105 protein-coding genes, 1 tRNA gene, 1 other RNA gene, 3 pseudogenes and 1 riboswitch (2 of these 111 cut by a window edge) are annotated in these 111,132 nt (G+C 71.7%); of the genes and pseudogenes, 59 read left to right on the forward strand and 51 right to left on the reverse strand.

Translation table 11 applies throughout. The features are described from left to right. Nucleotides 1–1,094, forward strand: partial view of an amidase domain-containing protein gene (locus ACIQU3_RS27425; protein WP_403928184.1) — the 3' portion only. It extends 64 nt beyond the left edge of the window; 1,094 of the gene's 1,158 nt are visible here — the last part of the coding sequence; the start codon falls outside the window, past its left edge; the stop codon is at nucleotides 1,092–1,094. Between the two features lie 18 nt (nucleotides 1,095–1,112). On the opposite strand, the gene ACIQU3_RS27430 is transcribed toward ACIQU3_RS27425, so the two are convergent. After that, on the reverse strand, nucleotides 1,113–2,519 hold the full coding sequence (locus ACIQU3_RS27430; RefSeq protein ID WP_403731708.1) for a hypothetical protein: 1,407 nt from the start codon (nucleotides 2,517–2,519) through the stop codon (nucleotides 1,113–1,115). A gap of 253 nt (nucleotides 2,520–2,772) precedes the next feature. Here ACIQU3_RS27430 and ACIQU3_RS27435 point away from each other — a divergent pair. Then, nucleotides 2,773–2,847 (forward strand) — tRNA-Val (locus ACIQU3_RS27435). A 75-nt stretch (nucleotides 2,848–2,922) separates the two neighbouring features. On the opposite strand, the gene ACIQU3_RS27440 is transcribed toward ACIQU3_RS27435, so the two are convergent. Continuing rightward, a complete protein-coding gene (locus ACIQU3_RS27440) occupies nucleotides 2,923–3,462 on the reverse strand; it encodes a hypothetical protein (RefSeq protein WP_403928187.1) in 540 nt (179 codons plus the stop codon). A gap of 177 nt (nucleotides 3,463–3,639) precedes the next feature. Between ACIQU3_RS27440 and ACIQU3_RS27445 the strand changes: the two genes are divergently transcribed. Together ACIQU3_RS27445 and ACIQU3_RS27450 are read left to right on the forward strand one after the other, a co-directional pair. After that, nucleotides 3,640–4,029: a DUF6153 family protein gene (locus ACIQU3_RS27445; RefSeq protein ID WP_403731718.1), complete on the forward strand. Its 390-nt coding sequence runs from the start codon at nucleotides 3,640–3,642 to the stop codon at nucleotides 4,027–4,029. A 97-nt stretch (nucleotides 4,030–4,126) separates the two neighbouring features. Continuing rightward, nucleotides 4,127–4,804, forward strand: coding sequence for a DUF305 domain-containing protein (locus ACIQU3_RS27450; RefSeq protein WP_403928189.1), 678 nt, complete (start codon nucleotides 4,127–4,129; stop codon nucleotides 4,802–4,804). Between the two features lie 18 nt (nucleotides 4,805–4,822). Here the strand turns inward: ACIQU3_RS27450 and ACIQU3_RS27455 are convergent, their stop codons facing one another. After that, nucleotides 4,823–5,176: a hypothetical protein gene (locus ACIQU3_RS27455; RefSeq protein ID WP_366715699.1), complete on the reverse strand. Its 354-nt coding sequence runs from the start codon at nucleotides 5,174–5,176 to the stop codon at nucleotides 4,823–4,825. Between the two features lie 50 nt (nucleotides 5,177–5,226). Next, the gene (locus ACIQU3_RS27460) at nucleotides 5,227–6,123 is read right to left on the reverse strand and encodes a ketopantoate reductase family protein (protein ID WP_403928191.1); all 897 of its coding nucleotides are present in this window, start codon (nucleotides 6,121–6,123) and stop codon (nucleotides 5,227–5,229) included. Nucleotides 6,124–6,226: 103 nt separating this feature from the next. Between ACIQU3_RS27460 and ACIQU3_RS27465 the strand changes: the two genes are divergently transcribed. Further along, the gene (locus ACIQU3_RS27465) at nucleotides 6,227–6,454 is read left to right on the forward strand and encodes a DUF2277 domain-containing protein (protein WP_403731731.1); all 228 of its coding nucleotides are present in this window, start codon (nucleotides 6,227–6,229) and stop codon (nucleotides 6,452–6,454) included. 93 nt (nucleotides 6,455–6,547) lie between these two features. Here the strand turns inward: ACIQU3_RS27465 and ACIQU3_RS27470 are convergent, their stop codons facing one another. The 5 genes from ACIQU3_RS27470 to ACIQU3_RS27490 all read right to left on the reverse strand — a co-directional run bounded on the left by ACIQU3_RS27470 (nucleotide 6,548) and on the right by ACIQU3_RS27490 (nucleotide 12,006). Further along, nucleotides 6,548–7,834 carry a phosphatase PAP2 family protein gene (locus ACIQU3_RS27470; RefSeq protein ID WP_403731734.1) on the reverse strand — a complete coding sequence of 429 codons (1,287 nt, stop codon included), beginning with the start codon at nucleotides 7,832–7,834 and terminating at the stop codon, nucleotides 6,548–6,550. A gap of 127 nt (nucleotides 7,835–7,961) precedes the next feature. After that, nucleotides 7,962–8,558, reverse strand: a complete 597-nt coding sequence (locus ACIQU3_RS27475) for a DedA family protein (RefSeq protein WP_403731737.1) — start codon at nucleotides 8,556–8,558, stop codon at nucleotides 7,962–7,964. 282 nt (nucleotides 8,559–8,840) lie between these two features. Further along, nucleotides 8,841–9,290, reverse strand: coding sequence for a DoxX family protein (locus ACIQU3_RS27480; protein WP_403731740.1), 450 nt, complete (start codon nucleotides 9,288–9,290; stop codon nucleotides 8,841–8,843). 359 nt (nucleotides 9,291–9,649) lie between these two features. After that, a complete protein-coding gene (locus tag ACIQU3_RS27485) occupies nucleotides 9,650–11,284 on the reverse strand; it encodes an alkaline phosphatase D family protein (RefSeq protein WP_403731744.1) in 1,635 nt (544 codons plus the stop codon). Nucleotides 11,285–11,361: 77 nt separating this feature from the next. Then, the gene (locus ACIQU3_RS27490) at nucleotides 11,362–12,006 is read right to left on the reverse strand and encodes an HNH endonuclease family protein (protein WP_403731747.1); all 645 of its coding nucleotides are present in this window, start codon (nucleotides 12,004–12,006) and stop codon (nucleotides 11,362–11,364) included. A gap of 390 nt (nucleotides 12,007–12,396) precedes the next feature. On the opposite strand from ACIQU3_RS27490, the gene ACIQU3_RS27495 reads away from it, so the two are divergent. Further along, nucleotides 12,397–12,978 carry a TMEM165/GDT1 family protein gene (locus ACIQU3_RS27495; protein ID WP_366713151.1) on the forward strand — a complete coding sequence of 194 codons (582 nt, stop codon included), beginning with the start codon at nucleotides 12,397–12,399 and terminating at the stop codon, nucleotides 12,976–12,978. Between the two features lie 208 nt (nucleotides 12,979–13,186). Next, nucleotides 13,187–13,846: an HAD-IA family hydrolase gene (locus ACIQU3_RS27500; RefSeq protein ID WP_403928194.1), complete on the forward strand. Its 660-nt coding sequence runs from the start codon at nucleotides 13,187–13,189 to the stop codon at nucleotides 13,844–13,846. A gap of 395 nt (nucleotides 13,847–14,241) precedes the next feature. Here the strand turns inward: ACIQU3_RS27500 and ACIQU3_RS27505 are convergent, their stop codons facing one another. Then, entirely contained in the window at nucleotides 14,242–15,411 is a 1,170-nt protein-coding gene (locus ACIQU3_RS27505) for a peptidoglycan-binding protein (protein WP_403928197.1), read from the reverse strand. 159 nt (nucleotides 15,412–15,570) lie between these two features. On the opposite strand from ACIQU3_RS27505, the gene ACIQU3_RS27510 reads away from it, so the two are divergent. Beyond that, entirely contained in the window at nucleotides 15,571–17,622 is a 2,052-nt protein-coding gene (locus tag ACIQU3_RS27510) for a DHA2 family efflux MFS transporter permease subunit (protein WP_403928200.1), read from the forward strand. 2 nt (nucleotides 17,623–17,624) lie between these two features. On the opposite strand, the gene ACIQU3_RS27515 is transcribed toward ACIQU3_RS27510, so the two are convergent. Continuing rightward, entirely contained in the window at nucleotides 17,625–18,116 is a 492-nt protein-coding gene (locus ACIQU3_RS27515) for a GNAT family N-acetyltransferase (protein ID WP_403928202.1), read from the reverse strand. Nucleotides 18,117–18,285: 169 nt separating this feature from the next. Between ACIQU3_RS27515 and ACIQU3_RS27520 the strand changes: the two genes are divergently transcribed. Together ACIQU3_RS27520 and ACIQU3_RS27525 are read left to right on the forward strand one after the other, a co-directional pair. After that, the gene (locus tag ACIQU3_RS27520) at nucleotides 18,286–18,981 is read left to right on the forward strand and encodes a hypothetical protein (protein ID WP_403731764.1); all 696 of its coding nucleotides are present in this window, start codon (nucleotides 18,286–18,288) and stop codon (nucleotides 18,979–18,981) included. A 4-nt stretch (nucleotides 18,982–18,985) separates the two neighbouring features. Beyond that, complete coding sequence (locus ACIQU3_RS27525; RefSeq protein WP_403928204.1) at nucleotides 18,986–19,741, forward strand: hypothetical protein; 756 nt, start codon at nucleotides 18,986–18,988, stop codon at nucleotides 19,739–19,741. Between the two features lie 19 nt (nucleotides 19,742–19,760). On the opposite strand, the gene ACIQU3_RS27530 is transcribed toward ACIQU3_RS27525, so the two are convergent. Further along, on the reverse strand, nucleotides 19,761–20,168 hold the full coding sequence (locus tag ACIQU3_RS27530; protein WP_403731770.1) for a DUF1992 domain-containing protein: 408 nt from the start codon (nucleotides 20,166–20,168) through the stop codon (nucleotides 19,761–19,763). 106 nt (nucleotides 20,169–20,274) lie between these two features. Between ACIQU3_RS27530 and ACIQU3_RS27535 the strand changes: the two genes are divergently transcribed. Further along, on the forward strand, nucleotides 20,275–20,667 hold the full coding sequence (locus tag ACIQU3_RS27535) for a hypothetical protein (RefSeq protein WP_403731773.1): 393 nt from the start codon (nucleotides 20,275–20,277) through the stop codon (nucleotides 20,665–20,667). Between the two features lie 83 nt (nucleotides 20,668–20,750). Here the strand turns inward: ACIQU3_RS27535 and ACIQU3_RS27540 are convergent, their stop codons facing one another. Together ACIQU3_RS27540 and proP are read right to left on the reverse strand one after the other, a co-directional pair. Further along, nucleotides 20,751–21,422 (reverse strand): O-methyltransferase, encoded by a 672-nt coding sequence (locus tag ACIQU3_RS27540; protein ID WP_403731776.1) that lies wholly within the window; start codon nucleotides 21,420–21,422, stop codon nucleotides 20,751–20,753. An 89-nt stretch (nucleotides 21,423–21,511) separates the two neighbouring features. Next, nucleotides 21,512–22,897, reverse strand: coding sequence for a glycine betaine/L-proline transporter ProP (gene proP, locus ACIQU3_RS27545; RefSeq protein ID WP_403731779.1), 1,386 nt, complete (start codon nucleotides 22,895–22,897; stop codon nucleotides 21,512–21,514). A gap of 371 nt (nucleotides 22,898–23,268) precedes the next feature. On the opposite strand from proP, the gene ACIQU3_RS27550 reads away from it, so the two are divergent. Beyond that, nucleotides 23,269–25,323, forward strand: a complete 2,055-nt coding sequence (locus ACIQU3_RS27550) for a bifunctional glycosyltransferase 87/phosphatase PAP2 family protein (RefSeq protein ID WP_403731782.1) — start codon at nucleotides 23,269–23,271, stop codon at nucleotides 25,321–25,323. 33 nt (nucleotides 25,324–25,356) lie between these two features. After that, on the forward strand, nucleotides 25,357–25,782 hold the full coding sequence (locus ACIQU3_RS27555; RefSeq protein WP_403928206.1) for a peptidoglycan-binding protein: 426 nt from the start codon (nucleotides 25,357–25,359) through the stop codon (nucleotides 25,780–25,782). Between the two features lie 113 nt (nucleotides 25,783–25,895). Here ACIQU3_RS27555 and ACIQU3_RS27560 read toward each other — a convergent pair. Further along, nucleotides 25,896–26,183, reverse strand: a pseudogene (locus tag ACIQU3_RS27560) (ATP-binding protein); the annotation flags it as partial. Nucleotides 26,184–26,306: 123 nt separating this feature from the next. Here ACIQU3_RS27560 and ACIQU3_RS27565 point away from each other — a divergent pair. Beyond that, a complete protein-coding gene (locus ACIQU3_RS27565; RefSeq protein ID WP_403731802.1) occupies nucleotides 26,307–27,155 on the forward strand; it encodes a helix-turn-helix domain-containing protein in 849 nt (282 codons plus the stop codon). Beyond that, nucleotides 27,115–27,390, forward strand: a complete 276-nt coding sequence (locus ACIQU3_RS27570) for a DUF397 domain-containing protein (protein ID WP_403731805.1) — start codon at nucleotides 27,115–27,117, stop codon at nucleotides 27,388–27,390. The genes ACIQU3_RS27565 and ACIQU3_RS27570 overlap by 41 nt, the downstream gene beginning before the upstream one ends. Here the strand turns inward: ACIQU3_RS27570 and ACIQU3_RS27575 are convergent. Then, entirely contained in the window at nucleotides 27,374–28,543 is a 1,170-nt protein-coding gene (locus tag ACIQU3_RS27575; RefSeq protein ID WP_234845298.1) for a steroid 3-ketoacyl-CoA thiolase, read from the reverse strand. The two genes, ACIQU3_RS27570 and ACIQU3_RS27575, sit on opposite strands and share 17 nt — an antisense overlap. Nucleotides 28,544–28,761: 218 nt before the next feature. Here ACIQU3_RS27575 and ACIQU3_RS27580 point away from each other — a divergent pair, with 218 nt between their 5' ends. Beyond that, nucleotides 28,762–29,997 carry a cytochrome P450 gene (locus tag ACIQU3_RS27580; protein WP_403731809.1) on the forward strand — a complete coding sequence of 412 codons (1,236 nt, stop codon included), beginning with the start codon at nucleotides 28,762–28,764 and terminating at the stop codon, nucleotides 29,995–29,997. A gap of 205 nt (nucleotides 29,998–30,202) precedes the next feature. Here ACIQU3_RS27580 and ACIQU3_RS27585 read toward each other — a convergent pair whose 3' ends face one another. From ACIQU3_RS27585 to ACIQU3_RS27605, 5 genes are all read right to left on the reverse strand, one after another. Continuing rightward, nucleotides 30,203–31,039 (reverse strand): ECF transporter S component, encoded by an 837-nt coding sequence (locus ACIQU3_RS27585; RefSeq protein WP_403928207.1) that lies wholly within the window; start codon nucleotides 31,037–31,039, stop codon nucleotides 30,203–30,205. Next, on the reverse strand, nucleotides 31,039–32,694 hold the full coding sequence (locus ACIQU3_RS27590; RefSeq protein ID WP_403731815.1) for an ABC transporter ATP-binding protein: 1,656 nt from the start codon (nucleotides 32,692–32,694) through the stop codon (nucleotides 31,039–31,041). Before ACIQU3_RS27590 ends, ACIQU3_RS27585 begins: the two co-directional genes overlap by 1 nt. Then, nucleotides 32,691–33,746, reverse strand: coding sequence for an energy-coupling factor transporter transmembrane component T (locus tag ACIQU3_RS27595; RefSeq protein WP_403928332.1), 1,056 nt, complete (start codon nucleotides 33,744–33,746; stop codon nucleotides 32,691–32,693). The genes ACIQU3_RS27590 and ACIQU3_RS27595 overlap by 4 nt, the downstream gene beginning before the upstream one ends. Nucleotides 33,747–33,984: 238 nt before the next feature. Then, nucleotides 33,985–34,626 carry an SCO2322 family protein gene (locus tag ACIQU3_RS27600; RefSeq protein WP_403928209.1) on the reverse strand — a complete coding sequence of 214 codons (642 nt, stop codon included), beginning with the start codon at nucleotides 34,624–34,626 and terminating at the stop codon, nucleotides 33,985–33,987. Continuing rightward, nucleotides 34,623–35,843: a prenyltransferase/squalene oxidase repeat-containing protein gene (locus ACIQU3_RS27605; RefSeq protein WP_403928211.1), complete on the reverse strand. Its 1,221-nt coding sequence runs from the start codon at nucleotides 35,841–35,843 to the stop codon at nucleotides 34,623–34,625. Before ACIQU3_RS27605 ends, ACIQU3_RS27600 begins: the two co-directional genes overlap by 4 nt. Before the next feature lie 131 nt (nucleotides 35,844–35,974). Next, nucleotides 35,975–36,045: riboswitch (cobalamin riboswitch) on the reverse strand. 305 nt (nucleotides 36,046–36,350) lie between these two features. On the opposite strand from ACIQU3_RS27605, the gene ACIQU3_RS27610 reads away from it, so the two are divergent. Then, nucleotides 36,351–37,166 carry an SAM-dependent methyltransferase gene (locus ACIQU3_RS27610; protein WP_403731825.1) on the forward strand — a complete coding sequence of 272 codons (816 nt, stop codon included), beginning with the start codon at nucleotides 36,351–36,353 and terminating at the stop codon, nucleotides 37,164–37,166. A gap of 153 nt (nucleotides 37,167–37,319) precedes the next feature. Here ACIQU3_RS27610 and ACIQU3_RS27615 read toward each other — a convergent pair whose 3' ends face one another. The 3 genes from ACIQU3_RS27615 to ACIQU3_RS27625 form a co-directional block, all read right to left on the reverse strand. Beyond that, entirely contained in the window at nucleotides 37,320–38,225 is a 906-nt protein-coding gene (locus ACIQU3_RS27615; protein ID WP_403928213.1) for a helix-turn-helix domain-containing protein, read from the reverse strand. A gap of 174 nt (nucleotides 38,226–38,399) precedes the next feature. Beyond that, complete coding sequence (locus ACIQU3_RS27620; RefSeq protein ID WP_403731831.1) at nucleotides 38,400–39,164, reverse strand: hypothetical protein; 765 nt, start codon at nucleotides 39,162–39,164, stop codon at nucleotides 38,400–38,402. A 175-nt stretch (nucleotides 39,165–39,339) separates the two neighbouring features. Beyond that, nucleotides 39,340–40,365 (reverse strand): MBL fold metallo-hydrolase, encoded by a 1,026-nt coding sequence (locus ACIQU3_RS27625; protein WP_403928215.1) that lies wholly within the window; start codon nucleotides 40,363–40,365, stop codon nucleotides 39,340–39,342. A 158-nt stretch (nucleotides 40,366–40,523) separates the two neighbouring features. Here ACIQU3_RS27625 and ACIQU3_RS27630 point away from each other — a divergent pair, with 158 nt between their 5' ends. Together ACIQU3_RS27630 and ACIQU3_RS27635 are read left to right on the forward strand one after the other, a co-directional pair. Continuing rightward, nucleotides 40,524–41,975, forward strand: coding sequence for an aldehyde dehydrogenase (locus tag ACIQU3_RS27630; protein ID WP_403928218.1), 1,452 nt, complete (start codon nucleotides 40,524–40,526; stop codon nucleotides 41,973–41,975). 2 nt (nucleotides 41,976–41,977) lie between these two features. Beyond that, nucleotides 41,978–42,211, forward strand: a complete 234-nt coding sequence (locus ACIQU3_RS27635) for a ferredoxin (protein WP_403731841.1) — start codon at nucleotides 41,978–41,980, stop codon at nucleotides 42,209–42,211. A gap of 326 nt (nucleotides 42,212–42,537) precedes the next feature. Here ACIQU3_RS27635 and ACIQU3_RS27640 read toward each other — a convergent pair whose 3' ends face one another. The 3 genes from ACIQU3_RS27640 to ACIQU3_RS27650 all read right to left on the reverse strand — a co-directional run bounded on the left by ACIQU3_RS27640 (nucleotide 42,538) and on the right by ACIQU3_RS27650 (nucleotide 46,757). Continuing rightward, entirely contained in the window at nucleotides 42,538–44,451 is a 1,914-nt protein-coding gene (locus ACIQU3_RS27640; protein ID WP_403731844.1) for an ATP-binding protein, read from the reverse strand. 236 nt (nucleotides 44,452–44,687) lie between these two features. Further along, the gene (locus ACIQU3_RS27645) at nucleotides 44,688–45,857 is read right to left on the reverse strand and encodes a pentapeptide repeat-containing protein (protein WP_403731849.1); all 1,170 of its coding nucleotides are present in this window, start codon (nucleotides 45,855–45,857) and stop codon (nucleotides 44,688–44,690) included. 237 nt (nucleotides 45,858–46,094) lie between these two features. After that, nucleotides 46,095–46,757, reverse strand: coding sequence for a TetR family transcriptional regulator (locus ACIQU3_RS27650; RefSeq protein ID WP_403731852.1), 663 nt, complete (start codon nucleotides 46,755–46,757; stop codon nucleotides 46,095–46,097). A gap of 211 nt (nucleotides 46,758–46,968) precedes the next feature. Here ACIQU3_RS27650 and ACIQU3_RS27655 point away from each other — a divergent pair, with 211 nt between their 5' ends. From ACIQU3_RS27655 to ACIQU3_RS27665, 3 genes are read left to right on the forward strand one after another with little or no spacing between them, the layout of a single operon-like run. Then, complete coding sequence (locus tag ACIQU3_RS27655) at nucleotides 46,969–48,468, forward strand: glycosyltransferase family 4 protein (RefSeq protein WP_403928220.1); 1,500 nt, start codon at nucleotides 46,969–46,971, stop codon at nucleotides 48,466–48,468. Continuing rightward, a complete protein-coding gene (locus ACIQU3_RS27660) occupies nucleotides 48,462–49,211 on the forward strand; it encodes a class I SAM-dependent methyltransferase (RefSeq protein ID WP_403731858.1) in 750 nt (249 codons plus the stop codon). Before ACIQU3_RS27655 ends, ACIQU3_RS27660 begins: the two co-directional genes overlap by 7 nt. Beyond that, nucleotides 49,208–50,278: a prenyltransferase gene (locus ACIQU3_RS27665; protein ID WP_403731862.1), complete on the forward strand. Its 1,071-nt coding sequence runs from the start codon at nucleotides 49,208–49,210 to the stop codon at nucleotides 50,276–50,278. The genes ACIQU3_RS27660 and ACIQU3_RS27665 overlap by 4 nt, the downstream gene beginning before the upstream one ends. Before the next feature lie 96 nt (nucleotides 50,279–50,374). Here the strand turns inward: ACIQU3_RS27665 and ACIQU3_RS27670 are convergent, their stop codons facing one another. Beyond that, entirely contained in the window at nucleotides 50,375–50,668 is a 294-nt protein-coding gene (locus ACIQU3_RS27670; RefSeq protein WP_403731865.1) for a hypothetical protein, read from the reverse strand. Nucleotides 50,669–50,859: 191 nt separating this feature from the next. Here ACIQU3_RS27670 and ACIQU3_RS27675 point away from each other — a divergent pair, with 191 nt between their 5' ends. Genes ACIQU3_RS27675 through ACIQU3_RS27685 form a run of 3 tightly spaced genes read left to right on the forward strand, consistent with a single transcriptional unit; the run spans nucleotide 50,860 to nucleotide 54,399 of the window. Beyond that, on the forward strand, nucleotides 50,860–52,101 hold the full coding sequence (locus ACIQU3_RS27675; protein ID WP_403928221.1) for a hypothetical protein: 1,242 nt from the start codon (nucleotides 50,860–50,862) through the stop codon (nucleotides 52,099–52,101). Then, nucleotides 52,098–53,663, forward strand: a complete 1,566-nt coding sequence (locus tag ACIQU3_RS27680; RefSeq protein ID WP_403928223.1) for a substrate-binding domain-containing protein — start codon at nucleotides 52,098–52,100, stop codon at nucleotides 53,661–53,663. The genes ACIQU3_RS27675 and ACIQU3_RS27680 overlap by 4 nt, the downstream gene beginning before the upstream one ends. Next, on the forward strand, nucleotides 53,650–54,399 hold the full coding sequence (locus ACIQU3_RS27685; RefSeq protein ID WP_403731876.1) for a hypothetical protein: 750 nt from the start codon (nucleotides 53,650–53,652) through the stop codon (nucleotides 54,397–54,399). Before ACIQU3_RS27680 ends, ACIQU3_RS27685 begins: the two co-directional genes overlap by 14 nt. A gap of 11 nt (nucleotides 54,400–54,410) precedes the next feature. On the opposite strand, the gene ACIQU3_RS27690 is transcribed toward ACIQU3_RS27685, so the two are convergent. The 6 genes from ACIQU3_RS27690 to ACIQU3_RS27715 form a co-directional block, all read right to left on the reverse strand. Next, nucleotides 54,411–55,424, reverse strand: a complete 1,014-nt coding sequence (locus tag ACIQU3_RS27690) for an LLM class F420-dependent oxidoreductase (RefSeq protein WP_403928226.1) — start codon at nucleotides 55,422–55,424, stop codon at nucleotides 54,411–54,413. A gap of 100 nt (nucleotides 55,425–55,524) precedes the next feature. Then, nucleotides 55,525–56,349, reverse strand: coding sequence for a DUF5336 domain-containing protein (locus ACIQU3_RS27695; RefSeq protein WP_403731882.1), 825 nt, complete (start codon nucleotides 56,347–56,349; stop codon nucleotides 55,525–55,527). A 158-nt stretch (nucleotides 56,350–56,507) separates the two neighbouring features. Beyond that, entirely contained in the window at nucleotides 56,508–57,458 is a 951-nt protein-coding gene (locus ACIQU3_RS27700) for an N-acetylmuramoyl-L-alanine amidase (RefSeq protein WP_403731886.1), read from the reverse strand. A 62-nt stretch (nucleotides 57,459–57,520) separates the two neighbouring features. After that, nucleotides 57,521–57,808, reverse strand: a complete 288-nt coding sequence (locus ACIQU3_RS27705) for a hypothetical protein (protein ID WP_366713217.1) — start codon at nucleotides 57,806–57,808, stop codon at nucleotides 57,521–57,523. Nucleotides 57,809–58,004: 196 nt separating this feature from the next. After that, nucleotides 58,005–58,655: a class I SAM-dependent methyltransferase gene (locus tag ACIQU3_RS27710; protein WP_403731891.1), complete on the reverse strand. Its 651-nt coding sequence runs from the start codon at nucleotides 58,653–58,655 to the stop codon at nucleotides 58,005–58,007. A gap of 101 nt (nucleotides 58,656–58,756) precedes the next feature. Further along, nucleotides 58,757–60,496, reverse strand: a complete 1,740-nt coding sequence (locus ACIQU3_RS27715; RefSeq protein WP_403731895.1) for an MFS transporter — start codon at nucleotides 60,494–60,496, stop codon at nucleotides 58,757–58,759. Between the two features lie 227 nt (nucleotides 60,497–60,723). On the opposite strand from ACIQU3_RS27715, the gene ACIQU3_RS27720 reads away from it, so the two are divergent. The 4 genes from ACIQU3_RS27720 to ACIQU3_RS27735 all read left to right on the forward strand — a co-directional run bounded on the left by ACIQU3_RS27720 (nucleotide 60,724) and on the right by ACIQU3_RS27735 (nucleotide 65,282). Beyond that, nucleotides 60,724–62,178 carry an MFS transporter gene (locus ACIQU3_RS27720; RefSeq protein WP_403731898.1) on the forward strand — a complete coding sequence of 485 codons (1,455 nt, stop codon included), beginning with the start codon at nucleotides 60,724–60,726 and terminating at the stop codon, nucleotides 62,176–62,178. Between the two features lie 185 nt (nucleotides 62,179–62,363). Continuing rightward, nucleotides 62,364–63,221, forward strand: coding sequence for a MaoC/PaaZ C-terminal domain-containing protein (locus ACIQU3_RS27725; protein WP_403731901.1), 858 nt, complete (start codon nucleotides 62,364–62,366; stop codon nucleotides 63,219–63,221). Nucleotides 63,222–63,252: 31 nt separating this feature from the next. Next, on the forward strand, nucleotides 63,253–64,329 hold the full coding sequence (locus ACIQU3_RS27730; protein WP_403731904.1) for a Zn-dependent alcohol dehydrogenase: 1,077 nt from the start codon (nucleotides 63,253–63,255) through the stop codon (nucleotides 64,327–64,329). An 11-nt stretch (nucleotides 64,330–64,340) separates the two neighbouring features. Then, the gene (locus ACIQU3_RS27735) at nucleotides 64,341–65,282 is read left to right on the forward strand and encodes a 3-oxoacyl-ACP reductase (RefSeq protein ID WP_403731907.1); all 942 of its coding nucleotides are present in this window, start codon (nucleotides 64,341–64,343) and stop codon (nucleotides 65,280–65,282) included. An 85-nt stretch (nucleotides 65,283–65,367) separates the two neighbouring features. On the opposite strand, the gene ACIQU3_RS27740 is transcribed toward ACIQU3_RS27735, so the two are convergent. Both ACIQU3_RS27740 and ACIQU3_RS27745 read right to left on the reverse strand, forming a co-directional pair. Beyond that, on the reverse strand, nucleotides 65,368–65,535 hold the full coding sequence (locus ACIQU3_RS27740; RefSeq protein WP_184845741.1) for a hypothetical protein: 168 nt from the start codon (nucleotides 65,533–65,535) through the stop codon (nucleotides 65,368–65,370). Between the two features lie 97 nt (nucleotides 65,536–65,632). Then, nucleotides 65,633–66,976, reverse strand: coding sequence for a hypothetical protein (locus ACIQU3_RS27745; protein ID WP_403928228.1), 1,344 nt, complete (start codon nucleotides 66,974–66,976; stop codon nucleotides 65,633–65,635). 199 nt (nucleotides 66,977–67,175) lie between these two features. On the opposite strand from ACIQU3_RS27745, the gene ACIQU3_RS27750 reads away from it, so the two are divergent. The 3 genes from ACIQU3_RS27750 to ACIQU3_RS27760 are packed head-to-tail and all read left to right on the forward strand — an operon-like array spanning nucleotide 67,176 to nucleotide 70,257. Next, the gene (locus ACIQU3_RS27750) at nucleotides 67,176–68,039 is read left to right on the forward strand and encodes a Nif3-like dinuclear metal center hexameric protein (protein WP_403731914.1); all 864 of its coding nucleotides are present in this window, start codon (nucleotides 67,176–67,178) and stop codon (nucleotides 68,037–68,039) included. Beyond that, complete coding sequence (locus ACIQU3_RS27755) at nucleotides 68,036–68,779, forward strand: zinc ribbon domain-containing protein (RefSeq protein WP_403928335.1); 744 nt, start codon at nucleotides 68,036–68,038, stop codon at nucleotides 68,777–68,779. The genes ACIQU3_RS27750 and ACIQU3_RS27755 overlap by 4 nt, the downstream gene beginning before the upstream one ends. A 20-nt stretch (nucleotides 68,780–68,799) precedes the next feature. Further along, nucleotides 68,800–70,257: a bifunctional RNase H/acid phosphatase gene (locus tag ACIQU3_RS27760; protein ID WP_403928230.1), complete on the forward strand. Its 1,458-nt coding sequence runs from the start codon at nucleotides 68,800–68,802 to the stop codon at nucleotides 70,255–70,257. Here the strand turns inward: ACIQU3_RS27760 and eda are convergent. From eda to ACIQU3_RS27775, 3 genes are all read right to left on the reverse strand, one after another. Beyond that, the gene (gene eda / locus ACIQU3_RS27765) at nucleotides 70,232–70,882 is read right to left on the reverse strand and encodes a bifunctional 4-hydroxy-2-oxoglutarate aldolase/2-dehydro-3-deoxy-phosphogluconate aldolase (protein ID WP_403928232.1); all 651 of its coding nucleotides are present in this window, start codon (nucleotides 70,880–70,882) and stop codon (nucleotides 70,232–70,234) included. The two genes, ACIQU3_RS27760 and eda, sit on opposite strands and share 26 nt — an antisense overlap. 75 nt (nucleotides 70,883–70,957) lie before the next feature. Next, nucleotides 70,958–71,740 carry a peroxide stress protein YaaA gene (gene yaaA, locus ACIQU3_RS27770; RefSeq protein ID WP_403928235.1) on the reverse strand — a complete coding sequence of 261 codons (783 nt, stop codon included), beginning with the start codon at nucleotides 71,738–71,740 and terminating at the stop codon, nucleotides 70,958–70,960. Between the two features lie 44 nt (nucleotides 71,741–71,784). Then, nucleotides 71,785–71,934 (reverse strand): hypothetical protein, encoded by a 150-nt coding sequence (locus ACIQU3_RS27775; protein WP_403928238.1) that lies wholly within the window; start codon nucleotides 71,932–71,934, stop codon nucleotides 71,785–71,787. Here ACIQU3_RS27775 and ACIQU3_RS27780 point away from each other — a divergent pair. The 8 genes and pseudogenes from ACIQU3_RS27780 to ACIQU3_RS27815 form a co-directional block, all read left to right on the forward strand. Further along, a pseudogene (locus ACIQU3_RS27780) lies at nucleotides 71,876–72,169 on the forward strand (Uma2 family endonuclease); the annotation flags it as partial. The gene ACIQU3_RS27775 and the pseudogene ACIQU3_RS27780 overlap by 59 nt on opposite strands. 23 nt (nucleotides 72,170–72,192) lie before the next feature. Beyond that, a complete protein-coding gene (locus tag ACIQU3_RS27785) occupies nucleotides 72,193–73,020 on the forward strand; it encodes an AraC family ligand binding domain-containing protein (protein ID WP_403928240.1) in 828 nt (275 codons plus the stop codon). 82 nt (nucleotides 73,021–73,102) lie between these two features. After that, nucleotides 73,103–73,819 (forward strand): annotated as a pseudogene (locus tag ACIQU3_RS27790) (DMT family transporter); the annotation flags it as partial. A gap of 118 nt (nucleotides 73,820–73,937) precedes the next feature. After that, nucleotides 73,938–74,342, forward strand: an RNA gene (gene rnpB / locus ACIQU3_RS27795) — RNase P RNA component class A. 173 nt (nucleotides 74,343–74,515) lie between these two features. Further along, entirely contained in the window at nucleotides 74,516–75,715 is a 1,200-nt protein-coding gene (locus tag ACIQU3_RS27800; protein ID WP_403928243.1) for an amidase domain-containing protein, read from the forward strand. Nucleotides 75,716–75,904: 189 nt separating this feature from the next. Further along, entirely contained in the window at nucleotides 75,905–76,258 is a 354-nt protein-coding gene (locus tag ACIQU3_RS27805) for a hypothetical protein (RefSeq protein ID WP_403928245.1), read from the forward strand. A gap of 370 nt (nucleotides 76,259–76,628) precedes the next feature. Further along, the gene (locus ACIQU3_RS27810) at nucleotides 76,629–78,539 is read left to right on the forward strand and encodes a DNA/RNA helicase domain-containing protein (RefSeq protein WP_403928246.1); all 1,911 of its coding nucleotides are present in this window, start codon (nucleotides 76,629–76,631) and stop codon (nucleotides 78,537–78,539) included. Nucleotides 78,540–78,717: 178 nt separating this feature from the next. Further along, nucleotides 78,718–80,832 carry a DUF2075 domain-containing protein gene (locus ACIQU3_RS27815; protein WP_403928249.1) on the forward strand — a complete coding sequence of 705 codons (2,115 nt, stop codon included), beginning with the start codon at nucleotides 78,718–78,720 and terminating at the stop codon, nucleotides 80,830–80,832. Nucleotides 80,833–80,879: 47 nt separating this feature from the next. On the opposite strand, the gene ACIQU3_RS27820 is transcribed toward ACIQU3_RS27815, so the two are convergent. Continuing rightward, on the reverse strand, nucleotides 80,880–81,008 hold the full coding sequence (locus tag ACIQU3_RS27820; RefSeq protein WP_403928252.1) for a DUF6408 family protein: 129 nt from the start codon (nucleotides 81,006–81,008) through the stop codon (nucleotides 80,880–80,882). 923 nt (nucleotides 81,009–81,931) lie between these two features. Here ACIQU3_RS27820 and ACIQU3_RS27825 point away from each other — a divergent pair. The 13 genes from ACIQU3_RS27825 (at nucleotide 81,932) to ACIQU3_RS27885 (ending at nucleotide 95,331) form a co-directional block, all read left to right on the forward strand. Continuing rightward, nucleotides 81,932–82,948: a lytic murein transglycosylase gene (locus tag ACIQU3_RS27825; protein ID WP_403928337.1), complete on the forward strand. Its 1,017-nt coding sequence runs from the start codon at nucleotides 81,932–81,934 to the stop codon at nucleotides 82,946–82,948. A gap of 54 nt (nucleotides 82,949–83,002) precedes the next feature. Beyond that, nucleotides 83,003–84,106 carry a sigma-70 family RNA polymerase sigma factor gene (locus tag ACIQU3_RS27830; protein WP_403732011.1) on the forward strand — a complete coding sequence of 368 codons (1,104 nt, stop codon included), beginning with the start codon at nucleotides 83,003–83,005 and terminating at the stop codon, nucleotides 84,104–84,106. Nucleotides 84,107–84,302: 196 nt separating this feature from the next. Beyond that, the gene (locus ACIQU3_RS27835; protein ID WP_403732014.1) at nucleotides 84,303–85,232 is read left to right on the forward strand and encodes an ABC transporter ATP-binding protein; all 930 of its coding nucleotides are present in this window, start codon (nucleotides 84,303–84,305) and stop codon (nucleotides 85,230–85,232) included. Between the two features lie 73 nt (nucleotides 85,233–85,305). After that, nucleotides 85,306–86,076, forward strand: a complete 771-nt coding sequence (locus ACIQU3_RS27840) for an ABC transporter permease (RefSeq protein WP_104783856.1) — start codon at nucleotides 85,306–85,308, stop codon at nucleotides 86,074–86,076. Between the two features lie 3 nt (nucleotides 86,077–86,079). Further along, nucleotides 86,080–86,883 (forward strand): ABC transporter permease, encoded by an 804-nt coding sequence (locus tag ACIQU3_RS27845; protein WP_104783858.1) that lies wholly within the window; start codon nucleotides 86,080–86,082, stop codon nucleotides 86,881–86,883. An 8-nt stretch (nucleotides 86,884–86,891) separates the two neighbouring features. Further along, entirely contained in the window at nucleotides 86,892–88,130 is a 1,239-nt protein-coding gene (locus ACIQU3_RS27850) for an MCE family protein (protein ID WP_403732019.1), read from the forward strand. After that, nucleotides 88,127–89,164: an MCE family protein gene (locus ACIQU3_RS27855; protein ID WP_403732024.1), complete on the forward strand. Its 1,038-nt coding sequence runs from the start codon at nucleotides 88,127–88,129 to the stop codon at nucleotides 89,162–89,164. The genes ACIQU3_RS27850 and ACIQU3_RS27855 overlap by 4 nt, the downstream gene beginning before the upstream one ends. Further along, on the forward strand, nucleotides 89,161–90,321 hold the full coding sequence (locus ACIQU3_RS27860; RefSeq protein ID WP_403928255.1) for an MCE family protein: 1,161 nt from the start codon (nucleotides 89,161–89,163) through the stop codon (nucleotides 90,319–90,321). Before ACIQU3_RS27855 ends, ACIQU3_RS27860 begins: the two co-directional genes overlap by 4 nt. Next, entirely contained in the window at nucleotides 90,318–91,442 is a 1,125-nt protein-coding gene (locus ACIQU3_RS27865; RefSeq protein ID WP_403928257.1) for an MCE family protein, read from the forward strand. The genes ACIQU3_RS27860 and ACIQU3_RS27865 overlap by 4 nt, the downstream gene beginning before the upstream one ends. Then, nucleotides 91,439–92,743, forward strand: coding sequence for an MCE family protein (locus ACIQU3_RS27870; protein ID WP_403732035.1), 1,305 nt, complete (start codon nucleotides 91,439–91,441; stop codon nucleotides 92,741–92,743). Before ACIQU3_RS27865 ends, ACIQU3_RS27870 begins: the two co-directional genes overlap by 4 nt. Beyond that, nucleotides 92,740–94,017 (forward strand): MCE family protein, encoded by a 1,278-nt coding sequence (locus ACIQU3_RS27875; protein ID WP_403732038.1) that lies wholly within the window; start codon nucleotides 92,740–92,742, stop codon nucleotides 94,015–94,017. The genes ACIQU3_RS27870 and ACIQU3_RS27875 overlap by 4 nt, the downstream gene beginning before the upstream one ends. A 20-nt stretch (nucleotides 94,018–94,037) precedes the next feature. Next, the gene (locus ACIQU3_RS27880) at nucleotides 94,038–94,502 is read left to right on the forward strand and encodes a hypothetical protein (protein WP_403732041.1); all 465 of its coding nucleotides are present in this window, start codon (nucleotides 94,038–94,040) and stop codon (nucleotides 94,500–94,502) included. A gap of 46 nt (nucleotides 94,503–94,548) precedes the next feature. Further along, nucleotides 94,549–95,331 carry a hypothetical protein gene (locus ACIQU3_RS27885; protein WP_403928259.1) on the forward strand — a complete coding sequence of 261 codons (783 nt, stop codon included), beginning with the start codon at nucleotides 94,549–94,551 and terminating at the stop codon, nucleotides 95,329–95,331. Between the two features lie 111 nt (nucleotides 95,332–95,442). Here ACIQU3_RS27885 and ACIQU3_RS27890 read toward each other — a convergent pair whose 3' ends face one another. Beyond that, entirely contained in the window at nucleotides 95,443–95,811 is a 369-nt protein-coding gene (locus ACIQU3_RS27890; RefSeq protein ID WP_403732047.1) for a MazG-like family protein, read from the reverse strand. 82 nt (nucleotides 95,812–95,893) lie between these two features. Next, a complete protein-coding gene (locus ACIQU3_RS27895) occupies nucleotides 95,894–96,451 on the reverse strand; it encodes a DoxX family protein (RefSeq protein WP_403928261.1) in 558 nt (185 codons plus the stop codon). Nucleotides 96,452–96,610: 159 nt separating this feature from the next. Between ACIQU3_RS27895 and ACIQU3_RS27900 the strand changes: the two genes are divergently transcribed. Further along, nucleotides 96,611–96,937: a nuclear transport factor 2 family protein gene (locus ACIQU3_RS27900; protein WP_403732053.1), complete on the forward strand. Its 327-nt coding sequence runs from the start codon at nucleotides 96,611–96,613 to the stop codon at nucleotides 96,935–96,937. A gap of 261 nt (nucleotides 96,938–97,198) precedes the next feature. Here ACIQU3_RS27900 and ACIQU3_RS27905 read toward each other — a convergent pair whose 3' ends face one another. Both ACIQU3_RS27905 and ACIQU3_RS27910 read right to left on the reverse strand, forming a co-directional pair. After that, nucleotides 97,199–97,957 (reverse strand): SDR family oxidoreductase, encoded by a 759-nt coding sequence (locus ACIQU3_RS27905; RefSeq protein WP_403732056.1) that lies wholly within the window; start codon nucleotides 97,955–97,957, stop codon nucleotides 97,199–97,201. Nucleotides 97,958–98,075: 118 nt separating this feature from the next. After that, complete coding sequence (locus ACIQU3_RS27910) at nucleotides 98,076–99,098, reverse strand: Gfo/Idh/MocA family protein (RefSeq protein WP_403732059.1); 1,023 nt, start codon at nucleotides 99,096–99,098, stop codon at nucleotides 98,076–98,078. 85 nt (nucleotides 99,099–99,183) lie between these two features. Between ACIQU3_RS27910 and ACIQU3_RS27915 the strand changes: the two genes are divergently transcribed. The 3 genes from ACIQU3_RS27915 to ACIQU3_RS27925 all read left to right on the forward strand — a co-directional run bounded on the left by ACIQU3_RS27915 (nucleotide 99,184) and on the right by ACIQU3_RS27925 (nucleotide 102,727). After that, nucleotides 99,184–100,491 carry a multidrug effflux MFS transporter gene (locus tag ACIQU3_RS27915; protein ID WP_403732062.1) on the forward strand — a complete coding sequence of 436 codons (1,308 nt, stop codon included), beginning with the start codon at nucleotides 99,184–99,186 and terminating at the stop codon, nucleotides 100,489–100,491. Continuing rightward, nucleotides 100,434–101,612 (forward strand): serine hydrolase domain-containing protein, encoded by a 1,179-nt coding sequence (locus ACIQU3_RS27920; RefSeq protein WP_403928263.1) that lies wholly within the window; start codon nucleotides 100,434–100,436, stop codon nucleotides 101,610–101,612. The genes ACIQU3_RS27915 and ACIQU3_RS27920 overlap by 58 nt, the downstream gene beginning before the upstream one ends. 131 nt (nucleotides 101,613–101,743) lie before the next feature. Next, complete coding sequence (locus ACIQU3_RS27925) at nucleotides 101,744–102,727, forward strand: small ribosomal subunit Rsm22 family protein (protein ID WP_403928266.1); 984 nt, start codon at nucleotides 101,744–101,746, stop codon at nucleotides 102,725–102,727. A 33-nt stretch (nucleotides 102,728–102,760) separates the two neighbouring features. Here ACIQU3_RS27925 and ACIQU3_RS27930 read toward each other — a convergent pair whose 3' ends face one another. After that, nucleotides 102,761–104,104 (reverse strand): S28 family serine protease, encoded by a 1,344-nt coding sequence (locus ACIQU3_RS27930; RefSeq protein ID WP_403732074.1) that lies wholly within the window; start codon nucleotides 104,102–104,104, stop codon nucleotides 102,761–102,763. A gap of 131 nt (nucleotides 104,105–104,235) precedes the next feature. Further along, a complete protein-coding gene (locus tag ACIQU3_RS27935) occupies nucleotides 104,236–104,445 on the reverse strand; it encodes a DUF6243 family protein (protein WP_403732078.1) in 210 nt (69 codons plus the stop codon). Nucleotides 104,446–104,550: 105 nt separating this feature from the next. Between ACIQU3_RS27935 and ACIQU3_RS27940 the strand changes: the two genes are divergently transcribed. Further along, nucleotides 104,551–105,201: a TetR/AcrR family transcriptional regulator gene (locus ACIQU3_RS27940; protein ID WP_403732081.1), complete on the forward strand. Its 651-nt coding sequence runs from the start codon at nucleotides 104,551–104,553 to the stop codon at nucleotides 105,199–105,201. Here the strand turns inward: ACIQU3_RS27940 and ACIQU3_RS27945 are convergent. Continuing rightward, nucleotides 105,180–106,037 (reverse strand): glycerophosphodiester phosphodiesterase, encoded by an 858-nt coding sequence (locus ACIQU3_RS27945; RefSeq protein WP_403732084.1) that lies wholly within the window; start codon nucleotides 106,035–106,037, stop codon nucleotides 105,180–105,182. The genes ACIQU3_RS27940 and ACIQU3_RS27945 overlap by 22 nt on opposite strands. A 207-nt stretch (nucleotides 106,038–106,244) precedes the next feature. Here ACIQU3_RS27945 and ACIQU3_RS27950 point away from each other — a divergent pair, with 207 nt between their 5' ends. Continuing rightward, nucleotides 106,245–106,982 (forward strand): bifunctional DNA primase/polymerase, encoded by a 738-nt coding sequence (locus ACIQU3_RS27950; RefSeq protein ID WP_403732088.1) that lies wholly within the window; start codon nucleotides 106,245–106,247, stop codon nucleotides 106,980–106,982. A 39-nt stretch (nucleotides 106,983–107,021) separates the two neighbouring features. Here ACIQU3_RS27950 and ACIQU3_RS27955 read toward each other — a convergent pair whose 3' ends face one another. From ACIQU3_RS27955 to efeO, 4 genes are all read right to left on the reverse strand, one after another. Continuing rightward, nucleotides 107,022–108,014, reverse strand: coding sequence for a hypothetical protein (locus ACIQU3_RS27955; RefSeq protein WP_403732091.1), 993 nt, complete (start codon nucleotides 108,012–108,014; stop codon nucleotides 107,022–107,024). A gap of 131 nt (nucleotides 108,015–108,145) precedes the next feature. After that, nucleotides 108,146–108,979 (reverse strand): iron uptake transporter permease EfeU, encoded by an 834-nt coding sequence (gene efeU / locus ACIQU3_RS27960; protein WP_403732096.1) that lies wholly within the window; start codon nucleotides 108,977–108,979, stop codon nucleotides 108,146–108,148. A 5-nt stretch (nucleotides 108,980–108,984) separates the two neighbouring features. Beyond that, complete coding sequence (gene efeB, locus ACIQU3_RS27965) at nucleotides 108,985–110,223, reverse strand: iron uptake transporter deferrochelatase/peroxidase subunit (protein WP_403732099.1); 1,239 nt, start codon at nucleotides 110,221–110,223, stop codon at nucleotides 108,985–108,987. A 2-nt stretch (nucleotides 110,224–110,225) separates the two neighbouring features. Beyond that, on the reverse strand, nucleotides 110,226–111,132 hold the 3' portion of the coding sequence (gene efeO, locus ACIQU3_RS27970; RefSeq protein ID WP_403732102.1) for an iron uptake system protein EfeO. Its footprint extends 248 nt past the window's final position; only the last 907 of its 1,155 coding nucleotides appear in the window; its start codon lies beyond the right edge, outside the window — the gene reads right to left on this strand; it ends in the stop codon at nucleotides 110,226–110,228.

Here is a 111,132-nt window from a genome sequence, read left to right on the forward strand (position 1 = left end):
TCGCCCTGCTGCCCAACTGGAGCGCGGGCGCGACGGTCGTCGACGACCCGACGGTGGACGCGCGGACCAAGGCCACCTTCCAGCGACTGGCGGACGCCGTCTTCACCGACCGCACCAACGCCCTGGTCGCCGGCGGACGGGCCGACACCGGCAAGCCGCTGACCGACGGCTTCTCCGGCGATGTCGCCCTGTCCACCGGCACGGCCCGCACCGAGGACGCCACCCTGTCCGAGCTCGGGCAGCGACGGCAGAAGCTGGCGAAGGCCGGCGAGACGTACGGCAAGGCCAGCACCACGGTCACGCTGGACGCGACGCGGGTGACGGGCCGCACGGCCAAGGCGGAGGTCACCGAGACCACGACCCTGACCTACGCCGGAGCCCGTGGGAACGCCCCCAGGACCACCGGATTCCAGGCCCGGCACGAGCTGACCTTCAAGGCCGACCGGCAGGGCGACTGGCGGCTGACCCGCATCCGCGACACCGACCAGGGCGGTCTCGCGGTGAACACGCTGTCCAAGCCGGCCCCCGTCAAGCCGGCCACCGCCGCGGACAACACCACGCCGAACGCACCGCGCGCGGCGATCACCCGCAACCCGGCCCCCGCCCCCAAGACCGCCACGACGTACGACTACAAGGCCATGGCGGCCTACGCCGAGAAGTACTGGAACGTCTACAACAAGGACTACCCGGACTTCAGCGGCCACGGCGCCGGCGGCGACTGCACCAACTTCGTCAGCCAGTCCCTGAAGGCGGGCGGCTGGAAGCACGCCCCCGGCTACGTGTACGACTACACCAAGTGGTTCGGCAACGCAGACATCCAGTCCGACTCCTTCGTCGGCGTCAATGAATGGTCCTGGTTCGCCCAGAACTCCAAGCGGACCACGCCGCTCGCCAACGTCTTCCAGCTCGAGGTCGGGGACGTCCTCCAGATGGACTTCGACCGCGACGGGTCCAAGGACCACACGATGATCGTCACGTACAAGAGCGGCGGTGTGCCGTACGTGACCTACCACTCCAACAACACCCTGCGCAGGTCGGTGGCGAGCCTCGTCGCGTCGTACCCGAACGCGTACTACTACGCCTACCGCACCTGAGAACGGGCGGGGCCGGGCTCAGTGTCCGGCCCCTCGCTCCTCGCGGATCGTGGAGACCACGTGGGCCACGGCCCGGCGGACCGCTTCCGTCTCCGTGAGGAAGTGCCAGTAGTCGGGGTGGCGGCCCTCCAGGCCGGCGACGGCACGGTCCAGGCGGGCCACGGCGTCGTCCAGGGGGCGGGCGTGCCGCGGGTCGGGGGTGTTGCGCCCGGCCATGGCGAGGCGCTGGGCGTCACGGATGGCGAAGCGCGTGCGGTCGATCTCCTGCTGGGGGTCCTTCTGCACGGTGTTCAGGCGGTGCAGCCGGTCGCCGGCGGCCGAGACCGCCTCGTCGGTGCTGTTCAGGAGAGCTCGCACCGTCGACAGCAGGGCCGTCGCGTCGGCCCAGCGCTGTTCACCGCGGGCGGTGTGGGCCTCGGCCAGCTTGGCCTCGGCCCGGCGGACGTTCTCGGCGGCGGCGTCGGGGACGTGCTGCAGGTCCTGCCAGCAGGCCGCGGTGAAGCGGCGGCGCAGCTCGCTCAGGGTCGGTTCGACCTGCTCGGAGCGGGTGGTGAGGGCCTGGGCGCGGGTGCGCAGGGAGACCAGGCGGTGGTCGATCTCCGCGGCGCGGTCCGGCAGCCGCTCGGCCTCCACACGGACCGCCTCCGCCTCACGGCTGACCCGCTCGGCCCGCTCCAGGGTCTGCGGGACGCCGTGCTGTCCGGCGCCCTGGTTCAGCCTGGTCAGCTCCGGGGAGAGAGCGGCGAGCCGGGCGGCGAGGTCGTCCGCCTTCAGGCCGGACGCCCGGACGGAGTCGAGGGCGTTGGAGGCGGCGAGCAGGGCCTGGCGGGCGCGCTCGACCGCGGGGGCGAGGCGGGCCAGCTGCGTCTCGGCCTTGCCGAGCAGGGGACCGAGGCCGTCGGTGAAGCGGTCCAGCTCCTGCTTGACCCGGCCGAGTTCCTCCTTGGCGGCGGTCAGCTCGGCGCGGGCGCGGGAGGCGGCGGACGCCTCCAGGTCGTCGCGGTCGAGGTCGTGGGCGTCGACGGCGTTGATGTAGCGGTGGCTGACCTCGTCGATGCGGTGGCCGAGGGCGTCGAAGTCGGCGACGGCACGACGCGCGGCGGGCGAGTCGTCGACGGCGGTGATCGTCTCGATCGAGATGCGCAGGTCGCGCTGGGCGGTGTCGAGCTCGTAGAACGCGGCCGCGGCGGCGTCTTTCGCCGCCTGGGCCTCGGCCCGCTGGTTCTCGGCCCGGCCGCCGAACCAGCGCCGGGTGCCCCCGCCCGCGAAGGCGGCCGGCAGCGCCAGCGCGGCCACCAGCGGCAACGCCATCAGGGTGAGCGCGTCCCGGAGCGGACGGCCCGGGGTGCGGGAGGCGGCGGGGCGGCGCGGGCGGTGTGCACGCGGCACCGACGGCGAGTCCGGCTGTCCTGGTGTCGCCGTCACATCCCTCTCCCGTGCTGTGGTCCGCCCTGCCCGGTGTCATTCTCCCACCGGTTGAAGACGAACACACGGGCCGTTCAGTTCGCCGTGCGGACCGTCACTTTGCCGCCGCCGGTCCGGACGGACACCACATGAGCGCTGCTCCCACTGCGGTGCACGGACATGACAACGGCTCGCGGCCCCGCGATACGGGTTTGCGGGACTGTGCCCTGGGCCATGTAGGCTGTCGACTCGTCCTGGGCGTGGCCCGGGATCCGGGTGCGTAGCTCAGGGGTAGAGCGCCTGCCTTACAAGCAGGATGTCGGCGGTTCGAAACCGTCCGCGCCCACCACACCGAGTTCCACGGCCAAGGCCCCCCAGGAATGTTCCCGGGGGGCCTTGGCCGACTCCGTGCCCGCGCCCGGGGTCAGTAGTTCGCGTTGGCGAGGAGTTCGCCGTCCTTGTCGTACACCGTGACGAGGCCGTTCTTCGACTCGTAGCAGGAGGTGAACGCGGAGGCGATGAGTTTGCCCTCGCCCTGGTGGGGGCCCATCAGTCCGCCGCTGAAGTCGGTGAAGACCTCCGCCGCGTCGAGGATGTCGTTGCGCTTGTCCGCGCCGGTCACCTTCGTGACGTGTTCGACCGCGGCCTTCTCCGTGTCCGTGCCGTCCTCGGCGACGCAGCTGCGGAACTGCTCGGCCTGGGACTTGTCTTCGGCCGTCCCGGCCTTCTTGGGGCTGTCGTCGCCCGGCTCGCCGTCGGCGGCGACGGCCCTGTCCTTGTTCGAGGTGTCGCCGCTGTCGCCCCCTCCGCCCGCGACGACCGCGGCGATGATGAAGAGGGCGAGGACGCCCGCGCAGCCCAGGCCCGCGATCCTGCCGATGCCGTGTTTCTTCGGCGGCTGGGGCGCGGGGGCGCCGTAGTGGGGCTGCTGCGGGTGGGGCGGCTGCGGGTACTGCTGGCTCATGGGTCCCCCTCGGGATCATTCGTGTCGTGGGTAGGACCCACCGGCGGAGCCGCGCGGTTGTAGAAGGCTCAACGGGTTCACCTGATGGGGGTACTGCCTCCCACACGGACGCAGGAGAGCCGTACGCACGTCCACCCCGGTTCGGTGCCGGGCCGGGGCCGTCCCTACGATGAGCCTGTGAACAGCCCCCGTCAGCGTGCTCCGCGACTCGTTCTGAGGCCGTGGCATGTGCTGGGCGTGCTGGGGCTGTTGGCGGGGTTGCTGGGCATGCACGGGCTGGCGCCCGGCGGGGGGCTGCCCGGGGCCGCGCATGGGCAGCACATGGACGCCCTCATGGTGCGGACGCAGGCCGTGCCCTACGCGCACTGCGGTGGCGGGCACGTCCAGCACGCCGACGCGACCTGTGCGTCGGGTGCCGTCAGCGGCGGACCGGTGCTGCCTCCGCTCCTCCCGGACCCGGTTCCCGGCGCCGTGCGGGAGAGCGCCGTTCGGGCGTATGCCGTCGTGGATACGGAGGGTGCCCGGGCCCCGCCTTCGCTCTCCGAGCTTCAGCTTCTGCGGATCTAGAGACGGCGCGTCACGCCGGCCGGTGCCGACCGGTGGCGGCGTGATGCCTCCGTCGTGTCCGCAACCCTCAGTTCCTTGCAGAAGCAGGAGTTCACGCATGAGCATCAGCATTCGTACCCTGGCGCGCCGCGCCGCCCTCGTGGTGGCGACGGGAACCGCGGCCGTCGTGCTCGCGGCCTGTGGCGGCGACGGTGCCGACAGCGCCGCCGGTGGTGCCGGTCACGGTGACGCCGGAAGCCACAGCCCCGCCACGACCCCCTCGCCCGCCGGCACCCACAACGCCCAGGACGTCGCCTTCGCGCAGGGCATGATCCCGCATCACCGGCAGGCGCTGGAGATGGCGCGGCTGGCCGGTGACCGGGCCTCCTCGGACACGGTCAAGGACCTCGCCGGGCGGATCGAGAAGGCGCAGGATCCGGAGATCCGGACCATGACCGGCTGGCTGAAGAGCTGGGGCGAGGACGTCCCCGCCTCCTCCGGCGGCGGCATGGACCACTCCGCGTCGGGCCACTCCGGCATGCCCGGCATGATGGGCGCCGAGGACATGGACGCCCTGGCGAAGCTGACGGGCAAGGCGTTCGACGTGCAGTTCCTGACGCTGATGGTCGAGCACCACGAAGGGGCCGTGGAGATGGCCCGGACCGAGCAGGGCCAGGGCCGCTACGGCCAGGCCAAGCGCATGGCCGAGGACATCGTCACCGCCCAGAACGCCGAGATCGCCGAGATGAACAAGCTCCTCGGCAAGAGCGGGAGCAGGAGCGGGACCCAGGGCTGATCCGGCAGCCGGGGCTTGTCACGAGGCTCCGCCGGTCTCCTCCGGCGGTGCCTCGTGCGCGTGCTTCAGATCCGAGCGGGCCGCCACCCGCTCGGGACCGGCGAGTTCGGACCAGTAGCGGTGGGTGCTGACGAACACCGCGAGCTCGTGCTCCCGCTGCCGGAGCTTCTCCACCTCGGCCTGTTCGTCGGCGCTCCAGCCGGGGGAGGCGGGCCGTTCCACCTTGCGCCAGCCGTTGTCGTCACTGAAGCCGTCCAGTGGCTCCACCGACCACGGGAGCCGCTTCAGCAGGGCCGACAGCTCGGCCCGGACCTGATGGAGTTCCTCCTGACCGGCCAGGAGGTCACTCGGAAAGTCGTAGGTCGCAGCCACGCCTCAATGATACGCATGTTCGAATTTGGCGGCGAGTTCCTTCCTGGGGTTCATGCGAACGGGCGCACCTCGCTCACCACCCGTGCCGTCACCGGAGCCGGAATCCCGTGCCGCTCGGCCGCGCGGAGCAACGCACCGCCGATGGCGTCCAGTTCGAGGGGATGGCCCGCCTCGGCGTCGCGCTGCATCGAGGACTTCGTCGCGGGCGGGAAGGCGTCGTAGCGGGCGAGGGCCCGGGCCGGGTCCGCCGGGCCGCCGCACGCGCGGCTGATCGCGGCCGTCTCCTCCACCAGGGCGGTCAGCTCCGCACGGTGGCGGCTACGGACCTCGCCGAGGGGGAGGCCGTAACGCGTGGTGAGCAGGGCGAAGGGCGCCAGGAACGACATCTTGGCCCACAGGGCCGCCGTCTCGTCCTCCAGGACGCGGGTGGCCGGACCGGCCTCGGCGAAGGCCCCGGCGAGGGCCTCGAGACGGGCCCGGGGCACGTCCGCACCGGTCAGGTCGATCTCGGCGAAGGGGCTGCCGTGCTCGATCACGCCCGGCGCGACGCGGGTCGACTCGACGCGGATCACGGCCGGGGCCACGCGGTCGGGCCGGTACCGGGCGCGCAGGGCCGCCGGATGTTCGACACCGTTCAGGAACGGTACGAGGAGGCCGTCGGACAGCACCGGCGCGGGGATCCGCGCCAGTGCGGCGTCGAGGGCCGTGTGCTTGACGGTGACCAGGCACGCGTCGACCTGCTCCCGCAGTTCGGTGTCCGCCTGCACACGGGCCGTGAAGTCGCCGAACGCGGCGCTGCGGACCCGGATGCCGTCGGTGCGCAGGATCTCGGCGGTCTTCTCGCCGGACAGGCAGATCACGCGGTGGCCGGTGCGGGAGAGCAGGGCGGCGAGCAGGCCGCCCACGCCGCCGGGGCCCAGGACGGCCACGGTGAGTTCGTTCGCCACGAGGAGTTCCTCTCGTCGGTCGGCCCCGGGACGGTGGCCGCCTCGCAGCGATCATGACAGGGATCGCTGTCGTACGAGGGGCGAAGGGGTGAGACTGGAGGACATGTGCCGGAGTATCAAGACGCTGCGCCCGCCCGCGATGCCCGAGGAGGCGACCGAGGAGGATGTGCGCGCTGCCGCCCTGCAGTACGTGCGGAAGGTGTCGGGGTTCCGCGCCCCGGCCGCTCACAACCAGGAGGTGTTCGACCGCGCCGTGGAGGCCGTCGCACGGGCCACGGCCGAGTTGCTGGACGGCCTCGAGGTCCGGGGCGCCGCCCGGAAGGCGAGCTAGCGCCGACGCCCGGGGCGGAAGGCGCCCCGCCGGACCCGAGGCGTGGAAGGTGACGCGGCTGGACCCGGTGCGGGCCGGCCCCGGCTCCGGGCCTCAGACCGCCGGTTCCGGCTGGGGCTCAGCGCGGGGCGCGGGGATGGCCTGTGCCTCCCACAGCCGCGTCGTCCGCTGGTAGCCGTGGACCACCGAGGCCATCGCCAGCAGGAGCAGGGGCGCGAAGAGCCACGGGTACGCGGCCATCTCCATCGGCAGGAAGCGGTAGGACGCCAGCAGCACAGCGAAGACGACCGTCCCGTGGCCGACCAGCCGCAGACCGGCCCGGTCCCAGCCGCGGTCGTACGTGCGCAACGCCGCCTCGACCGTGTACGCGAACACCACGCCGGCGATGAGGTCCACCCCGTAGTGCCAGCCGAACCCCAGCGTCGCGGCCAGGGTGGCGATCAGCCAGAACGTGCCGGCGAGACGCAGGGCGCGCGGACCCCGGCGGGAGTGGATGAAGATCGTCGTGGCCCACGCCGTGTGCAGGCTGGGCATGCAGTTGCGCGGCGTGATCCCGTCGAACGGCACCGCGTACGGGGTGGTGACCGGCGGCAGCGTGTCGGGCCACAGGTCGGCCACCGCCCAGTGCCCGCCCTCGGGGCCGTAGGCGAACATCGGCCCGACCACCGGGTAGATCATGTAGACGGCCGGTCCGAGTACGCCGATCAGCAGGAAGGTCCGCACCAGGTGGTGGCGCGGAAAGCGCTGCTCGGCCGCCACGTTGCGCAGCTGGTACAGCGCCACGCAGACCGCGGCCACCGCGAGCTGGGCGTAGACGTAGTCGAGGGCGTGCTCGCCGACCGGGCCGCTCGCCCTGAGGAGCCGGCCCGCCAGCCACGACGGGTTGCCCAGCGCGTGATCGGCCATGGCGACGTACGGGTCGAGTACGACCGGGCGGGTCTTCGACGTGATCAGCAGCCAGGTGTCCCCGGTCTTGCGGCCGGTCACCAGCAGCAGGCCGAGCCCCACGCCCTTCAGCATCAGGAGGCGTTCCGGGCCGGTGCGGCGGGTGAGGGCGATGATCCCGCAGCCCAGGATCACCCACAGCGCGCCGTTGCCGAACGGGTGACCTTCGTCGGGGTAGGTGCCGGTCGCCCAGCGCCCCAGCAGGAACACGAGGTCGATGCCGACCGCGGTGCCGAGGGCGATGAGCCGTTGCCGCCAGGTGAGCACCACCATCGTCAGGGCGAGGCTGGCGTACAGCAGGAAACCGGACTTGGGGGCGTGGATCACCTCGCGGGCCTGCGTGGTGATCGGCCCGGGTATGCCGAGCCGGTACGCGGCGATCTGGAGCGCGACGAGGAAGCCGAGGGTGAGCGCGCCGGCCGCGGCCCACAGCACGGCCCGTGGATGCCGCCTCGCGGCGGAGGCGATCCGTCCTGTGCGAGAGGCTTCCCGCGACGCCGTCGTCGTCAATGTCTCAGCCGCTTCCCGGTCGTGGTGGTCGTGGTGGTGAGCCGGAGCCGGTCTACGAGGTCCGCGGCTCTCGCCGCATCAGGTACGCCGCCCCCGCCCCGGCGCCGAACAGCGCCGCCACCGACACCGCCGTCGCCAGCCAGGTCGCCCCCAGCCAGTGGGCGCCGAAGTAGCCGAGGGCGACGCTGTACACGGCCCAGGTGAACCCGGCCAGGGCCGACCAGGGCAGGAAGTCGCGGGCACGGTGGTGGGCGGCGCCCGCGCCGAGGGAGACCACCGAGCGGCCGGCGGGAGCGAATCGGGCCACGACCACGAGGGCGCCGCCGCCCCGGGCGAGCGCCGCGCCGAGACGCTGCTGTGCGGTGGTCAGCCGCCGGGAGCGGGAGATCGCCCGGTCCAGCCGGGCGCCGCCGCGCCAGGCGAGGCGGTAGGCGGCCAGGTCCCCGAGGACGGAGGCGGTGGCCGCGCAGAGGGTCAGGGCGAGGATGTCGGGTACGTCGGTCGCGGTGCCCGCTGCCGCCGCCGTGGCCGCCGTGATCACCAGGACGCCGCTGGGCAGCACCGGCAGGAACACGTCGAGCAGGACGGACAAGGCCACCACCGCGTAGATCCACGGACTGCCGATCGGCAACCCCACTTGCTCCAGCACCGCGACTCCCCGTGACTCCCCCGTGGGCCAGACCGTGCCGCGATGGCGCGGGGGACGGCAGGAGTGGCCATGACAGCCATACAGCGTACGCCGGGGGTGTGACGGGCGGTTCACGGGGGGCTCATACGTTCGGTGCGGACTGTTCACCTCGCGGCGACTTGTCCCGAATTCCCGAGATGTGCCGCGAGAGTGGCGTTCCTCGCGCACCGGTCACGGCCGCGGACAGAACGGCGCCCTCCCCTGGAGGAAGGCGCCGCTGCGGTGTCCGACGGGCCGGGCGGTTCAGGCGGCCACCGGGGTCTGGTCGGCGGAGCGCTCCTGCGCCGAGGTGCGCTTGGACAGCAGCCGGTCCAGGCCGAACGCGCCGGAACCGGTGAAGATCAGCAGGAACATGGCCCAGCAGTACATGGCCGCGCCCTCGCCGCTGTTCTCGATCGGCCACAGCCCCTGGGGCTGGTGCACCTTGAAGTAGGCGTACGCCATCGCGCCGGAGGAGATGAACGCCGCGATGCGGGTGCCGAGACCCAGCAGCACCAGGACGCCGCCGACGAGTTCGATCACGGCCGCGTACCAATTGGGCCAGGCGCCGGTCGGGGCGGTGCCGCCCTTGCCGTCCGCGCCGCCGAGGACGCCGAAGAGTGCGACGGCGCCGTGGCAGGCGAACAGCAGGCCGACCACGATCCGGAACAGTCCGAGCGCGTACGGCTGAGCGCCGTTGAGGCGAGCGGTCATGTGGGGGGTCTCTCCTTCGGTTGGCCGGCCCTGGGGAGGCCGGTCGGGGACGGATACCGCGGAGTGGCCCACGTTAGGTGCGCCTAATTGATGCTTGCAAGTTCAACATTTGGCCACGGCTTTGCCTCCCGATGCGGCGCAATCCCTGGCGCAGCCGCACGTGGGGCGGATTTCGGCGCCGCGTTCCCGCCCGAAAGAGTGACCGAATCCACTCCCGGCCTGCCTCCCGCGGCGGCCGTCCTGCGCGTGCCTTCTGTCGGCATGTCGATCGTTAACTGCCTTGTGTGTGCAACTAATTGATGAGCCATCAGGTGGTGTGGGCACCGTTTGCGGCACAACCGGCAGGCGGAGCCGCCGGGTTACGGCGCCAGTTCCGAGTCCAGCAGCGTCGTCAGGAGGGGGCCCGCCCCCTCGCGGGGCTTGGCCTGCTCCAGTCGCAGGCGGGCGGAGCGGCCGCGCATGGTCAGGGTCATGAGCTGGTTGCCGAACCACGGGCCGCCCGTCTTGCGCCAGCCGACCGGTGGCTGCGGGAGACGGCCGTGCCGGGCGAGGCCGCGGCCGACACCCCGCGCCGGCGCGCTCCAGCCGATGCGGAAGGCCAGCCGCATCGACAGGGGGACCGAGTTGTGGACGGGGGAGCAGACGAGTTGCACCACCCGGGCGTCCGGGCCCCGGCCGGGCCACGAGGGTTCGGCGATGTAGGCGTGGTGCACGTCCCCGGACAGCACGCACACCGTCGCCGGGGCGTCCCGGCCCGAGCCCGCCTCGGCGATCAGCTCCGCGAGCCCCGCGAAGGACTCTGGGAACGCCGACCAGTGCTCCAGGTCGGCGGCGCGCCGGACCTTCTCCCCGAACCGCGCCCAGCGCTCGCCGCGTTCGCCGCCGCACAGTGCCGCGTTCCACCCCTCGGCGTCGTGCACCAGGTGCGGCAGCAGCCAGGGCAGCGAGGTGCCGATCAGGAGGTGGTCGTAGGCGGACCTGTCCCGCACCTGCTCGCGCAGCCAGGCCTCCTCGCCCGGGTCGAGCATCGCGCGCTCGTCCTCGGCGAGGACCCGGGCGGCCCTGCTGTCCACCATCACGAGACGGACCCGCCCGAAGTCGCGCCGGTAGCTCCAGCGGGCCGTGGCCGCGTCGGCGTCGGCCCGGGCGGCGAAGTCGCGCAGTGCCTCGGTGCCGTCGGGAGCCTTGCACACCGCCTCGTACACCGGGTCGGCCGCCAGCTCCTCCAAGGAGAGGTTGCCCAGGTGCTGGTGGACCCAGTAGGACATCAGGCCGCTCAGCAGCCGCTCCTGCCACCAGCCGGTGGCGCGCATGTCCTCGAGCCAGGAGGCGGAGGTGTTCCAGTCGTCGATCACGTCGTGGTCGTCGAAGATCATGAAACTGGGCACGGTGGACAGCAGCCACCGGATGCGCGGGTCGAGCCACGACTCGTAGTAGAGGTGGGTGTACTCCTCGTAGTCCGCGACCCCGGTGCCCGGCCCTTCCTTCAGGTCGCGGCGGCCCGCCAGCCAGCGCTGGGTGGAGTCGGAGGTCTCGTCGGCGTACACCTGGTCGCCGAGCAGCAGCAGCGCGTGCGGCCGCTCGCCCTCGGGGTCGGCGGCGAGGCGGGTGGCGAGGGCGTCCAGGGCGTCCGGGCCGACGGGGTCGTGGCCGCCGCCCGGCGGTGAGGCCCAGCGGCAGGAGCCGAAGGCGACGTTGAAATCGCCCTCCGGGCCCGGTGCGTGGATCGCCGAGGGCGGGAAGGGGGAGCCGGGCAGCGGCCACACCCGGGTGCCGTCGAGGAGCACCTCGTAGGTCGTGGTCGTACCGGCCGTCAGGCCCGTCACCGGGACCAGGGCGTAGTGGTGGCCCGCGATCTGGAAGCTGTGGGCCGTGCCGCCGGCGCCGTCGGCGCAGCGCACCTCGGCGGTGCACGGACGGCTCGTCTCGACCCACACGGTGGCGGACGAGCCGTCGGTGTACCTCAGCAGCGGTCCGAGGCGCAGTGCGCTCATGTCGTTCCCCTCTCCGTCGCCCCGTACGGTACGCAGCGACGGAGGTCAGCGGGGAGGTCCCGGCACGAATCAGCGTGTCAGCAGCTCGCGAGGTAGTTCGTCAGCGCGGACTTCTCGGCCGAGTCGACGGAGAGGCCGTAGTAGTACTTCACCTGCACCCACGCGCGGACGTAGGTGCAGCGGTACGCCGTCCGGGACGGCATCCACGTGGCCGGGTCCTGGTCGCCCTTGGCCTGGTTGACGTTGTCGGTGACCGCGATGAGCTGCGGGCGGGTGAGGTCGTTGGCGAACGACTGGCGGCGGGACGTCGTCCAGGAGTCGGCGCCGGAGTCCCAGGCCTCGGCCAGCGGGACCAGGTGGTCGATGTCCAGGTCGGAGGCGGCGGTCCAGGTCGCACCGTCGTAGACGGAGTACCAGCTGCCGCTGGTGGCGGCGCAGGAGGAGTCCTGCTGGACGTTCGTGCCGTCGCGCTTGAGGACGACCTCGCGCGTGTTGCAGGCGCCGGACTGGGTGATCCAGTGCGGGAAGAGGTCGCGGTCGTAGCCGGTACGGTCCTCGGTCGCGACGGTGAGCGAGGCGAGGTAGGTGCGGGCGGTGGCGGCGCTCACGGGGGTGGGGAGGGCGGCGGAGGCCGTGGGGGCGTTGAAGAGGGCCACGGAGGATATGAGTGCGGTGGCCGCCGCGGCGACGCTCAGTCGTCGACGCGCGTAGAACCTGGGCATGCGAACTCCCTGGGGAGAGGGGGGTGTTGGCCGGCGAGCGAGGGAATGCTCGCGCTGCCGTGTGACGCACAGATGTGCGCCCGGTGAGAAGTTAGTGACGCGGCCATGACATGACAAGATTTCAGGCGGAACTTTTCAGTCCAGGCGCGTCCCGTACCATGGACGGCGCAGAAGGGGAGTAGCTCTTCGCCGGACCGTCGACATACTGCTCAGCCCGCCTGAGCCGGCGCCCGGAGGCAGGTCCTTTCCCGGACCTGCCAGCGAGACCTTCGGCAGAGCAGTGCACACCCGTGCCTCCCGGCACGGGATTCCGAGTGTGCTGCCGTGCCGAGGTGTCGCGTGCGAAGTCCAGCACTCTCGGTGGGGCAGCCCCGACCGATTGAGGAACCCTTGATCAGCCTGACCGTGACGGCCGTCGTCTTCGGCGTCGTCTTCCTCGCGGAACTGCCGGACAAGACCGCTCTCGCCGGCCTCGTCCTGGGCACCCGCTACCGCGCCTCCTACGTCTTCGCCGGTGTCGCCGCCGCCTTCGCGCTGCACGTCGCGCTCGCCGTGGCGGCCGGCAGTGTGCTGACGCTGCTGCCGCAGCAGATCGTGCAGGCCCTCACGGGTGTGCTCTTCCTGGGCGGGGCCGCGGTGCTGCTGCTCAAGAAGGGCGAGGACGAGGAGGAGATCCGCAAGCCGGAGAACCAGTCCTTCTGGAAGGTCTCGGGCGCCGGCTTCATGCTCATCCTGGTCGCCGAGTTCGGTGACCTGACCCAGATCATGACCGCGAACCTGGCCGCCCGCTACGACGACCCGCTCTCCGTCGGCCTGGGTGCGGTGCTCGCCCTGTGGACGGTGGCCGGACTCGGCATCGTCGGCGGGAAGGCGCTGATGAAGAAGGTGCCCCTGCGGCTGATCACGCAGATCGCGGCGCTGGTGATGCTGGCGCTCGGGCTGTGGAGCCTGTGGGAGGCCGTGGCCGGATGACCCCGGCGCCGAACCGCGGGTGAACGTCCGGTGGGGCCCCCTGGCGCAGAACCGGGATTGTTTTGTACCGTGGAGGAACAAAGTGGCCTCCGCCCGTTTTCCCTGACCGGCGGGCGGGGCCGCCTTGTCCCCCCCCGGGGCGTGCCGGTCGCGATCCGCCGTCAGCCCCTCGCCGCGCTGGAACGCGCCCCGAGCCTTGGAGCTGCCGATGACGGCCACCGCCGTGCTCACCGCCCGCGCCCTCCTGCTGGACATGGACGGCACCCTCGTCAACTCCGACGCCTCGGTCGAGCGCGTCTGGCGGCGCTGGGCCGAGCGCCACGGGCTGGACGGGGACGAGGTCATGACGGTCGTCCACGGACGGCAGGGCTACGCCTCCATGGCGCTGCTGCTGCCCGACCGGCCGATGGAGCAGAACCACGCCGACAACGCCCGGATGCTCGCCGAGGAGACGGCCGACACCGAGGGTGTCGTCGCGATCCCCGGGGCGCCGGAGTTCCTGGCCGCGCTGCGCGGGGTGCCGCACGCGCTGGTGACCTCCGCGGACGTGCCGCTCTCCACGGCGCGGATGGCGGCGGCCGGTCTGGAACTGCCCGGGGTGCGGGTGACGGCGGAGTCCGTCGGGGCGAGCAAGCCCGACCCCGAGGGGTTCCTGAAGGGCGCCGCGGAGCTGGGGATCGCCCCCGCGGACTGCGTGGTGTTCGAGGACTCCGGAGCGGGGATAGCGGCCGGTCGCGCCGCCGGGATGACAGTGGTCGGGATCGGGTCCCGGGCCGCGGCCCACGGGCCGGACGTGGTGGTCGAGGACCTCACGAAGGTGCGGGTGGAAACCGTGGGCGACGGGACGGTCCGCCTCCACATCGGCTGAGGCGGGAGGCCCGGCTCGTCCGGACGGCCCGACTCGTTCGGGCACCCGGCTCGTCGAGACCGCCGGCTCGTCCAGACTGCCCGGCTCGTCCAGGCAGCCCGGCTCGTCCAGGCAGCCCGGCTCGTCCAGACTGCCCGGCTCGTCGAGACCGCCGGCTCGTCGAGACCGCCGGCTCGTCCAGACTGCCCGGCTCGTCGAGACCGCCCGGCTCGTCCAGACTGCCCGGCTCGTCCAGGCAGCCCGGCTCATCCGGGCACCCGGCTCGTCCTGGCTGCGGGTGGGCGTCACGCGTGCGGACCGCTGTTGTCGGCCGGGCGGCGCGTGCGCGTCACGTGGGCGCGAACCGAACCGCTGTCGTCGGCGGTCACTGCTTCGGAGCACGACGGCCCCGGCCGTCACGGCTGCTTGGTTTCCGACTCCAGCTTGGTCCGGGTCTCCGCGTCGTAGGCGCCGAGGTCGTCGGTCTGGATGCCGCGTGACCACTGGTACGTGCGGACCGCATCCTGGAGGCGGTCGTCGAAGTCGCCGTCGGCGTCGTCGATGTACAGGTTCAACTGGCGCAGGCGCAGCTGGAGTTCGGTGACCTCCGGGCCACGGTCGCCGATGCGCAGGACGGTGGGGCCGCCCTTCTGCCGGGAGTTCTCCGGGGGAGCCTGGCCGGCGCCGGTCGCCGGCGGCGATGTCTGCGGCGCCGACGGAGAGGGCGACTGCGACGGGCTCGCCGAGGCGCTCGGCACGGACGGCGAGGGCGAGGCGGACGGGCCGGCGCTGCGGGAGGGCGACGGGCGCGGTGCCGCCGGGGCCGGCTCGACCGCCGTGGCGCTGCCCTCCGCAGCCGAGGGCGCCGCGCTGCTCGACGGGGCGTCCGGCACACTCGCCCGGATGTCGTCCGGCAGGGCGGTGTCGCGGGACGGGCTCTCGTAGGAGAACAGCCCGGTCGCGTACCCGGCCGCCGCGACGACGGCGACACAGGCTCCTGCGGCGACGACCAGAAGGGTGCTGCGCCGACGAGGCCGACGCTGTGAGCTCTCGCCGGGCTCCGGTGCGCCGCGGTCCGTCCCCCTGCTGCCGTCGAACACCCGCAGGTCCGTGACGCTCGGCTCGGTGGTGGCGGAGGTCAGGGGAGCCGGGACCGCCGAGGTGGCGGGGGCGGCGGAGATGCCGGAAGCGGCGGGCAGTGCGGCGGTCGCGCCCGGGTCGACGACCGGCAGCGGCGCGGTGACGTCGGCGGGGGACACGGGCGGGGCGGCGCCCCCGGGGTGCGCGGCCTCGGCGTACGGGACGGAGGCCTGCTCGCGGGAGGCCTGCTCGCCGGCAGCCTGCTCGCCGGGGGTCCGTCCGTCGGAGGGCTGCTCGCCGGCCCGCCCCCCGGAGGCATCCCCGGTGTCGATCTCCACGTACGGGCGTATCCGCAGCGGGTCGAAGTCCTCCGCTGCCGCCGCCTGGGTCGTGCGGGCGTCGAGCAGGGCCTCGGCGGCGCGGTGCGTGCAGGCGCAACTGGGGGTGTTGTCCCGCTGTCTGGGCGCGCCGCACTCCGGGCACGGGTGACCGTTCGGCGGTTCCACGCGTTCCTCCCTCCCCTCGCGAACTCCAGAGATTATCCAGATCTTCTCCACAGCGTGATGAACGAGCCCCCGGAACCACTGCTTCCAAAAGGGCCCGGCAGGCCATAACAGGTCACAGCGGTCACGATGGAAAATGTCACAGCAGACGCGGGAGGTCGGATGGCCGAGGACGGGAAAGCCGCCACGCTGACGCCCCAGGGCGCGGCCCCCCGGGAGCAGGTGCCCGGAAACGTCCTGGTCTCCATCGGCGCCCTGCTCCTCGGCATGCTGCTCGCGGCCCTCGACCAGACCATCGTGTCCACCGCGCTGCCCACGATCGTCAGCGATCTCGGCGGGCTGGACCACCTTTCCTGGGTCGTCACCGCCTACCTGCTGGCCGCGACCGCCGCCACCCCCCTGTGGGGCAAACTCGGCGACCAGTACGGGCGCAAGCGGCTCTTCCAGACGGCGATCGTGATCTTCCTGGTCGGATCCGCGCTGTGCGGGGCCGCGCAGGACATGGCCCAGCTGATCGCGTTCCGGGCCCTGCAGGGGCTCGGCGGCGGCGGGCTGATCGTGCTGTCGATGGCGATCGTCGGCGACCTGGTGCCCCCTCGTGAACGCGGCCGCTACCAGGGGCTGTTCGGCGCCGTCTTCGGCGCGACCAGTGTGCTCGGACCGCTGCTCGGCGGCCTGTTCACACAGCATCTGAGCTGGCGCTGGGTGTTCTACGTCAACCTGCCCGTCGGCGTCGTCGCGCTCGCCGTGATCGCGACGGTCCTGCACCTCCCGCGCACGTCGCAGCGGCACGTCATCGACTACCTCGGCACCCTTCTCATCGCCGCCGTCGCCACCTGCCTGGTGCTGGTCGCCTCGCTGGGCGGCACGACCTGGGCGTGGGGGTCCTGGCAGATCGTCGGACTCGCGGTCTTGGGCGCCGTCCTCGCCGTCGCCTTCGTCGCCGTCGAGCGGCGGGCCGCCGAACCCGTTCTGCCGCTCAGGCTGTTCCGCGTGCGGACCTTCACCCTCGCCGCCGTGATCAGTTTCGTCGTCGGGTTCGCCATGTTCGGCGCCATGACCTACCTGCCGACCTTCCTCCAGGTCGTGCAGGGCATCAGCCCGACCATGTCGGGTGTGCACATGCTGCCGATGGTGCTGGGCCTGCTGCTGGCGTCGACGGCTTCCGGCCAGATCGTCAGCCGGACCGGCCGCTGGAAGGTGTTCCCGATCGCCGGAACCGGCATCACCACGCTCGGGCTGCTCCTGCTCCACCAACTCGACGAGCACAGCTCCACCGCCGAGTTGAGCGGCTTCTTCTTCGTCTTCGGCCTCGGACTCGGCCTCGTCATGCAGGTCCTCGTGCTCATCGTGCAGAACGCCGTCCCCTACGCGGACCTGGGCGTGGCCACCTCCGGCGCGACCTTCTTCCGCTCCATCGGCGCCGCGTTCGGCGTCTCCGTCTTCGGCACGGTCTTCGCGGGCCGGCTCGGCGACCAGCTCACCGACGCCTTCCGGGGCAGCACGCTGCCGCCCGGCACCTCCGTGGACACACTGGAAGCCGACCCGCGTGGCATCGCCGCCCTGCCGCCCGGTCTGCGCCCGCCGGCCCTGCACGCCTACGCCGTGTCCATCACGGACGTCTTCCTGTACGCCGCCCCCGTCGCGCTCCTCGGCTTCGTGCTGGCCTGGTTCCTGAGGGAGGACCGGCTGCGCGGCTCGGTCACCGCCCCCGACGCCACCGAGACCCTCGCCAGCAACCCGGTGCAGCGGTCCTCGTACGACGAGGTGTGCCGCGCGCTGTCGGTGCTCGGCACCCGCGCGGGGCGGCGCGAGGTCTACCGGCGGATCACCGCCCGGGCGGGCTACGACCTGCTGCCCGCGACGAGCTGGCTGCTGCTGCGGATGCGGCGCCACGGCTCGGTGGAGCCGGGCGTGCTCGCCGACACCATGCCCGTGCCGCTGGCCGTGATCATGGAGGCCGTCCGGCAGGCCGAGGGGCGACGCCTGGCCGTACGCCGGGGCGTGGACATGGTCCTGACCGGCGAAGGGCGCGAGGTCGCCGACCGGCTGGCCGCGGCCCGCGAGGAGTCCCTCGCCGCCCTGCTCGGCGACTGGTGGGGACCGGACCGGCCGGCCGACCTGGAACATCTCGTACGGGAGCTGACCGGCGAACTGTGCGGGTCACGCCGCGAACGCCCCTACCGGGCGCGCCCCGCGCAGGAGCGGCCCTGAGGTCAGGTCAGTTCCTTGCAGAACCAGTGCTCCGCGTAACGGTCGTCGTTGTGCGGTTCGGTCTCCGTGTAGCCGAGACGGGCGTAGAGGGCGCGGGCCTCGACGAGGTCGCCGCGGGTGTCGAGGATCAACCGGGTGGCGCCGAGTGCGCGAGCGGCGCCTTCGGCGGCGCGCACCAGGAGCGGGGCGCCGCCCCGGCCGCGCATCGGCTCGTACAGGAACACCCGCGTCAGCTCGGCGGTCGTGCCGTCCAGCATGCGTACGCCCGCGCTGCCGGCCGGCTCACCGTCGTACCGGGCGACGAGCAGCAGCCCGCGCGGCGGGGCGAGATCGGCACCGGTCGGGGCGGCGATCTCCCGCTCCAGCTCGGCCGGGTCGGTCCGGCGCCCCTCGTGCAGCAGGTACCAGCGGTCGCTGACCTCGGTGTAGTACGCCCGCCACAGAGCGGTGGCGACGGGGGAGTCGAATGGTTCCGGCGTCACGGTCCACATCACGAAACGCATTCTCCGCAGGCACCCCATCGGACATGCAACCGAATAGTTCCGGCCACCGTGTGCGCCGCGGATACGGCCGAACACCGTTTGGAGACGGGCTTCGGGGCTACCCGATGAGTGAACCGGTCCGCGAGGAGGGCCGGTTGGGCCGAGAACCCGGAAGGCATTCATGTCCACTGGCCTGATCATTGCTCTGATCGTGATCGCGGCGGTCGTTGTCATCGCGGCCGTCATGACCCTGCGTGCCCGCGGCCCTCGGCGGGGCCCGAGCCTGAAGCGGCGCTTCGGACCCGAGTACGAGCGGGCCGTCGCCCGGCACGACGGTGACGCCAAAGCGGCCGAGCGCGAGCTGACCGAGCGCGTGCAGCGCCACGGCGACCTGCGCGAGCGGCCGCTGGATCCGGCGCAGCGCGAGCAGTTCGAGACGCGCTGGACGGCCGCACAGGAGCGGTTCGTCGACTCGCCGCGCGAGGCCGTCGCCGAGGCGGACCGGCTGCTCGCCGAGGTCGCCGGTGCCCGCGGCTTCCCGGACGGCGGGCAGTACGAGGAACAGCTGTCCGCGCTGTCCGTGCACCACGCCCACCACGTCGACGGCTACCGGCGCGTGCACCGCGCGGCGCATCTGCGCGCGGAGGACGCCCGTGACGGCGGCCAGGGCACGGAAGACATGCGTGAGGCCTTCGTGGCGGCCCGCGCCCTGTTCGAGGAGCTGGTGAAGCCCGCCCGCCACGACGGCGGCGGCCACACCGGCGGACGGCACGACGGTGGCCGCGAGCGCGCCGCCCTGAACGGCGGCCGCAAGGCCCCGGCCCGCGGCGGTCACCTGCCGTGGGCGATGAACCGACGTCAGGCGAAGGAGAGTTGAGGCAATGACCGACATGTCCCGACCGCCCGGCGACCAGACGACGGATGCCCCGGACGCCCGTGGCGAGAGCGCGCTGGGCACCGGCCGCCGCACGAGCGCACCGGAGACGGGCCGTCATGAGACCGCCCGGAGTCCGGAACCGCCCCGCGAAGCCGGTCACGGCCTCGCAACCGGAACGGACCGCGGCGCCGCACCCGGCACCGACACCGGCCGCCACGTCCCACTCGGCACCGACGCGGACCGCGCCGCGGCGCACGGCACCGAAGTGCCCGGCACCGACCGGCGCGCGGACCGGCAGGACACGGGCCGATACGACACGGGCCGATACGACACGGACGGATACGACACGGACCGGCATGACACCGGCCGGCACGGCCCGGACCGGCATGACACGGACCGGCTGGAATCCGGGGGGCCCCGCGGCGACCACGGCACCGGCTCCGACAAAGCGGGCTCCGCCGAGCACCGGGCCCACCTCCTCGCCCACGAGGAGTGCGACAAGCTCGGCGGGCAGTTGCAGCACGCCGTCGCCGGGTTCGTCGACGGGCCCCGGGCCGCCGTCGAGGAGGCCGACCACGTCCTGGAGGAGATCGCGGCCCGCTTCGCCGAGGCCGTGACGCAGCGCCGCCGCACCCTGCGCCACTCCTGGCAGTCCGTCGAGGGCGGCGAGAGCAGGTCCGTGTCGTCGGCCGACACCGAGCAGCTCCGGCTGGCCCTGAAGGACTACCGCGAGCTGGCCGAACGGCTGCTGCACGTGTGACCCGGGGTGATCCCCCCGGTCAGCGATCCGCCCGGCGCTCCCGCCACCGCCGTACGACGTCCTCGACGTCGTACGGCTTCTTTCCCAGCGGGGGGCCGGGCGGCGGCTTGAACATCATGTCGCGGATCTTGACGTTGACCTCGTCGATGATCTTCCGGACGATGCGCTCCGAGGGGGCCGCGAGCGCGGCGTCCAGCGCGTCCTCCGCCTCCTTGCGCAGGGCCAGGGCCGGCGGGAGGACGGAGAAGCCCTCGCGGGCCATCTTCCGCTTGACCCACCACAGTTCGTCGTAGGTGCTCTCGATGTCAGGGGGGAGCGGTTCGCCCGCGCCCGGCAGCCGGTCGAACTCCCCGCGCGTCTCCGCGTCACGGATCTGCTTGTCGACCCAGGACTCGAAGTCGACGCCCGGTGGCTTTCGCTCGGTCATGAGGCCATTGTGCCGGACACCGCGCAGCCGGGCGTTTTATCATGCGGCGGGCCAGGAACCTGTCTGGCCCCCGGGGACGGCCCGGGACCTCATCGAAGGAGCGCACGTGCTCGAACTCACCATGGCCACCGTCGCGGAGGCGGAGGCGGGCGCCACGGCCGGCATGCTCATGGCCGAAGCGCCAAGCGAGCCGGGCGCGGTGCTGCGGGTGGGCCGCGACAAGTCCGTGTGCCGGCTGAGCACGCCGGACGACTGGCTGTTCGTCTCCCGCGTCCACCTGGAGTTCCTGTGCGGGCCGGACGGCACCTGGCAGCTCACCTGGCTGCGCGGCTCCCAGCCCGACCCGTCCTCCGAGGTGCGGCTGACCATGGGGGAGTACGTCCAGCCGCTCGCCTACGGCGGCACCGTCCCGCTGCCCAGGGGCGGCAGCGGCGAGATCATCATCCAGGACCGCACCGCCCCGCGCAGCGTCAACGTGGGCTTCTACCACGAGGTCTGACCGCAGGGCCGCGCGCCGGCCTGCCCGCCGGCGCGCATCCGTCGTAGCCCTTCGTCCCCACCGTCCCGGCTCGCGGCAGGGCCTCACGCCAGCACGCGCGCCAGTGCGAACCCGTCGTAGCCCTTCATCCCCACCGTCTGGATCGCGGTGCCGCTCAGCCTCGGATGGCCGGCGATCAGCTCGATCGCCGTGCGGGTGCCCGTCACGTCCGGGGCGGTGCTGTCCGCGTCGACGACCCGCCCACCCCGTACGACGTTGTCGAGGACGATCAGGCTGCCCGTGCTGGTGAGCTTGACCGCCCACTCCACGTAGTGCGGGTTGTTGGCCTTGTCGGCGTCGATGAAGACCAGGTCGAACGGGGGCGGGTTCTCGTCGGCCAGCTTGGGCAGCGACTCGAGGGCCGGGCCCACCCGCACCTCGACGAGCTTGTCCAGACCGGCGCGGGCGATGTTGCGGACGGCGACCTCGGCGTGCCGGGGGTCGTACTCCAGGGAGACCAGCCGTCCGTCGGCGGGCAGGGCCCGGCCCAGCCAGATGGTGCTGTAGCCGCCGAGCGTGCCGATCTCCAGGATGTGCCGGGCGCCCTGGATCTGGGCCAGGAGCTGGAGGAGCTTGCCCTGGTTCCCGGCGACGTTGATGTGCGGAAGCCCGGCGGCGTCGCTGTCCCGCAGGGCGGCCGCCAGTGCTTCGTCGTCCGGGGCGAGGTGGGCGGTGAAGTAGGCGTCGACCTCGTCCCAGACGTGCGACTCGCTCATGCACCTCTACCTTTCGTCAGCATAGTTAGCATCCCTAACTACTGGCGCTGACGAAGATAGTTGGTGCGCGCGGCGCTGTCAGCGGGTTTTCACTCGGCGTGTCGACCCGCCACCGAGGGCGCCGAACCGGGCAGCGGACGCCCCGCCGACTCCGCCATGCGCCACACCGCGAACCCGCCGACGACGGCCGCCGCCATCATGTAGTAGGCGGGCATCATCATGTTCCCGGTCGCGCCGATCAGGGCCGTGACCACCAGCGGGGTCGTGCCGCCGAAGAGGGACACCGAGACGTTGAAGCCGATCGACAGCGAGCCGTAGCGGACCTTCGTCGGGAACAGCGCCGGCAGCGCGGACGGCATCGACGCGGTGAAGCAGACCAGCAGCATGCCGAGGGCGCCCATGCCGAGCGCGACGGCGAGCAGGCTGCCCTCGCGGATCAGCAGCAGGGCCGGGACGGACAGCAGCAGGAAGCCCGCGCAGCCGGTGGCGATCACCGGGCGGCGGCCGACGCGGTCGGTCAGCGCGCCGACGAACGGCTGGGCGATCATCATCGCGGCCATCACGCCGAGGACGACCAGCAGGCCGTGCGTCTCGTCGTAGTGGAGCTGGCCGGTCAGGTAGCTGGGCATGTACGACAGCAGCATGTAGTCGGTGACGTTGAAGACCAGCACCAGGCCGACGCAGAGCAGCAGCGCCCGCCACTGGCCCGCGACCATCTCGCGCAGCGGCGTCTTCGGGCGGTTGTTCTCCGCCTTCTCCGCCTCGGCCGCGAACGCCGGGGTCTCCTCCAGGCGCATCCGCAGGTAGAGGCCGATGATGCCCATCGGGCCCGCGATCAGGAACGGGATGCGCCAGCCCCAGGAGGTCAGGTCGTCGGTGGAGAGCAGGGCGGTCATGATCGTGACCAGGCCCGCGCCGCCGATGTAGCCGGCCAGCGTGCCGAACTCCAGCCAGCTGCCGAGGAAGCCGCGCCGCTTGTCGGGGGCGTACTCGGCGATGAAGGTGGAGGCGCCCGCGTACTCGCCGCCGGTGGAGAAGCCCTGCACGAGCCGGGCGGCCAGGAGCAGGATCGGCGCGCCGACACCGATCGTCGCGTACGACGGGATCAGACCGATCGCGAAGGTGCCCGCGGCCATCATGATCATGGTGAGGGCGAGGACCTTCTGGCGGCCCACGCGGTCGCCGAGCGGGCCGAAGACCATGCCGCCGAGGGGGCGGACCAGGAAGGCCGCGGCGAAGGCGCCGAACGTGGACAGCAGCTGGGCGGTGGGGTTGCCCGAGGGGAAGAAGACCTTGCCCAGGGTGACGGCGATGTAGCTGTAGACGCCGAAGTCGAACCATTCCATCGCGTTGCCCAGCGCGGCCGCCTTCACGGCGCGCTTGACGAGCGCGGGGTCGGTGACGGTGGGGTCGGGGGTCTTCGCCGGGCGGGACTTCACGAGGGAAGCGGGGGCGACGACTGAGGCAGTCGACAAGGCTGACTCGCCTACCTTTCGACGGGGACAGGGACGCGGTCCCGCGCGGCGGCGCTGTCGTACGGGCCGAAAAAGCGACGATAGGCGGATTTGCTCCGCTTACGGGCGGTACGGAAGTCGTTGCACGCTGCATGTAAACCGTCGCTGTGCTGGCGCTTCTGCCCCCTCGTCGACGGTTGTCACGTGATCTTCATGTGATCCTTGTCGCTTCCGCCGTGAGGTGGCCGCCAGTCGTTCCGCGGCTGTCGCGCCTTCCGCTCCGTGGTTGCCGCGCCTTCTTCCCCGGGGCCGCCCGCTCCCCATAGGGTTCATTGGGTAAATCACCACATTCTGGACATGTGGGATGAACTGCTGCGGAAGGTCGATGAGGCGTGGCGAACGCGGACCACGGCGGACGACCGGCGGAGGGCTTCGGAACGACGGCCGCCGACGGGGCCCGCACACGCCTGCGCGCCGCCCGGCTCGGACTGTGGCTGATCGCCGCCCTCCTCGCCGCCCGGCAGGTGGCCGTCGTCCTCGCCACCCCGCGCGGTGAGCGGCTGACGGACCTGGAGACCTGGGTCGGCCCGAACGGCGTGCTGCATGTGAACGGCTCGCTCTACGACTCCACGCGCTTCACGGGCACGCCCTTCGGAGGCCTCGTCCTCAAACCCCTCACCCGTTCGGCCGAACAGGCGCTCGGCTGGGGATGGACCTTCGGCACGCTGCTGCTCGTCGTCGCCCTCGGCCTGATCGCCGCTCGCGCCCTGCCCCCGCCGGTCAGCCGCCGCACGGCCCTGCTGGCCGCGCCGGCCGCCGTCAGTCTGCTGATGCTGTCCCTGCCCGTCCGCAGCACGCTGTCGCTCGGCCAGACCAGCATCATCCCGGTCCTGCTGGTCCTGCTCGGCTGTTTCACCGCCCGCGGCCAGCGGACCAGCGGCCTGCTCATCGGCGTCGCGGCGGCGCTCCAGCCCACCCTGCTTCTGTTCGCGCCGCTGCTGTGGTGCACCGGCCGCAGACGCGCCGCGCTCGCCACGGGCGTCACCTTCGCCGCCGGCACCGGGCTCGCCTGGGCCGCGATGCCGCACGACTCCTCCCAGTACTGGGTCCACCATCTCGCGGGCGCCGGCCTGGGCGGGCGGGCCGACGACCTCGCCAACCAGTCCCTGCACGGCGCGCTGCTCCGGCTCGGCCTGGACGGTCCCGTGGAGATCGCGCTCTTCCTGGCGCTCGGCGCGGCCGTCGTCGTCACGGCCCTGCGCCGGGCCGTGCGGTACTTCGGTGACGGCCAGCTGCTGCTCGCCGTCGCGATCACCGGCTGTGCGGCGATCGTCGTCTCGCCCACCGCCTGGGAGCACCAGCTGCTGTGGGTGCTGCTCGCGATCGTCGGCCGGGCCGGCACCCGCGCCTCGGACCGCTACGTCTGGCCGGTCGCCGTCGTCCTGATCATGACCCTGCCGGCCCGGATGCTGCTGCCGGACATGGCGTTCCTCCGGCCGCTGCGCGACAACGTCGTCCTGCTGGCCGCGCTCGCCGCCGCCACCGCGGTGCCGTTCCTGTCCCGCTCCTCGCCCGCCTACCGGTCACCGGCACCGCCCGCCCCCGCGCCCACCGCGCCGACCCGCTTCCGGCACGTGCCGCTGGTGCCGTTCCTGCGACGGATCCTCAGCCGGCCCAACCTCCTGCTCGAACTGCTCCTCCTGCGTGTCACCTACGCCGCCTACTCCCAGGTCCGGCTCGCGGCCACCGGAGGCAGCAACTCGGCCGGGCGCGCCGAGGCCGAGGAGCACGGCATGCAGGTCTACGACGTCGAACGGGCCCTCCGTATCGACGTCGAGCACTGGCTCAACCACACCGTCGTCACGATCGACCGGCTGCGGGACTTCCTCGACTTCTACTACACGTCATTCCACTTCGTGGTCCCACTGGCCGTCCTCGCGGTGCTCTACTGGCGCCGCCCCGGCGACTACCGCTGGGCCCGCTCCGCCCTCGGCTTCGCCACCCTGCTCGCCCTGGTCGGCTTCTGGCTCTACCCCCTCGCCCCGCCCCGTCTGATGCCGACGCTCGGCTTCATCGACACCGTGCACGGCACCCAGGACTTCTCCCGGCCCGACTACGGCACGCTCACCGCCCTCACCAACCAGTACGCGGCCATGCCGTCCCTGCACTTCGGCTGGTCGCTGTGGTGCGGGCTCGTCATCGCGGTCCTGGCGCGCCGGTGGTGGGTCAAGGCGCTGGGTGTGCTGCATCCGCTGCTCACCGGCCTCTCGATCGTGGCGACCGGCAATCACTGGGTGCTGGACGCGGCCGGGGGAGCGGTGGTGGTGGCGGCCGGCTTCGGCCTGACCTATCTGCTTCAGGGCCCGCGTCCCCGTCCTTCCACCGTCCGGCCGCCCGGCCATGGCTCCTCCCCGAGATGCAACCAGGTTGAGGGCCGCGCACGATGAGAGGAAGGGCATCCCTCCCTGGAGGTGATCGGCATGCGACGTGTGCTCACCGTCCTGGCGGCGCTGGCTCTTCCGATTTCCCTGGCGGGAACACCGGCTGTGGCAGCGTCACATTCAACCCATGCGACCGCCGCCGTGAAACACGCCACGGCAGTCGACCAGTTGAAGCATCCAGCAGCTCTCGTGGCTCAAGGGCCCGACGACGTATGCGACTTCACCGACAATCGGCCGACCCTGCACCTGGGGTCCTCCGGGGCGGTGGTCCAGCAGGCGCAGTGCTATCTGAACCAGGCGATCGGCGCCGGCCTGGACGAGGACGGCGACTTCGGCCGCATCACGCAATCCGCGACCAGGGATTTCCAGCAGTGCGCCGGCATCGTCGTCGACGGCCGCATCGGAGCCCAGACCTGGTCGTTCCTCTCTTTCTGGGCCAACGCACCTGACGCGCCATTCTGCTGACGGGCTGTCGCCGGGGGCGGCTCCTGTTCCCCGTGGGGCCGGCCCGCGCACTCGAACCACACGGTCTTCCCGCCCCCCGACCACAGCGACACGCCCCACTTGTCGGCCATCGCGTCCAGCAGGAGCAGGCCCCGGCCGTTCTCGGCCTCCGTGTCCGGCACCTGCGGGATGCGCGGCAGTTCATCGCTGCCGTCCGTGACCTCCACCCGTACGCCGGTGCGCTGCCGCAGCAACAGCAGCGCGCAGCGGCGGTCCGGGACGTGCCGTACGACGTTGGCGAGCAGCTCCGTCACGCCCAGCTCCACGGCGTCCGACAGCTCGGGCATGCGCCACTCCTCGAGGAAGGAGCGGACGATACGGCGGACGTGCCGGGGGGCGTGCGCGCCGACAGTGAGACGCATCGCGTACTGGGCCGGAATGTATTCGTTCACGAGACGAGGCTGACGTGCGATGACTACCCTCGGCTACGGAACGGATACAACCGGTTCCGTTGTGGACCGCGTTGCGCGAGAGGGGCTTTCGTCGTGACTCACATCAACTCCCTCGACCCGGGTGCGTCGCCGCTCGACTACTACGGTTTCGAGCTGCGGCGGCGCAGGGAGGCCGCCGGGCTGACCCAGCGGCAGTTGGGGGACATCCTCAACTACACCGGCTCCCTGGTGGGCCAGATCGAGACGGCCCGAAAGCTTCCGACGCCCGAGTTCAGTGAACGGGCGGATGCGGCGCTGGGGACGGACGGCATGTTCTCCCGCCTCGTCGAGTTGGTGTTGCGGAGTCGGCTTCCGGCGTGGTTCCAGCAGGTGGCTGAGTTGGAGGGGCGGGCGACGGAGGTCAGTACCTTCCAGGCCAACGCCATTCACGGCCTTCTGCAGACCCCCCAGTACGCACGTGGCGTGCTCGGGGTGCTGGACGACACCGACCTGGAAGACCGCACTGCCGTCCGGTTGGCACGACAGCGCATCCTCGAGAAGGGGCAGGCCGCGGTCCTCTGGATGGTCATCAGTGAATCCGTCCTGTACCAGGAGGTGGGCGGTCGGGAGACCATGCGGGGGCAACTGGCCCATCTGTTGGCCTTCGAGCGCACCCCCGCGGTCAACATTCAGATCTTGCCGTTCTCTGCTGGGGCGCATGCAGGAATGCAAGGCTCGTTCACCGTCTTCCGGTTCGCGAGCGACGCGGCCATCGTCTACACAGAGGGCTACGGCAGCGGGCATCCGACCGCGAATCCGGACACCGTCAGGGACTGTTCGCTCCGTTACGATCATCTGCAGGCCGCCGCGCTCTCCCTCAGGGATTCGGCGGAGTTGATCCGGCGATTGATGGAGGAACGCTATGGCGAGCAACGCGCTTCCGGCGGGGACGCAGTGGCGTAAGTCCAGCTACAGCGGCGATCAAGGCGGGGAATGCGTCGAATGCGCGCCGATCGGCAACCTGGCCTGGCGTAAGTCCAGCTACAGCGGTGACCAGGGCGGCGATTGCGTCGAGGTCGCCGAAGCCCCCGCCACCGTCGCCATACGCGACAGCAAGGCCCCGGCGGGACCGGTCCTCACTCTCGATCCCGCCGCGTTCACCACCTTCGTCGACTGGGCGTCTACAACCGCTGAATGATCGTGCCGGTGGCCAAACCGCCGCCCGCGCACATGGTGATCAGAGCGAACTCCTTGTCCGCGCGCTCCAGTTCGTGAAGCGCCGTCGTGATGAGCCGGGCCCCGGTCGCTCCCACCGGGTGCCCGAGCGCGATCGCGCCGCCGTTGACGTTGACCTTCGACAGGTCCTGGTCGAAGACCCGCGCCCAGCTCAGCACCACGGACGCGAACGCCTCGTTGATCTCCACGAGGTCGATGTCCTTCAACGACATCCCGGCCTTGCCCAGCACCGCGTTCGTCGCGTCGATCGGGCCGTCGAGGTGGAAGTGCGGGTCGGATCCCACCAGCGCCTGGGCCACGATCCGGGCCCGGGGCCGCAGCTTCAGCGCCCGGGTCATCCGCTTCGACGCCCACATGATCGCCGCCGCCCCGTCGGAGATCTGCGACGAGTTCCCGGCGGTGTGCACCGCCGTCGGCATGATCGGCTTCAACGCGGCCAGCGCCTCCGCCGTCGTGTCGCGCAGCCCCTCGTCCTTGTCGACCAGCCGCCACATGCCCTGCCCGGCGTGCTGCTCCTCCTCGGTCGTGGGGACCTGCACCGCGAACGTCTCCCGTTTGAAGCGCTCCTCCGCCCAGGCGTGCGCGGCCCGTTCCTGCGAGGCGAGGCCCAGCGCGTCGACGTCGTCGCGGGTCAGTCCACGGTGCCGGGCGATCCGCTCGGCCGCCTCGAACTGGTTCGGCAGATCCACGTTCCACTCGTCGGGGAACGGCTTGCCGGGCCCGTGCTTGGAGCCCGACCCCAGCGGCACCCGGGACATCGACTCCACCCCGCAGGAGATGCCGACGTCGATCACGCCCGCCGCGACCATGTTGGCCACCATGTGCGAGGCCTGCTGGGAGGACCCGCACTGCGCGTCCACGGTCGTCGCGGCCGTCTCGTACGGGAGCCCCATGGCCAGCCAGGCCGTGCGCGCGGGGTTCATGGACTGCTCGCCCGCGTGGGTGACAGTGCCGCCGACGATCTGCTCGACGCAGTCCGCGGGGATGCCGGTGCGGCCCAGGAGTTCGCGGTAGGTCTCGCCCAGGAGGTAGCCGGGGTGGAGGTTGGCGAGCGCGCCGCCGCGCTTGCCGATCGGGGTGCGTACGGCTTCGACGATCACGGGTTCGGCAGCCATGGGTGCGGGTCCTCTCCGGGAGGCTCAGCGGAACTAGTACGCGTTCTAGTTCTGCAAGCAGTGTGCTGAGGGCTGCTCGGTGACCGCAATAGTCGTGCGGGCAATTGGCGGGCCCGTGCCTCTTGCTACTTGTAGAACCCGTTACTACCGTCACCGCAACTCCGCACAGCTGATGGGCCGTCAGGCCGATGAGTCGGTACGAGTGGTGGGAGCCGCCCATGCCCTGTCCCGCGCTGCCCGACGGGTTCGACTTCACCGACCCCGACCTGCTGCACCAGCGGGTGCCCCTGCCGGAGTTCGCCGAGCTGCGCCGCGCCGAACCCGTCTGCTGGGTGCCGCAGCCGGCCGGTCTCGCAGGCTTCCAGGACGAGGGCTACTGGGCGGTCACCCGGCACGCCGACGTCAAGTACGTCTCCACGCATCCGGAGTTGTTCTCGTCGTCCCTCAACACCGCGATCATCCGCTTCAACGAGCACATCGAGCGCGACGCCATCGACGCGCAGCGGCTGATCCTGCTGAACATGGACCCGCCGGAACACACCCGCGTGCGGCAGATCGTGCAGCGCGGCTTCACGCCCCGGGCGATCCGGGCGCTGGAGGGCAGGCTGCGGGCGCGGGCCCACTCCATCGTCGAAGCCGCCCGCGCCCACACCGGGCCGTTCGACTTCGTCACCCAGGTCGCCTGCGAACTGCCCCTCCAGGCGATCGCCGAGCTGATGGGCGTCCCCCAGGAGGACCGGGACAAGATCTTCGACTGGTCCAACAAGATGATCGCCTATGACGATCCCGAGTACGCCATCACCGAGGAGGTCGGTGCCGAGTCGGCCACGGAGATCATCGCCTACGCGATGAACATGGCCGCCGACCGCAAGCAGTGCCCGGCCCACGACATCGTCACCCAGCTCGTCGCGGCGGAGGACGAGGGCAATCTCAGCTCCGACGAGTTCGGCTTCTTCGTGCTGATGCTGGCCGTCGCGGGCAACGAGACCACCCGCAACGCCATCACCCACGGCATGCACGCCTTCCTCACCCACCCGGAACAGTGGGAGCTGTACAAGAGCGACCGCCCGGACACGGCGGCGGAGGAGATCGTGCGCTGGGCGACCCCCGTCGCCGCCTTCCAGCGCACCGCCACGCAGGACACCGGGCTCGGTGGCAAGCGCATCCGCAAGGGCGACCGGCTCGGGTTGTTCTACGCCTCGGCCAACCACGACCCCGAGGTCTTCGACGACCCGGACACCTTCGACGTCACCCGCGATCCCAACCCGCACCTCGGCTTCGGTGGCGGTGGTCCGCACTACTGCCTGGGCAAGTCCCTCGCCGTCCTGGAGATCAACCTCATCTTCAACGCGATCGCCGACGCCATGCCCGGGCTGAGGCTCGTCGGGGATCCGCGGCGGCTGCGGTCGGCGTGGATCAACGGGGTGAAGGAGCTGCCGGTGAGCACGGGCTGACGTATCCGCTCCGGACATGGCGCAGGCGACGGCCCCGGGGATCAGGGGGCCGCCGCCTGGTCGTCCAGGGAAGCAGGGCCCCGGCCGTGCCCGCAAAGCCCGCCATTACTAGGCCGGGCCGCATGTCCGCACCGCCCCATGGGGGTGACCGGGGACTTGTTGCTACGGCCCTGCTTCGTACGTGACGCGGGTCATGTGGGGGGCCTCACTGCCGGGACGCCTCGAACGTGACCGGCGTCTCGAAGGCCGCCCGGCGCGTGGCCCTGCGCAACGCCCTGAGGACCGCGGGCCCCACGGTGAGGCTCAGCACGACCGTGACGACGGCCCGGCCCAGGTCCCAGCCGAGCGAGGTGGCGACGCAGTACGCGACGAAACGGGCCAGGTTCACGGCGACCTGCGCGTGCGGGTCGAAGGCCACGTTCGAGGCGAGAGCACCCATGAAAGGCCAGCCCGCCATGTTCATCACCGTGCCGTAGGCGAACGCGGCGAGGAAGCCGTAGCCGGCGAGCATCACGAGTTCGGCCCGGCCACGCAGCCGGTCCGCGCCCGGCAGCAGGCCGGCCCCCATCGCGAACCAGCCCATCGCCAGCATCTGGAACGGCAGCCACGGCCCGACCCCGCCCGTGAGCAACGCCGACGCGAACATCGTCACCGAGCCGAGGACGAACCCGAAGCCCGGGCCGAGCACCCGGCCGCTCAGCAGCATCAGGAAGAACATCGGCTCGATACCGGCGGTACCGGCACCGATCGGCCGCAGGGCCGCTCCCGTGGCGGCCAGCACACCGAGCATCGCGACCGCCTTCGGGCCGAGACCGGCCTCCGCCACGGCCGCACCCGCCACCGCCACGAGCAGCACCAGCAGGCCCGCGAAGAGCCAGGGCGCGTCCTGCGCGTGCGCGCTGAGCCGCGAGGTCGGCGGGGTGAGGAAGGGCCAGGTGAAACCGGCCACGCCCACCGCGCTGACCAGGGCCAGGGCGATGACGGAGCGCGGGCCGAGGCGGACGGCCCGGGCCTGCCGCACACGGGCCGTGGGGGCGCCCATCAGCCGGCCTCGGGGTGCAGGGCCGCGCGGACCTCGGTGACCGTGAGCCAGTGCTGCGGCGCCAGGATCTTCGTGACCTGCGGGGCGAACGACGGCGAGGACACCACGACGTCGGCCGTCGGGCCGTCGGCGATCACCTCGCCCTCGGCCAGCAGCACCACCCGGTGCGCGAGCTCGGCCGCGAGCTCCACGTCGTGCGTGGCCAGGACGATGGCGTGCCCGTCGTCGGCCAGTGCGCGCAGCACCGCCACCAGCCGCGCCTTAGCCGCGTAGTCCAGGCCCCGGGTCGGCTCGTCCAGCAGGAGCAGCGGGGGCCGGGCGGTCAGCACCACGGCCAGGGCGAGCGCGAGCCGCTGCCCCTCCGAGAGGTCGCGCGGGTGCGTGCCGTCGATGACGTCGGGCAACAGCTCCGAGACGAGGGCCCGGCAGGTGCCGGGGGTCGCGCCGGCGTCCCGGTCGGCCGCCGCGCACTCGGCGGCGACGGTGTCGGCGTAGAGCAGGTCGCGGGGCTCCTGCGGGACCAGGCCGACCTTGCGGACGAGGTCCTTCGGGGCGGTGCGGTGGGGTGTCGCTCCGCCGAGTCGGACCGCTCCGGACGTGGGTTTGACCAGGCCGACCAGGGCATTGAGCAGGGTGGACTTTCCGGCGCCGTTGCGGCCCATGAGGGCGATGGTCTCACCGGGGGTGATGCTGAGGTCGATGTGGCTGAGGGCCTGAATGCGGCCGCGGGTTACCGAGAGGCTCCGTACTTCGCCTATGGGGGTGGGTTGCGCGGATCGCTCGCGGATGCGGGTCGTCCGTGGCTTGTCGCGCGGTTCCCCGCGCCCCTCAAGAGGGGCGCTCTTCAGCTGCTGCTTCAGATGTCCTGCCCTGCGGCGGGCGTCGCGGACCGTCAGGGGGAGGGGGGTCCAGCCCGCCAGGCGGCCCAGGGCCACCACCGGCGGGTACACCGGGGACACGGCCATCACCTCGGCCGGGGGGCCCAGGACCGGGCGGGCGCCGGGGGACGGGAGCAGGACGACCCGGTCGGCGTACTGGATGACGCGTTCCAGCCGGTGCTCGGCCATGAGGACGGTCGTGCCGAGGTCGTGGACGAGCCGCTGGAGGACGGCCAGCACCTCCTCGGCGGCCGCCGGGTCGAGCGCGGAGGTCGGCTCGTCCAGGACGAGGACGTCCGGGTGCGGAGTGAGGACCGAGCCGATCGCGACGCGCTGCTGCTGGCCACCGGAGAGGGTGGCGATCGGGCGGTCCCGCAGGCCGGCGAGGCCGAGCAGGTCGAGCGTCTCCTCGACGCGGCGGCGCATCACGTCCGGGGCGAGGCCCAGCGACTCCATGCCGTAGGCGAGTTCGTCCTCGACGGTGTCGGTGACGAAGTGCGACAGCGGGTCCTGACCCACCGTGCCCACCACGTCGGCCAGTTCGCGCGGCTTGTGGAGCCGGGTGTCGCGGCCCGCGACCGTGACCCGGCCGCGCAGGGTACCGCCGGTGAAGTGCGGGACGAGCCCGCCGACCGCGCCCAGGACGGTGGACTTGCCCACGCCGGACGGGCCCGCCAGCAGCACGAGTTCGCCTTCCGGCACCTCGAAGTCGATCCCCTGGACGGTGGGTGCGTCGGCCCCGTCGTAGGTCACGGAGACATCCTCGAAGCGGATCACGACGGCTCCTTGGGGTCGGGGGCGACGAACGCGGGCAGCAGGCCGAGGAGTACGGCCGCGGCCGGCCAGAGGGGGAGGGCGGGCGCGACCAGGGGGACCACGCCCGGGTGCAGGGCCGCGGGGTCGTGTGCCGCGGAGAGGGCGAGCAGGGCCGCGACCGCGACGCCGGAGACGGCGACCAGCCAGGCGCGCACGTCCCAGCGGTCCGGGCGGTAACGGGTGCGCAGGGACCGGCGGCCGCCGAGCTTGAGACCCGCGAGGGCGGCGGTGAGACCCGCGAGGAGCACGGGCAGGCCGTACGCGCCACCCTCGGCCGTGAGCAGGCCGTACGTTCCCGCGCAGACGCCCAGCAGGCCGCCGAGGGTGAGGGCGGCGGTGGTACGGCGTACGGCGGCCGGGACCCGGGCGGTACGGCCGTAGCCGCGGGCGTCCATCGCGGCGGCGAGGGAGACGGAGCGCTCCAGCGCGCCCTCCAGGACCGGCAGTCCCACCTGCAGCAGGCCCCTGACGCCCCGGTCCGGACGGCCGCGCAGCCGGCGGGCGGCGCGCAGACGCCGGACGTCGGCGATGAGGTTCGGGGCGAAGGTGAGGGCGACGACGACCGCGACGCCCAGCTCGTACAGGGCGCCCGGGAGGGACTTCAGGAGGCGGGAGGGGTTGGCGAGGGCGTTGGCGGCGCCGACGCAGATGAGCAGGGCGGCCAGCCTCAGACCGTCGTACAGGGCGAAGGCGAGGGCCTCCGCGGTCACCTCGCCGCCGAGGCGGATGCCCTGGGCCCAGGCGGGGAGGGGGAGCTCGGGGAGGGTGAGGAGGGTGTGGGTGCCGGGGATGGGCGAGCCTAGGACGGTCGCGAAGAGGAGGCGGATGAGGATCACGGCGAGGGCGAGTTTGACGAAGGCGCCGTAGGAGCGGGACCAGGGGGTGTCGGGGCGGCGGGTGGCCACGACGTAGGCGGAGACCACGATGAGGAGTCCGAGGAGGAGGGGGTTGGTGGTGCGGGTGGCCGCGGTCCCGAGACCGAGCGCCCACAGCCACCAGGCGCCGGGGTGCAGTTGGCCCGGGCGCCGGGAGCGGGGCCGGGGTGGATCGGCGGCCCGCCTGCCCGCCGTCCGGGGAACACGGCTGCCCGCGCCGTCGTGATCCTCGGCGGCACGATCCGCAGGCGCGGCGGGGCGGTCACCCGCGCTGTCGTACTCCTCGGCGGCCCGTTTGTCCGCAGGCCGGGCGGGACGGTCACCCGCGCCGTCGTACTCCTCGGCGGCCCGATTGTCCGCAGGCCGAGTGGGACGGTCACCCACGCCGTCGTACCTGCCAGATCGCCGCGCCGCCCAGGACCGCCACCACGGCGATGCCCGCGACCAGGCCCAGGGACGGGCCGTCGTCCGACGAGGTCTTCTCCTCCGCCGTGGGCTTCCCCTGCTCCGGGGTCTGCTTCCGCGTCACCTGTTCGCCGCAGCCCTGCTCCGGATAGCCGGAGATCGCGCACAGCAGGGCGTTCGTGTCGTAGCGCAGGGGCTTGGCCACCGCTGCCAGGGCGTCGGCCGTCGTCGCGTCGGGGGAGACCCGGGCGCAGGCCGTCCGCGCGGTCGGCGGGGTCTCGCCGCCGGGGGCGTCCGAGGATGTGCCGAAGTCGAGGACCAGGGCCACCCGCTTGCTGCCGTCCCGCGCGGGCGTCTTCGCGCAGATCGCCGCGAAGCCGGCCTTGCCACGCGGCTGTGCCGCGTCCGCGGAGTCCTCGCTCACGGCGAAGCGGAACCCCTGGACGTCGCCGTCCGAGGGGCGGGCCAGGGACGGGCCCTGCGTGGCGTAGACCCACCGCCCGGCGTCGCGCTCCCAGAACGACCAGTACCGGTAACCGGTGGCCTGGGCCTGGCCCGCACCCGCGCACACCAGGAGCGGGACCAGGAGCAGGAGAAGGGCGCGGCGGATCACAGGTGCTGCTGCTTCTTGCGGCCGGTGAACAGGAAGCCGATGCCGATCCCGGCGACGAGGCAGACACCGACGTACCACCAGACCCCGAAGAAGTCCGAGCCGGAGTCCTCCTTCGCGGCCGAGGCCTTGGTCTTCCCGGCGGCCTGCGGAGCCGGGCCCGTCTCGTTCAGCTGCTTGACGAGGTCCGCGCCGCCGAAGTCACGCGGGTTCGTGCCCGTCGCGTGGGCGGCGAGGATCAGCTGGGCGTAGGCGGCAGGACCGCTCTGCGCGGCCCAGGACGCGGAGTTCTTCGCCAGCCACCGCACGGACTTCTCCGCCGGTGCCATCTCACCCCGCGCGGCGAGCGCGACGACGGCGTCGGCGGTGTTGCCGTAGTCGGGCTGGGGCTCGGCACCGGCCAGGGCGGACATCAGGTGCCCGTCGTCCTTGGCCAGTGCGGCGGTGAGGTAGACGGCTCCGTTGGCCGCGGCCTGCTCCGGGGTCCCGGCCTTCGCGCAGGCGGCACCGGACGGCCCGGTGGGCTTCTCGCCGGGCTCGACGACCATGCCCTTGCCCAGGGCGCCCAGCACGCCGGCGGCCGTGGCGTCCGCGTTGGCGGCCAGTTCGCCCTTCTTGTCCGGCTGGAAGGCGAAGGCGCCGTCGCCGTCCCCGCCGCAGGGCAGGGCGAGCTTCAGCAGGGCGTCGTAGGGGGACTTGCCGTCCTTCTCGACCCGGCCCGGCTTCTCGCCCGTGGCGGCGAGAGCGCCCGTCACGACCGACGTCGAGTTGGTGTCGCTGGCCCCGCCGGGGGAGTAACCCCAGCCGCCGTCCTCGTTCTGCACGGACTTCAGCCAGCCGACGGCCTTGCCGGTGACGTCGTCGTGCCCGCCGAGTGCGGCCAGGGCCTGTACGGCGGCGGAGGTGGCGTTGGTGTCCCGCAGGGTCTTCGCGTCGCACGCGGCCGTGGGGTCGGGGCGGTACGAGGCGAAGGAACCGTCCGCGCACTGCTGACGCTCCAGCCAGCGGACGGCCTTCGCCGCGGGCTTCACACCCACCGTGTCCTGCGCGAGCAGCGCGAGCGACTGCCGCCACACCCCGTCGTACTTCGGGTCGGTCGAGCCGTACAGGGCGGAGGGGAACGCCCGGGACGACGACGGGGACGGGTCGGCGACGGCCGGGGTGGCGGCGCCGATCACGGCGACGGCGGCCAGGACCGCGGCGCTGCGGCGAACGTTCATGATCGGCGGGTGCCTCTCCCTGTGGGGGAGCCGGACAGCACGGGACACCCCGGCGGCTCGGCTCCGTGTACCTCGACGGTGCCGTGCACCGGCACTCCGCCGGGCACGCGAGCCGGTCACGACCCGTACGAGGCGATCCGGCTCACCGCCCTGGTGGGCGGTTCACGGTTGCGGGCCAGCGCCGGAATTGCACCGGCTTCCCCCCGTACGATGTGATGACGACCCGCTTACTGTACCCGCACGTAGCAATCGGGCCGAGGGGGTCCCGGGTGGGCGGACGGAGCCGCCCCGTGCCGCCCACTCCACCGCGAAAACCCACGGCCGGGGCGCCGTGCCGACGTCCATGAGATCGGCGAGGCGGGGGTGCCGCGCCGTGAGTGCGGCGCCGAGGCCGGCGCTGTGGTGCGCAATGACGGGGAACTCGCGGGCTCCGCAATGGAGTTGATCCTCTCCAGGGCCCCGAGCGGATAACGTGGGGCTTCCTCGACCACACACGCAGGAGCGTCCATGACCGACCACGTGGAGAACTCCGAGCAGGAGCCGTTCCCCAAGATCGACACCTCGGTGCCGCACTCGGCCCGGATCTGGAACTACTGGCTGGGCGGCAAGGACAACTACGAAGTCGACCGACTGGCCGGTGACGCCTTCCGCGAGGTCTTCCCCGGCATCGAGACCGGAGCCCGCGCCGCCCGCTACTTCCTCGCCCGCGCCGTCCGCCACCTGGCCGCCGAAGAGGGCATCCGCCAGTTCCTGGACATCGGCACCGGCCTGCCCAACGTGGACAACACCCACCAGATCGCCCAGCGGGTGGCGCCCGAGAGCCGGATCGTCTACGTCGACAACGACCCGCTGGTGCTGGCCCACGCCCGCGCCCTGCTCACCAGCACGGCGGAGGGCGTCACCAACTACGTGGACGCCGACCTGCGCGATCCGGACACCATCGTCCGGGAGGCCGGGAAGACACTCGACTTCGACCAGCCCGTCGCCCTCATGCTGATGGGCATCCTGGGCCACATCGAGGACCACGACGAGGCCCGCTCGATCGTGCGCCGGCTGGTGGCAGCGCTTCCACCGGGCAGCTACCTCGTGCAGTACGACTCCACCGACACCAGCGAGGACTACGTCCGGGCCATCCAGACGTACAACGACGGCGGTTCGATTCCCTACATCCTGCGCAGCCCCGAGCAGATCGCGCGCTACTTCGACGGTCTCGAACTGCTCGAACCGGGTGTGGCGTCCTGCTCGCGCTGGCGTCCCGACGCGGCGGCCCTGGGCCTCCCGGCCGAGGTGCACCAGTACGGCGGCGTCGCCCGCAAGGCCTGAGCCCGCGGGACCTGCGTCCGCAAGGCCTGAGCCCGTGGGACGCGCGCTCGCGAGGCCTGAGCCCGTGGGACGCGCGCTCGCGAGGCCTGAGCCCGCGGGACCTGCGTCCGCGAGGCCTGAAGCCCGCAGGTCTGAGCTCTCACGTCTGAGCCCTCACGTCTCCTGAAGGATGCGGTGCAGGATGGTCGGAGTCTCGTCGGGGGACTCGGCTTCGACCACCAGCCGGTTCATGGCGTCCCAGTAGCGCTCGATCTCGGCCGGCCGGTCGGGATAGAGGGCGCCGGTGAGCTGCTCCAGGTAGACCACGTCGGGCAGCTGCCCGCCGGGCAGCCGCAGAATGGTCACCGGCCCGCTCTCCCCGGCGTGGGCGCCGGCGGCGAACGGCAGGATCTGCACCGTGACGTGCGGCAGCGCGCAACTCTCGATGAGATGCCTGAGCTGGTCCCGCATCACGCGACTGCCGCCCACAGGGCGCCGCAGCGCCGTCTCGTCGATCACGGCCCACAGCCGGGTCGCCGGCCGCCGGTGCAGAATCCGCGGGCGGGCCATCCGCAGCGCCACCCGGCGGTCGGTCTCCGCCGCCCCGGCTTCGGGGTGCGCGAGCCGTACGGCGGCCCGCGCGTAGTCGGCGGTCTGCAGCAGGCCGGGCACGCGCTGGACCCGATACGAGCGGATCAGGCTCGCCGCCTGTTCGGCCCCGAGGTAGGTCTGCATCCAGGCGGGCACGACATCGCTGTAGGACCGCCACCACGCGGGGGTGTTGGCCTGCTCGGCCAGCGCCAGCAAGGTGGCCCGCTCCGCCTCGTCGGTAACGCCGTAGAGCGTCAGCAGATCGGCCACGTCGCGCAGTTTGAAGCCGTGGCGGCCCGCCTCCATGCGGCTGATCTTGGAGGGGGAGGCGCGGATGACGTACCCCGCCTCCTCCCGGCCGATGCCCCGCTCCTGGCGCAGCCCGCGCAGGCGGGCCCCCAGGGCCAGCCGCGGCACCATGGGCCCGGCCGGTCTCTCGTCCAGGACTCCGTCGAAGGGCGAGGTGCCGGCGGCCTCTTCGGTGCCCATGGGCATGTCTCCTTGCGGTGGAACGCAACTCCGCACGCGCTGAAGCGTCGCGGCACGACCATCCTAGGGGCGATGCCCAGGCACCATCCGACGTATGCCGAAGGCGCTTTCACGCCCGGGTGGGGGCGCGCGAGGACGGGTGGCGCGCCGACGGAGGGCCGCGGTGGCCGGTAGTCAGCCGCCGGCGGCCAGCTTGTGGCTGTAGTAACTCTCCGCCGCGTCAGCGAATTTCGAGACGAAGAAAGCGTTGATCCCCGCTCCGGCGAGGGCGCCCAGGACCGGAACGAAGCCGGTCACAGCTTTCGATCCCAGGACCGCGGAGAATTTCACCGCAGCCTTCTGTGCGATCTTGTTGATGAACGGCTTGCTGAGTTTCGCGGCGGCCTTGGCACCCTTCTTCCCGACGATCTTCCCTCCGACCACGGACACGCCGCTGCCCGCGCCCAGGGCGAGCGCCTTGGCCATCACGGCGGTTCCGTACGTCGGATAGGCCACGTTGAACGCGATGAAGCCCGCCGATGCCGCGGCCCCCGCCGAGGTCACGCTCAACGCGTCCGGCTCCAGGGCGTCGGCCCAGAGCGCGAGGATGACCGCGAGATCGTCCTCGCCGTCCACCGTCGCGCCCATCTTGAAGCCGATTCCCCAGGCGCAGACGGACATCTTGTGCAGCAGGAACGCCACATCGCCGACCATGGCCACGGCGTGCGCCCCCGGCACCGCCATCGCGGCCGCACCCGCCGCGGCCACCTGCCCGGTCTGCGAATTCCGCCAGCTCCGCACCGATGAGTATCCTGCGGCTCCCCGCTGCGCCATCGACGTGTCCCAGCCGAGCCGATTGAACGCGGAGACGAATATCTCCGCGGACATGCTTTCCCCCACGGCAGGTCCCCCATTTCGCTTTCCGGTGATTGCGTGATGAGGAACGCCGGCAGTCCCCATGCCGTCCCTTCGGCGCCCTCACCACCCCGCCGGGCACGCTATCCGGACGGTTGGCCGGTGGTCAGGGGCGTGCGATGGGCGCGTTTTGGTGCTTCAGGGGCGTGCGGCGCCGTGCGCACACCTGCCCTGTCACGACGTGCGCGTCGCCCCGCCCTACGTACGTCGGACCCGTACGTCAGACCGCCACGTACGTCACCGGCTCGCTCCCCGGGACCGCCTCCGCGCGCCCCAGCTTCACCAGGCGCCGCAGATGCGCCTCGGCCTCGGAGACGGCGATGGTGCGGGAGCCGTACGGGATCCGGTCCCAGGGACGGTTCCACTCCATGCGCTCGGCGAGCTGCCAGGGGGTGAGGGGGACGGCGAGCAGGGCCAGCAGGTCGTTCAGGCGGGACTCGTGGTGGGTGAGCAGCACGCCGACGCGGGCGGCGGTGTCGAAGAACGGGTGCTGGTGGGCCGGGAGCACCTCGGCCGGGGCCAGACGGCCGACGCGTTCGAGGGAGTCCAGGTAGTCGCCGAGGGGGTCGGTCACCGTGGCGTCGTCCGGGTCCTCGTAGAGGCCGATGTGCGGGGTGATCCCGGGCAGCAGGTGGTCGCCGCTGAACAGGCGGCCGTGCCCGGGTAGTTGCGCCGGGTGCGTCTCCTCCAGGTGCAGGCAGACGTGGCCCGGTGTGTGTCCCGGGGTCCAGATCGCGCGCAGCCGGCGGCCGGGCAGTTTGAGGAGGTCGCCGGGGACGATGTCGCGGTCGGGCAGGGCCGGGGAGAAGCCGGGCAGGGCGCGGTCCCGGGGCCGGCGCAGCGGCGCGATGTGCTCCTCGGGCGCACCGGCCGCGGCGAGCTTGTCGGCCATGTACGCGTACCAGTGCTCGGGACGGGCCTCGCGGGTCCTCCGTACGACCGCGGTGTCCGCCGCGTGCATCGCGATCCAGGCGCCCGACGCCTCCCGGACCCGGCCGGACAGACCGTGGTGGTCGGGGTGGTGGTGGGTGATGACCACACCGTGGATCTCGGCGACCGGGGTGCCGCAGGCCGTGAGGCCCTGCGTGAGGGTGTCCCAGGACTCCGGGTCGTCCCAGCCGGTGTCGATCAGCACCGGGCCCCGGTCGGTGTCGACGACGTACACCAGGGTGTAACCGAGCGGGTTGTCCGGGATCGGGACCCGGAGCGACCGGACGCCTCCGCCGTGGTCGGTCACCTGTGTCATGGGCTCCCCTGTCGCCGGCTCCTCGTCACTATAACTAGAACGGGTTCCAGCGAGGAGTCTCCCGTGGTGCGCGGTCCGTGGACTCCTCGGGACGGGGCTGGTATCAGTGGGCGTATCTGATGAACCGTCAGAGAAGGCTCCCGGGGAGGCAGTCGGCCATGACCGAGCTCGTGGAACACGGACAGCTGTTCATCGGCGGGGAGTTGACCGACCCCCTGGGCCAGGACGTCATCGAGGTGGTCTCACCGCACACCGAGGAAGTCATCGGGCGGGTTCCGCACGCCTCGCCGGCGGATGTGGACCGGGCGGTGGCGGCGGCGCGGCGGGCGTTCGACGAGGGGCCCTGGCCGCGCTTGAGCCTCGACGAGCGCATCGAGGTCGTCGGCCGGATCAAGGACGCCGTCACCGCCCGGCACGACGAGATCGCCCGCGTGATCTCCGCCCAGAACGGCTCGCCGTACTCCTGGAGCGTCCTCGCCCAGGCCCTCGGCGCGGTCATGGTCTGGGACTCGGCGATCACCGTCGCCCGGAACTTCACCCACGAGGAGCCGCGCGACGGCGTCCTGGGCAGGATCCTCGTACGGCGCGAGCCCGTCGGGGTGGTGGCCGCCGTGGTCCCCTGGAACGTCCCGCAGTTCGTCGCCGCCGCCAAACTCGCCCCGGCCCTGCTCGCCGGCTGCACGGTCGTCCTCAAACCCTCGCCCGAGTCGCCGCTCGACGCGTACCTGCTCGGCGAGATCGCCCGCGAGGCCGGGCTGCCGGAGGGCGTGCTGTCGATCCTGCCCGCCGACCGGGAGGTCAGCGAGTACCTGGTCGGGCACCCCGGGATCGACAAGGTCTCCTTCACCGGGTCGGTCGCGGCCGGCAAGCGTGTGATGGAGGTGGCCGCCCGCAACCTCACCCGCGTGACGCTCGAACTCGGCGGCAAGTCCGCGGCCGTCGTGCTGCCCGACGCGGACCTCGAGACGGCCGTGGCGGGCATCGCCCCCGCGGCCTGGATGAACAACGGACAGGCCTGCGTCGCCCAGACCCGCATCCTCCTGCCGCGCTCGCGCTACGACGAGTTCGCCGACGCTCTCGCCGCCGCGGCGGGCGCACTGACCGTCGGCGACCCGCTCGACCCGGCCACCCAGGTGGGCCCGCTGGTGGCCCGGCGCCAGCAGCAGCGCAACCTCGACTACATCCGCATCGGGCAGGAGGAGGGCGCCAAGATCCTCACCGGCGGCGGACGCCCGGCCGGCCTGGACCGGGGCTGGTACGTCGAGCCGACCCTCTTCGGTGACGTCGACAACTCCATGCGCATCGCCCGCGAGGAGATCTTCGGCCCGGTGATCTGCCTGCTGCCCTACGACGACGAGTCCGACGCCGTGAAGATCGCGAACGACTCCGACTACGGCCTGAGCGGCAGCGTCTGGACGGCGGACGTCGAGCACGGCGTCGACATCGCCCGCCGGGTCCGCACGGGCACCTACTCCGTCAACACCTTCAGCCTGGACATGCTGGGGCCCTTCGGCGGCTACAAGAACTCGGGGCTGGGGCGGGAGTTCGGGCCCGAGGGCTACGGCGAGTACCTGGAGCACAAGATGATCCACCTCCCGGCGCAGGCGTAGCGATGGGCGACCGCTGGCACGTCGAGGTCGACCGCTCCCTGTGCATCGGCTCCGCGCAGTGCCTCCATCACGCGCCGGACGGCTTCCGCCTGGACGCCGCCCGTCAGTCCCGTCCGGCGGCCCCGGACATGGACGCCAGCGAGCGAGTGCTGGAGGCGGCGGAGTGCTGCCCGGCGGAGGCGATCGTGATCACGCTGAGGGACAGTGGGGAGGCGGTGTTCCCGCCGGAGGAGTAGGGCCCGTACGGAGCCGGGGAGTGCCGGGAGCTGACCGGAAAATCATGGTTGAGGGGGTTTTATTCCACTCTGGGCGTTCTATTCTGGAAGTCGGCCTACGAGGCGAGTGAGGGAGTCCGACCGGAGTAGCCGACGTCGGCGGGAAGTGAAGTCAGGCTTCCGCTGGTGCCGACTGCGACGGTAGGGCTGAGAGGCCGGAAGGGCGCAGGGCCGCAAGGCCGGGCGACCGGAAGGCGACCCCCATCACCTGATCCGGACCATGCCGGCGAAGGGAACCCGTCTCGTAGGTCCCTCGCGTGTCCGGGGGTCTTTCTCGTGGCCCGACCTCACTGGAGGCGATCCAGAAGGTCGCGTACCTCCCCCGCCAAGGGGCTTTCCAGCAGGTCCAGGAGACGCAGCGCCTCGCCCAGATGGGTGCGGGCCTCGGTCCGGCGCGACTCGATCCGCAGTCGGCCCAGTTCTACGAGGGAGTGGGCGAGGCCGGGTCGGTCATCCGCGAGGCGCCGAAGCGTGACGGCCTGCTCGTACCACTCAGCCGCGGCTTCCTCGTCCTGCAGTCGCGTGCAGGCCTCACCCAACTGGTGGAGCACCGCTGCCTCGGTCAGCGTGTCCTTCGCTGCACGGGACATGTCCAGTGCACCCAGGAGGTGCTCACGCGCCCTGCCGGGATCGTTCAGGAGCATGCTGATGGTGCCGAGTTCGTTCAGGCTGATCGCCTGGCTGCGCTGGTTCTGCTCGGCATGGTGGTGCTCCAGGGCGCGCTTCTGCTGCACGTAGGCTTCTTCGTAGCGGCCGGCGATCCGCAGCGTCCAGGCGAGGTTGTAGGTGGCGATGCTCTCCCACTTCCGGTCGTCGGTCCTGCGGCTGAGGGCGAGTGCGGCACTGAAGTTCTCGGCCGCCTGGGCGTGCTGTCCGACCTCACCCAGCGCCCCGCCCATGCAGATATGGGCCCAGATCTCCGCCCACGTGTTCCGGTTCAGGCGGGCGGCTTGAAGTGCCGTCGCCGACAGGTCGTGGCGGTAGGTGTGGTGATGGCGGACCACGAAGTAGTAGATGAGGGCTATCGGGATCTTCCACGCCATGTCGTGCATACCCCGCTTCATGGCCTGGTCGACTGCGGCGACGATGTTGAGGATCTCCGTGTCACACCAGGCGAGGGCTGCGGCAGAGTCGGTGAAGCCGGGCTCCGGCGGCGATGTCTCTTCGTCCTCGTCTTCGTCCAAGGGCACGTGCTGGCGTTGCGGAGCCAGCACCCGGTCGACGCGATCACAGAGTCGGAGGTAGTGCAGAAGCTCGCGCCGCACCGCCGCGTCGCGTTCGGCCGTCGGCTCCTCGGCGAGGACCCGTTCCTCGGCATAGTCGCGGACCAGGTCATGGAATCGGAACCTTCTGTTCGACATCTCCTCCAGCAGGTTGTCCGACTTCAGGGCCCGGAGCATGCGCAGTGCCGCGGTCGGCGTTTCGTTGATCAGTGCGGAGGCTGAGCCGGATGAGAAGTCGGGGCCCGCATGCAGGCTGAGCAGCCGGAAAGCACGTGCCTTCGCAGGGGTGAGACTGTTGTACGACCACGAGAGCACCATGCGCATTCCCATCTCCTCGTCCGGGCTGGTCAGGGTTGTCAGCCGGTTTCCTGCGTCGGACAGGTCCCTGATCAGATCGGCGATGTCACCGGGTGCGTGAGCCTGCTGCGCGGCGATCCGCACGGTCAGGGGCAGGGTGCCGCACCGGCTGATCAAGGCCCTGATCTGTTGGGTCTCGGCTTGTCCGGACACACGGGAGAACAGTTCGACGGCGTCGCGTCGGGGAAGTGGCCGCAAGGGCACACGGTCGGCTCCCTGGGTCACCTCCAAGGCAGCCAGATCGCTCCGACTGGTGACGACCACACTGCATCCAGGGGTCCCCGGCAGAAGCGGCAGCACCTGGTCGGCGTGGCGTGCGTTGTCGGCGATGATGAGCAGACGCTTGCCGTGCACCATGGAACGGAACTGTGCGGACATGGCGTCGAGGTGGCCCTGAAGATTTTCCATAGGAGCGTCCAGGGCCAGCAGGAAGGCGTGCAGGGCCTCTTCGGGCCGTCGCGGTGGCAGTGCGTGGTAGCCGCGCAGGTCGGTGTAGAGCTGCCCGTCAGGGAAGCAAGCGATCGCCTGGTGGGCCCACCACACCGCCAGCGCGCTCTTCCCCACACCGGCCTGTCCCGACACCACGATCAGGCCGCTGTCCTCGCGGGCCGCCGCGTTCAATCGCGCGATCTCCGTCGTGCGGTCGGTGAAGTGAGTGGTTGTTCGGGGCAGCTGGTGAGGAGGAGACGCGGGGCCTCCCTTTGAAGGTCCGTTGTGTGCCCCCACGTCGCGGGTCCCCCCGTGTGCCGTCCGTGCGAAGCGTGACCCGCCTGTCAGAGTGATAATGCGTCGGCCTGCCGGAGGTGAAACACCCGATGCCGAGTTCCGGCCCTCTTATGTGGCCGCGCCACGATCGGTCACCAGCCCGGGGGCACAGTGAGTCCCGGCGGTGGCACATTGGGGCCGCTTGTCGGTAGCAATCCCGTCGGCGCCGTGCCCCGGGCGTTCGTGAAGTCGGCCCGACCGCCAGAGAAAGTCCTGTGATCGAAGTGGACTGTGGCACCGATGAAGGCGGCACCCTCGAAACCGACCAGCCCGGCGGAGAACAGAGTGTCCGTGAACATGACCCTGCCGCCGGAGAAGGTGACATCGTCGAACCTGACCATGCCTCCTGAGAACTGAGCTCCGTTGAAGCCGATGCGGCTGCCGGAGAATTCCGCGGCCTCGAAGCCGACCGTTCCCTGCGAGAAGATCGCGCCGTCGAAGCTGACCCTTCCGGCGGAGAACGTCGCGCTACTGAAGTCGGCTGCTGCACCGCAAAAGGCGGCGCCGCTGAAGTCGACCGTGCCTCCGGAGAACCCCGAGCCACTGAAAGCAACGGCGCAGCCGGAGAACACCGACCCGCTGAAGTCCACCGTACCGCTGGAGAACGCGCTCCTGGAGAAATCAGCCGCGCCGCCGGAGAAACTCGAGTCCGTGAAGGCGAGCGTGCCGCCGCAGACCCTCGCTCCACTGAAGTCGACGGTGCCTCCGGAAAAGCACACGCCCGCGAAGGAGACGGCGTTCCCCGGGAAGACGGCTCCGGTGAACCTGACGATTCCCCCGGAGAAGACTGAGCGGGAGAAGTCACCGCCGTCGAAGATGACGTCGGTGAAGTCGAGGTCATGGTCTCGCCACGAATGCTGATGCTCGACAGGCAGCCGCAGGTGGTCCCGGACGAGCCGGATGACCGTATGTCTGACTTCCCGAAGGGCGAGGTAGGTCTGTCGGGCCGCCGCCTCGCCTACCGCAAGATCGGCCTCCGCGGTGTACGGAAGCCGCAGGTAGGCGCACAGGACATCGATGCAGGTCTGGCGAAGTGCGCGGGTGGGGGCGTCATCGGCGAGTCCGGCCAGGGCGTGCACCCCTCCGAGGCGGACGGCAGCGGAATCGTCGCCGAGCTGCGAGACGGCCGTGGTGAAGCGCTCGGTGTGCAGCCGGGTGCTTTCCCGAAGGGCGCCGTCCTCGTCGACCCGCTGGCGCCGGTAGGCGACCACCAGGGCCACCAGGGCACCGGCTCCGGCGACGACGCCGAAGGACAGCTTCACGAGATCGAACAGGGTCTTGGAGTCGACGCGGCGTTCCGGCTTGAGTCCGCGTGCGTCGAGCAGGTCCCATCCGGTGAAGAAGACCGTGGCGGCGACCAGTAGGGCCGTGGCGAAGGCCGCGGTCAGGGCCAGGCCGACGGGCCACAGACGGAGGCCGCGCCGTTCGGCCCGGCGCCGGGGCGGACGAGGGTTCACCCTTGTCAAGACCGTCCACGCGCGCTCCCGGTTGCACTCGTTCTAGTCGGCCGTCCTGCGCGCCGTCAGATCGATCAGACGGCACACCGTCTCGATGTCGATCTTCACCTGCGCGATCGAGGCCCGGCCCGACAGCCAGGTGATCAGTGCCGAGTGCCAGGTGTGCTCGATGACCCGGACCGCCGAGAGCTGCTCGGGCGTCGGGTTCTCCTGGCCCATCGCGTCCAGGATGATCGCCGTCGTCTGGCGGGAGACCTGGTCGACCTCCGGGCTCACGCTGCGGTCGGCGAACGTCAGGGCGCGGACCATCGCGTCCGCCAGGTGCGGTTCGCGCTGCAACGCCCGGAAGGCCCGCATCAGCGTCTCGGCGACCCGCTCGGCCGCCGTCTCGCCCTGCGGTGGCTTCTTCCGCAGCGTGCCGTGCATGTGCTCCAACTGGTCCTGCATGGTGGCGACCAGCAGATGGATCTTGGAAGGGAAGTAGCGGTACAGCGTGCCGAGCGCCACCTGGGAGGACTCCGCGACCTCGCGCATCTGCACGGCGTCGAAACCGCCCCGGCTGGCCAACTGCGCACTCGCGTGCAGGATGCGGCGGCGGCGGGCCTCCTGGCGCTCCGTGAGGGGCGGGGAGGCGGGGGCTGCCGCTCTGGCTTCCACCTTGGCCGGCTTGTTCACCTTGGCGCTCACCTTGGCTTCCGCGGGCATGTGTCGGACCCGTTCCGTGACCGTCCGTGAGGACGAGTGATCACACAGCATGGCACGGTGCCGGCCGTGGCGTGAATCACCTGATCCACTGCTCACAGCGCCCTTACCTGCCGGTAGATTCAGAGCCTCCGAACGATCAAGTCTGAAACTTGTTCTAGATTAGCGTCCCGGCGTAATCTCGCGGGACCGTGCAGGGAGAAGGGGGCCCAGAGTGACCGCAGAGGCCAGGGAGGCCGGGGCTCCTCAGGCCCCCGCCGCCGACGGCTTGCGACCGCTCCGCATCGCGCTCCTCACCTATAAAGGGAACCCGTTCTGCGGCGGGCAGGGCGTCTACGTCCGGCACCTCTCGCGTGAACTGGCCCGCCTGGGCCACCGGGTCGAGGTCATCGGAGCCCAGCCCTACCCCGTCCTCGACGAGGGCCACGACGGACTGAGCCTCACCGAGCTGCCCAGCCTCGACCTGTACCGCCAGCCGGATCCTTTCCGCACGCCGGGACGCGGCGAGTACCGCGACTGGATCGACGCGCTGGAAGTGGCGACGATGTGGACCGGCGGCTTCCCGGAACCTCTGACCTTCTCGCTGCGCGCCCGCCGCCACCTGCGGTCCCGCCGAGGCGAGTTCGACGTCGTGCACGACAACCAGACCCTCGGCTACGGCCTGCTGGGCGATGTCGGCGCGCCCCTGGTGACCACCATCCACCACCCCATCACCGTCGACCGGCAACTGGAGCTGGACGCCGCGGACGGCTGGAAGCGGCGCGCCTCGGTGCGGCGCTGGTACGCCTTCACGCGCATGCAGAAGCGTGTCGCGCGCCGGCTGCCCTCCGTGGTCACCGTGTCGGGCACCTCCCAGCAGGAGATCATCGACCACCTGGGGGTCCGGCGGGACCGCATCCACGTGGTCCACATCGGCGCCGACACCGACCTGTTCTCGCCGGATCCCTCGGTGCCCGTCGTGCCGGGCCGGATCGTGACGACGTCCAGCGCGGACGTGCCGCTGAAGGGCCTGGTGCACCTCGTCGAGGCGCTCGCCAAGGTACGCACCGAACAGCCCGGCGCCCATCTCGTCGTCGTCGGCAAGCGGCCCACCGAGGGGCCGGTCGCCCAGGCGATGGAACGGTACGGCCTCGAAGACGCCGTGGAGTTCGTCAAGGGCATCTCCGACGCGGAACTCGTCGACCTCGTGCGTTCGGCGCAGGTCGCCTGCGTGCCGTCGCTCTACGAGGGTTTCTCACTGCCGGCCGCGGAGGCCATGGCGACCGGGACACCGCTGCTCGCCACGACCGGTGGCGCGATCCCCGAGGTCGCCGGACGGGACGGCGAGACGTGCCTGGCGGTGCCGCCGGGGGACTCCGAAGCCCTGGCCGCGGGCCTGGGCCGGCTGCTGTCCGACCCGGACCTGCGCGCCCGCCTCGGCGCGGCCGGGCGCGATCGGGTGCTGCGGCACTTCACCTGGGCCAGGGCCGCGGAAGGCACGGTGGCCCGGTACCGCGAGGCGATCGCCCGGTCCGAGGGCGGCATCGGCCGTTCCCCGGCCGCCCCGGCGACCCGGCCGCACGTGGTGCCGGGCGCCGGTTCCGCCGCCGGCCCGGCTCCGGGCACGGAGGCCACGGCGGCGTCCGCTGCCCCGGCCGTGACCTCGGCGGGCACCGTGCCCGTCGTTCCCGCAGATGTAGAAGGCGCCAACTCCGAAAGCAGGGCCACGTGCTGACCGTCGACTTCTCCCGGTTCCCGCTCGCCCCGGGAGACCGGGTCCTGGACCTCGGCTGTGGTGCCGGGCGGCACGCGTTCGAGTGTTACCGGCGCGGCGCGCAGGTCGTGGCGCTGGACCAGAACGCCGAGGAGATCCGCGAGGTCGCGAAGTGGTTCGCGGCGATGAAGGAGGCCGGCGAGGCCCCCGAGGGCGCCACCGCCACGGCGATGGAGGGCGACGCCCTCGCGCTGCCCTTCCCCGACGAGTCCTTCGACGTCGTGATCATCTCCGAGGTCATGGAGCACATCCCGGACGACAAGGGCGTCCTCGCGGAGATGGTGCGGGTCCTCAAGCCCGGCGGCCGCATCGCCGTCACTGTGCCGCGCTACGGCCCCGAGAAGGTCTGCTGGAGCCTGTCCGACGCCTACCACGAGGTCGAGGGCGGCCACATCCGCATCTACAAGGCGGACGAACTCCTGCAGAAGATCCGCGAGGCCGGGCTGAAGCCCTACGGCACCCATCACGCCCATGCCCTGCACTCGCCCTACTGGTGGCTCAAGTGCGCGTTCGGCGTCGACAACGACAAGGCGCTGCCGGTGCGGGCGTACCACAAGCTGCTCGTCTGGGACATCATGAAGAAGCCGCTGGCCACCCGGGTCGCCGAGCAGGCGCTGAACCCGCTGATCGGCAAGAGTTTCGTGGCGTACGCGACCAAGCCGCACCTGCCGCGGCTCGCCGGCAACGGGGCGGACGCCACGTGACCACTCCCCGGACGGAACACCTGGTCCTGCCCGGGGTCCTCACCGCTGGGCAGGCCGCCGCCACCGTCGCCGGCATCCTCGCCGTGCAGCGCGAGGACGGGGCGATCCCGTGGTTCCGGGGTCACCACCTCGACCCCTGGGACCACGTCGAGGCGGCCATGGCCCTCGACACGGCCGGCGAGCACGAGGCCGCCGAGCGGGCCTACCTGTGGCTGGCCCGGCACCAGAACGAGGACGGATCCTGGTACGCCGCCTACACCGACGGCGAGTTCGACGCGGTCGCCGACCGCGGCCGGGAGACCAACTTCGTCGCCTACATAGCCGTCGGCGTCTGGCACCACTACCTCTCGACCGGCGACGACGCGTTCCTGGAGCGGATGTGGCCGGCGGTGTACGCGGCGGTGGAGTTCGTGCTCCACCTGCAGCAGCCCGGCGGGCAGATCGGCTGGCGGCGCGACGACGACGGCACGCACACCACGGACGCCCTGCTGACGGGCAGCTCCTCCATCCACCACGCACTGCGCTGCGCGCTGGCCATCGCCGAGCAGCGGGAAGAGGCCCAACCGGACTGGGAGCTGGCGGCGGGCGCGCTGCGGCACGCCATCCGCCGGCACCCCGAGCGGTTCCTCGACAAGAACCGGTACTCGATGGACTGGTACTACCCGGTGCTCGGCGGTGCGCTGACCGCTGAGGAGGCCAAGGCCCGGATCGAGGAGGGCTGGGACCGGTTCGTCGTCCCGGGACTCGGCGTGCGGTGCGTGGTGCCCAACCCGTGGGTGACGGGGGGTGAGTCCGCCGAACTCGCGCTCGCACTGTGGGCGATGGGGGAGTCGGACCGGGCGCTGGAGATCCTGCAGTCGATCCAGCACCTGCGGGATCCGCAGAGCGGGCTGTACTGGACGGGCTACGTCTTCGACGACGAGGCCATCTGGCCGCGGGAGTTGACGACGTGGACCGCGGGGTCGCTGCTGCTGGCCGTGGCCGCGCTGGGTGGGCACGAGGCGACGTGCCAGGTCTTCGGCGGTGCGGAGCTGCCGGTCGGGCTCGAGTCGGACTGTTGCGCCTAGGAACTCGGGGGGCTCGCCAGGTTCAGCGGGTGCGGGGTGTGTGTGGTTGCTCGCGCAGTTCCCTGCGCCCCTGAGGGCGAGCCCCTGACGGCGTTCTCAGTGCCGGTGGGCGCGAGCGGCTATCGCGTGCCCTATGAACAGGTACACCACCGCTGCCAGGCCGTAGCCGCAGACCACTCGGGCCCATGCCTCGTCGAACGTGAACAGGTCGTGCGACCAGCCGGCGAGCCAGCGGGCCGCGTCATGGATGAACTGGACGAACGAATTGCCCGGGTTGGCGTCCAGCAGGTACATCAGGATCCACAGGCCCAGGATGAGGGCCATGATGTCGGCCACGACCGCGATGATCGTGCCGGCTTGATTCGCACCGCTGCGATATCGAGGGGACATGGTCTCCGGATTGCCCTTGAACTCTGAATGAAACCTGGCCCGGTGAGCCCCGCCCGCCGGGCCTGCCTGTGCCCTTCCCCGCGTGGCCAACCCACGTTCCCCAAAGGGCTGTTCGGGGTACACCGGCATCACCGACGATCCTGGCCCGGCCACTCGGGGAGAGCGCCGGCGCCACCGGGGGGAGAGTGCAGGTGCCCGCGAACAGACCCGCCACCGCAGAGCCGCGGTTGACCGTCACCAGACCCCCGCGCCGACGTCTGCGCAGAGCGCTGGCGTCGGCGCTGCCCGTCCCGGTCATCGGGCTGGTCCTGCTCGTATCCTCCGGGTACCTGCTGCTGCCACTGCGGCAGGTGGTCACCATAGAGGCCAAGATGGCCTCGAAGAGGGACTTCTTCCAGGACCCCGTGGTCGAGCGGCTGCTGATGAAGCACGGCTTCCGGGTGCACATCACCAACATGGGCTCGCGTGAGATCGCCAAGCAGGACTACGCGGGGTACGACGTCGTCTTCCCCTCCGGCCAGCCCGCCGCCGACCTGATCAGCCGGGAGCGGGCCCGCGCCAACCGTCCGGTGCTGCTCTACCGCCCCTTCGTCAGCCCCATCGTGCTGGCCACCTACCACGACTACGCCGAGGTGCTCGCGGCCGAGGGGGTCGCCGAGCGCCGGCCGGGCCCGGACGGCAGGCCGATGTACTACACCCTCGACATGCGGAAGTTCCTCGACCTGTCCCGCGGCAAGCGCAAGGGCGTCCAGCGCGACCCCGGGGACGGCTACCGCTGGGACGAGATCGACCGCGACGACCGCGTCCGCAACGGCAACAAGATCCTCGCCCAGACCTCGGACATCTGCGAGGCCAACTCGGCCGGCACCTACCTCGGACTCGTGGCCTTCGTCGAGCACGGGAACGACGCGCCGGACAGCGAGGCCGAGGCGGAGCGGCTCGCCCGCAGGATCAAGCCGCTCCTCGTCGAGCAGGGCCTGCCGTCGTCCGAACGGGCCGAGACGTATCTGTCCCCGGACGGACAGAGCATCGCCCCGGTGACGGTGATCTACGAGCACCAGTTCCTCGCCCACCAGATCGCCAAGGAGGCCGAGACGGGTGCCACCGACGACGAGCGCGTCCTGCTCTACCCGTCCACGCGCTTCGTCACCGAACCCCAGCTCGTCGCCCTGACCGGCGAGGGCGCCCGGCTCGGCGAACTGGTCAGCGAGGACCCCGAACTCCAGCACCGGGCCATGGAGCTGGGCTTCCGCGCCCGCAGCGCCACCGGTGGCGCCACCGGTGACGAACTCGCCCGGTTCCTCACCGAACGGCACATCCCGGTGCCCACCACCTCTTCCGACGACACCCGGGCGGTGCTGCCCAGCCTGCCTCTGCTGGAGAAGATGATCGAGATCGTGGGCGACTGCCCGGACCGGACGGACGGCCGGTGAGGCGCGTCCGGGGCCTGCCGGCGCTCTGCCTGGCGCTCGTCGCCACCCTCCTCACCGCCTGCTCCGGCGACACCGGTGACGACACGGTCCGGCTGCGCGTACTCGCCGGGCCCGACCTCGCCCCACTGGCCCCACTGCTGGGCGAGTTGAAGGACGAAACCGGTGTCGACCTGCGCCTGGACCTGCGGGCCGACGCCGAAACCGAGCCCCCCGACGCCGACCGGTACGACCTCCCCTGGCTGTCGTCCGACCGCTACCTGCGGCTCACCGGCAAGAACGTCACCCGGGGGCTGCAACGCACGCCCACCATGACGTCCCCCGTCGTCGTCGGAATGAAGCCGGACGTGGCGCGGCGGCTTCGCGCCCAGGTGCCCGGCGACCGGCTCAGCTGGGCCGACATCGCCGACGCCGCCGCCACCGGCACCGTCCGCTTCGGCATGGCCGACCCCCGGCACGCCGGCAGCGGACTGGCCGCCCTCGTCGGCGTCGCCACCGCCGCCGCCGGCACCGGAGCCGCGCTGCGCCCCGAGGACGTCTCCTGCGACCGGCTGCGCGGCTTCCGCTCCGGCCAGACCCTCACCGCCGACACCGGGCCCGCCCTCGTCGACTCCTACGTCGACCACCAGGACGAGGCGAACGCCCTCATCACGTACGAGTCCGACCTGCTCGCCCTGAACGCCGGCGGCCGTCTCGGCGAGCACCTGGAGATCGTCCGCCCCGAGGACGGCACGGTCCTGTCGGACTTCCCTCTGCTCCTGCTGAACCCGGCCCACCGCGCCGCGTACGACAAGGTCACGCAGTGGCTGCGGCGCGACCCGGTGCAGCGGCAGATCATGCGGCAGGCGCTGCGCCGCCCCGTCAACCCGACGGTCACCCGGGACGCACGGCTGCGCGAGCCGGTCGGAAACGCCCTCTTCTACCCCGACCAGCCCGTCGTCGTGAAGACCCTGCTGGTGGACTACGGCGACCCCGCTCGCCGCAGGGCGAGCCAGGTGGTCTTCCTGCTCGACTTCTCCGGCTCGATGCGCGGCGCCCGGATGACCGCCCTGCGCGAGGCCTTCGCCGGACTCAGCGGCGCGGACCCCTCCGCCTCCGGCAAGTTCACCCGCTTCCACCGCGGCGAGCGGCTCACCGTCGTCCGGTTCGGCGGCAAGGTGCTCGGGGAGGAGACCGTCACCGTCACCGGCCCGAAGGACCTGACGGCCCTCGCCTCCGGCGTCGCCCGGGGCGGCTACGGCGACGCCACCGCCGTGTGGTCCGCCCTCGACCACGGCTACCGCACCGCCGCCCGCGAACTGGCCGCCGACCCCGACCGCTCGGTCTCGCTGGTCCTGATGACCGACGGCGAGAACAACACCGGCCTGTCCTATGCCCAGTTCCTGCGCCGTCACCGGGCACTGCCCGCCGCCGTGCGCGCCGCCGTCCACACCTACCCCGTCCACTTCGGCGAGGCCGACGCGGGCGAGCTGCGGCGCGCGGCGGCGCGCACGGGCGGCCGGATGGTGGAGGCCGGCCGCTCGTCCCTTTCCGAGGCCTTCAAGGAGATCCGTGGCTGTCACTGACGCACTGTGGTGGAGCCTGTGGTGGCCGTGGATGACGGTCTGGCTGGTGACGGCCGCCGGCGCGGTGGCGCTCGCGGTGGTCCTGGTGCGCCACACCCGGGAGCGGCGCAGGCACCTGCGGCGCTGGCAGTCGGCGTACAGCATCTGCCTGTACCTGGACGAGCAGGCGGTGATGGACCTCTACGAGCTGGGCAACTACCGGTCCGCGCTGGAGGAGGCCGTCGAGCTGCGGACGAAGGTCGACACGAGTGTCGGCTTCTGGAGCCGGCTGCTGACGTGGCTGTTCCGGTTCAGGCTGAAGCGGGACGTCAGCCAGGAGACGTTCCGCAAGTTCGTGCGCAAGGACAAGCCGATCAACGTGATCGGCGTGGTCATGGAGGCCTTCGACCGGGCCGACGCCATCGTCCACGCCGACCTGACCACGCTGACGGTCGTGCCGAACCGGAACCTCGCCGACAGCCTGGCGGACGGCCGCGCGGTGACACTGAGCCGCATCGGCGCGTTCGTCTCGGTCAAGGGGGTGTTCACGCGCCTGCCGGACGTGGCGGAGGGCTTCGTCCTGCGGGCCGAGTACGGCGCCGAGCAGCCCCCCGTCTCCATGCGCGTGGTGGCTCCCGGCGACGCGCGCCGCTCCATCCCGGCCGGCTCCTTCACGGCCCGCTGTCTCGGCAAGATGACCGGCTGGCGCGAGGACACCCGCGAGGTGACGCTGGAGGCGATCGCGATCTTCTGGTGACGCGCCGCCGCTCACCCGGAGACGAGGTCGGCGAGGACGCGCAGGGAGTGCGGGTCGGGGGAGAGGGCCAGGAGGTCGGTCACCGGCCCCTTCCGCCACGACTCCAGCCGCTCCGCGATGCGTTCACGCGGCCCGACCAGGGAGATCTCGTCGGCGAAGGCGTCGGGAACGGCGAGCACGGCCTCGTCCCGGCGGCCGTCGAGGAACAGTTGCTGGATCCGGCGGGGCTCCTCCTCGTAGCCCATGCGCGCCATCAGGTCGGCGTGGAAGTTGCGGGCCGCGTGGCCCATGCCGCCGATGTAGAAGCCGAGCATCGTCTTGACGGGCAGCAGCCCCTCGGCGACGTCGTCGCAGACCCGGACCTGTGCCATCGGCGCCACCATGAACCCCTCGGGCAGCTCCGCGAGTGCCGGGCCGTAGACGTCCGGCCGGTTCGGCGACCAGTACAGCGGCAGCCAGCCGTCGGCGATCCGGGTCGTCTGGGCGACGTTCTTCGGGCCCTCCGCGCCCAGCAGGACGGGCAGATCGGCGCGCAGCGGGTGGGTGATCGGCTTGAGGGGCTTGCCGAGGCCCGTGGCGTCCGGGCCGCGGTAGGGGTGGGAGTGGAAGCGGCCGGCCAGTTCGACCGGGGCCTCGCGGCGCAGCACCTGCCGCAGGACGTCGACGTACTCGCGGGTGGCCGTCAGCGGCGAGGCGGGGAACGGGCGGCCGTACCAGCCCTCGACGACCTGCGGACCGGAGAGGCCGAGGCCCAGCAGCACCCGGCCGCCGGAGAGATGGTCCAGGGTGAGGGCGTGCATCGCGGTCGTGGCCGGTGACCGGGCCGCCATCTGCGCCACCGCCGTACCCAGCCGGATGCGGGAGGTGTGCGCCGCGATCCAGGTGAGCGGGGTGAACGCGTCCGAGCCCCAGGACTCCGCCGTCCAGACCGAGTCGTAGCCGAGCCGCTCGGCCTCCTGCGCGAGGGGCACGTGGCCGGGGGAGGGGCCGCGACCCCAGTAGCCGAGCGCGAGACCGAGCCGCATGCCTGCCTCCTGACGGTATGTCAGCTGACGGGGGGCGACGACTGTACGGCAACGGCCCCCCACCCGGAAGGGCGAGGGGCCGTGCGAGAGGGGTGCGGGCTCAGCCGCGCTGGATGCCCGACGTGTCCTGGAGGACACCGCGGCGGCCGTCCTGCGTCTGGGCGACCAGGGCCGCTCCGCGCTGCTCGACGGCCAGGTACCAGGTACCCGGGGCGAGTTCGGCGATCGGCGTGGGCGAGCCGTCCTCCGCGAACAGCGGCCGCGGCACCGGCACCGCGAACCAGAACGGGGAGAAGTCCCCGGCCGGCGGCTGCGGGGCCTGCGCCTGCTGCGGCTGCGGCTGACCGCCGTACGGCTGCCCCGGCTGCGGCTGGCCGTAGCCACCGGGCTGCTGCGCGCCCGGGTAGCCGTACCCACCGGGGGGCTGGGCGCCGTAGGGCTGCGGGGCGGCCGGACGGGGCGCCGGGAGGAGGGCGCCCTTGAGGGCGGGGACGAGGGGGGTGGCGATGGCGGCGGCGGCCATCAGCAGGGTGGCGACGAGGGCGAGGATCATGCCGATGCCGGGGCTCGGGAGGAAGTCGCTGTTGGTCCCCTCGATGTTGTCGTAGCCGCCGGTCACGTCGAAGATGTTGCCGAGCGCGCTCCACGCGGCGAACACCGTGAACGCGACGCCGAACGGGACGAGTTCCAGCCCCGCGATCTTCGGGGCCTGCGGCAGGCCCCGGCCGACGACGACGAGCGCGGCGCCGATGATCCCGGCCAGCACGACGCTGAACACGACCGGGCCGCTGCCCCACAGCATGGGGAGGTCGACGCTGTCGGGGACATTGTCGAACGAGTAGAGGTCGAGGAACGACGCGATCAACAGCAATACCGCTGCTCCGATCACCACGCCGTCGCCCCGAGTGAGGGAGCGGATATTCACTTCAGGTCCTTCGTAGGTCGTCTCATCGTCGGTAGAGGCGTCGCTGTCACCATGCCGCCGTCCGGACTCGGTGTGAAGCGCGGGGGTGGCCCCTCATCGTAAGGAGGACCCTATCGTCCGCCCGGTCAGGGTGTCCGCCGGGATCTGCCGGTCCGGGACTACCCGCGCAGAAAACTCACGATTCCCTCGGAGATCCCTTGCGCCGCCTTCTGTCGCCACGCGCCGCTGGTGAGCAACGCCGCGTCCTTGCTATCGCGCATGTTGCCGCACTCGATGAACACCTTGGGAACCGTTGACAGATTGAGACCGCCCAGGTCCTTCCGCGTGACGAGTCCGCCGCCGTCGCCGACGTAGTTGGAGGGCGCGCTGCCGGTGACGGCCACGAAACGGCCCGCGACGCGCTCGCCGAGATCGCGGGAGGGGCCGACGACGGCCCGGGTGTCCGCGCCGCCCGCGTGCACCGCGCCGGGCAGGATCACGTGGAAGCCGCGGTTGCCGGAGCCCGAGCCGTCCGCGTGGATCGAGACCACGGCGTCGGCCTTCGCCCGGTTGCCGATCCGGGCCCGCTCGTCCACGCACGGCCCGAACGGCCGGTCGCCGTCCTGCGTCAGCTTCACCGTGGCGCCCTGCTTCTGAAGGAGCGTGCGCATCCGGTGCGCCACGTCCAGCGTGAACTTCGCCTCGGTGTAACCGTCGTTGGTGGACGTGCCGGTGGTGTCGCACTCCTTCGCGTTCGTCCCGATGTCCACCTTGCGGTTGATCTCGGACGCGTGCCGGAAGTTGCCCGGGTTGTGCCCCGGGTCGATGACGACGACCTTGCCCTTGAGCGGGCCGGAGGCCGCGGGCGCGGAGGCCGAGGGGGTGTCATCGGGCTCGCCGGAGGCGCTCGGCTCCTTGGCGTCGTCGGAGGGCGCGCTCGACGCGGCGGGTGAGGAGGACCGTACGGTCGCCTGCCCCGAACCCCCCTCGTCTCCCGAGCCGCCGACCGTCTCGTACACCAGCCAGCCGAGCAGTGCCCCCGGCACCAGCGCGGCGAGCGCGACGGTCAGGGGGCCGCGGCGGGGGCGGCGATTCTGGGGAGGTTCGAAGTCCGGGCCTGCGTACGACACGCCTGCCACCCTAGCGGCCGCCGGTGGGGGCGGCGGGCCCACGGCGTCCCGACGGGGGACGGCTACGCCCCGTTCCCGCCGTCGTCCCCGTGCCGTACCGCCTCCTTCACACGGGCCTCCACCTCCTGGCGCGGGGTGCCCTCCTGCTTCGCGTACCCGGTCACCGCCGCCTGGACGTCCCGGGCGAGATCGCGCCAGGCGCGCCAGGCCGTCTCCCAGGTGCTGGTCTGCTGGTCGCTCCACTTGGTCTGGGTGGGCGGCCCGTAGGCGTCCTGCAGATGACGCACACGGGCGTAGGCCTCGTCCGCCGCGCGCTGCTTCTCCACGAGCTCTTCGAAGGTGTGTGCCACGCGCCCGGATCCTTGGGCAGCGGCGGCCGGGCGCCGACGCGCCACGCCGCCCGTGGGCCGACCGGACGCGGGTGGACGGGGCGCAGTTCACCCGCCCAGCCGTTCCCCCCGGAGACCCGGGCCCGTACGGCGCGGACCGTGGCCCGGCTTCGTGGGCGAGACCTCCGTGGAGGCCGCGGGTGGGAGTGCCGGTGCGTCAGATGCCCGGGCCCGTGCGGCGCAGGACCCGCAGCGAGTCCGTCGCCGAGACCTCCGTGAACGCGCCGGAGGCGAGGGCCCGGAGGTAGACGCGGTACGGGGCCTGGCCGGTGAACTCGTCCTCCGGCTCGGGGAAGACGTCGTGGATGACGAGCAGACCGCCCTCGGCGACGTGCGGCGTCCAGCCCTCGTAGTCGGCGGTGGCGTGCTCGTCGGTGTGGCCGCCGTCGATGAAGACGAGCCCCAGCGGCGTCCGCCAGAACGCGGCGATCTGCGGGGAACGCCCGACCAGCGCCACCACGTGCTCCTCCAGGCCCGCCCGGTGCAGCGTGCGGCGGAACGCGGGCAGCGTGTCCATCAGGCCGATCTCGGGGTCGACCGTCTCCGGGTCGTGGTAGTCCCAGCCCGGCTGCTGCTCCTCGCTGCCGCGGTGGTGGTCGACGGTGAGCGCGCTGACCCCGGCCTCGCGGGCCGCGTCGGCGAGCAGGATCGTGGAGCGGCCGCAGTACGTGCCGACCTCCAGCAGCGGCAGCCCGAGCCGCCCGGCCTCCACGGCCGCCGCGTACAGCGCCAGGCCCTCACCGGTGGGCATGAACCCCTTCGCCGCCTCGAACGCGGCCAGGATCTCGGGCTTCGGCGCCGCGGGCATGGGGTTCCTCTCGGTCGTACGACGGTCAGGGCGCCATCGTGCCGTACCCCCTGCCGCGGGGCGACAGGGGGTACCCGTGAGTAGGGGGAGCGGGCCGCCGATCAGGCGGGGACCGTCTCGCCCGGCAGCGGCAGGTCCAGGTCGACCGGGCGCTCGTCGCCCGCGTGGGTCGCGGACGAGGCGAGCGGACCGTGACCCGTGGCGCGGGCGGCCAGGACGTAGGCCCCTTGTGCGGGGACGGTGAGCGCGTAGCTGCCGTCCTCGGCGGAGAGCGTCGCCCCGGCCTGACGGCCGCGGCGGTCGATCAGCGTGACCTTGGCGCGGGCGACCGGGGAGCCGTCGGCGTCCAGCACCCGGCCGCGGAAGCCGCGCAGCGCCTGCTCGGCGCGCTCCAGCGCCGCGTCCTCCTCGCTGCTGGCCCTCAGCTGCGGCTTGTCCGACGGCCGCCGGCCCGGGAGGAACAGGGCCAGGACCAGGCCCACGGCCACCGCGCCCGTCGCGATCAGGAAGGAGACCCGGAAACCGTGCATGGTCGGGATCTCGACGCCGCCGACGTTGTCCGCGGTGTTCGCCAGCACCATGCCGATCACCGCGCTCGACACCGAGGTGCCGATGGAGCGCATCAGGGTGTTGAGGCCGTTTGCCGCGCCCGTCTCCGACGCCGGGACGGCGCCCACGATCAGCGCGGGCAGCGAGGAGTAGGCGAGGCCGATGCCCGCGCCCAGCAGGACCGAGATGACCAGGCTCTGCCAGGCGGCGCTCATCAGGCCGAGTCCGGCGCCGTAGCCGATCGCGATGATCAGCAGGCCGATGATCAGGGTGACCTTGGGGCCGTACTTCGCGGACAGCCGGGCGTAGACGGGCGCCGTGAACATCATCGTCAGGCCGAGCGGCGCGACGAGCAGGCCCGCCACGACCATCGACTGGCCGAGGCCGTAGCCGGTGGACGTCGGCAGCTGGAGCAGCTGCGGCAGGACCAGGGAGACGACGTAGAAGGAGACGCCGACCATGATCGAGGCGAGGTTGGTGAAGAGCACGGCCGGGCGGGCCGTGGTGCGCAGGTCGACCAGCGGGGCCTTCACACGCAGCTCCATCACGCCCCACAGCACGAGCACGACCGCCGACGCGGCGAACAGGCCGAGGGTGGTGCCGGAGGACCAGCCCCAGTCGCTGCCCTTGGTGATCGGCAGCAGGAACAGCACGAGCCCGGCGGAGAGGCCGAGCGCGCCCGGCAGGTCGAAGGTGCCCTCGGCGCGCATCGGGGACTCCGGCACGACGAGGAGGGTGAGGGCGATCGCGAGCAGGCCGAGGCCGGCGGCGCCGTAGTAAAGGGTGTGCCAGTCGCTGTGCTGGGCGACCAGGGCGGCGGCGGGCAGGGCGAGGCCGCCGCCGACGCCTATGGAGGAGCTCATCAGGGCCATCGCCGAGCCGAGCTTCTCGCGGGGCAGCATGTCGCGCATCAGGCCGATGCCGAGCGGGATCGCGCCCATCGCGAAGCCCTGGAGCGTCCGGCCGGTGATCATGAGCAGCAGATCGCTGGTGAGGGCGCTGACCAGGGCGCCGACGACCATCACGGCGAGGCTCAGGATCAGCATGCGGCGCTTGCCGTAGAGGTCGCCGAGGCGGCCCATGATCGGGGTGGCCACCGCGCCCGAGAGGAGGGTCGAGGTGAGGACCCAGGTGGCGTTGCTGGGGGCGGTGTCCAGCAGCTGCGGCAGATCCTTGATCACCGGGACGAGCAGGGTCTGCATCACCGCGACAACGATGCCCGCGAAGGCGAGCACCGGGACCACGGTGCCGCTCGCTCTGCCGGCGGGGCGGTCTGTCGTCGTCTGCGTCATTGAGGAGGGCCTCCAGGCCGGGGAGCGTCAGGTTACGTGGAATCTGAACCTTGTATGTCCAGGCAACTATTCCGTTGCTTCGGCACCCTAATGAAAACTTGACCTTCCCTTGGCCTCGTCAGGCCCCTATGTCATGGTTCGTGTCGATGTGCCCCGGGCCTAGGTCTGCGGACCGAGAACCGGGCCCGGCGAAATCCCGATGCAAGGGGCGCAAGGCGGTTGAGAGCATGACACCCATGCTCGAATCCGCCGACACCGCCACCGCCCGTACGTGGCGACTCTTCCGCCTGCGGGCGCGCGGAACGCCGCCGATGTGGCTCGTGGTGGCGCTCACGTGCGCCGGGCAGTTCCTCGTCGTCCTGGACGTGTCCGTCGTCAACGTGGCGCTGCCGTCGATGCGGACCGGGCTGGGGCTCAGCGAGCAGGGCCTGCAGTGGGTGGTGAACGCCTACGCCATCGCCTTCGCCGGATTCATGCTGCTCGGCGGGCGCGCGGGAGACCTCTACGGCCGCAAGCGGATGTTCCTCGTCGGGCTCGGCCTGTTCACCCTGGCCTCCGCCGCCGGCGGGCTGGCGCAGGACGACTGGCAGCTGCTGGTGGCGCGGGCCGTGCAGGGTCTCGGCGCGGCGGTGCTCGCGCCCTCGACGCTGACGATCCTCACGGCGTCGGTGCCTCGGGGCGCCGCGCGGGCCCGGGCGATCGGGACCTGGACGGCGGTCGGGGCAGGCGGCGGCGCGGCGGGCGGCCTGGTCGGCGGGCTGCTGGTGGAGACGCTGTCCTGGCGCTGGGTGCTGCTGATCAACGTGCCCGTCGGAGCCGTGGTGCTGTGCGCCGCCGCCTGGTTCCTCACCGAGGGCCGGGCCGGGGACGGCCGGCGCCTCGACCTGCCCGGCGCGCTGCTCGTCACGGCCGGTCTGGGCACGCTGGCCTACGGCATCTCCCAGACGGAGGCGGCGGGCTGGACGGCACCGGCCACCCTGCTGCCGCTGCTCGCCGGTCTCGTCCTGCTCGGGGCGTTCCTGGCGGTCGAGGCCCGCACGGCGAGCCCGCTGATGCCGCTCGGCCTCCTGCGCGTCCGCTCGGTCTCCTCCGCCAACGTCTCGATGTTCCTGTGCGGTTCGGCGATGTTCTGCATGTGGTTCTTCATGACCCTCTACGCGCAGAACGTCCTCGGCTACACCCCGATCGAGGCCGGCCTGGCCCTGGTCCCCAGCTCCCTCGCCGTCATCCTCGGCTCCAAGCTCGCACCCCGCCTGATGCGGCCGGTCGGCCCGCGCAACGTCGCCGCGCTGGGCACCCTGATCGCCGTCGCCGGCTTCGCCTGGCAGTCCACGATGACACCCGACGGCTCCTACGTGACGGCGATCCTCGTCCCCGGCATCCTCATGATGCTCGGCGCGGGCCTGGCGGCGACCCCCCTCGCCTCCCTGGCCACGTCCGGCGCCGCCCCCGAAGAGGCGGGCCTGGTCTCCGGCCTCGTCAACACGTCCCGCACGATGGGCGGTTCCCTGGGCCTTGCGGTCCTGTCCACCCTGGCGGCAGCCGAGTCGGCGGGCAGCACGACCCCCGAAGCCCTGACAGCGGGCTACGCCCTCGCGTTCCGGGTGGGCGCGGCGGTACTGACGGCCGGCGTCGCACTGATGTGGGTGTGGTTGCCGCGGCGGGCGGCCCAAGTGCCCTGAGGGCAGGAGTGTCCGATCTGACACGGCGTCAGTAGTCTTCACAACTGTCGGGGGCTCGGCTATACAGAGGGCGCAGGACTGGAACGCGTTTCAGTTTGTGTCCCGGTCCGCTCGCAGACGGCCTCGGTGCGGCCGACGGTGCGGACGGCCGTACCGAGGTCCTTCCTCCGGCGATCAGGAGCCCCATGCCCATCGACGCAGCCAAGGCGCTCGCCGCCCCGCCCCGGACCGGCGAGATCTCCTGGGACCACAAGGACGTGCAGCTCTACCACCTGGGCGTCGGCGCGGGCAGCCCCGCCACCGATCCCGACGAACTGCGCTACACCCTGGAGACCCGGCTGCACGTCCTGCCGTCCTTCGCCACCGTCGCGGGCGGCGGAAAGCCCGGCGTGACCAGCGGGCTGTCCATGCCCGGCGTCGAGGTCGACCTGGCCCGCGTCCTGCACGGCGGCCAGAGCCTTCTCCTCCACCGGCCCCTCCCGGCCGCGGGCACCGCCACCGCGACCAACCGGATCGCCGCGGTGTACGACAAGGGCACCGCGGCCGTCCTGGTGCTGCGCACCGAAGTCGCCGACCCCGAAGGCCCGTTGTGGACCAACGACGCCCAGATCTTCATCCGCGGGGAAGGCGGCTGGGGCGGCGACCGCGGCCCCTCGGCCCGTCTCGAACCCCCAGCGGGCGCGCCCGACCGGACCGTCGAACGGCCGGTCCGTGAAGACCAGGCCCTGCTCTACCGCCTCTGCGGCGACTGGAACCCGCTGCACGCCGACCCCGAGTTCGCCAAGGTCGCCGGGTTCGAGAAGCCCATCCTGCACGGCCTGTGCACCTACGGCATCACGCTCAAGGCGGTCGTCGACACCGCGCTCGGCGGGGACGTGACCCGGGTGCGGTCCTACGCCACCCGGTTCGCCGGGGTCGTGTACCCGGGCGAGACCCTGCGGATCCGCATGTGGCACACCCCCGGGTCCACCCGGGTCGCCGTCAGCGCCGTCGAGCGTGAGGACGCGCCCGTCCTCGCCGACACCGTCGTCGAACACACCTGACCCAGCACGCCGTACGAGGGGAGCCCGCACCATGCGCGCAGCCGTACTGCACGAGATCGGCCAGGACAAGCTGGAGGTCCTCGACGACGTCGAGGCGGTGGGGTTCGGACCCGGCAAGGTGCGGATCCGGGTGCGCGCCACGGGCCTGTGCCACTCGGACCTGTCCGCGATGAGCGGGGTGCTCCCGCAGCCCGCACCCTTCGTACCCGGGCACGAGGGGGCGGGCGAGATCGTCGAGGTCGGCGAGGGCGTCACGCACCTCAAGGCCGGCGACCGGGTCGTGGTGTGCTGGCTGCCCGCCTGCGGCGCCTGCCCCGCCTGCAAGCGCGGGCAGACCGAGCTGTGCCTGGCCGGGTTCATGAACGCGGGCACCCCCAACTTCAAGCGCCCCGGCGGTGACCTCTTCGGCTTCGCCGGCACCGGCACCTTCACCGAGGAGGTCGTCGTCGACGCCGGATGCGCGGTGCCGATACCCGACGACGTGCCCTTCGACATCGCCGCCCTCATCGGCTGCGGGGTGACCACCGGCCAGGGCGCGGCGCTCAACACGGCCGACCTGGAGGCCGGTTCCTCGGTGGCGGTCATCGGCTGCGGCGGCGTCGGCATCTCGGTGATCCAGGGCGCCAGGCTCCGGGGCGCCGCCGAGATCGTCGCCGTCGACCCGATCGCCGCCCGCCGCGAATCCGCCCTCGCGTTCGGCGCCACCCGGGCCGTCTCACCCGACGAACTGCCCGACGCCAAACAGCAGGTCACCGCCGGGGAGGGCTTCGACCACGTCTTCGAGGTCGTCGGCAAGTCCGCCACGGCACGCACCGCCTACGACAACACCCGCCGCGGCGGCACCCTCGTCGTGGTCGGCGCCGGAGCCATGGACGACTTCCTGAAGCTCAACATGTTCGAGCTGTTCTTCGACGAAAAACGCATACTGCCCTCCATGTACGGCGGCGGCGACGTACTGCGCTCCTACGAACGCACCATCGCCCTGTGGCGCGCGGGCCGGATCGACCTGGCCGGCCTGATCACCCACCGGGTCCCGCTCGCCGACATCAACGAGGCCCTGGACCAGATGCGCACCGGGACCGCCCTGCGCACCTGCATAGAGATCTGAGGACTCCGCCGATGCCACTGCCACTTCAAGGGCTGTCCGCCGTCGTCACCGGCGCGGGCCGCGGGCTCGGCCGGGCCGAGGCACTGGAACTCGCCCGGCTCGGCGCCGCCGTCGTCGTCAACGACTACGGGCAGCCCGGCCGCGACGGCACCGGCGAGGCCTCGGCCGGGCCCGCCGAGGAGGTCGCCGCCGAGATCCGCGCGGCGGGCGGCAGCGCCCTCGCGCACACCGGCGACGTGTCCGACTTCGCACAGGCCCGCGCTCTCGTCGAGGCGGCCGTCACCGAGTTCGGCAAGCTCGACATCCTCGTCAACAACGCGGGCATCCTCCGCGACCGCATGGTGTTCTCGATGTCCGAGGAGGAGTGGGACTCCGTCCTGCGGGTCCACCTCAAGGGTCACTTCAACACCACGCGGTTCGCCGCCGCCCACTGGCGGGAGCGGTCGAAGAGGGCCGGGGCGCCGGTGTTCGGGCGGATCGTGAACACCTCCTCGGAGGCGTTCCTCGCGGGCTCCGCCGGCCAGCCCAACTACGCCGCCGCGAAGGGCGGGATCGTCGGCCTCACCACCTCCACCGCCCTCGCCCTCGGCCGGTACGGCGTCACGGCCAACGCCATCTGCCCGCGCGCCCGCACCCGTATGACCGAGGACGTCTTCGCGGGCGTCGCCCGGCCCCCGGGCACCGGCCTCGACCCGCTCGCCCCCGAGCACGTCGCCCCGCTCGTCGGCTATCTGGCCTCGCCCGCGGCCGCCCACGTCACCGGGCAGCTCCTCGTGGTGCACGGCGCGATGGTCGCCGTCGTGGAACGGCCCCGGGTCGCCGCCAAGTTCGACAGCAAGCAGGACACCTTCACCTACGACGAACTGGAGGCCGTCCTCGGGCCCTACTACGCGGACCGGCCGGCGGGGGAGACGTTCGCGGCGGCGGAGGTGCTGGGGCTGAGACGCGGGTGAAACGCGGACGGCAGACAGGGAACGGGAACGGCCCTCCCCGCCTGTGGCGGGAAGGGCCGTTCGCCGTCTGGTGACTGACGTGCCGTCAGGCCGCAGTCACAGCCTGCTCGGTCTCCGCCACCGGCTTGCGGTGACGTCCGCGCGGAGCCGTCTCGCCGTCCTGCGTGGAGACCTCTCCACGGTGCCGGCCGGGGCCGGTGGAGGACTGCTGGACGTCGGCATTGCGCGGCTGGTTCGTGCTGGCGTCACTCATCGGATGGAATTCACCCCGTCAACATGATCTTTTTTACAGCCGGGTGAGTCTAACCGGCCCCCCTGACCTCGGATCCAGGCAGCCACGCCAACCGGCACTAGTTCGTTACAAGGCGTCCCAAAGGTGCTTCCTGAAGGGGCACAGGGCGTGGGGCCGAGGGTGCCGGAGGCCCGTCCGGAAGAGCCGGCGGGGCGGGCTCTTCCGGTTCCGCCGGCCGGCCGGAGTACGGCGCCACCGGAGCAGCCGGCTCCGGCTCCGGAAGCGGCGCGGACATGGCCCCCGGTGTCGGCGTGACCCCCGGCGTCGGCGCCACCATCGGGGTCCGCACCGCCCCCGGAGTCTGCAATGACCCCGGAGTCTGCGCGGCCCCCGGTGCCGTCGCGGCCCCCGGCTCCGCTCCGGTGGCCGGCGGCGGGCTCACCTGCGCCACCCCGCAGGGCACGGCCTCCGTCGCGTACGGCAGCCGCAGCACCCCCTCGGGCGTCCACAGTCCCGCGCCCGTCAACCACCCCTCGGGCGCCGGGAGGTGGTGCATCCGCCGCTCGGCGGGACGCCAGACACCGACCCAACTGCCCGTCGGCCCGTCCACCCGCAGCGCCACGGCACAGCTCTCCGGCGTCAGCATCTGCCCCGGCTGGATCGCGAACGGTGTGACGGAGCAGTCCGGCAGCCGCAGGCACTCCGGGAAGCGCACCGGCAGCGTGCTACCGAGGACACCCCAGCCCAGCCGGTCCTGCCCCGGCGAGGGCGCGTCCGAGCGGACGATCAGCAGCCCGCTGTCGTGATCCGCGAGCAGCAGCCGGTCGTCGCTGTCGGCGGCGATCTGCAGCAGCGGCGACACCTCACCGCCGCGCTCCAGGTCCACCACGACGGACTTGGTGTGCTCGCCGGTCTCCCGGTCCAGCGCCAGCAGCCGCCCCGACCGGTCCAGCCAGACACCGCCCGAACAGCGGCCGGGCAGCTCCGCCAGCCGCTCGGGCCCGAACGCACCCCCCGCCACCAGCCACACCGACGTCGTACGCGGCCCGACGGCCAGGGCGTAGGCCCGTTCACCGCCCGGGGCGGGTGGCAGCAGCCGCAGCCGCGCGCTCCCGTCCGCGCACCCCACCGCGCCCAGGGGCAGCTCGCCGGTGCCCGGCCCGGTCGGGTACAGCAGCGAGAAGGCGTGCCGCCCGGCCACCACCCGGTGGATCAGCACCCGCCCGTCACTCATCGGCTGCACCTCGGTGCCGGGCTCCTCGGGCTGGTTGCGGGGGAGGGGCACCGCGTACGGCTCCGGGCCGTCCAGGGTCCAGCGCTCCGGGAACCAGCAGCCGCCGGCCGGGGCCAGACGCGCGCCGTAGGCGCCGTCCGCGGTGAGTGTGCAGCCGGCCGGAACGGACCCGTCCCCCTCCTCGTCACCGTCCCGTCCCGCCGAAAGCTCGATCGCACAGGCAGTCATCGTTCGGTCACCTCCAGTGACGAAGGTAGTTTTCGCCCGCCCGAACGTGGAATTCCGTGGCGGCAGGCTTCACACATAAAGGTGTTCCAGGAACGATTCGCCTGAGGAGAAGGGGGCGATTGTGCTGAGCGGGGCGATGGGGGCCGGGACCGGCCGGTGGCGGTGCAACGCCACAGATCAGGCGGGTAGCCTTGCTCCCGTGCCCCGTCTGTCTGAAGTCATCGCCGCGCTGGAGACCCTGTGGCCCGCCGAGCGGGCCGAGTCATGGGACGCGGTCGGCACCGTCGCGGGCGACCCGGACCACGAGGTCACCCGGGTGCTGTTCGCCGTCGACCCGGTTCAGGAGATCGTCGACGAGGCGGTGAAGCTGGGCGCCGACCTGCTCGTCACCCACCACCCGCTGTATCTGCGCGGCACGACGACGGTCGCGGCGACGCACTTCAAGGGCCGTGTCGTGCACACCCTCATCAAGAACGACATCGCGCTGCACGTCGCCCACACCAACGCCGACACCGCCGACCCGGGCGTGTCCGACGCCCTCGCGGGCGCGCTGGACCTGCGCGTCACCGGGCCGCTCGTGCCGGACCCCACCGACCCCGAGGGCCGCCGGGGCCTGGGCCGCCTCTGCGCCCTCGACCACCCGGTGACCGTCCGGGAGTTCGCCGCCCGCGCCGCCGAGCGGCTGCCCGCCACCGCGCAGGGCATCCGCGTCGCCGGCGACCCCGAGGCGCTCGTGCGCACCGTCGCCGTCAGCGGCGGCTCAGGCGACAGCCTCTTCGACCACGTACGCGCGGCCGGAGTCGACGCCTTCCTCACGGCCGACCTGCGCCACCACCCGGCGGCGGAGTTCACGGCGGCTGTCGCCCCCCGCCCCCTCGCGCTGCTCGACGCGGCGCACTGGGCCACCGAGTGGCCCTGGTGCGAGCTGGCCGCGAGCCAGCTCGACGAGATCTCCGACCGGCACGGATGGGACCTGCGCGTCCACGTCTCGAAGACGGTCACCGACCCCTGGACCGCGCACGCGGCCTCGCCCCCTTCTGATTCCCTTGGAGCCCCGAACTGAACGCCGCGCCCGCCGACCAGATCCGTCTCCTCGACGTCCAGGACCTCGACGTCCGCCTCCAGCAGCTCGCGCACAAGCGCAAGTCGCTGCCCGAGCACGCCGAGATCGAGTCGCTGACCAAGGACCTCACCCAGCTGCGCGACCTGCTCGTGGCCGCGCAGACCGAGGAGAGCGACACCGCCCGCGAGCAGACCAAGGCCGAGCAGGACGTGGACCAGGTGCGCCAGCGCGCCACCCGCGACCAGCAGCGCCTCGACTCCGGCGCCGTCACCTCCCCCAAGGACCTGGAGAACCTCCAGCGTGAGATCGCCTCCCTCGCCAAGCGGCAGGGCGATCTGGAGGACGTCGTACTGGAGGTCATGGAGCGCCGGGAGTCCGCGCAGGAGCGGGTCGCCGAGCTGACCGAACGCGTCTCCTCCGTCCAGTCGAAGATCGACGACGCGACCGCACGCCGCGACGCCGCGTTCGAGCAGATCGACGGCGAGGTCGCCACGGTCACCAAGGAGCGCGAGGTCGTCGCCGGTTCCATCCCGGCCGATCTGCTGAAGCTCTACGACAAGCTGCGCGGCCAGCAGGGCGGCATCGGGGCGGCGAAGCTGTACGCGCGCAGCTGCCAGGGCTGCCGGCAGGAGCTCGCCATCACCGAACTGGCGGAGATCCGCAAGGCCGCGCCCGACACGGTGGTGCGCTGCGAGAACTGCCGCCGCATCCTGGTGCGCACGTCCGAGTCCGGTCTCTAGGCCTTCAGGGAGCCCTTGAGGTGCGGGAGTTCATCGTCGAGGCCGACGGCGGCTCGCGGGGCAACCCCGGGCCCGCCGGCTACGGGGCTGTGGTCAGCGACGCGGCGACGGGGGAGACCCTGCGGGAGACCGCCGAGTACATCGGCGTCGCCACGAACAACGTCGCCGAGTACCGCGGCCTCCTCGCCGGCCTGCTCGCCGCCCGGGAACTGGACCCGGACGCGACGGTCCACGTCCGGATGGACTCCAAGCTCGTCGTCGAGCAGATGTCGGGCCGCTGGAAGATCAAGCACCCCGACATGAAACCCCTGGCCGCCCAGGCGGCCCGGGTCTTCCCGCCCGGGCGGGTGACGTACGAGTGGATGCCGAGGGCGCAGAACAAGCACGCGGACCGGCTGGCGAACGAGGCGATGGATGCGGGGGCCAGGGGCGAGAGGTGGTCGGAGTCGACGTCGACAGCCGAGCTGGACGCGGCGGCCGGGGGTGCTGGGCGCGCTGAGGCCGTCACGCCGTCCGGGCCGCCCGGCGACGCGGCGGCGGGTGCGGCGCGGGTCCGTGGAGCTCTCGCGGAAGGCCGTGCGGCGGCCGCTGCGACCGACTCGGACCTGGATGCCGCGCGAGGCTCGACGGAACCCGGCCGGGGGGTCCTGGCCGGGGCTTCTGCCGGCGCGGCGACGGATGACGCCGCCGCGGGGGCCGTGGCGGATGGGCGGGGCACGGCCGACGCCGACGGCGAGGCCCGTGCCGCGAAGGTCGGCGCCGACACCCGCGCCGGTGCTGCCGGGGACGCCGTACGTGCCGACACCCGTGCCGCCAAGGCCGTCGCCGCGCCCGGATGGGCCCCCGCCGACATGGGTGCCCCCGCCACCTTCGTCCTGCTGCGGCACGGCGAGACGCCGCTCACCCCGCAGAAGCGGTTCTCGGGGAGCGGCGGCACCGACCCGTCCCTCTCCGACGCGGGCCGGGAACAGGCCGAGCGGGCCGCCGCGATGCTGGCCCGGCGGGGAACCATCCAGGCCGTCGTGTCGTCACCGCTCGCCCGGACGCGGGAGACCGCAGGGATCGTCGCCGCGCGGCTCGGACTCGAGGTGAGCATCGACGACGGCCTGCGCGAGACCGACTTCGGCGCCTGGGAGGGCCTCACCTTCGCCGAGGTGCGCGAGCGCCACCCCGACGACCTGAACGCCTGGCTGGCCTCCCCGGACGCCGAACCCACCGGCGGCGGCGAGAGCTTCGCGGCGACGGCCGGCCGGCTCGCCGCCACCCGCGACAAGCTGGTCGCGGCGTACGCGGGCCGCACGGTCCTGCTCGTCACGCACGTGACCCCCATCAAGACGCTCGTCCGGCTCGCCCTGGGCGCCCCGCCGGAGTCGTTGTTCCGCATGGAACTGTCGGCCGCGTCCCTGTCGGTGGTCGCCTACTACGCGGACGGCAACGCCAGCGTCCGCCTCCTCAACGACACGTCCCACCTGCGCTGAGCGCGGAGGCCGCACGGGCCAGCACCTCGACACGGCCCCAGTCACGGGCGGCGACGGCATCCCGCGGCAGCATCCAGCTCCCGCCCACACAGCCCACGTTGGGCAGCGCCAGATAGTCCGGCGCCGAGTCCGGGCCGATCCCGCCCGTCGGGCAGAACCGCGCCTGCGGCAACGGCCCCGACAGCGACCTCAGATACGCCGTACCACCCGCGGCCTGCGCCGGGAAGAACTTCATCTCCCGTACCCCGCGCTCCAGCAGCGCCACGACCTCGGACGCCGTGGAGACCCCCGGCAGGAACGGCACCCCGGACCCCCGCATCGCCTCCAGCAGCCGGTCCGTCCAGCCGGGACTGACCAGGAACCGGGAGCCCACCGCCACCGCCTCCGCGACCTGCCCGGGCCGGACCACCGTCCCGGCCCCGACGACGGCCCCGGGCACCTCCCGGGCGATCCTGCGGATCGCCTCCAGGGCCACGGGCGTCCGCAACGTCACCTCGATCGCGGACAGCCCGCCCGCGACCAGCGCCCGCGCCAGCGGTACGGCGTCGCCGACGTCCTCGATGACGACGACGGGGACGACGGGCGCGAGGTCCAGCACGGAAGCGGGCAGGGGAGGGGAGGCCATGGCGTCATCCTGCCGTCGGCATGCAGGATGCGCAAAGGTCATTGCGTAGCGTGCAACGCGCCTGCGCAGTGCGCGTTAGTGCACCTCGTCCACCAGCACATCCAGCGACCACGCCTGCCCCGCCTTCGCGGGCGCCTGCGCCTCCACGACGTACCCGAGATCCTTGAGCGCCTCCACCAGCTCGGCCGGGCCCTTCGGGTCGGCCCCGGCGGTCAGCAGACTGCGCACGATCCGCCCCTTCGTCGCCTTGTTGAAGTGGCTGACCACCTTCCGCGTCGGCGCGTGCAGCACCCGCACCGACGCCGTACGCCCAGCGACCTCACCCTTCGGCTTCCAGGCGGCTGCGTACGCGGCGGACCGCAGATCCAGTACCAGCCCGCTCCCGGCCACCTCCGGCAGCACCGACGCCATCGGCGTACGCCAGTGCGCGCCCAGCGCCCCGAGCCCCGGCAGCCTCACCCCCATCGAGCACCGGTAGGACGGAATCCGGTCCGTCACCCGCACGGCACCCCACAACCCGGAGAACACGAGTAGTGACCGCGCGGCCCGCCGCTTGGCGGCCGGGTCGAGGGAGGCCAGGCCGAGGGAGTCGTAGAGCACACCGGTGTAGATCTCCCCGGCCGGCCGAGCCCCCGCCGTCCGCAGCTCGGCGTTCTTCGCGACCTCGCCCCGCAGCCCCTCGCTCAGCCCCAGCACCTCACGTGCCTTGTCCTCATCACCGGCGCACAACTCGACCAGCTCGCCGAGAACGGCCTCCCGGGCCTCGGCGAGCCCCGGCAGCGACAGCGACTCCGGCTTCAGCGGCGCACCACGACCGGACGATGCCTTTCCTTCGGACGGCGGCAGCAGGACAAGCACGCGTACTCCTTCGATCGAACTCCGCCCGCCAGCGTACGGGGAGCTCAGAGACGGGCCCGGTCGAGGGCGCGCACGAGCCCATCGGCGTCGTCGGCATGGAAGCGGACGACCCGCACCTCCCGGCGCCGCCCGAGGATCGAGTGCGACTTGTTCGGCGGAGTCGGCTCCTGGATGCCCTGCGACGGCGTCGCCATGGTGATGGGTGTGACCTCCTCCAAGCCGCAGGCCGACCGCGAGGCCAAGCGCCGCTGCTACGCCCGCGCGGGCATCCCGCTCTATCTGCTCGTCGACCGGGACACCGCTCAGATCACGGTGTTCAGCGAGCCGAAGGACGACGACTACCGCGAGCACTGCGCTCGCCCCTTCGGCAAGTCCGTCACGCTTCCCGAACCGTTCGCCTTCGACCTGGACACGGCCGACCTCCTCTGATCCCCTGTGGGCGGGGGTGCGAGATGGGGATACGGGAACAGGCCAGCTGGACCAGGGCACGACTCGGCCGCGCCGGCCCGCCCCTCGACCTCCTCACCGCCCACTTCGACCGGCACGTCTACGCGCCCCACGCCCACGAGGAGTTCACCGTCGGCGTCACCGTCGGCGGCTCGGAGGTCATCGCGTACCGCGGGGGGCACATCCACTCCTACCCCGGCTCGATCGTCGTCCTGGAGCCCGGCGAGATGCACACCGGAGGCCCGGCCGCCTGCGACGGCTACGCCTACCAGGCCCTCTACGCCGAGCCTGCCCTGCTCACCGACGGCACCCTCGGCGGCCTCCCGCACTTCAGGAACCCCGTCCTGCACGACCCGGAACTCGCAGCGGCCCTGCGCGCCGCCCACACCGACATCAGCTCCTGCCCCGACCCGCTGGAGGCCGAGTCCCGGCTGCCCTGGCTGCTCACGGCCCTCGCCCGCCGCCACTCCACGGCCCGCGCGACCGGCGACACCGTGCCCGGGGCCGCCGGCATCGCCAGGACCGTACGCGACCGCCTGGCCGACGAGCTGCTGGACCCTCCCTCCCTTGCTCTGCTCGCCACGGACCTGGGCATGTCCCGCTACCAACTGCTCCGTGCCTTCCGCACGACGGTGGGCGTACCGCCGTACGCCTGGCTCGCCCAGCACCGGGTCGCCAGGGCCCGCGGCCTCCTGGAAGCCGGACTGCGCCCCGTGGAGGTCGCGGCCCTCGTCGGCTTCGCCGACCAGGCGCACCTCACCCGCTGGTTCCGGCGCGTACTGGGGGTGACCCCGGCGGCGTACCGCAACAGCGTTCAAGACACCAGGGGGTGACACGGCCGAGACTCGTCGCATGACTGCACGCGGCTGGTTCCTGTTCTCCCTCATGGGAGTGATCTGGGGTGTCCCCTACCTGATGATCAAGGTGGCGGTGGACGAACTGTCCCCGTCCATGGTGGTGTTCGCACGCTGCGCCCTCGGCGCCGCGCTCCTGCTTCCCTTCGCCCTGCGCCAGGGCGGCTTCGGCCGTACCGTCCGGACCCACTGGAAGCCGATGCTGGCCTTCGCCGTCATCGAGATCGTGGGCCCCTGGTGGACCCTGACCGACGCCGAACGTCATCTGTCCAGCTCCACCGCCGGGCTGCTGATCGCGGGCGTGCCGATCGTCGCCGTGCTCCTGGCCCGCTTCTTCGGGGCGGCGGAACACGTGGGCGCCCGCCGTGCCACCGGACTCGCGCTCGGCCTCGCGGGCGTCACGGTCCTCACCCTGCCGCACCTCACGGGCGGTGACGCCCGGTCCCTGGCCGAGGTGCTGGTGACGGTCGTCGGCTACGCCACCGCTCCGCTGATCGCCGCCCGGCACCTCAAGAACGTCCCGACGCTCCAGCTGATCACCCCCTGCCTCACCCTGGCCGCCGTGGTCTACGCTCCCGCGGCCTTCCTCACCCGGCCGGCCACGATGCCCTCGGGCGAGGTCCTGGCCGCGCTCGCCGGCCTGGGCGTGGTCTGCACGGCGATCGCGTTCGTGGCCTTCCTGGAGCTGATCAAGGAGGTCGGCCCGACCCGGGCCGGCGTGATCACGTACGTCAACCCGGCGGTGGCGGTCGCCGCGGGCGCGCTCTTCCTGGACGAGAAGCTGACGCTCGGCATCGGCGTCGCCTTCACTCTGATCCTGGCGGGCTCGGTACTGGCCACGGCGGCCGCGGCGCCGAAGCGGGCCATCCGCCGGGTACCATGGTCGACACGGCAGACGAGCCGGGCGGACGGCCGCGTGGAGTCCCCCTGACGGGGAGCTTCCCGAGGAACGTCCGGGCTCCACAGGGCAGGGTGGTGGCTAACGGCCACCCGGGGTGACCCGCGGGACAGTGCCACAGAAAGCAGACCGCCGGGGACCTCGGTCCTCGGTAAGGGTGAAACGGTGGTGTAAGAGACCACCAGTGCCTGAGGTGACTCAGGCAGCTAGGTAAACCCCACCCGGAGCAAGGTCAAGAGGAGACACCTCGGTGTCTCTGCGCGGACGATCGAGGGCTGCCCGCCCGAGTCCGCGGGTAGACCGCACGAGGCCGGCGGCAACACCGGCCCTAGATGGATGGCCGTCGCCCCGACGACCGCGAGGTCCCGGGGAACAGAACCCGGCGTACAGCCCGACTCGTCTGCCCCATGGCCCTGCCCCGGTCCCTCCGTCCGCTCGGACCCAGCTCTCGCCGCCCGTGATCAGGAATCGGACATTCCAGGATCCGGAATGCGCCGCACAGGAACGCGATGTCCGAACGGGACCTCTTGACCCGCGGGCTGACCCGACCAGTCAGCCGTGATCAAGGGGGATTTCATGCGGACTGCGCGTCACAGACGTGTCCTCACCGGAGCCGCCGCCTCGGCCACGGCGACGATGCTCGTGCTCACCGGTACCCCGGCGGACGCCCAACCCGCGTCCCCGGCGGCGGCCTCGTCGGCGAGCGTCGACACCACTGCTCTCACTCACCTCGCCGAAGGCTATCTGCAGCAGCGGGCCGACATGCTGACGACGACTCGTCCGACGGCCAGAGCCGCGACCGCCCGCGTCGAGGCCACGCGCTCCATGACCGCGCAGGTGCAGGATGATCTCGCCGCGTTGGTGGAAAAGGGCAAGCGCTACAAGGGGGTCGACGGCGGTTACACGAAGGCCGAAGTCGAAGTGGAGGTGACCGACACCTCCGTCACCGGCCAGTCGGCAACGCTCCGGCTCACCGAGCAGACCCGCCTCTACCTCCCGTTCACGCCGCAGGAGGTCGCGGACGGCGCCCCGGAGTACGAGGAACTGTCCGTCCCGCACACCGTGAAGTTCACCCAGGGCTCCGACGGCACCTGGCTGTTGTCGTCCGACAAGACCGATACGGAGGGCGGTCCCACGCCGACCACGCAGGTGTCCGACGTGGACGCCGCTGACGGCCCCGACGACGGCGGCGGACAGGCGGACGAGGACGAGGGAGACAAGGACGCCGCTTCCGGCACTGCTCCACTTCCCGGGGACGGCGACGGCGAAGATTCCGGCGCCAAGCCGATGGCATTCAGCCGCTACAGCTACGGGAAGATGGTCGCCTACGCGGACAGGTACTGGAAGCACCACAACAGCGCCTGGCGCACGTACGGCACCGACTGCACCAACTTCGTCTCCCAGGCGATGCATGCCGGCAGCTGGGGCCCCAAGGGCGGCGCGATCATCCAGAGGCCCAGCGACAAGTACTGGTTCTACGGGCCGACGAAGTGGACCACCAGCTACACATGGGCGGCTGCGGAGAACTGGTACTGGTTCGCGAAGAAGCACTCGAAGCGGACCAGGATCCTCGACAACGTGTGGAAGATGGCCAAGGCGGACGTTCTCCAGGCCGACTGGGGCCGCGACAACAACATCGACCACACGATGATCGTCACGAAGAAGTACCGGGGTACGCCATACCTGACGTACCACACCAGCGACACCCACAACAAAAGCCTGAAGAAGCTCCTGTCGGACCATCCGCGTGCCTGGTGGTACGCGCACCGCACCTGACAGGCTGCTGCCCCCCTCACAGGAACCACATAGGAGTGCGCTGTGGAGCGTCGACATCTTCTGGCCGTGCCGGCCGCTATGGCCGCTCTGGCCCTCGCGGCCGGCTGCTCGTCCGGTGATGACGAGAACAAGTCCTCAAGCCCTTCGGTCCCTTCGGCCCCCTCGGCCCCTTCGGCCTCGGAATCGTCCGTGGGGGCCCGCGAGGCCGTCGTGGCGTACGTGGACGCCCTGAACTCCCGCAGCGTCGCCGGACTGATCGACGTCGGGGGCGTGAAGGACGAGAAGTGGTCCAGGCAGGAGGCCGAGCGGATCCTCGCGGACCGGGGCGGCCGGGGGTGGAAGATCAAGAACGTGCAGGTCGAGCAGGACATGGGCCCGGACACCGGCTCAGCCCGCCTGACGGCCGAGGACAAGACCGGAAAGGCCATGCGGGACACCTTCACCGTAACGCGGAAGGACGGCACCTGGCACCTCGTGGTCTTCACACAGCAACCCGCGGAGCCCGGCAAGGACCCCGCGTCCACCGACAAGCCGAGTTCCTGACACTGCTGTTGGGGCGGACCGCACCGGTGACCTCCTTCGGATACGCGCGGCTCGGCGCCGACATCCGGGACGCGCTGACCGGCGACATCGACGTGCTGATCGCCGCCGGGACATTGATCGAGTCGGAGGGTGGCTAGACGCCCGCCGAGGGCTCCTGATCGGTTGCGCTCTCTCATATCCCTCGGAGGGCCGCTGAGCCGGCGCGGCGTCAGATGCCGCCGCCGGTGACCGCCGGCACGACGGTGAGCGCTGCCAGGTACCCTCGAAGACACGTCAACGCGGCCCGACGGGCTTCCGCTCCACCTCGGTGGAGTCCTGAAGGACATGCCCCCACCCGCACGAGTCACTTCGTGCTGCCTGGGGGAAGTCCTTGCTGTTCCGCGCGTCCGCGAACACGGTCGCCGTCATGGCTCTCGACGGTTCACTCTTCCTGCACCTCACCGACCAGTTCGTTCACATGCACGGCTACCGGCCCGGCGCCTCGGAGCTGCGTTCCTGGGAACGCAGCATCCCCGTCTTGGCAGCTGCGCTCAACGACGCCGGCCTGGGCAATGTCGAGGTCATGCTGGAGTACGCGCTCCCGCTGAACAGCAAGCGCGCCGATGTGGTCCTCGCCGGCGTTCACCCCGTCACGCTGGATCCGTCCTACGTGGTCGTCGAGTTGAAACAGTGGAGTCAGGCGGTTCCGCACGAGGACGACCCGACCCTGTGCCACGTCGATGCCTATGCGCGTCCTGTACTCAATCCGATCGAGCAGGTCCGGCGGTACTGCGACTATCTGGTCAACTTCAACGGCGCGGTGGCCGAGCACGGCGAGCGGATCCAGGGAGTCGCCTTCCTGCACAATGCCACTGAGTTCGGTGTGGCGGGGCTGCGGGAGATCGAACGAGACGAGCAGGGGCGGCTCTTCACGGGGGAGCGTCGCGGTGCCTTCCTGGAGCACCTCCGGTCGAAGCTGAGCGACAAGCACCCTGGTGCTCATGCGGCCGATGAACTGCTCGCGGGCGCGACCGTGCCATCGAAGCAGCTGATGTCCGTTGCAGCTCAGGAAGTCCGGGAGCGACAGCAGTTCGTCCTCCTCGATGAGCAGCAGGTCGCTTACCGGGTGGTGCTCAACGCGGTGGAGAAGGCGAAGCGCGCCGACCACAAGGAGGTAGTCGTCGTCACCGGCGGCCCGGGTACCGGAAAAAGCGTGATCGCCCTCCAACTGCTCGGTGAGCTGTACCGGAGGGGTGTGAGCGCGGTCCACGCGACCGGTTCGCAGTCCTTCACCAAGACGATGCGAAAAGTGGCCGGTGCCCGGAAACGGGAAGTGCAGGACCTGTTCAAGTACTTCAACAGCTTCATGACTGCGGAGAAGAACAGCCTGGGTGCGCTGATCTGTGATGAGGCGCACCGGATCCGGGAGACCTCCGCCAACCGCTACACCCGAGCGGCACTGCGGACCGGCAAGGCTCAGATCGACGAGCTCATCGACGTCGCCCACGTGCCGGTCTTCTTCCTCGACGAGCATCAGGTGGTGCGTCCCGGTGAGATGGGCACGGTGGACGAGATCCGGGCAGCCGCGGCCAGACGCGGCATCGACTGTCAGGTCGTCCCCCTGGACAGTCAGTTCCGCTGCGGAGGCAGCGACGCCTACCTGCGCTGGGTGGTCCGGCTCCTCGGCCTCGAGCCCGGCGGCCCGGTCATGTGGGAGCCCGACGACCGCATGCAGTTGCTGATCGCAGACAGCCCCGAGGACATGGAGGCGTTCCTCGACGCCCGCCGCGCCGAAAAGTACGGTGCCCGCATGTCTGCGGGCTACTGCTGGCGGTGGTCCCCCGAGCCCAAGCCCGGCGAGCCACTGCCTCCGGATGTCCTCATCGGGGGCTGGGCCCGACCTTGGAACCTGCGCGGCGACCGGTCGGTCTCCGGCGCGCCCCCGTCGGCGCTGTGGGCCACCGACCCCGCTGGCTTCGGGCAGATCGGCTGCGTCTACACAGCTCAGGGGTTCGAGTACGACTGGTCCGGCGTCATCATCGGCCCGGACCTGGTCTGGCGGGGGGACCGCTGGATCACCGACCGCACGGCGTCCAAAGACCCGGTCTTCAAGAAGTCCACACCCGACGCCGATGTGGACCGACTCATTCGGAACACGTACAAGGTGCTGCTGACGCGGGGCATGGTAGGCACGATCGTGTACTCGACCGATCCGGAGACCCGGGAGAAGCTACGGGCACTGGTTTCGGACCGACCGGAGCCACGGTCCGTCACGACCACGGATCCGCTCCTGCAGCGGTGAGCGCGTGGTTATCCGGCCATGATGCAGGTGCTTCCAGCCGACCGCCGTGTCCTATGCATGGGGATGGGTGATCACTTCTTTAGGATCCGAGACGTCATTGCGGTCCGACGGGCTTCCCACGTGGACATGCCCCCATCCGCACGAGTCACTCGTGCCCTGGGGGATCCACCTCTTGTCCATGCTCCTGCTGAAACTGGCAGCGCGGGATCTGCTGAACCTGAACTCACGACGTCGCATGGTGCCCCATCTCGCCGCGAGGTGGAAGCACTTCCTCCGCACCGACGCTTCGCTGAGCGAACGTTCGGCCTGGGCCGAGAGCCTGGTGCATCTTGCCGAGGATCTGGTCGCCGCCGATCGTGGGAACGTCGAAATGATCGTCGAGTGCGCGGCAACGCTGGACGAGACCGATCGCGCCGGTGAACCCCGGCTCATCGACGTCGTCCTAGTCGGCCATCATCCCGAAGAGAACGGGCTGTCCGTCCAACTCGTCGAGCTGAAGCGCTGGTCGACGGTGACCCGAGTGGAGCAAGTCACCGCAGAGCTGGTGCATGTCCCGGGCATGGGGAAGAAGAAGCACCCAGCGCTACAACTGCGTGAGTACTACGAGGCATTCACGAGCGATCGAGGCCCGCTGCACGGGCTGGACTTCGAGTGCGGCGGCTTTGCTTACCTGCACAACGCCACCGATGCCTCCGTGCTCCCGCTGGTCGGCGTGGACGCGCCGACCGGTTCCTACGCCCGCGTCTACACGAACGACCGCCGCGCCCAGCTGCTGTCGGACCTGCGGAGCAGCTTCGCCGCCGACGGCGCCGACTCGGCGGCCGAGATCCTTCTACGGAGCATGGGCCTGCGCAACACTCCGCTTCTCGACGCCATGATCCGATCCCATGGCGAGGACACGGTCTTCACTCTGCGCGGCCGGCAGAAGAAGGTGGCGGACCAGATCCTCGAGACTGCCGCCAAGGTGCTTCCCGACCCCCAGCAGCCCGCGCTGCTCCCCGACGAACGGCGGGTTGTGTTCCTCGTGACGGGAGGTGCCGGTACCGGCAAGAGCGCTATCGGCCTCCAGCTCAAGGCCGAACTGGAGGCCGACGGCCGCACGGTCAAGTACGCGAGCGGCAGCCGCGCTTTCAACGGTGCCCTGCAAGAGCATGTCGGGTACGGAGACCGCGAGTTCAAGGAGACTTTCACCTACTTCAGCAACTTCGTCACCCCGCCCGACCCGCCGCTGGACGTGTTGATCTGCGATGAGGCCCACCGCTTGCGCGACCGCTCCACCAATCGCTTCTGGAAGCCTGCGGACTGGGGCACCAAGCCGCAGGTGGACGAGCTCCTCGACGCCTCCCGATTGACGGTGTTCTTCCTCGACGAGGGGCAGTCGGTGCGCCCGCAGGAGGTCGGCACAGCCGCTCTCGTGGAGGATGCCGCCCGACGCTACGACGCCTACCTGGTCCGTTGCCGTCTCAGTGAACAGTTCCGGTGCGGCGGCAGCGACGCCTACATCCGCTGGGTACGCGGTGCACTGGGGGTGTCCGAAGCGAAGCCGGAGCTGTGGACCCCGGACGGATTGATGCACGTCGAGGTCGTCGACAGCCCGGAGGAACTGGAACGGATCATCCGCTCCGAGGCGGCGGCGGGAGCATCGGCGCGCATGGTCGCCGGTTACTGCTGGCCTTGGACGAAACCCCAGGGTGCGGAGAAGCGACTCGAACCCGACGTGCGCATCGGTGACTGGCACCGGCCGTGGAATGCGGACAGCGAATCCTTCTGCGAGAACAAGACCGTACCGCCTTCGAAGATATGGTCTGTGCACGACAATGGCATCGGTCAGATCGGCTGTGTGTATACCGCGCAGGGGCTGGAGTGGGACTGGTGCGGCGTGATCATGGGTGAGGACATGGTGCGCCGGGGCGATCGCTGGGTGTTCCGTCGGGGCAAGGAGCGGGCGGACAAGGAAGCGGGCGTCAAGCGGGTGGCCGTTCCCGGCTCGTTCGATCCCAAGGTGAAGCCGAAGAGCGTGGACGACGACGAGTTCGCGCGTCTCGTCCGGCATGCGTACCACGTACTGCTGACCCGGGCGAGCCGGGCGACCGTGCTCTACTCCACGGACGAGGAGACCCGGGACTACCTGAAGAAACTCGTCGGCGACGTCCAGATCCACGGCCTGCGGCCCACCTGGGAGAACCTGCCGGAGCAGGCGCGACAGCCGCATCTGCCGCGCCCCGGCCGAGGACGGCGCCGTCGCAGAAAGCGTCAGAAGAAGGACAGGCCCGGAGAGATGCGTCTCTTCTGAAATTGCCGGTAGGGGAGTGGCGGGCTCCCGGGCCCGCCACCTGCCGGTCAGAAGACCAGGCGCGCCACCACGGCCAGGGCCGCCACCACCAGATTGGTGATGACTCCCACCGTGACGTCGACCAGAATCTGGCGAATCCGGTCACGACGTGCAGGCTTGTACTCAACGGGGTTCATCGGTCTCCACTCCTGAGCGTGAGCTGGGAATGGCAGGGATCGCCCTACCGGGCATCCGCAGTCACACCGCGTGAGACAAGCAGTGGAAACCATTCGCAGTTCGTCGCCGAGGACAGGCACCTTTGAAGCTCCGCCGACGTACCCTCCGGGAAGGTGCGCAGCGGGTAACCACGTTAGTGCACGGGTCAGTTGGCGTAGATCAATTTTGGACGCGGCGGCCGTCTCCGTCCAAGGGCCGCCATCTCGCCGAGACCATGCGCTCTGCGCACTCCAGCAGCATCCACAGGAAACAGCATCGAGCGTGCATAACCCCTGAAATACGCGGCATGCCCGACTTCATCCGGGTTTCAGATGTTCGATGAGACGAACGCGCGCACAGCGTGGGGGCCGGATCCGTCGCTCAGGACGCAGAGGACAGCGGAACCGTGAGGTCGCGGCTGGTTGGGCGCAGTGACGTGAGCAGGGTGACGGGACGGTACTCGGCGTGGAATGCGGTCGCCAGTTGCCGGTCGGTCAGGACGGCCGGCGGTGACGCACCAGGTGGGCCGGCAGCCCGGCGCGAGCAAGGTCGGTGAACCGGCGAAGGGCGAGGATCAGATGGCAGCCCCGGTGTTGAGGCGGCGGCGAAGGCCTCGGCGACCGTGGTGGCTCCGTGCTCGGCGTTGGGTGACGGAGCCGTTCTCTTCCAGTGCAGTACGGCACCGGACAAGGGTGGTTGCCGTCTGACGTGCTGGAGGCCTTTCAGCGGTGAGCAGCGTCGTCACCCCTCTGCGGAAACCGTAGCGGCACCGTGCACAATCCCCGCGACGGACCCCCCACCCTCCCCCGTAGAGCAGACGAGGAGAAGCTCGCAGGGAGGGGAACAGGACGTGGCAGGGCACAGAGGCAAGCGCGTCAGGGGTACGGCGGTCGTGGTGGCGGCGATGGCGGCGCTCACCGCGTCGCAGGCGCCGGGGGTGGTCCCGGCGCGGGCCTCCGCACCGGCGCCCGGTCAGGCACCGGCCGAGGACGGGCCGAGCGTGTCCGGCGACGCACCGTACCGCACCGAGCTGCCGCCGCTGCGGACCGGAAAGCCCGCGGGCGGCGGGGCCGCGGCGGAGGTGGGCGGCGCGCTGCCGGCGAGCGTGTTCGCCGCCTATCGGCGGGCCGAGGACCGGCTCGCGCGCGAGGCGCCCGGCTGCCGGCTGCGCTGGCAGCTGCTGGCGGCGATCGGGCAGGTGGAGTCGGGACAGGCGCGGGGCGGCAGGGTCACGTCGGACGGTACGACCGTGGCGCCGATCCTCGGGCCGCGGCTGGACGGCGTGGCCTTCGCGCTGATCCGGGACACCGACGGCGGCGTCCACGACGGGGACACGGCGTACGACCGCGCGGTCGGGCCGATGCAGTTCATCCCGTCGACCTGGGCCCGCTGGGGTGCCGACGGCAACGGCGACGGGCGTACGGATCCGAACAATGTCTTCGACGCGGCACTCGCAGCCGGACGGTACCTGTGTGCCGGCGGCCGGGACCTGTCCGTCCCCGCCGAGCTGGACCGCGCGATCCTCGGCTACAACCACTCGACGGCTTATCTGCGCACGGTCAGGGCCTGGTACACCTACTTCGTGGAAGGGCACCGGGTGGTGCCGGACGGCTCCGCCGGGTCCCCCTCCGCGCGTCCGGAGCCGTCGCGGCCGGCCACCACACCGAAGCCGTCGCGGACACCCTCCGCCCGGCCGAGTGCCCCGCCGTCCCGTACGCCGTCGACCCCCGTCTCCCCGGCCCCGGCCGGAAACGGACCGGCCACCGAGCCCGGGAAGCCGGACGAGCCGCAACTCCCCGTCCCCCACCCGGACATGGAGCTCCCCGGCGAGAACCTGCTGCCCAGCGGCGCCCCACTCACCAGTAACAGCGCGGACTCGATGACCGTCTCCCCCTCCACAGCCGCCGATACCGGGCGGTAATGTCGCCCCCCGCCGGACAGCACGAGACCGGTGGGTGAGCGCGAAGGGGCCCTCATGGCGACGGACACGCCTGCGGACATGCCCGCAGAGACACCTGCGGAGGTGACCGCGGCCGACGAGCGGTGGCGGCGTATGTGGAGCCACCGCGAGCACCTGCTCAAGGTCGCCCGGCGCCGGTCGATGAGCCCGGAGGACGCCGAGGACGCGGTGCACGAGGCGATGCTGCGCGCCGCCGAGCGGCCCGACCTGGACGAGGAACGGCTCGCGGCCTGGCTGACGACGGTGACGATGCGCCTGTGCGTCGACCGCTACCGGCAGGTGAACCGCGAGGCCGAGGTGCGGACCAGCCCGACGCTCATAGCCCCCGGTCCGGTGCCCGTCGAGGAGGTGGTGTGCGACCGGGCCGAGGCGAAGTGGCTGGCGGTGCGCAGTGGTGAGCTGCCCGCGCGGCAGGCCGAGGCGCTGCGGCTGAAGTCGGAGGACCTGGACGTCGGCCAGGTCGCCGTCCGGATGGGACTGAGTTACCGGACCGTCGAGTCGCTGCTGGCCCGGGCCCGGCGGACGCTGCGGCAGTCGCTGGCCGCCACGCTCGGGTTCGCGCTGTTCCTGATCGGCTGGGGGCGGCCGCGCGGGGTCGGCAGGGCACAGGCCGTGGGGGTCGCCTCGACGGCGGCGTCCCTCGCGGTGGCGGGGTTCGTGTTGCCGTACGCCCTCGACGGCGGTGGAGGCGGTGGCGGTACGGCGCCTCGGCCCACGGTCGCCACACCGGACGCGCAGACGATGCGGGAGGACGGCGGCGGCGAGGGCCGTACGCCTCGGGAAACGGAGCCGACGGCCGCCGCAGGCGAGCGCGGGGCGGCCGGGGCTCCCGTCGGCGCATCGTTCCTCCCTCTGTCCGTGCCGTCGCTGACGGAGGTCCCGGTCGTCGCGCGGGTCCCGGACGTTCCGGAGGTCCCGGTGTCGCCGCTGCCCGGGCTGTCCGCGCCGGAGGTCCCGCAGGTGCCCGAGGTCCCCGACCTGCCGGTGGAGCACTCCGCCGTGCCGACGGACGTGGCGGACACGAGGGGCATGACGGACACCGCCGTCCCGGAATCCCCTGAGGCCTCCGACACACCGTCCCCTTCGTTCCCCGGTCTTACGGCGAACCCGCTTCCGTAGCGCAGCCGGGAAACCCGCCCGGGTAGCGCTTCCCGGCAACCGCCCGCAAGCGCGCCCTGGCAGTCACGCCCGGCAACCACCCGAAAGCGCCGCCCGGAAACCCGTCCGAAAAAAACCGCCACACGAGCGACGGACGCCCAGCCCCTCCCCGTAGAGCAGATGTCAGAGCTGCTCCATGGGCTGAAGGGTGGACCGGATGGGTGTCGAGATCTGTGTGGAAGGGCTGACCAAGTCCTTCGGTCACCAGGTCATCTGGCAGGACGTCTCGCTGACGCTGCCCGCCGGGGAGGTCTCGGTCATGCTCGGCCCCTCGGGCACGGGCAAGTCGGTGTTCCTCAAGACGCTCGTCGGACTGCTGAAGCCGGAGCGCGGCTCGATCACGATCCAGGGCCGGGACATCACCAAGCTCCGCGAGCACGACCTGTACGAGGTGCGCAAGCTCTTCGGCGTGCTGTTCCAGGACGGCGCGCTGTTCGGCTCGATGAACCTGTACGACAACATCGCCTTCCCGCTGCGCGAGCACACCCGCAAGTCCGAGAGCGAGATCCGGCGCATCGTGCTGGAGAAGATGGACATGGTCGGGCTGATCGGGGCGGAAGGGAAACTGCCCGGTGAGATCTCCGGCGGTATGCGCAAGCGGGCCGGGCTGGCCCGGGCGCTCGTCCTCGACCCCGAGATCATCCTCTTCGACGAACCCGACTCCGGTCTCGACCCGGTCCGCGTGGCCTACCTCAACCAGCTCATCGTCGACCTCAACGCCCAGATCGACGCGACCTTCCTGATCGTCACGCACGACATCGCCTCCGCCCGCCAGGTGCCGGACAACATCGGGCTGCTGTTCCGCCGCGAGCTGGTGATGTTCGGGCCGCGAGAAGAACTGCTGACCAGCGACGAGCCCGTCGTACGGCAGTTCCTGAACGGCCGGATGCAGGGCCCGATCGGCATGGCGGAGGAGAAGGACGCGGCGCAGGTCGAACAGGAGCTCGCGCAGATCGACGACAGCGCGCGCGGGCAGGAGCTGACTCCCCGCCTGCTGCCGGGCCCGGGCATCACCCGGCCGCCCCGCTGGCAGGCGATCGCACGGCGCGAGGCCCGCCTCCACCACAAGGAGGTGGCCGGCGCATGAGCCTGTCACCGACCGCCGCCTTCAGGGCCGGGGGGACCTTCGGGCGGCTTCACCACAAGGAGGTGGCCGGCGCATGAGCCTGTCACCGGCCGGAGCGCTGCGGCACTCCGGCAGCCTCTTCGCGATGGCGCTCGACGTCGTCCGGACGATCCCCCGTCGGCCCTTCCAGGCACGGGAGTTCATCCAGCAGGCGTGGTTCGTCGCGAGCGTGACGATTCTGCCGACCGCCCTGGTCTCCATCCCGTTCGGGGCGGTCATCGCGCTCCAGATCGGCAGTCTGACCCGGCAGCTCGGCGCCCAGTCCTTCTCCGGGGCCGCCTCCGTGCTCGCCGTGCTGCGCGAGGCCTCGCCGATCGTCACCGCGCTGCTGATCGCGGGCGCCGGCGGCACGGCGATCTGCGCCGACCTCGGGGCGCGGAAGATCCGCGACGAGATCGACGCGATGCAGGTGCTGGGCATCGACCCCATCCACCGGCTGGTCGTTCCCCGCGTGCTGGCGTCGATGCTGGTGGCGGTGCTGCTCAACGGCCTGGTGTCGGTGGTCGGCGTGGCGGGCGGCTACTTCTTCAACGTCGTCCTCCAGAACGGCACTCCCGGCGCCTACCTGGCCTCCTTCACCACGCTCGCCCAGCTCTCCGACCTGTGGGCGGCCGAGGTCAAGGCGCTGGTGTTCGGTGCGATCGCCGGGATCGTCGCCTCCTACAAGGGGCTGACCGCGAAGGGCGGGCCCAAGGGCGTGGGCGACGCGGTGAACCAGTCGGTGGTGATCACCTTCATGTTGCTGTTCGTGACGAACTTCGTGATGACCGCCGTGTACTTCCAAGTCGTTCCCCAGAGGGGCTGAGGCATGGCGCTGTTGAAAGGCCTGGAGGAGCTGGGTGCCCAGCTGTCCTTCTACGGGCGGTCACTGGCCTGGACCGGCCGCACCCTGCGCCGCTACAAGAAGGAGATCCTGCGGTTGCTCGCCGAGGTGAGCTTCGGCCGGGGCGCGCTCGCCGTCGTGGGCGGCACGGTCGGCGTGATCGCCTTTCTGTCGTTCTTCACCGGCACGGAAGTGGGCCTGCAGGGGTACGCCGCGCTCAACCAGCTCGGCACCTCCAACTTCGTGGCGTTCCTCTCGGCGTATTTCAACACCCGTGAGATCGCCCCGCTGGTGGCCGGGCTCGCCCTCTCCGCGACCGTGGGCGCCGGGTTCACCGCCCAGCTCGGCGCGATGCGGATCAGCGAGGAGACCGACGCGCTGGAGGTCATGGGCGTGCCCTCGCTGCCGTTCCTCGTGACGACCCGGATGATCGCCGGGTTCGTGGCCGTCGTCCCGCTGTACGTGATCGGCCTGCTCTCCTCGTACCTGGCGGCCCGCACCATCACCACCGGCTACTACGGGCAGTCCACGGGCACCTACGACCACTACTTCCAGCAGTACCTGCCCCCGGTGGACGTCCTGTGGTCCTTCGGGAAGGTGCTGGTCTTCGCCGTCCTGATCATCCTGGTGCACTGCTTCTACGGCTACTACGCGAGCGGTGGCCCGGCGGGCGTCGGCGTCGCCGTGGGCCGCGCCGTGCGGACCTCGATCGTGGCGATCAACGTCCTGGACTTCTTCCTGTCGCTGGCGATCTGGGGCGCCAGCACGACCGTACGGATAGCGGGGTGAGCCGTCGTATGAGGGTGCTGAGACTGCGGTTGTACGGCGTCGTCTTCATCGCCGTGCTCGCGCTGCTGCTGTCCCTGTCCGTGGCCGTCTACCGGCAGGCGTTCACACCGGTCGTACGGATCACCCTGGAGGCCGACAGCCTCGGCAACCAGCTCGATCCGCGGGCCGACGTCAAGCTGCGCGGGCTGCTGGTCGGTGAGGTGCGCGAGGTGCGGGCCGACGGGGCGAAGGCGACGCTCGACATCGCGCTCAAGCCGGAGCACGTCGGCCACATCCCGTCCGACGTGCAAGCGCGCCTGCTGCCCAAGACGCTGTTCGGCGAGAAGTACGTCGACCTGATCGCACCGCGCGGCTCATCGGGCCGGCCCATCCGTGCCGGTGACGTCATCACCCAGGACCGCACCCGCGTCGGCATCGAGGTCCAGCAGCTGATGAACGATCTGCTGCCCCTGCTGCGGACCGTACAGCCCGGCAAGCTCAACGCCACACTCTCCGCGTTCGCCACCGCCCTCGACGGCCGCGGCGGCCGGATCGGCGACAACCTCACGCGAGTGGAGGCCTACCTGCGCCGCCTCAATCCGCACCTGCCGTCCTTGAAGGAGGACATCGCACGCTTCGCCGACGTCGCCGAGACGTACGGCGACGCGGCGCCCGATCTGATGGAGATCCTGCGCAACACCGTCACCACCAGCCGCACGATCGTCGACGAGAAGAACCGGCTGGCGGCGGCCCTGAAGTCCACGGCGACCGTCGCGGGCACCGCCGAGGGCTTCCTCGACGCCAACGGTGACCGGCTGATCACCCTCGGCCGGGTCTCCCGTCCCACGCTGGAGCTGTTCGCCCGCTACTCCCCCCAGTACCCGTGCCTGCTGGCCGGCCTGGTCCGGCAGGAGAAGGCGTCCGAGGAGGCGTTCCGGGGCGGCAAGATGCACATCACGCTGGAGGTCGTACGGCCGCAGGGTGCGTACGAACCGGGTGAGGAACCGCGCTACGGCGAGCGGTCGGGCCCGGACTGCCGCGATCTGCCGCACCCTCCGGTGCCGGCGCCCGGGGTCCGCCTCGATGACGGTTCGAAGGCGGCAGGTCCGTCCTCGGGTTCGCACGGCGTCTCCGCCACCCGGGCCGAGCAGCGGGCCGTCGGCTCGCTCGTGGCGCCGCTGCTGGGCGTGCCCGCGGACGAGGTGCCTCCGGTCGCGACGCTGCTGTTCGGGCCGATGGCGCGCGGGACGGCGGTGAGCGTCGCATGAGCAGCACAGGAGCCCGGCAGACCGCCGCGCCGCTGATCAAGTTCGGCCTCTTCGCGCTGGTGACGATGGTGGCGACGGCTCTGCTCGCCGCCACCATCGTGAACATCTCCTTCACCCCCGAGCACGAGTACCGCGCGGTCTTCAGCGACGTCACCGGCCTGGAGGAGGGCGACGACATCCGGGTGGCCGGAGTGCGGGTCGGCGAGGTCGAGAGCATCCGGATCAAGGAACGGACGCTGGCCGAGGTCACCTTCACGGCCGGCCGGGACCGGCCGCTGCTCACCAGCACGGGCGCCGTCATCCGCTACCGCAATCTGGTCGGGCAGCGGTACGTCGCGCTGACCGAGGGCGCCGGCGACGGCACCCGGCTGCGCCCGGGCGGGACGATCCCGCTCGCGCGCACCCAGCCGGCCCTCGATCTGAACGCGCTGCTGAACGGCTTCAAGCCGCTGTTCGCCGCGCTCAGCCCCAAGGACGTCAACCAGCTCGCCACCGAGATCATCAGAACCCTTCAGGGCGAGGGCGGCACCGTCAACAGCCTGCTGACGCACACGGCGTCGCTCACCACGACACTGGCCGGCCGGGACAAGCTGATCGGCTCGGTGATCGACAACCTCAACACCGTGCTGAAGACGCTCGACAAGCGCGGCGCCCGCTTCTCCGGACTGCTCAAACAGCTGCGCCGGGTCATCTCGGGCCTGTCCGCCGACCGCAAGCCCATCGGGCGGTCACTGGTGAGCATCGGCGACCTGACCGAGGCCACCTCCGGCCTGCTGAAGGACGCGCGCCCACCGCTCAAGGACGACATCGCGGAACTGACCGACCTCACCGGGACGCTGAACGACAACGAGAAGACCGTGGAGGGCGTGCTGAAGCGGCTGCCGAACAAGCTGAACGAGCTGACGGGGACGGCGTCCTACGGCTCGTGGTTCAACTTCTATCTGTGCGACTTCGACGGCCGGATCGTGCTGCCGAAGACGAAGCAGGTGCTCACGCCCGAGATGCACGTGGCGAGGGCGAGGTGCGGGGCATGAGCCGCAAGCGCCGCCCGGAGCCGCTGCTCAAGGTGCGGGTGGACCCGCCGAAGCTGCCGAGAGTACGGCTGCCGGAGGTACGGCTGCTGCCCCGCCGCAAGCCGCGTCCGCAGACGCTGATGAAGGTCCGCGTCGACCCGCCGAAGCTGCCGAGGATACGGCTGCGCCGTCCGCGGCTCGGCCCCTTCCGCGATCGGAACCCCATCGTCATCGGCGCGGTCGGACTCACCGTCCTGGCGCTGCTGACCGTGGCCGCGTTCAACGCCGACCGCCTGCCGCTGATCGGCGACGGCGAGACGTACAGTGCCGCCTTCGCGGAGGCGGGCGGTCTCAAGCCGGGTGACGAGGTGCGGATCGCCGGGGTCAAGGTCGGCAAGGTCGAGGAGGTCGACCTGGACGGCGACCACGTCAAGGTCACCTTCAAGATCAAGGGTGAGCCGGGGTTCGGCACCGAGACCGGCGCGTCGATCCGGGTCAAGACGATCCTCGGCGCCAAGTACCTCGCCCTGCACCCCAGGGGCCGGGGCCAGTTGCAGCCCGGCAGCGAGATCCCGCTGATGCGGACCGTATCCGCCTACGACGTCGTGCAGGCGTTCAGCGATCTCACCACCACGACGGAGAAGGTCGACACCGACCGGCTGGCGAAGGCGCTGGACACCATCTCGACGACCTTCGAGGACTCACCCGCCGAAGTGCGGTCGTCCATCAAGGGCCTGTCGCGGATCTCCCGGACCGTGGCTTCGCGCGACAAGGCCCTCAGGGAGCTCCTCGACCACGCGAACGGCGTGACGGGCGTGCTCGCCGACCGGTCGGGCGACTTCACCGCCCTGGTCGAGGACGGCGACAAGCTGTTCAAGGAGATCAGCAAGCGGCGTACGGCGATCCACAGGCTGCTGAAGACCTCCGCCGCGCTCGGCATTCAGCTCTCCGGCCTGGTCCAGGACAACGAGAAGGAGATCGGGCCCGCGCTCAAGGGCCTCAACACCGTGGTGAAGATGCTCGAACGCAACCAGTCCAGCCTCAACCGGAGCATCGAGCTCCTGGCGCCCTACGTGCGGGTCTTCACCAACACCCTCGGCAACGGCCGCTGGTTCGACTCCTACGTCCAGAACCTGGTCGCCGCCCCGGTGGTGCCGCGAACGGGAGGCACGCAGTGAGCAACCGCTGGAGGAAGTGCCTGGCCCTTCTGACCGCCCTGGGCCTGGTCGCCACCCTCGCCTGCGTCCTGTGGCCGCGGACCGAGCCTGCGCGTGTCACGGCGTACTTCCCGCGCACCGTCGGCATCTACCCCGGCTCGGACGTCCGCGTGCTGGGTGTGCGGATCGGCGAGGTCAAGAAGATCACACCGCAGGGCGGCCGGGTGCGGGTGGAGCTGGAGTACGACGCGGACCGGAAGGTCCCGGCGGACGCGCAGGCCGCGATCATCAACTCCTCGGTGGTCAGCGACCGTTACGTGCAGCTGCTGCCGGTGTACCGGAGCGGTCCGGTACTTCGGGACGGGGACGAGATCCCCGAGTCGCGCACGGCCGTGCCGGTCGAACTGGACCGGGTCTTCGAGAGCCTGCACACCACGGCCGAGGCGCTCGGCCCCGAGGGCGCCGACAAGGACGGTGCCCTGTCACGGCTGCTCGGCGTCAGCGCCGACAACCTCGACGGCCAGGGCGAGAACCTGCACCAGACGGTGAAGGACCTCTCGGAGGCGGCCACGACCCTGTCCGACGGCCGCACGGACCTGTTCGGCACGGTCCGCAACCTCCAGGTGTTCACGGCGGCGCTGGCGGCGGACGACAAGAGCGTGCGGTCGTTCAACAGCAGCCTCGCCAAGGTCGCCGGGCAACTCGCAGGGGAGCGCAAGGACCTGGCGGCGGCGCTGAAACACCTCGGCACGGCGCTCGGTGACGTGTCCGCCTTCGTGAAGAAGAACAAGAAGTCGCTGACGTCGGACGTGAAAGGGCTGAGCAAGGTGACCAAGGTGCTCGTCACCCAACGGGCGGCGCTGGAGGAGCTGCTGGAGGTCGCCCCTACGGGCGTGTCGAACCTGCACAACGCCTACAACCCTTCCGCCGGCACCCTCGACACCCGCAACAACCCGGATCGTCCGCAGGATCCGGCCTCACTGCTGTGCTCGATCCTGAAGACGACCGGGGAGAAGACCGACTGCGGGGACCTCAGGGACCTCTTCGACTCGCTGCCCGAAGTGCCCGAAGGACCCGACGGCACTGCGGTCACCGGCACGGTCGACCGCACCCTGGGCGGAATCCTGGGGGCGAGCGCATGAGGCCCCTGCGCAAGAGCGGGGCCGTCGCGTGGGCGACCGTCGGAACGGTGCTCATGTCCGGCTGCGAGTTCAACGGCTGGTACGACGTCCCGCTCCCCGGCGGAGCCGCCGCCGGCGGCCACGCCTACCACGTCACCGTCGAGTTCCGCGACGTTCTGGACCTGGTTCCGCAGTCGTCGGTCAAGGTCGACAACGTCACGGTGGGCGCGGTGGAGAAGGTGGAGCTGGCGGGGTGGCACGCGAGGGTCCGCCTCCGGGTCGCCGACGCGGTGAAGCTGCCCGCCAACGCCGTCGCCGAGCTGCGGCAGACCAGCATGCTCGGCGAGAAGTACGTGGCGCTGTCCGGGCCGCCGGAGCGCGCACCGGTCGGCCGGCTACGCGACGGTGATGTGATCCCGCTGTCCCGCAGCGGCCGCAACCCGGAGGTCGAGGAGGTGCTGTCCGCCCTGTCCGCCCTGCTCAACGGCGGCGGTGTGGCCCAGCTCAAGACGATCACCACAGAGCTGAACAAGGCCCTGGAGGGCCGGGAGAACCGGGTCAAGTCCCTGCTCAAGGAGCTCGACACCTTCATCGGCGGCCTGGACGGCCAGCGGCAGGACATCGTCCGCGCGCTGAAGGCAGTGGACCGGCTGGCCAAACGGCTGGGCAAGGAGAAGACGACGGTCGCCCGGGCCGTCGACACGATGCCGCCCGCGCTGAAGGTCCTGGCCGATCAGCGCCGCGACCTGACGAGGATGCTCACCGCCCTGTCAAGGCTGGGCAGGACCGGCACCAAGGTGGTCAACGCTTCGCGCGGCGACACCGTCGCCAACCTCAAGCGGCTCCGGCCGATCCTGCAACAGCTCAACAAGGCGGGCAGCGACCTGCCCAACTCCCTGGAGCTGCTCACCACCTACCCCTTCCCGCGCAACGTGGTCAACGCCATCAAGGGTGACTACGTCAACCTGCACATCACCGCGGACCTCGATCTGGCCGGCATCTACGGCAACCTGACGGACGAGCCGGGCGGCCGGGACGGCGGGGACAGGCGGATACCGGAGCTTCCCGAGGCCCCGGAGCCGCCGGAAGCACCGGATCTCCCGCAGGCACCGGATCTGCCGGGCGTGCCGAAGCCCACCGCGCTGCCGAGCGGTCCGGCCGTGCCGTCGTCCCCGCCCGCCCCCACGGGCGGCGACGGCCCGCTGTGCCCGCCGGTGTGCACCGCCGGCTACGGCTCCGGCGGCCACCGCACCGGGGGCGACTGGCCCGAGGGGGTCAACCTCGAACTCGCCGACCTGATGCTGAAGGGGGTCCAGCCGTGATCACCCGTACGGTCAAGGCACAACTGATCGCCTTCGCCACACTCACCGCCGTGGGCGTGTCGTACGTCGGCGCCGAGTACACGGGTCTGGTGGACGAGGTCCTGGACCGCGGCTACACCGTGCGGGCCGACTTCGCGGACTCCGGGGGAGTGTTCCCCGGTGCCGAGGTCACCTACCGAGGGGTGCCGGTGGGCAAGGTCGGCGCACTGCGCCTGACCGGCTCGGACGGGGTCTCGGTCACGCTCGACATCGAGGACGGGGCGCCGCACATCCCGGCGGACACGCTGGCCGTGGTGGCGAACCGTTCGGCGGTGGGCGAGCAGTACGTCGACCTCCAGCCCCGCACCTCCCGCGGCCCGTACCTGCTGGAGGGCAGCACGATCCCGCGCGCGAGTACACGGGTGCCGCTGTCGACGACGGACATGGTCCTCGGCCTGGACCGCCTGGTGAACTCGGTCGGCAAGGACGATCTGCGGGTCACGGTCGATGAATTGGGCAAGGCGTTCGCCGGCACCGGCCCGAACCTGGGCCGCCTGGTGGACTCCGGCAACACCCTGGTCGAGTCGGCGTCCGAGGCACTGCCGGAGACCGTCGCCCTGATCGAGGACTCACGGAAGGTCCTGAAGACGCAGGCCGACCAGGGCTCGTCGATCAAGTCCTTCGCGCGCGATCTGGCGTCGCTGTCGGCCCAGTTGAAGGCGAGTGACGGGGACCTGCGGAAGTTGATCGGAAACGCGCGGCCGGCGGCGCAGGAACTGAACTCGCTGCTGAAGTCGACCGGGCCGCAGCTGTCGGTCCTGCTGGCCAACCTGATCAGCGGCGGCCAGATCACGCTGGCCCGCCTCCCCGGTGTGGAGCAGGCCCTCGTCACTTTCCCGCTGACGGTGGCGGGCAGCTACACGGTCGTCCCCGGGGACGGCACGACCCACTTCGGCCTGGTGCTGAACGCCGACGAGCCGCCGGCCTGCACTCAGGGGTACGGCACGGTACGCCGCGACCCCGCGGACACCGGCACGCGCGAGGCGAACAGCGACGCCCGCTGCACGCTCCCGCGCGGCAGCGAGTCGTCGGTACGGGGCGCGCAGAACGCCCCGGGCGCGTCGGCACGCGACGGCGGCGCGAACCATGCGGCGTACGTCACCCCGTACGACCCGGAGACCGGCACCACCACCGGCCCGGACGGAAGAAGCGTCGAGATCGGCTCGGCGGGCGGCCAGCAGGCCGTGTTCGGAAAGGAGTCGTGGCAATGGCTGCTCGTCGGTCCCATGGCATGAGGCAGGTACGACCCCGGGTGATGACGGCGGTACTCGTCGCGGCGACCGTCGTCACCACGGCACTGGCCCTCTGGCTGGCCTTCGGAATCCATGAACAGCGCGAGGCGGACCAACGGCGCGCGGGCATACTGGCCGCGGCCCGCCAGTCGGCCCTGAACTTCACCTCCCTCGACTACCGGCGCTACGACCGCGACAGCGCGAATGTCCTGGCGGGCGCGACGGGCGACTTCAAGAAGCAGTTCACCGCCCAGACGGAGCAGTTGACGAAGCTGGTGGCCCGGAACAAGGCCGTGTCGCAAGGCCAGGTCCTGGAGGCGGGCATCGTCCGCTCCGACGAGGACTCGGCCCGTGTGCTGGTGGTCGCCGACAGCAAGGTGACCAACACCGCCGTGCCCGGGGGAGAGGCGCGCACCTACCGGCTCCAGCTCGACCTCGTACACAAGGACGGCCGCTGGCTGACGTCCGACGTCGAGTTCGTCGGTTGATTCCCGGGCCGATCCGCCGACACAAGCACCGACGAGGAGTACCACCATGCCGAAGACGACCAGCGGCCGCGCCCCCGGTACCGGCACCCGCCGCACCATGACGGCGGCCGCCCGCGCGGCGGCGAAGCGCGCGGAGCGCGGCCACCGCGAAGCGGGGACCGTGACGGCCACCGACGAGAGGTCCCCGTGCCGGGGCGAGCGGCCGTTCACCGGACGCACCGTCCTCGTCGAGGCCCCGAAGGACGGCTGGGACGATCCGCCGGAGCCGTCGACGGAGTCGTTCGAGGAGGACGGGCCGCAGGAGCGGAGCGAACACCGTCCCGGCGGGCGCCGCAGGCTGCTCATCCCGGCCCTGGCCGTCCTGCTCGTCGTCGGCCTGGTCGCGGTCGCAACCCTGGGATGGCGGTACCGCGAGGGCCGCCTGGCGGAGACCGCCCGGACCGAGGCGCTCGCGGCCGCCCGAAAGGCGGCGCCGGTCGTCCTGTCGTACGACTACCGTCATTTGGACAAGGACTTCTCGAAGGCCCGCGCCCACCTGACCGGCGATTTCCGCGACGAGTACGGCAAGACCACGAAGACCGTGGTCGCCCCGACGGCCGAGAAGTACCGCGGTGTGGTGAGGGCGAGGGTCGCCGCCCCCGGCTCCGGCGGCGCCCCGGCCGCCTCCGTCGTCTCGGCCGCCCCCGACAGGATCGTCGTCCTGCTCTTCGTCAACCAGGTCACCGAGAGCACCCAGGTGACGGGGGCCCGTCTGGACCAGAACCGGGTGCGGATGACGATGGAGCGCACGGGCGACGGGTGGAAGGTGAGCGCGGTGGACGCGCTGTGAAGGCAGAGCACCGGCTTCTCGGCGACTCTTCTCGGGGAGCCGGTGGCAGACGTCCTGCCGGTGGGGGCGCTCGGCGGACGGGCGAACGGGCTCTCGTGCGGTACCCGGTGATCAGAGCGACGGGCGAGGGACGTCCGCCCCTGCCGACTGCGCCGTGGACCGTCGTGTCACCCGGTCCAGGTGATGTGCGAATACCTCTCGCGCCTGTGGAGTCAGCGTTCGCAACGCCACCAGCGCCGTGATGACGACATCGCACAGCTCCGCCTGCACGTCCTCCCACGCATGCGTGACCCCCTTGCGCGGGTTCTGCCCCGTCGCTCCGATCACCGCCTGAGAGACCTCGCCGACCTCCTCGGAGAGTTTCAGGATGCGCAGGAGGACGCCCTCACGGCCCTCGATCGGCCGGCTTCTGCCGAGCCACTCGTGGAGGGTGTCGACGGCGGTCCAGAGGTCGGGGCCCGGAGGTGTCTGGTCGGTCATGGGCGCAGCCTGGCACGAGGGTCTGACAACGCCCGGTCCGGACCCCGACCGCCGTCTCCGGCACGGGCCCCGGCCTTCGCCCCTACTCCATGTACTCCTCCTCGAACAGCGCCCCCTGCTCCCCCTCCTTCGCCTTCCGCAGTCGGCTCGCCCTGGCTCCCACCACCACCGCCGTGCCCGCCGCCGTCGCCGCGAAGGCCGCCGGGATCATCCAGCCCCGGTTCACCGCGTGGCCGAGCAGGTGGTCGATGGAGAGGCGGCCCGGCCCGGTGACGGCCAGGCCCGCGGCGGTGAGGCCCAGCGTCGCCGCGTACTCGTAGCCGCCGCCCTGGTTGAAGAAGCCGTTGGGGGCGTGCACCGCTGCCGCGCCCGCCATCGCCCCGGCCGCCGCCGCACCCGCAGCCGGCGTGGCCAGGCCCAGGGCCAGCAGCGTGCCGCCGCCCGTCTCCGCGAGGCCCGCCGCCGTCGCGCTCGCCTTGCCGGGGGCGTAGCCGACGGACTCCATGAACTGGCCGGTGCCCTCGATGCCGTGTCCGCCGAACCAGCCGAACAGCTTCTGCGCGCCGTGGGCCGCCAGCACAACGCCCGCCCCCAGCCGGAGCAGCAGCAGGCCCAGATCGCGTCGGTCGTTACGCCTCACGTCGTCTCCCGGAGCAGGCAGCAGGAAGGAAGGAGTTCATCTCGTCGCCTGTCCACCGTCGCACCGCTCACACCGCGCGACACCCGGCGGGCGCGTCCGCCGACGCCGTTCGGGTGGCACCGGTGGCGTGGGGCGGGGGCCGGTACGAGTCTGGCTCGTATGACGATTCAGACCACGCGCCTCAGCGATCCGGCCGTCCGGGCCTTCGTGACCGCCGTGAACAACCACGACCGCGAGAGGTTCATGGAGCTCCTCGCGCCGGGCGCGACCATGACGGACGACGGCTCCGACCGTGACCTCGCCGACTGGGTGGACCGGGAGATCTTCTCCTCCCACGGCCACATGGAGGTCGACAACGAGTCCAACGGCGGCCGTTCCCTCCTCGCCCGCTACAGCAACGACACCTGGGGCGAGATGCGCACCCGGTGGAGTTTCCAGGTGGACGAGGACGGCAGGATCACGCGCTTCGAGACCGGGCAGGCCTGAATTCCCCTGCGCGGGAGTCTGTAGCGGCAGCCGTTCCACGTGCACCGGTGCGTACTCCGCGGTCCCTCGCGGAATCCACCCCCACCCGGTGCCGTGGAACGGCTGCCGCCTCCCCCCTGGAATTGGCCAACGGAAGTGCTCCACTCCAAGTGTGAAGCTTCTGTGTAGGAGAGTTGAGCATAATTCCCCTACCGGCCGCAATGGGGCGGAGGTTTCTATTCCGTTTGTGCAGGTTGACGAGTTGACGAACTCGCCGTGCGCTCAGCCGCGTCCGACGTACGGCATCGCCGTCGCCAGTACGGTCGCGAACTGCACGTTCGCCTCCAGTGGCAGCTCGGCCATGTGCCGCACCGTGCGGGCCACGTCCGCGACGTCCATCACCGGTTCCGGGGCGACTTCCCCGTTTGCCTGCAGCGCTCCGGTCTGCATACGGGACGTCATGTCGGTGGCCGCGTTGCCGATGTCGATCTGCCCCACCGCGATCCCGTACGGCCGGCCGTCCAGGGAGAGGGACTTCGTCAGCCCTGTCAGGGCGTGCTTGGTCGCCGTGTAGGCCACCGAGTGCGGACGGGGCGTGTGCGCGGAGATCGAGCCGTTGTTGATGATCCGGCCGCCCTGCGGATCCTGCTCCTTCATCTGCCGGTACGCCGCCTGCGCGCACAGGAACGCCCCGTTGAGGTTGGTGTCCACCACGTGCCGCCAGGCCTCGTAGGGCAGCTCCTCGACCGGCACGCCGCCGGGTCCGAACGTACCCGCGTTGTTGAACAGCAGATCGACCCGGCCGAAGCGCTCGACGGTGGCGGCGAACAGGGCGTTCACGTCCTCGGGGCGTGCGACGTCCGTGCGTACCGCCACAGACGCGGCCCCGGGTGCCAGTGCCGCCGTCTCCTCCAGTGTCTCCGCGCGCCGGCCCGCCAGCGCCACCGACCAGCCCGTGCGCAGCAGTTCCACGGCGACCGCCCGGCCGATGCCGGAACCCGCCCCGGTCACCACCGCGATCGCATTGTCCTTGGCATTCATGGGCCCGCAGCGTACGGGAGCGCCCCGGTGCCCCGGTGGCTCCGATGACCTCGCTGGCTCCGATGACCTCGGTGGCCTCGGCGGCTTCGTGATCCCGCCGCCCCGGCGGGACGAAGGCTCAGGCGGGCGTGAGTTCCGGCTCGCCCGTCTCGTCGGGGTAGCGGACGCCGACGCGGTCCCGGATCGCGTCGAGCGTGCGCATCACGGCGAGCGTGCCGTCGAGCGGGACCAGCGGGGATTCGGTCTCCCCGGCCCGCAGGGCCCGCATCACCTCGAGCGCCTCGTGACGCATGCTGTTGCGCGGCCCGTCCACCGGGTCGGCCGTGAACTCCTCGGCGTCCCGGCCGTCCCGGTGCAGGACGAAACGGTCCGGGAAGAAGAAGCCGTGCGGGACGTCGATCCGGCCCTCGGAGCCGGTGACCGAGGCAGAGGTCGCCGTACCGCCCACGATGGAGCAGTGCACCGAACCGAGCGCGCCGCTGTCGAACGACAGCACCGCCGCCGTCTGGAGGTCGACGCCCTCCTCGGAGAGCACCGCCCGAGCCGCGACGTCCGACGGCTCCCCGAGCAGCAGCTGCGCGAACGACACCGGGTACACGCCGAGGTCGAGCAGCGCGCCGCCGCCCAGCCGCGGGTTGCGCAGCCGGTGCGAGGGCGGGAAGGGGCCGGCCAGCCCGAAGTCGGCCTGGACGCTGCGCACCTCGCCGATCGCCCCGTCGTCGACCAGCGCCTTGAGCCGCCGTACCAGCGGGTTGCAGTACATCCACATCGCCTCCATCAGGAAGCGCCCGTGTTCCCGCGCCAGCGCGACGAGTTCCTCCGCCTCGCGCACGTTCAGCGTGAAGGGCTTCTCGCACAGCACGTTCCGCCCGGCCGCCAGACACAGCCCGGCCGCGGCCCGGTGGGCGGTGTGCGGGGTGGCGACGTAGACGACATCGATGTCCTCGTCGTGCGCGAGCGTGTTCCAGTCGCCGTAGACCCGGGGTATCCCGAAGCGCTCCGCGAACGCCTTCGCCGACTCCGGCGACCGCGACGCCACGGCCACGACCTCCGCGTCCGGCAGGTCGATCAGATCCGCGGTGAACGCCGCCGCGATCCCCCCGGTCGCCAGGATCCCCCACCGCACCGTGTCCGCCGTCATACCGCCCCGCCTCCACCTCGCGACCCCGAGCACTGCGTACGAGCTGAGAGCATAGGTGGCGATCGACTCGGAGAGGGAGGGACTCATGCCCGAGGGTGGGGCGTCCATATCGAAGACCTCGCAGGAGGCCGCGGCCGGGACGGAGCACTCCGACCGCACACCGCACCGCCGCACCGGGCTCCTGGTCACCTTCCTGCTCGGAAGCCTGACCGCTGTGCCCCCGCTGGCGATGGACATGTACCTCCCGTCCCTGCCGCAGGTCACCCGTTCCCTGCACGCGCCCGCCGCGACCGTCCAGCTGACGCTCACCGCCTGCCTGGCCGGCATGGCGCTCGGGCAGCTGGTGGTCGGGCCGATGAGCGACCGCTGGGGACGCCGCCGCCCGCTGCTCGCCGGGCTCGCGGTCTTCGTCGTCGCCACCGTCCTGTGCGCGCTCGCGCCCACCGTGGAGCTGCTGGTGGCGTTCCGGCTGGCCCAGGGGCTCGCGGGCGCCGCCGCCATCGTCATCGCCCGGGCCGTCGTCCGCGACCTCTACGACGGCATGGCCATGGCCCGCTTCTTCTCCACCCTCATGCTGATCTCCGGGGTCGCCCCCATCGTGGCGCCGCTCATCGGCGGGCAGGTCCTGCGCGTCACGGACTGGCGGGGCGTGTTCGTCGTCCTCACCGCCATCGGTGTGCTGATCGGGGTCCTGGTCTGGGCGAGGCTGCCCGAGACGCTGGAACCCGCCGAGCGGCACAGCGGCGGCGTCGGCGAGGCCCTGCGCGCGATGCGCGGCCTGCTGGCCGACCGCGCCTTCGCCGGATACATGCTCGCCGGCGGCTTCGCCTTCGCCGCGCTCTTCGCCTACATCTCCGCGTCCCCGTTCGTCATCCAGGAGATCTACGGCGCCTCTCCGCAGACGTTCAGCCTGCTGTTCGGCGTCAACTCGGTCGGACTGGTCCTCGTCGGCCAGATCAACGGCAAGATCCTGGTCGGCCGGGTCAGTCTGGACCGGGTGCTGGGCGTCGGTCTCGCGATCGTCATCACCGCCGCGACCGCGCTGCTGCTGATGTCCCTGGGCGTCTTCGGCGAGGTCGGTCTGGTGCCGGTCGCCGGCGCGCTGTTCGTGCTGATGTCCGCGATGGGCGTCACCCTGCCCAACACCCAGGCGCTCGCCCTGATGCGCACCCAGCACGCGGCCGGCTCCGCGTCGGCCCTGCTCGGCACGTCCTCCTTCCTCATCGGCGCGATCGCCTCCCCGCTCGTCGGCGTCGCCGGGGAGGACACCGCCCTCCCGATGGCCGTCGTCCAACTGGCCGCCGCACTGGTGGCACTGGCCTGCTTCATGGGAATGTGCCGACCCTGGAAGAAGGAGAGCAGCCGCCCGCGCGCGGAGGGAGCAGTCAGCTGAGCGCACCGAGACTGCGCGACGGCACGCCGGAGCGGGCCGGACTGGACCCCGGGGAACTGCGCCACCTCGTCCGGGAGGTCCACGTCCTCACCACCGGGCAGCGCCCCTGGGCCCCGGGAGCGGTCCTGGTCGTCGGGCGCGGCCCGGTGATCGCGGTGGAGGAGGCGGCGGGCTGGGCCGTCCGCTACGCGGCCTACGACCCCGAGGCCGACGCCGGGGTGGAGCTGCCCGCCGGGGAACGGGTCCCCATGACCGTCGGCACGCCCTTCGACCTGGCGTCCCTCACCAAACTGTTCACGTCCGTGGCCGCCGTGCAGCAGATCGAGCGGGGCACGCTCGGCATCGACGCGAAGGTCGGGGCGTACCTGCCCGACTTCACGGCGGCCGCCCGGCACGGCATCACCGTACGGCAGCTGCTCACGCACACCTCCGGGCTGCGGCCCGAACTGCCGCTGTACGACTGCCCCGACGACACGCAGCGGCTGGCGATGCTCCAGGCGGAGCCGCCCGTGGAGGTGCCGGGCACGTACCGCTACTCCGACCTGAACATGCTGCTTTTGCAGCACGTCCTGGAACGCGTCAGCGGCCGCACGCTCGACGTCCTCTTCCGGGACGGCATCACCCGGCCGCTGGGCATGACGGCGACGGACTTCGGGCCGTGCCCGGGCGCCGCGGCGACGGAGGACCAGCGGCGGCCCTGGGCCAAGGCGGACCGGGGGATGCTGCGGGGCGAGGTCCACGACGAGAACGCCTGGGCGCTCGGGGGTGTGGCCGGCCACGCGGGTCTGTTCTCCACCGGCCGGGACCTCGCGGTGTTCTGCCGGACCCTCCTCGCGGGCGGCTCGTACGGCCCCGCCCGCATCCTCGGCCCCGACTTCGTCGAGCTGCTCTTCACCCCGCCCGGCCTGGGGTTCTCGCTCGACCAGCCCTGGTTCATGGGCGACCTGGCGGGCCGCGGCGCGGCGGGCCACACCGGCTTCACGGGCACGTCCCTGGTCCTGGACCGTGCCACGGACACGTTTCTGATCCTCCTCACCAACGCCGTCCACCCGCGCCGCCGCCGCCCGGACAGCGCACCCAGTGCGGCAGCGGCCTCACGGGTGGCACGGGCGGTGCGGTGAGGTCCGGGGCGTGGCCCGGACCAGGGGAGACGGTCAGCGGCCGGTGTGGGGAACGAGGCGCCGGACCGTGCCCACCGCCCTCCGGAACGCGCGCCGCCCGGGGTCCTGCGCGCGCCTCGTAGAATCGCCGGGTGAACGCCCCCGCACCCCCGGCCGAAAACCTCCGTGCCGCCCTCGCCGGTCTGCTCGACGGGCTGCCGCCGCGGCAGGCCGCGCAGGCCGTGGAGCGGCTGATCAGCAACTACCGGGGGGCCACCCCGACCGACGCGCCCATCCTCCGGGACCGGGCCGACGTCGCCGCCTACGCCGCCTACCGGATGCCCGCGACCTTCGAGGCCGTGCGCGCCGCGCTGGAGGCGTTCGCCGAGGCCGCTCCCGCGTGGGTGCCCGGCGGGCACACCGACCTCGGCGGCGGCACCGGTGCCGCCGCCTGGGCCGTGAGCGCGGTATGGGGCGGGCGTCGACCCGTCACCGTGCTCGACTGGGCGGAACCCGCGCTCGCCCTCGGGCGCGAGATCGCCGCGGCCAACCCGGAGCTGAGGGACGTCCGCTGGCAGCGCTCGCGGATCGGAGCGGCCCTCACCCTGGAGAGCACGGACCTCGTCACCGTCTCCTACGTCCTGAACGAGCTGACCGCCGCCGACCGCAGCGCCCTCGTCGACGCCGCCGCGGCCGCCGCACAGGCCGTCGTGATCGTCGAGCCGGGCACACCCGACGGCTACACCCGTCTCATCGAGGCCCGGGACCGGCTGATCACCGCCGGCTTCCGGATCGCCGCCCCCTGCCCGCACAGCGCCGCCTGCCCCATCGCCCCCGGCACCGACTGGTGCCACTTCTCCGCGCGGGTCAGCCGTTCCTCCCTGCACCGCCAGGTCAAGGGCGGCTCCCTCGCCTACGAGGACGAGAAGTTCGCCTACGTGGCAGCCGCCCGCTTCCCCGGAGAACCGGCACCCTCCCGGGTCGTCCGGCGCCCCCAGATCCGCAAGGGCCAGGTGCTCCTCGACCTGTGCGAGAGCGAACCGTCCCTGCGCCGCGCCACCGTCACCAAACGCCACGGCGACCTGTACAAGGCCGCCCGGGACGCAGACTGGGGAGACCCCTGGCCGCCCTCGTGATCCAGGGGGCTCCCGACGGACCTCCGCGGAGCCTCAGCCCTGCCTCGCCCAGCGGACCAGTGCGTCCTGTGCCCAGGCCCGGTCCGCGGGGCGCAGGTCCGCGAGATCGACGCCGTGGTTCCCGCCCGGTACCCACAACAGCCGTGAGTCCGGCCCTCCGGGGCGGAAGTGCTCGGCGACCGCCGGGTCCTGGGTGCCGTTGACGAACAGCAGCCTGCTTCCGCGCCGCCGTACCCAGCGGTCGATGTCGGGCATGGCGGCCCGGTCGAAGCGCAGGGGGACGTCCCGGGGGACGAAACTGCGTGCCTCGGCGGCGCCCGGGTGGCGGAGCAGGTCCGCGAGGTGGGCGGTGGGGAGGCTGCCGTACCCCAGCTGCGTGCCGATCTGGTACCAGTACGGGATGTAGTTCCGGGCCGAGGTGTCGGCGTACAGCGCCAGGCCCGTCGTGTCGTCCAGCCACGTGTACAGCTCGTCGTCCGTCGCCCCGGGGCCGGGGATCGCGGCGACATCGGCCGGGTTGCCGCGCTGCCAGAACATGAACGGCACGCGCAGCACGGCGATCTCGAATGCCTTGTCGGCGCTGCCGACGAGCCGGAAGGTGTCGCCGGTGGCGGCCGCCCGGGCCTCGTAGCGGGCGACCAGTGCGGCCCGGCGCAGCAGGATCGCCCGCTGGACCGCTTCGAGTGCCTTCCGGGCGGCGGGGGTGCCGACCGTCGCCAGGAAGCGGAGGTACGCGGAGTCGTCGCGGTCGTCGACATTGTTCGGGGCCGAGTGGACCAGCGTGCCGTCCACGTCGTGGGGGTGGAAGCGGCGGTGGTAGACGGCCGCCATGCCGCCCTTGCTGCTGCCGGTGGAGATCCACGCGCCGGGGTAGAGCCGGCGGAACAGCCGGACGACGCGGTGGTGGTCGTCGGCGGCCTGGCGGACGGTGAGGTGGGCGTAGCCGGGCTCCGCGGGGCGTGAGGCCCCGAAGTAGCGGTGCTCGACCTGGAGTTGGTTCGCGCCGAGCAGGACCGCCGGTTCGGTGCGGCGTGGGGTGAGGACCGCGTGGTAGCCGGTGCTGAACAGCACGGTGGGGCGGTCGGCGGCGGTGTGGAGCAGGGTGAGGCGCTGTTCGAAGGTGCCGGCGGCCGGGTTCGTGTGGTCGACCGGCTGACGCAGGCTCAGCACGAAGTGCCGGTACCCCGGTTCGGCGTCGTGCCGCTCCTCGATCAGACGCAGACCGGGCAGGGCCCGCAGCGCGTCGGCCACGTCGGCGTCCCCCGGACGGGCCGGGGCCGCCGCCCGCGCGAGGGGGGCCGTCGTGGCGGCGATTCCGACCGCCGGGACGGCCGTGACCGCCGAGGTGAGCAGCCGTCGTCTGGTCCATACGGTCATGAGCCGAGTCCTCCCGGGTGTCCTTGCGGTGGATGTCCGCCGCCGTCGGCCGCGACCGTCCCAGTACATCCGCCGGACCACCCGGGAGGATCCCGCGTGCGGGGGGCTGCTCTCCCTCGCGTGGGGGAGGCTCACGAGCCCTGACCGGTCGTGTCCTCCTCCCGTACGTCCCCCTGCTGTCGCTTCTCCTGGAGCTTGCGCAGCAGTTCGCGCTTCTGGGCCTGCGGGTCGAGACCGCCGCCGATCCGGCCGCCCCGGCCGTCACCGCGCAGCGCCCTGCGGCCGAGGTTCCTGCGCGATCCGCCGACACCCAGCATGTTTCCGGCTCCGCCTCGGGTCATCCCGGGCTCCTTCCATCGCCACTCTCGCGACGAGACGGTTCGTCTCGCTCTTGTCGCCCCACTGTCCGCGAGACGCTCCGTCTTGTCAACTGATAAATTCGGCCCATGGCCGTCCAGAAGTCCACCCAGTCCACTCAGCCCGCCCCCGGCAGGCCCGCCCCCGACTCCACCCGGCGCAGCGAGAAGTCCCGCCGCGCCATCTACGACGCCGCCCTCGCGCTCGTCGTCGAGGCCGGCTACCAGAGGACCACCATCGAGGGCATCGCCTCCCGCGCCGGCGTCGGCAAACAGACGATCTACCGCTGGTGGCCGTCCAAGGCGGACGTCCTGATGGAGGCGTTTCTCGACCTGGCCGAGCGGTCCACGCGGGAGGCCGGACAGGCGCCGCACGCCTTCCCGGACACCGGCGACCTCGCCGCCGACCTGAAGTCGGTCCTGCGCGCCACCGTCGACGAACTGCGCGACCCCAGGTTCGAGGCGCCCTCGCGCGCGCTGGCCGCCGAGGGCGTCGTCAACGAGAAGTTCGGGCGCGAGCTCGTGGCCAAGCTCCTGCAGCCCTCACTCGACCTCTACATCGCCCGGCTGCGCGCCGCACAGGACGCCGGACAGGTGCGGCCCGGGGTCGACCCGCGCATCGCTCTGGAGCTCTTCGTCTCCCCGCTCGCCCAGCGCTGGCTCCAGTACACGGGCCCGATCTCCCACGAGTACACCGACACCCTCGTCGACTACGCCCTTCACGGCCTGGCCCCACGCTGAGCGGCCCGGGCGAGGCGCCCCGGCGCATCCGTGATCACGCCGTCGCAGCCCAGCGCCAGCACCCGGTCCCGCTGCGCGTCCGTCACCACGGTGTGCGCCCACACCCGGGAGATCCCCGAGCGCACCGCCCGCACCAGATCCGCGTCCCGCGCCCGGTGGTCCACGTCCAGCAGATCCACGTACGACCGCCAGCGCTCCGGGCGGTCCGTGCGCAGCTGCCGCGCCGAGCGCCACAACTGCGTCAGCAGGCCGAGGCGGTGCACGCGCCGGGCCACCTCGGGGTCGTTGGAGTTCACGAACACCGAGCGGGTCAGGCCGCGGGCCCGGATCAGCTCGGCCAGCCGGTCGAGGCTGCGCGGGTCCTTGGCCTCCAGCATCAGCACGATCCGCCCGCCGAAACGGTCCAGCACCTCGGCGACCGTCGGCGGCCGCTCCGACCGCCAGCTCCCGGGCAGCCGGTCCTTCGGGCGCAGCCGTACCCCCTGCCACTCCCGGGCGTCCAGGCCGCGCACCTCGCCACCCAGGTAGGTGGTGCGGTTCAGGGTCTCGTCGTGGAACACCACCGGCGTGCCGTCGCGCAGCAGCCGGGTGTCGAAGTCCAGCACCTGCGCCGTCCCGCGCTGGTAGGCGGCCGTCAGTCCCGCCATGCTGTTCTCGGGGACCTCGCGGGCGCCGCCGCGGTGCGCGACGTACGTGACCCGGGGCAGGGCCGCCGCCGTCAGCGGGCCCGCACCCCACTCCAGCGGGGCCGGGGCGCGGCCGCCCGGTCCCGTCAGGGCCAGCGAGACCACGGACGCCACGGAGGCCAGACCCGACAACGCGATCCTTGTGACCATGATGATCACGGTAGGGCGCCATGTCATGGCAAAGCAGGCAATGACACCCGATCACGGTGGACAGCGGGGCACGCCGTTCTCATCCCGTCGGGCACCCCGTGCGCGGTGCGTCCGTCCTGTCCCGGATGTGGGCACTGGCCCCCCGGTGCGCGGGAAGATGGGACGATGAGGCATGCTGTTCCGCACGACGGCGAGGCGAGGGGATAGATGAGCGCGGAGTTCGGCGGCCGGACCGGCCTGCAGGGCAAACTCACCCAGTGGCTGCGCGCCGGGCGCCGGCCGAAGGAGACCGCCGGGGACGGCGGCCGTGAGGCCCTGCTGCTCGCCGCCGCCGGCGCGGGACTGCCCCTCGCGCCCGCCGCCCACCCGGCCGGCTACCGCTGCTCGTGCGACCGGGTCGGCTGTCCGACCCCCGCCCGGCACCCGGTGTCCTTCGCCTGGCAGACGCAGTCGACCACCGACCGCGCCCAGATCGAGCGCTGGGCCCGCCACCAGACGCAGGCCAACTTCATCACCGCGACCGGCATGGTGCACGACGTCCTCGACGTGCCCCTCGATGCCGGTCGCGACGCGTTGGAGCGGCTGCTCGCCGCCGATGTCGAGGTCGGACCGGTCGCCGAGAGCGACGACGGCCGCCTGCTGTTCTTCACGCTCACCCGGGGCACACCCGAGGACGAGGACGAGTGGTGGCCGTGCGAACTGGACTGCCACCCCGAGACGATGGACGAACACCCCGGGCTGCGCTGGCACTGCCGGGGCTCCTACGTCCTGGTGCCACCGGCGCGGCTGCCCGGTGAGGAGCAGGGCGTGCGGTGGGTGCGCGGGCCCGAGCACGCGCTGCCGGATCCGCTGAGCCTGCTGGAGGTGCTCACCGAGGTGTGCGGGCGCTACGCGGACGAGGACACCGGCCGGGCCGCCGGGGCGGGCTGGCCCCTGCGGCACTGAAAGCCGGCCGGCGACCCGGGGAGTGCGGGCCTGCCCGGCTTACGAGCCCTCTGCCGACGTCAGCCCCTGGATCCTGCCCAGGATCGTCACCTTGCCCGGGCCCTCGGGGTCCAGCGCCACCTCGTTGGAGACGAACTCCATGGTGAGGGACTGCTTGATCTCGCCCTTCGTCAGGGCCAGGACGTCCTTGTTGGGAGCCGGGACGGACGTGCCCGCGTAGGCGGTCTGCTTCTCGTAGTGCCGGGTGGTGAAGAACACCAGTGCCCCGCCGTCCGTGGTGCGCAGTGCCAGCGGTGCGTAGTCGCCGTTCGTCAGCGGCTCGTCGATGTACTGGGTGACCATGCCCGGCTTCTTGCGGTTCTTCTCGCGCAGGGCGCGCCACCGGCTGGTGTGGACGCCGTCCGTGAAGGTCTCTCCGCCGCTCTTGAGGTACGTGGTGTACGACCGGCTCAGGTCGCCGGGGGCGGTGGCCAGGCCGGTGGAGCGGGCCGGGACGGACTCGGCCCAGCCGTCGGCGTCCTTCTTGAACTGCGGGACCTTGCCCGGGGCGACGAGCGTCAGGTACGCCACCTGGAAGGGGTCGTCCAGGCCGCTGCGGGTGAAGACCAGCAGCCAGCGGGCGGTGCCGCCCTTGTTGCCGGCCGCGTCGGCGACGAACCAGCGGGGCCAGCCGGCCTTCTTGGGAATCGTGAACTTCGCGTCCGTCAGTTCCAGCGGGGTGTGGCGGGGGTTGCCGTCCGGGTTGTTCGCCTTCCCGGCCTTGAGGCGGGCCGAGTCGATGTCGGCGAGGGCGCCCGTGGTGTGGTCGGCGTCCAGGGCGCCGTCGTAGGCCTTGTCGGCCTCGTTGTAGGCGGTCGTGAACTCCTGGAGGGCCTTGGCGGCTTCGGCGCGGGTCGTGGACGGGAGGACCTCACGTTCGCCGTGCACCACGACGCATCCACTGGCCGTCAGCGACAAAGCGGTCACCGAGGTTGCTATGAGGGCGCTCCGGGCGGGCCTGCGGAGCGTTCGAGGGTCGCGATCCCTGCTCATCGGGTACCTTCACCTTCCCCTTTCCGGAGGCGAACCCTACCGGGTGCCTCCGGCGGCCGGGCCGGGGGTGGGACTGCGGCCGGGGCGCTTCGGCCGTCACCGGGGCGCGGGCCGCGCCCGGCCCGGGGACGTCACACCTTGTCGCGTACCGGGGCCGGTGTCGTCGTCCGGGCCGGGGCCAGGAACAGGGCCAGGGTCGGGATCAAGTACAGGAGCCAGACCGCGACTTGGAGCGTGGTGGGGTCGGGCTGGAAGTTGAGGACGCCCTTGAGGAGCGTGCCGTACCAGCTGTCCGGCGGGATCGTGCCGGAGATGTCGAAGGCCTTGTCGGTGAGGCCGGGCAGGAAGTCGGCCTCCTGGAGGTCGTGGAAGCCGTAGGCCAGGACGCCGGCCGCGACGACCACCAGCATGCCGCCGGTCCACGTGAAGAACTTCGCCAGGTTGATGCGCAGCGCGCCCCGGTAGAACAGCCAGCCCAGCAGGACCGCCGTGAGGAGGCCCAGGGCGACGCCCAGCAGGGGACGCGGTGTGCCGTCGCTCGCCGCGTGGACCGAGGCCCACACGAACAGGGCCGTCTCCAGGCCCTCCCGGCCCACCGCGAGGAACGCCGTGGCGACCAGTGCGCCGGTGCCCATCGCCAGGGCGGCGTCGAGCCGGCCGTGCAGCTCCGACTTCAGGTGCCGGGCCGTGCGGCGCATCCAGAACACCATCCACGTCACCAGGCCGACCGCGAGGATGGAGAGGGACCCGCCCAGGGCCTCCTGGGCCTGGAACGTCAGCTCCTGGGAGCCGAATTCGAGGGCGCAGCCGAAGCCGAACGCGAGGGCGATCGCGACGGCTATCCCGGCCCAGATCGGCTTCAGGGCGTCCCTGCGGCCGGTCTTGACCAGGTAGGCGATGAGGATGCAGACGACGAGGCTCGCCTCCAGGCCCTCGCGCAGACCGATCAGGTAGTTGGAGAACATCGGGTCTACGCCTCCTCGGAGAACAGCGTGCGGCCCCACCAGTCGTCCTTGTCGCGGACGCCCGGCGGGACGGCGAAGAGGGCCGAACCCACGTGCTGGATGTACTCGTTGAGCGCGTCCGCGGCCAGGCTGCGCTGGATGGGGATGAAGCCCTTGCGGACGTCGCGCTGGAACGCGAGGAAGAACAGGCCCGCGTCCAGGCGGCCGAGGCCGTCCGTGCCGTCGGTGAAGGAGTAGCCGCGGCGCAGGATCGTCGCCCCGTGGTTGGTGTGGGGGTGCGCGAGCCGGACATGGGCGTCGGGCTTCATCGCCTTCAGGAACGGCTCGTCGCGCTCCTTGGCCTTGCCGACCGGGGCGCCCTCGCCCTTGTCGCGGCCGAAGATGTCCTCCTGCTCCTGAAGCGAGGTGCGGTCCCAGGTCTCGATGTGCATGCGGATGCGGCGGGCGACCAGGTAGGAGCCGCCCTCCATCCAGGACGGGCCGTCCTTGCCGTCCACCCAGACGAACTTCTTCAGGCGGTCCGTCTCCGTGCCCGCGATGTTGCGGGTGCCGTCCTTGAAGCCCATCAGGTTGCGCGGTGTCTGCGCCTCGGGCGTGGTGGAGGAGGTCTTGCCGAAGCCGAGCTGCGACCACTTGATGACGACCTTGCCGAAGCCGATGCGCGCCAGGTTGCGGACGGCGTGCACCGCGACCTGGGGGTCGTCGGCGCAGGCCTGGATGCACAGGTCGCCGCCGCTGCGGTTCTTGTCGAGGTTGTCGCCGGCGAACTTCGGCAGGTCGACCAGGGCCTCCGGGCGGCGGTCCGCGAGGTCGAACTTCTCGAACAGGGAGGGGCCGAAGCCGATCGTGAGGGTCAGCCGGGAGGGCTTCAGGCCCAGCGCCTCGCCCGTGTCGTCCGGGGGAGCCTCGGCCAGACCGCCGTAGGCGCCCTCACCGACCGGGTGGCCGGCCGTCATGCGCCGGGCCGCCTCGGTCCAGTCCTTCAGCAGCCGGACGAAGGCCTCACGGTCGTCGGTCGTCACGTCGAACGCGGCGAAGTGCAGGCGGTCCTGGACCGGGGTGGCGATGCCCGCCTGGTGGGGCCCGTGGAAGGCGATCGCCGAGCCGGCCGCCGGTGCGGCGTCGTCCTCGGTGCGGGCCATCGCCACCGCGCCGCCCGCCGCGGCCGCGCCGAGCGCCAGGCCGGCGCCGCCCCAGCCGAGCAGGGAACGGCGGCTGGGGGAGGGGGAGTCGGTGTCCGCCATCGTTACTTCACCACCGCTGCGGCGAGCTGCGACAGCGGTTCCGCCAGGGCGTTGACCGCGTCGGAGAGCTCCTTGCGGTCGGCCTTGCCGACCTTGTCGTAGGAGGTGAAGTCGTACGACGTCGGGTTCGGGCGGTACTGGTCGAGCAGCTTGTCCAGGGCCGCGAACTGCTCGTCGAGTTCGGTGACGAGGGCCGCGTCGTTCTCCTTGGCGACCGGCTTCAGCAGGTCGTAGGACTTCTGCGCGCCCTCGACGTTGGCCTTGAAGTCGACCAGGTCGGTGTGCGAGTAGCGCTCCTCCTCGCCGGTGACCTTGCCGGTGGCGACCTCGTCGAGGAGTTCCTTGGCGCCGTTGGCCATGGAGGTGGGGGTGATCTCGGCCTTGCCGACCCGGCTCTGCCAGTCCTTGAGGTCCTTGATCAGCAGGTCGGCGAGGTCCTTCTCGCGGGTGCCGATCTTCTTGTCCTGCCAGAGGGCCTTCTCCAGGCGGTGCCAGCCCGTCCAGTCGGTGGCCGGGTCCTGGCCGTCCTCCAGGCCGTCCTCGCGGACGTCGACCTTGGGGTCGATGTCGCCGAAGGACTCGGCGACCGGCTCGGTGCGCTCCCAGCCGATGCGGGAGGGGGCGTAGGACTTCTTCGCGGCCTCGAGGTCACCGTCCTTGACGGCCTTGGCGAAGGCCTCTGCCTTCGGCAGCGTCTCGTCGGCCTGCGCCTGCGCGTAGGCGCGGTAGGCGGCGACGGCCTTGTCCAGACGCGGGTCGCGCTGGACGGCCTTGCCGCCGGTGGCCTTGACGTCCTGACGGATGCCGTCGCCCTTCATGCCGGGCTTGCAGGCGATCTGGTAGTCGCCGGCCTTCACCTCGGCGGTGACGCGCTGCTTGGTGCCGGGGCCTATGTTCTCCCGCTCGGTG

The organism is Streptomyces sp. NPDC101110 (assembly GCF_044759525.1).
Lineage (GTDB): Bacteria > Actinomycetota > Actinomycetes > Streptomycetales > Streptomycetaceae > Streptomyces.

Bases quoted from the DNA above. Each gene is read 5' to 3' on its own strand.
- eda (WP_403928232.1), bottom strand. From the start codon at position 70,882: ATGGCCTCCCCTCCCCTGCCCGCTTCCGTGCTGGACCTCGCGCCCGTC.
- ACIQU3_RS27480 (WP_403731740.1), bottom strand. From the start codon at position 9,290: ATGACCGCTCGCCTCAACGGCGCTCAGCCGTACGCGCTCGGACTGTTC.
- ACIQU3_RS27725 (WP_403731901.1), top strand. From the start codon at position 62,364: ATGCCCATCGACGCAGCCAAGGCGCTCGCCGCCCCGCCCCGGACCGGC.
- ACIQU3_RS27950 (WP_403732088.1), top strand. From the start codon at position 106,245: ATGAGCGCGGAGTTCGGCGGCCGGACCGGCCTGCAGGGCAAACTCACC.
- ACIQU3_RS27605 (WP_403928211.1), bottom strand. From the start codon at position 35,843: ATGAACGTTCGCCGCAGCGCCGCGGTCCTGGCCGCCGTCGCCGTGATC.
- ACIQU3_RS27710 (WP_403731891.1), bottom strand. From the start codon at position 58,655: ATGCCCGCGGCGCCGAAGCCCGAGATCCTGGCCGCGTTCGAGGCGGCG.
- ACIQU3_RS27575 (WP_234845298.1), bottom strand. From the start codon at position 28,543: ATGGCTGCCGAACCCGTGATCGTCGAAGCCGTACGCACCCCGATCGGC.
- ACIQU3_RS27885 (WP_403928259.1), top strand. From the start codon at position 94,549: ATGCCGAAGACGACCAGCGGCCGCGCCCCCGGTACCGGCACCCGCCGC.
- ACIQU3_RS27915 (WP_403732062.1), top strand. From the start codon at position 99,184: ATGCCCGAGGGTGGGGCGTCCATATCGAAGACCTCGCAGGAGGCCGCG.
- ACIQU3_RS27955 (WP_403732091.1), bottom strand. From the start codon at position 108,014: ATGAGCAGGGATCGCGACCCTCGAACGCTCCGCAGGCCCGCCCGGAGC.
- ACIQU3_RS27785 (WP_403928240.1), top strand. From the start codon at position 72,193: ATGGGGATACGGGAACAGGCCAGCTGGACCAGGGCACGACTCGGCCGC.
- ACIQU3_RS27870 (WP_403732035.1), top strand. From the start codon at position 91,439: ATGAGGCCCCTGCGCAAGAGCGGGGCCGTCGCGTGGGCGACCGTCGGA.
- ACIQU3_RS27930 (WP_403732074.1), bottom strand. From the start codon at position 104,104: ATGACCGTATGGACCAGACGACGGCTGCTCACCTCGGCGGTCACGGCC.
- ACIQU3_RS27620 (WP_403731831.1), bottom strand. From the start codon at position 39,164: ATGGGGACTGCCGGCGTTCCTCATCACGCAATCACCGGAAAGCGAAAT.
- ACIQU3_RS27650 (WP_403731852.1), bottom strand. From the start codon at position 46,757: ATGCCCGCGGAAGCCAAGGTGAGCGCCAAGGTGAACAAGCCGGCCAAG.
- ACIQU3_RS27775 (WP_403928238.1), bottom strand. From the start codon at position 71,934: ATGGCGACGCCGTCGCAGGGCATCCAGGAGCCGACTCCGCCGAACAAG.
- ACIQU3_RS27900 (WP_403732053.1), top strand. From the start codon at position 96,611: ATGACGATTCAGACCACGCGCCTCAGCGATCCGGCCGTCCGGGCCTTC.
- ACIQU3_RS27815 (WP_403928249.1), top strand. From the start codon at position 78,718: ATGCTCCTGCTGAAACTGGCAGCGCGGGATCTGCTGAACCTGAACTCA.
- ACIQU3_RS27490 (WP_403731747.1), bottom strand. From the start codon at position 12,006: ATGCCCAGGTTCTACGCGCGTCGACGACTGAGCGTCGCCGCGGCGGCC.
- ACIQU3_RS27570 (WP_403731805.1), top strand. From the start codon at position 27,115: ATGGCGAGCAACGCGCTTCCGGCGGGGACGCAGTGGCGTAAGTCCAGC.
- ACIQU3_RS27720 (WP_403731898.1), top strand. From the start codon at position 60,724: ATGACACCCATGCTCGAATCCGCCGACACCGCCACCGCCCGTACGTGG.
- ACIQU3_RS27540 (WP_403731776.1), bottom strand. From the start codon at position 21,422: ATGAGCGAGTCGCACGTCTGGGACGAGGTCGACGCCTACTTCACCGCC.
- ACIQU3_RS27610 (WP_403731825.1), top strand. From the start codon at position 36,351: ATGACCGACCACGTGGAGAACTCCGAGCAGGAGCCGTTCCCCAAGATC.
- ACIQU3_RS27555 (WP_403928206.1), top strand. From the start codon at position 25,357: ATGCGACGTGTGCTCACCGTCCTGGCGGCGCTGGCTCTTCCGATTTCC.
- ACIQU3_RS27880 (WP_403732041.1), top strand. From the start codon at position 94,038: ATGACGGCGGTACTCGTCGCGGCGACCGTCGTCACCACGGCACTGGCC.
- ACIQU3_RS27910 (WP_403732059.1), bottom strand. From the start codon at position 99,098: ATGACGGCGGACACGGTGCGGTGGGGGATCCTGGCGACCGGGGGGATC.
- ACIQU3_RS27840 (WP_104783856.1), top strand. From the start codon at position 85,306: ATGAGCCTGTCACCGGCCGGAGCGCTGCGGCACTCCGGCAGCCTCTTC.
- ACIQU3_RS27670 (WP_403731865.1), bottom strand. From the start codon at position 50,668: ATGTCCCCTCGATATCGCAGCGGTGCGAATCAAGCCGGCACGATCATC.
- ACIQU3_RS27500 (WP_403928194.1), top strand. From the start codon at position 13,187: ATGACGGCCACCGCCGTGCTCACCGCCCGCGCCCTCCTGCTGGACATG.
- ACIQU3_RS27905 (WP_403732056.1), bottom strand. From the start codon at position 97,957: ATGAATGCCAAGGACAATGCGATCGCGGTGGTGACCGGGGCGGGTTCC.
- ACIQU3_RS27715 (WP_403731895.1), bottom strand. From the start codon at position 60,496: ATGACGCAGACGACGACAGACCGCCCCGCCGGCAGAGCGAGCGGCACC.
- ACIQU3_RS27800 (WP_403928243.1), top strand. From the start codon at position 74,516: ATGCGGACTGCGCGTCACAGACGTGTCCTCACCGGAGCCGCCGCCTCG.
- ACIQU3_RS27520 (WP_403731764.1), top strand. From the start codon at position 18,286: ATGTCCACTGGCCTGATCATTGCTCTGATCGTGATCGCGGCGGTCGTT.
- ACIQU3_RS27625 (WP_403928215.1), bottom strand. From the start codon at position 40,365: ATGACACAGGTGACCGACCACGGCGGAGGCGTCCGGTCGCTCCGGGTC.
- ACIQU3_RS27635 (WP_403731841.1), top strand. From the start codon at position 41,978: ATGGGCGACCGCTGGCACGTCGAGGTCGACCGCTCCCTGTGCATCGGC.
- ACIQU3_RS27940 (WP_403732081.1), top strand. From the start codon at position 104,551: ATGGCCGTCCAGAAGTCCACCCAGTCCACTCAGCCCGCCCCCGGCAGG.
- efeU (WP_403732096.1), bottom strand. From the start codon at position 108,979: ATGTTCTCCAACTACCTGATCGGTCTGCGCGAGGGCCTGGAGGCGAGC.
- ACIQU3_RS27510 (WP_403928200.1), top strand. From the start codon at position 15,571: ATGGCCGAGGACGGGAAAGCCGCCACGCTGACGCCCCAGGGCGCGGCC.
- ACIQU3_RS27835 (WP_403732014.1), top strand. From the start codon at position 84,303: ATGGGTGTCGAGATCTGTGTGGAAGGGCTGACCAAGTCCTTCGGTCAC.
- ACIQU3_RS27585 (WP_403928207.1), bottom strand. From the start codon at position 31,039: ATGGGCGCCCCCACGGCCCGTGTGCGGCAGGCCCGGGCCGTCCGCCTC.
- efeB (WP_403732099.1), bottom strand. From the start codon at position 110,223: ATGGCGGACACCGACTCCCCCTCCCCCAGCCGCCGTTCCCTGCTCGGC.
- ACIQU3_RS27825 (WP_403928337.1), top strand. From the start codon at position 81,932: ATGGCGGCGCTCACCGCGTCGCAGGCGCCGGGGGTGGTCCCGGCGCGG.
- ACIQU3_RS27615 (WP_403928213.1), bottom strand. From the start codon at position 38,225: ATGGGCACCGAAGAGGCCGCCGGCACCTCGCCCTTCGACGGAGTCCTG.
- ACIQU3_RS27630 (WP_403928218.1), top strand. From the start codon at position 40,524: ATGACCGAGCTCGTGGAACACGGACAGCTGTTCATCGGCGGGGAGTTG.
- ACIQU3_RS27450 (WP_403928189.1), top strand. From the start codon at position 4,127: ATGAGCATCAGCATTCGTACCCTGGCGCGCCGCGCCGCCCTCGTGGTG.
- ACIQU3_RS27440 (WP_403928187.1), bottom strand. From the start codon at position 3,462: ATGAGCCAGCAGTACCCGCAGCCGCCCCACCCGCAGCAGCCCCACTAC.
- ACIQU3_RS27740 (WP_184845741.1), bottom strand. From the start codon at position 65,535: ATGAGTGACGCCAGCACGAACCAGCCGCGCAATGCCGACGTCCAGCAG.
- ACIQU3_RS27730 (WP_403731904.1), top strand. From the start codon at position 63,253: ATGCGCGCAGCCGTACTGCACGAGATCGGCCAGGACAAGCTGGAGGTC.
- ACIQU3_RS27890 (WP_403732047.1), bottom strand. From the start codon at position 95,811: ATGACCGACCAGACACCTCCGGGCCCCGACCTCTGGACCGCCGTCGAC.
- ACIQU3_RS27530 (WP_403731770.1), bottom strand. From the start codon at position 20,168: ATGACCGAGCGAAAGCCACCGGGCGTCGACTTCGAGTCCTGGGTCGAC.
- ACIQU3_RS27820 (WP_403928252.1), bottom strand. From the start codon at position 81,008: ATGAACCCCGTTGAGTACAAGCCTGCACGTCGTGACCGGATTCGCCAG.
- ACIQU3_RS27745 (WP_403928228.1), bottom strand. From the start codon at position 66,976: ATGACTGCCTGTGCGATCGAGCTTTCGGCGGGACGGGACGGTGACGAG.
- ACIQU3_RS27465 (WP_403731731.1), top strand. From the start codon at position 6,227: ATGTGCCGGAGTATCAAGACGCTGCGCCCGCCCGCGATGCCCGAGGAG.
- ACIQU3_RS27945 (WP_403732084.1), bottom strand. From the start codon at position 106,037: ATGGTCACAAGGATCGCGTTGTCGGGTCTGGCCTCCGTGGCGTCCGTG.
- ACIQU3_RS27850 (WP_403732019.1), top strand. From the start codon at position 86,892: ATGAGGGTGCTGAGACTGCGGTTGTACGGCGTCGTCTTCATCGCCGTG.
- ACIQU3_RS27830 (WP_403732011.1), top strand. From the start codon at position 83,003: ATGGCGACGGACACGCCTGCGGACATGCCCGCAGAGACACCTGCGGAG.
- ACIQU3_RS27690 (WP_403928226.1), bottom strand. From the start codon at position 55,424: ATGCGGCTCGGTCTCGCGCTCGGCTACTGGGGTCGCGGCCCCTCCCCC.
- ACIQU3_RS27860 (WP_403928255.1), top strand. From the start codon at position 89,161: ATGAGCCGCAAGCGCCGCCCGGAGCCGCTGCTCAAGGTGCGGGTGGAC.
- ACIQU3_RS27485 (WP_403731744.1), bottom strand. From the start codon at position 11,284: ATGAGCGCACTGCGCCTCGGACCGCTGCTGAGGTACACCGACGGCTCG.
- ACIQU3_RS27735 (WP_403731907.1), top strand. From the start codon at position 64,341: ATGCCACTGCCACTTCAAGGGCTGTCCGCCGTCGTCACCGGCGCGGGC.
- ACIQU3_RS27580 (WP_403731809.1), top strand. From the start codon at position 28,762: ATGCCCTGTCCCGCGCTGCCCGACGGGTTCGACTTCACCGACCCCGAC.
- ACIQU3_RS27935 (WP_403732078.1), bottom strand. From the start codon at position 104,445: ATGACCCGAGGCGGAGCCGGAAACATGCTGGGTGTCGGCGGATCGCGC.
- ACIQU3_RS27845 (WP_104783858.1), top strand. From the start codon at position 86,080: ATGGCGCTGTTGAAAGGCCTGGAGGAGCTGGGTGCCCAGCTGTCCTTC.
- ACIQU3_RS27525 (WP_403928204.1), top strand. From the start codon at position 18,986: ATGACCGACATGTCCCGACCGCCCGGCGACCAGACGACGGATGCCCCG.
- ACIQU3_RS27855 (WP_403732024.1), top strand. From the start codon at position 88,127: ATGAGCAGCACAGGAGCCCGGCAGACCGCCGCGCCGCTGATCAAGTTC.